Below are 112,311 nucleotides of genomic sequence, written 5' to 3'. Positions count from 1 at the left end.
CACACAGCTCGCCCTCGCCTTCCTCGATGCGCTCGAGCGCATGCATGACCTGCCCCAGCTCCTCTTCAGCCTCTTCCTCGAGGGCATCGATCACGTCTTCGTTCTCGAGCTCGATGGCCTGCTCTTCCATGTCCCGATCGAGGGGATTTTCCAAGTGCATCTTGTGGACCTTGTACCGGTCTACGCGCTCAACCAGCTCATCGCGCAGCGCTTCCAGCTCGGCTTGACGATCTTGCATGGGATACCTCCGTTGGTGACAGCCCCCCCTTTAGACGGCCTGCTTCCTTTGTAATAGCACAGCAGGCCGAGTACCGGAGGCGACACGCCGTCAGAGGCTCGCTGCGCCAGTATCGAAGACGAGAGGATAGCGGCTCTTCGCGTATGGCAGGCAGGGGAAGACCTGCTCGCCCAGTTGCATGAGCCGAGCGGTGATCCGGGAGCACTCCTCCACGCTCAGGAAGGGACCGATGCGCTGCTCCTGCCCCCCCGCATGGAAGGCAAACTCATAGAATCCCGGCCGAAAGCGCGCGTGATCGCGTAGACGGTCGGCATAGGTATCGACCAGCGCGGCCGCGTCACTGAAGATGCCGCACAGTCTCTCATAGCGGGACAGGGTAAAGGAGCGGGTATCGGTCATCTCGCTCCCATCCAGATGCGTACGCATCAGGCAGTAGTATTTCTTGTTGTCGAGGATGCTCAGTGAGCGTGTGAAGAGCTCATGGCTGATACGCATGAGTTCAGTGGCATCCGAGCTGTAGGTGGCGCTCTCTTCGTATCGGGTCGTCTCCGGCTCCTGCCCGACGGCCTTGTCAATGTTCAGACCCTGCGGCCATAACAATATCCATGCCATGAATGTCAGTATCGAGACGATGGCGATGGTAGGACCTTTCTTGCCAAGAAATTCTGATCCTGCCTTCCTAGTTAGCGCGATCATTCTTCTTCTCCTGCGTTGAGTCCCGGTCGAGCCTGTCTGGCTCTCTCTTTCGCTCTTTTCCACTCCTCGCTGAATGCTGCCGTTGAGCCATCCGCGACCGCATCGGCCCTCCACGCGGTGGACAGCCCTCCGCCGCCGAACGCCGGGGACCAATAAAGAAAGCTCGACCGCCAGGCCGAGCTTCGATCTCTGCATTCACTGCCAAACTCGTTGGCGTCCTGGTCGTTTCGTTTCGGCTCGCTTCCCTGACCCCTCTATCGTGGCACTGTTCTCACGCCGAAAAATTAACCTGCGTTAACAGAAATGAAACGAATTTAATTACCCACTCACCCTTTCACAAAAAAGCAAACCACGTGAAACGGAAATGGATTGCCGGCCGTGGATCAGGCAATCGGGTAGGGGCCGCGGGGTTGCCCCCGGCGCCAGATTCCCCCTCGCGGGAGACACCCTTGCCGTCGGCTAGCACTTCCCCTTGCCGGGCGTGCAGGGGACTTTCACCCCCAAGTCATCCCGAGACACCACTCTCGGGAACAGCGCCAGTCAGGCGCTGCGCGCCATGCCTGGCGCACAAAAGAAAGCCCGGCACAAGGCCGGGCATCAATTCTTGGTTCCTTTCCAGCTCACCATGACGATCCTGTCATGCATCCCTGGCGTCATCGAGCATCCTCTGCTCGGCCTTCCTTCTTCCCCGCCTCCTTGCGAGATACTCACCAGCCTAATGACGAAAAGCGGCAATGGCTAATGAACATATTTCATCGCCGCACTAGAGGCGAAAGCTTTTGACAATACGAAGCCTGAAGTCGACCGCGATACGCCTTCAGCCCCACGCCCGCTTCAAGACATATACGAGATAAGCCCGGCCATTCAGCCGGGCTTGTTCGATTCCATCCACACTGAGGTGGCGTCCTTTCCTCGAATCCTTGAATACCAGACCTTCCTGGCGCCTTCTTCACTGTGGAGCCCTCCTGGCCCGACCATCTACAGCATGACAGATCGACCGCAGGAAAAATGCCGACATCGGCTCTTCATTGTGTAAGACGTTGCCGACTAGAGATGTAATACCCTGTCTTAGAAGCCGGGTCTAGCGAACTCCGAGGGCAGCATAACCCTTTGATGTGACTTCGATACGTTCCAGTTCGCCTTCTTCATCGCGCCTAACACTGACAAGACCGTCCGCTGCCAACCTAGCCACATGCTCCTCCATTTCCGCCACCTTGCTGTCTTCTCCAAGGTGACCAAAAGGAGCGGCGAGCACACCGCCATGCTGCATGGCGAATGATAGAATTTCTATTTGATGATCCGTCAGATCGTCATCCATAGCGGCCTCCCTGCATGACGCTGTTTGACAATATTTCCAGAGGAAACAGGTGCTAACTGTGTAAATTTGGGCGAAAAAGAGACAGCCCCCTCACAAAGTGAGAGGGCTGATAAAAAGCGCTGATAAAAAGCTCTGCTTCTGGAACTCCCTGACCATAACGACATCCTGTCTCGAGTGGTCTTCCCTGTTCCGTCCCGCCGACCTCCTGGCCATCAAGGCTTCCTGCCTTGAGAGGCTTCCATGCCGCCTCGCTTACATCCTCAGAATAGTTTGCCGGCCTGCCGAATCAAGATTTCTCAGGAAATTAAACGTACCAGTATGTAACGGAGCGAAACGAGTAATCTCTCATCCTCGCCAGTCTCGACATTGCTCAAAAGCTGGCCTGTTAGCGCTCAAAAAGCCCGGCGATCAGGCCGGGCTATGTCTTCGTTTCCTTACATCTTCCTCAAGCTTCCTGCTCGAGCATCCCTGGTGCGTGAGCCGTCCCTGACTCGGTCCTCCGTGCCGGGCTTTCCCTGCCCGATGCGTATACTGTGCCATCTAATCCTCAGGGGCATCATTAACCTGGGATAAGAAATTATGTCGGTGATCGCAGACAAATACTCTTTTGACGACCTGCTCCATCAGGATAGTTGCACTGCTATCGATTCTGGCACTATGCCGCTAGACCTTATTCCGAGAGAGACGCCATTCCTCAACAATAGGCAAGGCGCTGACCATCCCTGGCCGGGGCCTTGCAGGTGCGCCTCTCTTCGTCCTTGGCGACCGGGGCGAACCGATCGCTTGGTGAAGCGCTCCGCTTACCCTACCAACCGCTAGGTATCGGCGATAGAGGCAAACGCTTACCCTCTTGTAGAAAATTTGCCATCCGTCTCACGGACCACCCTGATCCTCCTCTCGTCGCGCCGTATGCTGCCGATCTTCTTTGCCCCCAGACCTCGCGCTGCCCGCACCTTACTCTAGAGATCCGGAAACTCCGCCCCCATGCATGCCCCTTAGTCACGCATGCCCATAAATGCGAAAGCCCGGCCGTGAGGCCGGGCTGCATCTTCGCTTCCTTTCCACTTCCTCAGGCGTCCTGCCCGAGCTTCCTTGGTTCGTGAGCCTTCCATGACTCGATCTTCCATGACTCGATCTTCCTTGACTCGAGCTCTCCCTGCCCGATAGGCACACTATGACAGCTCGCCATAAGCAGAACGTTAACTTGGGATAAGACCGCTTGTAAGAGATTGCCGACACGGCTTGTGAGCGTTGGCGACGGCGTAGCACACTTCGGTCAGGTCGCCAGCTTCATGGTCGCGATGCCGGCAACGATCAGCAAGGCGGCCAAGACACGCAGGGGCGACACGGCCTCCCCCAGGAAGCACACGCCGACGGCAAAGGTTCCTACGGCACCGACACCGGTCCAGATCATGTAGGCAGTCCCCAGCGGTAAGCTACGCATCGCAGTCGCCAGCAACCCGAACGACCCAACCATCGTCACCAACATTACGGTAGTCGGCAGCAGGCGCGTGAAACCGTGCGATTGCTTCATCGCAAGTGCCCATACAACCTCCAGCAGCCCGGCCAGGCCGAGAAGCACCCAGGACATAGAAGGCCCCTTTTCCTCTCTCGGGTCGTCCCGAAATACATGCCCGGAATGGGGGGAGGTCGTCCTCCCGAGGCGGGATTATAGGCCAGCGCGACTCGATGTGCAGGGAGAGCTTCCCACCCCACATGCAGTAAAAAGCCCTGACCGATGGCCAGGGCAGGCTCGATGAGACGCGATTTTTTAGCGATCCCGTTAGAGAACGCGAAAGCATGGCGTCCCTCGCACGGGTAGGAAGTTGCCAGGGGAAACACTGCATCCAGCCGAACAAAAAAAGCCCGACCACTGGGGCCGGGCTTTCAATCAACGCTTCCCTATCCACCAATCTTGAGCATCCTGCTCAAGCATCCTTGGGGTATGAGCACTCCGTCGCTCGGCCTTCCCTGTAGGGCTCTCCCTAGCCCGTTGACTTCAAGGTAGTCGCTCCGAGCGAAAAGCGGTTTATCCCAAGTTAACCAATGTTGTAAGAAATACGCTTCGCTTCTTGTAAGAAATGGCTTACAAGGGCGTCGGCGGGATTGCTCCCTCCTTGCCTCCGCATCTCGAGCCACCGCCCTCGATAGCAGTCGGCGGCCAGCGGCCAGCCAGCGAAACCATCGGGCGACTACACCCCAAGGCCGGCATCGATCCGCTTTGGCTACGGAGCCGGTTAATGCCTGGATTGACTCTTGGCGCACCGAAGAAGGGGCTTACCTCCTGACACCTACCGGCAATTCGTGTTTGATTTCGAAACAGTAAGTCAGTCCGCGCAGACGACGCCTGAAAATACGCTAGGCTTGAGGCAGGATCAGGAGCCGCATCAAAAAGGAGTTGGATATGGCATTTACCGCAACAGACCCCATCAAGATGATCTTCGCCCTCTTGTTACCGCCAGTTGGCGTGTTCCTGGAGGTCGGCCTGAAGGGCCACTTCTGGCTGAACATACTGCTGACGTTCCTGGGTTTCATCCCTGGCATCATTCACGCTTTCTACGTAATACTTAAACACTAGCTGCTCGAGACTGTCAGCGTCGTTTAATTCGGCCTAGGGCAACGAGTCCATAAGGTGCGGGGCGCTAAAACCTTATCTGGCTTTTTTCGCTCTCGCACCTCGAGCCGATAGCTGACTTACATCGCCTCAGAGGCCTTCCCGACTACTCGTTCAAGATATCCTCGGCAATGGGCGCCAGCCGGGCCATGCCCACCATCACCCTGACCCGCCGCGACGTCGACCAGCACCGCTACGTGGTCACCGATCGCGACGCCTTCACCTGCGTTAAGGCCTACAAAGAAGCCGAGTGGGCTGAATTTTGAGTCTACGATTCCCTGCAAGATCGGACACGAACCCGGCCAACAGGCCGGGTTCATTATTTACTGCTCGCGAGGTTACACCGCATACCGCCGCGCCTGGCTGACCTACCACCCCACGCAGATCCGATACTCGAGCAATCAGCGAATGCCGTGGCCCCGCCGTCGGCATCAGCCGTTAGGCACCGCCGATCCGGCGGGTACGGAAAAGCCGCTGCTCGCCGTCAGCTCCGCTACTACCAGGTCCGCATGTCTTACCGGCCGCGCTTCGTCCACGACGAGCTGATCCCCCTCCATGATCGGCCCATTCACGCCGGCCTCATCGCTCACTTCCACCAGGTAGCAACTTGCCCTGAAATGCTTGAGGTTGAGCCCCTCCATGGCTGGATGCATGCCCGCGCACAGCGGACCCAAATAGTTCACTCGCATACCCCTGCCCCGTCTCACTTTTCTCTATGATGGTCGCCCAGCGGCTAACTTCCATTAGCGTTTGCCTGTTGCCTGGAAGCGACGTTGTCGACAATACTGTATAAAACTACAGCTGTGCAAAGGGACTCACCATGAAACTGGCAAACCTCATTCCGGCTCATTGCGAGCCGCCACCGCTTGCGCTTCCCTACCCTCTAGCCCTGGGCCGCGCTGGTCTCTCGGGCTTCCCGTCACCGGCACAAGATTACGAAGGCCGCACCCTCGACCTCAACGAGCGCTTCGTGAAGCGCCCCTCCGCGACGTTCTTCCTCACGGTGACTGGGGACAGCATGGTCAAGCTGGGCATCAATGAGGGCGATACCCTAGTGGTCGATCGTTCAATCGATCCCCGTCCTGGTCACATCATCGTCGCCTTGGTCGACGGCGAGATCACCATCAAGCGCTACGAGCTGAGGGGCAACGTGCCGTGTCTCTGCTCCGGCAACCCTCGTTATGCCCCCATCCCGCTCGTCGATCTGGATTGCCAGGTGTGGGGAGTCGTTCGCTCGGTCATCCACGAGTACACGGTATGAGCATGATCGGCCTGGTCGATTGCAACAGCTTTTACGTCAGCTGCGAGCGTGTCTTCCAGCCGCGGCTGCGCCGCCTCCCTGTCGGGGTGATGTCGAACAACGACGGCTGCGTCATCGCGCTCTCCAACGAGCTCAAGGCAACTGGCATCACAATGGGCACGCCGGCATTCGAGATCCAGCACCTGGCGCGCCAAGGCAGAATCCATCTCCTCTCGAGCAACTACGAACTCTACGGCGACATGAGCCAGCGCGTGCAGTCCGTGCTCGAGGAGTTCTCCCCCGGCGTTGAACCCTACTCCATCGACGAAATGTTCGTCCGCTTCGGTGGCTTCACCTCCGATCAGATGCTCGAGCATGCCCGGCAGCTCCATGACCGCGTCCGTCAATACACCGGAATCCCCGTCTGCGTCGGTGTCGCACCAACCCGAACCCTCGCCAAATTTGCGAACAGAGCAGCTAAAAAGATCCCTGCCTACCGCGGTGTGTGTGTACTCCAAGCCGATAGCGCCGAAACCAAAGCTCTACTCCAGCGCTTCGAGCTGGGCGATTTATGGGGCGTTGGCCGGCGGCTGGTGGAGCGGCTCGCTATTATCGGCATCCGCACCGGCTGGGACCTCGCCCAGGCCGACCCCAAGCGCATCCGCCAGCAATTTAGCGTCACGCTCGAGCGCACCGCCCTGGAGCTGCGCGGTATCAGCTGCATCGAGATGAACGACTTCCATGAGCCCCGGCAGCGCATCATGACCAGCCGCAGCTTCGGCAAGCTGACCGACAACGTCGGAGAGATCCGCGAAGCCATGCGACAGCACGGCCAACGCGGCGCCGAAAAGCTGCGTAGCCAGGGCAGCCTTGCCCGCGCAGTGCTGGTGTTCCTCAAGACCAACCCGTTCCGGCAGGACCTGCCGCAGTACACACCCAGCGCCGTGCTCGAACTGCCCCGGCCCACCGATGACAGCCGCGAGATTCTTCACGCAGCCGGCCAGGCCCTTCAGCGCATCTACCGCAAGGGTTATCTCTTTCAGAAAGGAGGCGTAATGCTGCTCGACCTGGTTGACGCCAGCCGGCAGCAGCTCTCTCTGCTCGACACGCCGCAGAGCGACACCGACAGGCAGCGCAGTGCCAAGCTGATGAACGTGATAGATGACCTGAACCGCACGATGGGGCGTGGCACCGTCAAGCTCGGCACGCCGAGCCCAGGAGCGGCGTGGCATTTGCGCTGCGCGAATCTGACCCAGCGATACACCACACGATGGGGTGAGTTGCCTGTGGCAAAGAGCCAGTGATGACTGCCGCCAACCTGCGATCCTACACTATGCTCGACAGCAGGTAGCTTCAGTGGAGGGCATTATGGACAAGGCCGTCATCGACGCAATCCGGAAAAAAGAGCAGTTGCCTGACAGCATGTCGGATTGCGAAATCGCCAAGGAATACAAAGGCACGTACACCGCCGCCAGGGCTGCCGTGAACCTGGAGCACAAGCTGCCTGACCAGATCCTCGCGGATGCCATGCGCAAGGTGTTTCCTTTCATGCGGAAGAAGAAATGAGGTCGGCCAGGCAGGTTTGATGCGTTGCGCCTCATTCACGGACCAGCTCAACCAGGGCCGCCCAAGGAGTGGCCTTCCTTAGGAACAAATTCCCGCTGCAGGCGCTTGATGCGTTGCTCGCCGCCGAATCGCCACGCGCACTGCGGCTGCAGAGCGGAACGGGCACTCTACTCTGGGCGCGCTGCTCCTTCTTGCGTACAATGGCCGGCCATCTCATCTCCTGCTCCCTGTCGCTCGACGGCGCGCGTCCCGGCGTTGCTGTGCGAGCTGTAAGCGCTTCGTTACCCAGATGTTACCGCAGGAGTTGGTCAGGCGATATGAGGTGGATCAAATGGTAATATCGGCGACACCTGGAGGCCATAGATGAGCAATATGACTGGACATGACCCGCTGGCACGGGCGCGCCGGTTTTCTGTGGCCCCCATGATGGATTGGACGACCCGCGACTACCGCGCCTTCGCCCGCACCCTGACTCGCCACGCCCTGCTCTATACCGAGATGGTGACCACCGGCGCGATCCTGCACGGCAGCCCGCGCGAGCGCTTCCTCGGCTATGACGAGGTCGAGCATCCCCTGGCGCTGCAGCTGGGCGGCAGCGACCCGGGCGAGCTGGCCGAGTGCGCGGCGATTGCCGAGGCGTGGGGCTATGACGAAGTGAACCTCAACGTCGGCTGCCCCAGCGACCGTGTGCAGAACAATATGATCGGCGCCTGCTTGATGGGCCACCCCGAGAAGGTCGCGGTGGCGGTGCGGGCCATGCGTGAGGCGGTAAGCATTCCGGTGACAGTGAAGTGCCGCATCGGTATCGATGACCAGGACGAGGACGCCGACCTGGAGCGCTTCATCGCCCAGGTGGCGGACGCCGGCTGCGAGACGTTCATCGTACATGCGCGCAAGGCCTGGCTGCAGGGGCTCTCGCCCAAGGAGAATCGCGACATCCCGCCGCTGAACTACCCGCGGGTGCATCGCCTCAAGGCCAGCCGGCCCGAGCTGCACATCGGCATCAATGGCGGCATCAAGACGCTGGAGGAGTGTCGCGAGCAGCTAAGCCACGTGGATAGCGTCATGGTCGGCCGCGAGGCCTACCAGAACCCCTGGCTGCTGGCCGGCATTGACCAGGCGCTCTACGGCGAGCCCGGGCCGGCCGTGAGCCGGCATGCGGCCGCCCGTGCCTTCCGCCCCTACATCGCCCGTCGCCTCGAGGAAGGCGCCAAGCTCAACCATGTCACCCGTCACCTGCTGGGCCTGTTCCAGGGCCAGCCGGGCGGGCGCCGCTTCCGTCGCCACCTGTCGGAGAACGGCCACCTCGACGGCGCCTGCCTGCGAGTGTTCGACGATGCGCTGAGCCTGGTGCCGGAAAGAAGCGAGCACGAGACCGAACCCCGCCTCGCCGAAGCCTGATCAATAGAGCGGGTCGGGCGGCGGTTCGAGGCTGGAATGGAAGTCCTCGATCGCGCTCTCGGCCTCTTCGATGGCATCGAAGCGGGCGATATGGAACAGCGCCTCGCCTTCGTTGGCCAGCGGCAGCCGGCTCATGCCGATCACGATGCCATCGGCCATGGCCTTGACGCAGGCCTCGGCGTTGCCGAAGGGATCGGCCACCTTACCCAGCACATCGCCCTTGGTCACCCGCGCCCCGAGGCGCACCTTGGGCCGCAGGATGCCGTCGATCGGTGCCCGCGCCCAGCTCGAACCGTTGGCCAGTTCCGCCGCCGGCGGCGGGCGGCGGCGATGCTCTCCCGCCAGCATTCCCAACCGGCGCATCACCCTGAGCACGCCGCGAACCCCCGGTGTAATCGCCCACTCGTCGAAGCGCAGCGCCTCCCCGGCCTCATAGGTCAGTACCGGAATGCCACGGCTCTGGGCGTAGTGGCGCAGGCTACCCTCGCGCAGTTCGGCATTGAGGATGACCGGCGCGCCGAAGGCGTTGGCCATGCGCTCGGTCTCGCTGCCGGGGCTGAGCTGGGCACGGATCTGCGGCAGGTTGGTGCGGTGGATGGCCCCGGTATGCAGGTCGATGATATGCGTTGCGTGATCGACGATCTGCTCGCGAAACAGCGCCGCCACCCGGGCTCCCAGCGAGCCCGATTCACTGCCGGGAAAGCAGCGATTGAGATCGCGACGGTCCGGCAGGTAGCGGCTGTGCTGCATGAAGCCGAAGACGTTGACGATGGGCACGGCGATCAGGGTGCCATTGAGCCCCTGGATCTGCTTCGAGCGCATCAGCCGGCGTACGATCTCAACGCTGTTGATCTCATCGCCGTGTATGCCGCCGCAAACCAGCATGACAGGCCCTTGGCGGCGGCCGTGCACCACCTCGACGGGAATATGCAGCGGTGCATGGGTGTAGAGTCGCGCCACCGGCACGTCGACCTGAAGGCGGCTACCGGGCTTGATCTTGGCGCCGTTGAGCTCAAAAGATGCGCGGGGCATGGCCTTTTCCGAAGCGGAACAGTGTTCGATCCGTTATACAGGGCCACTGCGTGGAATACGAGGGATAGGCTTAGGTGGCGTCATACTATGAAGCATGACATACATATACGAATGTAAGCGTGTCATCCTTGGGTTAGAATGACAAAAACATAGCAGTACAGGACCGAGGAGAACCGCCCCACCATGGCCCGACGTACCAAGGCAGAAGCCGCCGCCACACGCGAAGCCCTGCTCGATGCCGCCGAGGCTGTCTTCCTCGAACGTGGCGTGGCCCGCACCTCGCTGGAGCAGATCGCCCGCGAGGCCGGCATGACGCGCGGTGCCGTCTACTGGCACTTCAAGAACAAGGCCGACCTGTTCCGGGCCATGTTGCAACGGGTACGCATGCCGTTCGAAGAGCTGGTCGAGGAGATCGGCGACCCGGAACTCGCCAACAAGCCGCTGGAAGCCATCCGGCAGGCCTGCCAGAGCGGCTTCGCGCACCTCGAGCAGCCGCGCTATCGCCGTGTGCACGCCATCCTGATCCACCATTGCGAAACCTTTGCCGAGATCGACCCACTGGCGATGCAGAACGAGATGGCCGAAGACGCTTGTGGCGCCCTGCTCGGCTACTTCACCAGTGCCGCCCGCATGGGCCATCTACGTCAGGACCTTTCCCCGGAAGTGGCCGCCAGGCTGCTGCAGGCCATACTCGGTGGCCTGTTCCACGACTGGCTGCGCAATCACGACCAGTTCTCGCTGCGTGAGCGAGGCACGCAGCTCGTCGAGGCCCAACTGGAGCTGCTGCGCGCCGAGCATTGAGCGTTACAGTGGCGCCTCGGCCCCGCCATGGCTGACCCCGGCACGGCCGCGAGCCAACCGCAACCGGCACAAGTGCTCGCGCGCCTCGCAGTAACGGCTCTCCGCCACGCTGCGGTAGGCGCCCTCCTTCACTACGAACTTGACCAGTACCCGGCGCTCCCCGGGGCGGGGCATGTCACCTGCCTTGCCGTGCAGGCGTACCTCGCATGCGGGGTCGTTGGCCAGCGTGGCCGTGGTCCAGCCCTGTGCATCGGCTGCGGAACACACCTGGACGACTTCGCCCAGCAGGCAGCGCGGCTGCGATTGCGCCAACCGATGGAAACGGCGCTGCAGCGCATGGCATACGCTTGCCGCCAGGGGCGAGGCGAGAACGAAGGCCGCCCACAGCACCGCTACGCCCACGGGGATGCGAAACAGCCCCAGCGGCAACCAGCGCAGCACGGCCAGCTCGATCGCCAGAGTAATGGCAGCCGCCAACCCCAGCAGCACGCTGAGGGCAAAGGAAACCGGTACGCCGACGAAGCCCAACGCCACCATGGTGCTGGCCAGATGATCGCCCTTGAGGCTGTCGCGGGCGAACAATTCCAGCGGCGCCAGGCGCAGCAGCACCAATAGCCAATAGAACAGCACCAGTGGCAACAAGGCAGTGAAGACGACGACGGGAAAACTCAGGGCAATCTCACGCACGGCTTCCATGGCGGCCTCCTCGCGGTCAACGCTCGACTCACCTTCAGCCTAGCCCAAGCCGCTCTGACCAGGGCACGTTCCGATCATGAAAAAGGGCGCCACCTCTCGGCGACGCCCTGTGACCACACGGTGCGAATAGCCTGCCGCTCAGGTGTGCTCGTTCGCGGCCTCGTGCCGACCCCTCAGCCGCAGGCGCAGCCAGTCGGAGGCGCGAGCGATCACGGCGTAGAAGCTCGGCACGAAGAGGCTGCCGAGCACCGCCACCGAGGCCATGCCCATCGCTACCGTCGTGCCGATGTGGTGGCTGCTGACGTCGCTCGCCCCGCTGGCAAGCGCCAGCGGCAGCGTACCGAAGATGAACGCCAGCGAGGTCATCACGATCGGCCGGAAGCGCAGCTCTGCCGCGGTGATGGCCGCCTCGCGGATCGACTTGCCCTGCTCCTTGCGCTGCAGCTCGGCGAACTCGACGATCAGGATGGCGTTCTTGGCGGCCAGCCCCACCACCACCAGCATGCCGATCTCCACGTAAACGCTGGTATCGAGCCCGCGCAGCACGATACCGCCGATACCGCCGAGGAAGGCGAAGGGCGTTGCCGTGAGCACCGCCAGCGGCAGTGACCAGCTCTCGTACTGCGCCGCCAGGATCAGGAACACCATCAGGATGCCGAAGACGATGGCCAGCGTCGCGGTATTGCCTAGCTGGCTCTCCTGGTAGGCGGTACCGGTCCAGCCCATACCCCAGCCACCGCCGAGGGTCTCCTCGACGATCTCCTCCATGGCGGCGATCGCCTGGCCGGAGCTGTAGCCCGGTGCAGGGCCGCCCTGGAACTGCGCCCCCAGGTAGACACCGAAGCGCGACACCACCGCCGGCTTGGCCTGGCGTTCCAGCGTGACGAACTCCGACAGCGGAATCCGCTCGCCGTTGCCGCCACGAACGTAGACGCTGCTGACGTCGTCAGGGGTCCTGCGAAACTCATCCTCGTTCTGCAGGTAGACCTGAAAGTTGCGGTTCTGATAGCTGAAGAAGTTGACGAAGCCGTTGCCGAAGGTATTCGACAGGGTTGCGTTCAGGTCCTCCAGCGCCACGCCGTAGCTCAGCGCCTTCTGCTGGTCGATCTCGGCACGATAGCCCGGCACGTTGACGTTGAAGGTAGTGAACACCCGCTGCAGGGCGGGGTGCTGGTTGGCCGCCTGCATCACCTTAACCGAAGCCCGGAACAGCTCCTGCGGAGAGGCACCCTCGAAGGACTGCAGGTAGCCTTCGAAGCCCCCCGTGGTGGAGAGTCCCATGATCGGCGGCACATTGAATGCCATGGCCGAACCGCCGGGAATCTGGGCTCCCAGCTGCATTACCCGCCCCACCAGCTCGGTAGCGGTCAGCTCACGTTCGTCCCAGAGTTCCATGTTGATGAACATGATCCCCCGCGCGGTGTTGACCGAGCTCGAGAGGATGTCGTAACCGGCCACGGCGGTGGAATACCGCACTCCGGGCACTTCCTCGATGCGCGAGCTGAGCTCGTCCATGTAACTCTGGGTGCGCGCCAGGGAGGCAGAATCGGGCAACTGGACGCTGGCCAGCACGATGCCCTGGTCGGTCTCGGGCACCAGGGTCGAGGGAGCGACCTGATAGAGCCACCAGGAGGCGCCGATGATCAGCCCCGTGAACAATAGCGCCAGCCCCCAGAAGCGCACCAGCACCTTGACCGCCCACATGTAGGCGGCGGTAACGCCGGCAAACAGGCGGTCGAACAGCCGCAGCGGCGTGTTGAGCGCCCGCATCAGCTTGGATCGTCCCACGCCCTTGGGTTTGTGTTTGATGAAGATGGCCGAGAGCGCCGGGGTAAAGGTCAGCGCCATCAGTGCCGAGAAGGCCACCGAGACGGCCACCGTGATGGCGAACTGCTGATAGATCTGTCCGGTGAAGCCCCCCAGGAAAGCCACCGGCACGAACACCGCCGCCATGATCAGCGACGTGGCGATAACCGGGCCACCCACCTCCCGCATGGCGCGGATGGTGGCCTGGGTCACGGTGATCTCGTCGTCCTCGCTGAGCACGCGCTCGACGTTCTCCACCACCAGGATGGCGTCGTCGACCACGATGCCGATGGAGAGCACCAGGGCGAACAGCGTCAGCAGATTGATCGAGAAGCCGAACAGGTAGAAACCGGCGAAGGTGGCCAGTACCGAGACCGGCACCACCGACATGGCGATCACCGTGAAGCGCCAGTTCTGCAGGAAAATGAAAAGGATCACCCCGACGATCAGGAAAGCTTCGATGAAGACGCTGGTGACGGTATCCACTGAAGCGCCAATGAAGAGCGTGGTGTCGTAGGGCACCACGTATTCGAGCCCGGGAGGAAAGCGCGTTTCCAGGTCGGCCATGGTCGCCTGCACCGCCCGTGCCGTCTCCAGCGCATTGGCGCCCGGCTGCTGGTTGATGATGATCGGCGTCATGGTGGCGCCGTTCAGCCGCGCCTGCACGCCATAGTAGGAGGCGCCCAGCTCGATGCGCGCCACGTCGTCCAGGCGCAGAGCCGAGCCGTCGGGGTTGGTGCGCAAGAAGATGTTGCGGAAGTCCTCGACGTCGTTGAGTCGCCCGCCGGCGGTGATGGTATAGGTGAACGCACGCGGATCGCGCTGCGGCGTGGCCGCCAGATTGCCTGCCGGCACCTCGGTATTCTGAGCGCGAATGGCCCGTGCCACTTCGGTGGGGGTCAGGTCGTACTGGGCCAGCTTGTCGGGGTCCATCCACACGCGCATGGCGAACTCGCCGCCGCCCAGCACCGAGGCCTCGCCCACGCCGGGCACTTGGCGCAGCTCGTCGAGGATGTTCAGCGTGGCGTAGTTCTGCATGAAGACATTGCTGTAGTCTCCCTGCGGCGAGATCAGCGCCACCAGCATCAGGATCGAACTGGAGCGCAACTCCACCGTCACGCCCTGGGCCTGTACCGCCTCGGGCAGGCGCGATAGCGCCCCCTGTACCCGGTTGTTGACGTTGATGGTGTTGATATCACCCTCGGTGCCGATGTCGAACGCCACGTTCAGGCTCATGGAGCCGTTGTCGGCGCTGGTCGAGGTCATGTAGAGCATGTCCTCGACACCGTTGATCGCTTCGGCCAGCGGGGCCGCCACGGTCTGGGCGACCGTTTCCGCATCGGCCCCGGGGAACTGCGCCTCCACCGACACCGTGGGCGGCACCACGCTGGGATACTGCTCGATGGGCAGCACTCGCATGCTGACCACCCCCATTACGGTGAGGATGATCGCCAGCACCGTGGCGAAGATCGGCCGCCTGATGAAGAAATTGGAGAAATTCATGCGTCGTCCTCGCCGCCTTCAGCGGCTTCCCCCTCCGGCGTGGCCTCGGCGGGTTCCCCTTCCTGCACGGCCTTTGCAGCCTGGCGCTCGGCCTCGGCTTCAGCCTGCTCAGCTTCCTCGACCAGCACCTGCGCATTGCCCTCGAAGGGCTGCGGGTCGATGGGCGTGCCGGGTTCAATGCCGGCCGGATCGCCCACCACTACCCGCTCGCCGGGCTCCAGCCCGCCGCGGATGATCTGCCAAGGGCCCGCTACCTCCCCCAGCTCCACGGTACGGGCGCGCGCCGTGTCGTCTTCATCGAGCACGAACACCTGCGGCCCCATCAGGCCCTGGGACACGGCAATCTCGGGCACCGCCAGCACGCCGAAGCGCTTGAGTCCCTCGAGGCTGATGCGTGCGAATTGACCTGGCAGCACCCGGGTATCGGGGTTGGGAAAAGTGGCACTGGCCTGGACTGTGCTGGTGCGCTCATCCACCCGCGAACCCAGGAAATCGAGCCGCCCTTCCAGGCTTCGGGTGGCCGCCCCGCTGCCACCGGGAACGTTCAGGGTGGCGCGAAACGGTTCACCCTCCTGGCTCCGCAGTTGCTGACGCAGTTCGAGGGCGTCGCGCTGCGGCAACTGGAAGCGCACCTCCAGCGGATCCAGCGGTGTGATGGTTGCCAGTACCGAGCCGGGGCTGACCAGGTTGCCGACGTTGATCTGCGCCAGGCCGATCACGCCCGATACCGGCGCGGTGACCTCGGCGTATTCGAGATCGATGCGCGAACTCGCCAGCGCCGCCTCGGCCTGGGCCACGGCAGCACGCGCCACTCCCAGCTCCGCGCGCGCCTGGTCGACCTGCTGCTGGCTCACCGAGTTCTGATTCAACAGGCGTTCGAAGCGCTGGGCGTCGCGCTGGGCACGGGACAGTTCAGCCTGGGCGCTTTGCAGGTTGGCCTCGTTCTGATTCACCGCCGCCTGATAGACGTCCGGCTCGATGGAGAAGAGACGCTGTCCTCTCTCGACCTGTTCGCCGGGCTCGAAGTGGCGCTTCTCGAGGTTGCCCGTGATACGAGCCACGAGGGTGACCTCGTCGTCGCTACGCAGCAACGACGGGTAGGATTTCTCCAACGCGATATCCTGGCGCTCGATCGCCACGACCTCGACGGGATGCGGTGGACGCTCCTGAGCGGCCTGCTGCTGTTGCGCCTGCGGATTTTCCTCCTGACCGCAGGCGGCCAGCAACAGACCGACGACCGAGGCCATCGAGACCGCCCGGCCGAATCGAAATGCTCTTTTCATGATTTGCGTCGTTCCCGTTGTACGTCAAAGGTCGACGAATTTTACATTCATGCATGTATGGATGTAAATCGAACAAGCTCAGTCGCTACGCGGGCGGCTGCGCACGATACGCCCCTCGGGGTGGATTTCCACCCGGCCCCCACTGCCGGAACCCACCACGTCGTCGCGCCATATCTCGCCGCGCTCGCGCGTAACTACCGGGGCGGGGCGAGGCGGTACGGTCGGTGCCGGGGCATGGCCCCAGTTGCGGTAGGGATCGAATAATGCCGGGGGCAGCTCGATGACGAACGAGGGATCCTGCCGCCTGAGCCGGCGCCAGTGCTCGCGCTGCCAGGCGAAGGGCTGAAAGACTGGCTGCCAGGCAGGAGACAGCGGTACATGGCGCGACTCACCCGGCTCGGCCCAGGCAGGCACGCTCACGGCAAGCCAGGCCGCCAGCGCCAAGATGCAAACACGCACCCGATCGGCTCCCGTTGGCTGCTTCATGGCGTTGCCCTCCCAGATTGTTTCGTCTATCGGTTAGGCCGGCCGGCCAGGCTTCAAGTATAGGTAGGCCGAAGCGCGGGGCTAGCCAACCCACCGCCGAGAAACATCGCTCGGAAGCCCTTTGCTCAGAGCCGGTAGCTCAGCGAAAGTGCGCCATGAACGGTACTTCCCTCCTGCTCCTCGAATTCCCGGCTGCGCCAAACGTGCGCTACGCTGACCTCCCACTTTTCCCAGGTCAGCGCCAACCCCAGCACGGCGTCACCGACCAGCTCACGGCGGTCGACGGAGTGGCTGTCGCGCACGGTGTTGCCGTCCAGCAGCAGATTGTGCGCCACGTAGCGTCCCTGTAGGGCGGCAAAGAGATGCCAGCCGCCGCCGGGCGATGTCGCGACCTGCCGGTAGCCGCCCTGCTCGACCCCTAGGGAGGGCCAGCCCATGACGTTATCCAAGCCTTTGCCGAGGCGCAGGCCATAACCCGCCCCTGCCTGGACGAGGAGGTTGCCGAGCGAGGCCGAGAGCCCCGGCCCGTGCTGCATCTCGAGCGGTCCCAGCGACTGGCGGTGCCACCAGTGGCGTCGGTAGGAAGCGTTGAGGACGGGTTCGTTGCCCAACTGGTGGGCCCAGCCGCGAGGCCGCTGGCTTTCGACGAAGCGATGCACTTCGCGCTGGACGCTGTCGGCCGCCGTGACCGGCCCGACCACGCCGATATCGAGCTGAAGCGCCTCTTCACTCTGCCAGGCGCCTTGCAAGGGCTGCCGGCCATACAGGGCAAGCCCGCCCAGTACCAGGCCGGCGTATGGGCGATCGTCTTCAATGAGGTCACGCCGCTTGACTTCCACCGGCGTATACATGCGATAGCTCAGGTGATAGCTCAGCGCATCGACCCGGCTCAGCCAGCCGTCCGGGAGGCCCTCGGCGATTCGCTGGCTCCAATGTTCCGAGGCTACCGAACGGGTCCAGATGAGTTCGAGGCCGGCCGTATAGTTGTCGTCGTCGCTGCTGAACATGCCATCGTTGTCCATCTGCAGCGTGACGGCGCCCGGGTCTGCCATGGCCGGCGCCACCCAACCAACGATTCCTGCAGCAACGATGCTGCCAATGATTCTTCGCATGATGTCTCTCTTCCATGAGTGAACAAACATACTTGAGTGTATGTAGCGAGCTTGGGGTGGGCAAGTGCATTCAAACGAACTTTTGAATGAATAGTTGTCGCGTCAGTGCTGCTCGAGGGTGACCACCGCCCGCTCGACGCCACTCCGATAACCGCCCCCGAACAAGAGCAGATGATTGAGCAATGGGTAGAGCTGGAACAGCGCCTCTCGCCGCGGCCAGTCATGCGGAGCATCGCCATCCCAGTAGGCATCGAAGAAAGCATCGCCGGGCGAGCCGAACAGCGTCAGCATGGCCAGGTCCACTTCGGGATAGTGGCGGTACACTGCCGGATCGATGACGGCTGGTCCTAGCGGGGTATGCAGTACGTTGCCCGACCACAAGTCGCCATGCAGCAGGCTTGCCGGCACGTCGGGCAGCCACTCTTCCAGGGCCTGCGCCAGGGCCTCGATGCGGCTGCGCAGCCGGCCATCCAGCAGTCCTCGCTCGTGGCAGGCCCGGGCTAGCGGCAGCAGGCGTCGATCGCGCTGAAAGGCTCGCCCGTCAGCGAGCGGCGCATTGGGCTGGGGCGTGCTCCCGCAAGCGTTGTCCCGCGGCCAGCCATGCTCGGCTGAGGTATGCGCATGCAACTGGCGAAGCCCCTCGCCCAAGGCCGTGGCAGAGCGCTGCGAGCGAGAACCTGTCTCGAGCGCCTCCATGACCAGCCAGCCGTCGCCCAGCGCCAGGACGCTTGGCACCAGTAGCGAACTCCCGGCCTGGCGCAAGGCATTCAGACCATCCGCTTCGCCCGTCAATCGCTCGGCATCGTCATGCTTGACCACGACCGCCCCCTGGGACGTTTCCAGCCGATAGACGGCGGCGATATCGCCGCCCCCGAGCGGATGCATTTCACCGACGGGCGAGAGTCCTTGCACTTCCAGCAATGTGGAAAGTGCTCGGTCCATGGTTTCCTCCTTGGCCACCCAAAGCGACTGTCATATAAACCATGCCATGCCCTCGCGCCATGCCCAAGTGCCTACGAAAATGCCACCCCCGAGGGGTGGCAAGGCGGACACGTCGATGATTTCCCTATCACTCGGGCAGCAGCACGCTATCGATGACATGGATGACGCCGTTGCTTGCCTCGATGTCGGCCTGGATCACGCTGGCGTCGTTGACCATCACGCTGCCGTCCATGGTGGTGACGGTGATGTCCTGCCCCTGAACGGTCGTGGCGCTGTCCAGCCCCATCGCATCCTCGGCCATCACTTTGCCCGCCACGACGTGATAGGTCAGCACCGCCTGGAGCTGTTCGCGATTCTCGGGTTCGAGCAAGCTCTCCACGGTGCCTTCGGGCAAGGCGGCAAAGGCCTCATCCGTTGGAGCGAAGACAGTGAAGGGACCGTCGCCCTTGAGCGTTTCGACCAGACCTGCCGCATCCAGCGCAGCCGCCAGGGTCTCGAACTGACCGGCCGCCACGGCGGTATCGACGATATCCTTAGCCCCACCGTGGTTGTCAGCCTGCACGGCGCCCGCCAAGGTGACACCCAGCATGCCAGCTCCCACCCAACCGATGGCCACTCGTTGCAACATTTTCATCTGTACGTACCTCATGGGGGTGAACGATGAGGGCTCGCGTCGATCTGACCAAACCCTGTACACAATCTATATTCTGTACAAAATCTGGACAAGTTTTTTTTTGCGCACTTCGGTAGGTATTTTTCTGAGCGGCGAGACGTATCATGGGAGGAGCCATGCATTACAGGAGAGGAAACGATGCACAAGCTTGCCTTCTACGTTCCGCTCGAGGATGCCGAAACGGTCAAGGAAGCCGTGTTCGCCAGCGGGGCCGGGCGCATCGGCGACTACGAGGCGTGCTGCTTCGAGACCCGGGGCACCGGCCAGTTTCGTCCGCTGGACGGCGCCAACCCACACATCGGCCAAGTTGGCGATCTGGAAAGAGTCGAGGAAGTGAAGGTCGAGCTGGTCTGCGAGGACCAGCTCATACGCGATGCCGTCACCGCGCTGCGCGCAGCTCACCCCTACGAAGAGCCGGCCTTCGACGTGTGGCGGCTGGAAGCCTTCTAAGCCTGGGCGTCAGCCCAGCCGCTCTGCGATGCGCTGTTCGAGCTGATCCTGATCCTCGGCGAAGCGGCGGATGCCCTCGGCCAGCTTGTCGTTGGCCATGGCGTCCTGGTTGTGCTGCCAGCGGAACCGTGCCTCGCTGAGCGGTACCGGGCGCTCGCCGGGGGACGGGAACACGACCCGCGTTTCGACGTCGCCCTTCTCGCCCGCCAGCTCCTCGAGCAGCGTCGGCGAGATCGTCAGCCGATGGCAACCGGCCAGTGCCAGCACCTGGCCCGTCGTGCGGAAGCTTGCCCCCATCACTACGGTATCGAAGCCGCCGCTCCCGGCACGCTCGCAAACGCCGCGGACGAACAGCACGCCCGGGTCCTCGTCGGAGTCGTACTCCTTGCCGGTCTCTTTCTTGTACCAATCCGTGACTCGGCCCACAAACGGCGAGATCAGGTAGACGCCAGCATCGAAACAGGCCTGGGCCTGGGCATCGCTGAACAGCAGCGTAAGGTTGCAGTTGATGCCCTCCCGCTCGAGTCGCTCGGCGGCGCGAATGCCCTCCCAGGTGGAAGCCAGCTTGATCAGTACCCGCTCGCGGCCGACGCCACGGCGCTCGTACAGTTCGATGAGCTCGAAGGCCTTGCGCACGCTCGCCTCGGTGTCGAAGGAGAGCTTGGCGGCCACCTCGGTCGAGACCCGTCCGGGTACCAATTTGGTGATTTCCGCGCCCTTGGCCACGGCCAGGCGATCCACGGCGCGCTCGACGCGCGTCGGCAAGTCGCCACCTTCGGCCTTGACCGCGACAAGCTCCTCATCGATCAGCGCCTGGTAGCCTGGTAGCCTGGCAGATCGAAGGCCTTGAGCAGCAAGGAGGGATTGGTGGTGGCATCCTGGGGCCGGTAGCGCTGGATGGCATCGAGATCACCGGTATCGGCGACCACCAGCGAATGGCGCCGAAGATTGTCGAGTCGAGTCGTCATGGAGCTTCTCCGTGGGCTGCGGTTGAGAATGGAGTGGGTTCAGGTCGGAATGCCGTGATGTCCGTTCAGCGCCTCGCGATAGCGGGCATAAACCGCTTCGTAAGCCTGAACATTCGACTCAACGGGCTCGGTCAGCGAGTGTGTATCGAGATGCACCAGGCGATCGCAAAGCGCGGCCAGCGAGAGGTCTGCGCGCTCACACCAGGCCGCCTGCAACGCAGCCCCCAGCGCCGCGGCATCGGTCACTTGTGGGCAGATCACCTGGGTCGCGGTCACGTCGGCCACTATCTGGCGCCATAGCGGGCTGTTGGCGCCACCGCCGATGAGCCGTATCTGGTTCGCTCCGGCGGCCAGCGGCCCGAGCAGTTCGAGACCGTAGCGCAGGCCGAAGGTCGCGCTCTCCACCACCGCCCGACACAGGTTGGCCTGGGTCAGGTTGCGGCTGTCGAGTCCCAGGAAACTGGCCGTGGCGTGCGGCAGCGCCGGCACGCGTTCGCCGTTGAAGAACGGCAGTACCGTCACCCCCTCGGCGCCGATCGGCGCCGCGGCAAGGCGCTCGCCGAAGGCCGCCAGGTCGAGGGCGAACAGCTCGCGCACCAGGGTGCTGGCCGACGTGACGTTCATGGTGCAGATCAGCGGCAACCAGCCGCCATGGCTGGCGCAGAAGTTGGCGACCATGTCGCTCTCGGCGCGCACCGGCTCGGGCGAGTAGGCACATACGGTGCCCGAGGTGCCAAGGCTAAGGGTGACGATGCCAGGCACGATATTGCCGGTGCCGATGGCGCCGAGCATGTTGTCTCCACCGCCGCTGGCGACGACTATGTTCGGCGACAGCCCCAGCTCACGGGCCACTTCCAGGCGCAGCATGCCGGCAGGTTCGCGGTAGTCAATCAGCCGCGGCAGCACGCGCTCGGGGTCGAGCTCCGGGGCGATTTCGGCGAAGACGTCGTGACGCCACCGGCGGCTGCGCGTATCGAAGTAGCCGGTACCCGACGCATCGCCCGCCTCCGCCACCTTCTCGCCGGTGAGCCAGAAGTTGAGATAGTCGTGGGGCAGCAGGATGGCATCGATGCGTCGATAGGCCTCGGGATTGGTTTCTCGCAGCCAGGCGATCTTGGAGGCGGTGTAACCGGTCTGAAGCACCAACCCGAGCCGCTCGAGGCAGCCCGCCGGACCGCCGAGGCGCTGGACCAGAGCGGCGTTGTGCACCGCCGTCTCGGTGTCGCACCACAGCTTGGCCGGATGCACCGGCCGGCCCGCGGCGTCGAGTGCCACCATGCCGTGCTGCTGGCCGGAAACGCCGATGGCGCGGATCGCGTGGCGCTCGATGCCGGCCCGATTCACGGCCTCCTCGAACGCACCGCGGAAGGCTGCGATCCATTCGTCGGGCTCCTGCTCGCGGCGCCCGTTCTCGCCTTCCTCCAGGTGATGTGGACGACTCGCCTCGCCGAGGATCGCCTCGCCGTCGATGTCGACCACCACCACCTTAGTACTCTGGGTGCCACAATCCACCCCGATATACATTACTCCGCTCCTTGTACTTGCTCCCCGGTCAGGGCTTCAAGGGTAGCGCGCGCGCCACGTTCGTGCAGGCTCTTCAAGGCAGCCAGATAAGCTTCGCGAAAACGCTCGTGCTCGGCCAGGTCGCCGAACAGCTCACGATTGTCAATGAATGTGGTGGGCTGCGCACGGTTGGCGGCGGCAAGCGCCATCAGTTCGTTCTTGAGCCGGTCGACTACCGCGATGGGTTCGCCCTGCTCGTCGACGCCCTCGGCGTAGCGCGCCCAGCTCGCAACGACGCCGGCGCTGCGGTGGATCTCGCCACCGCTTGCGAGCTGTTCCCGAATCACCGGCACCAGCCACTTGGGGATGCGATCGGAGCTCTCGGCGCACAGCCGCGCCAGCGTGTCCTTGATCTCGGGATTGGCAAAGCGCTCGATCAGGGTCAGGCGGTACTGCTCGAGATCCACGCCCGGCACCGGCGACAGGGTGGGGCTGCCCTCACGCCGCATGTAGCCGAGCAGGAAATCGACGAACAGCGGGTCACGGCACACCTCATGCGCATAACGATAGCCGGCCAGGGTGCCGAAGTAGCACAGCGCCTGGTGGCTGGCGTTGAGCAGGCGCAGCTTCATCAGTTCATAGGGTTCGACATCCTCGACGACCTGGACGCCGGCCTGCTCCAGGGGCGGCCTGCCGCTGACAAAGCGATCCTCCAGCACCCACTGGGAGAAAGGCTCGCATACCACCGGCCAGGCATCCTCGACGCCGAATTCATGCATCAGTTCCTCGATATCCGCCGGCTGGGTCACCGGTGTGATGCGATCGACCATGGCATTGGGAAACGGCACCTCGACCTCCAGCCAGGCGCCGAGTTCGGTATCGCGCGCTCGAGCGAAGGCGGAAAACATACGCCTGGCCACCTCACCGTTGCCCTGGATATTGTCGCAGGACATGATCGTGAACGGCGCCAGGCCGCGCTCTCGCCGCCGTACCAGCGCCTCGACCACCAAACCGAAGGCCGTGCGCGGCGTATCGGGATAGCCGAGATCGTGGCGCACGTCGGGATTGTCGAGGTCAAACTTGCCGCTGACGGGATGAAAGTTGTAACCCCCTTCGGTCACGGTCAGCGAGACGATGCGAATGGCGGGGTCGGCCATGCGCTCGATGACGGCCTCGGGGTCGTCGGGAGCGAACAGATAATCGAGCATGGCACCGATCACCCGCGGTTCGCGCTCGCCGCTAGGGTGCTTCACCACCAGCGTGTAGAGATGATCCTGAGCCGCCAGGGCTTCCTGCATGCGACGGTCGCCGGTCATCACGCCGACGCCGACGATGCCCCAGTCGAGCGCCTGGCCACAGTTCATCAGCTCATCGAGGTACATGGCCTGGTGGGCGCGATGAAAGCCACCGACGCCGATATGCACGATGCCCGGCGTCAGCGCCTGGCGGTCATAGCGCGGCATGGCAATGCGCGGGTCGAGTCGAGTGAGCGTGGCGTTGCTGAGGGCAGGCATAAGGGCACTCCTTGCCGCAGGCGGCAATGAACGAGAAATGATGTATGGCTACGGCAGCGTGACGCGGCCTAGCGCCAGTAGAGGTCCGGCGCGACAGATTCGCGCTTGATCAGTCGGGCATTGGGCATGTCCTTGTGGCGCGCCTTGTCGACGGCGCCCTGCTGCTCCTGGCCCATCCCCAACCAGCGCTGGATCAGCCGCGCCTCGAGCACGTCGTCGGCCACCTCGAGGAACAGCGTCATGTCGAACAGGGCGTGCAGCTCACGCCAGGGGTCGCGGTCGAGCAACAGGTAGTTGCCCTCGACGATGACGAGGCGGTGCTCGAGGGTGATCAAGCGACCGCCGGCCCGGGCCAGGTCCAGCGGTCGGTCGAACACTGGTACCGCCACGGCTCTGTCGGTGCGGCGAATGCGCTCCAGGTCGTGCTTCAAGCCATCGGGATCGAAGGTCTCCGGCGCGCCCTTGATCGGCAGCTGACCCAGCGGCTCGAGGATGGCGTTGTCGAAGTGATAGCCATCCATCGGCACCACCGCGGCGATGCCGGGCTGCCGCTCGTTGAGTTCGCGGCACAGCCACTCGGAGAGAAACGACTTGCCCGCCCCCGGCGGCCCGGCCAGGGCGACGATGAAGCGCTGCCGATTCTCGGCGGCCTCCAGCAGACGCACCGCCATATCATGAATATTTGGATTCATTGTTGTTTCGCCTGGTAAAAAATCGCCGAGCGAGATGAAGCGCAAGGCGCACGGAGCACAGGAACCGGAGCACATGGGGTATATGTGAGGATACCGATGGTCCGACACTTCGGCACCGCGCAACGCAGCGATTCGCTCGCGCAGGCATTTTTCAGCTCATCCAGTTACCGCCGTCGACGTTTAGGGTCTGTGCGACGACATACTCGCTATCGTCCGAGGCGAGAAACACCGCCGCGCCGGCGTGATCCTCGGGTTTCCCCATGCGCCCGTAGGGCACCGCCTCGCCGACCAGGCGCTTCTTCTCGCCTAGCGGCCGGTTTTCATAACGGGCGAACAGCGCATCGACTTCTTCCCACATTGGCGTGTCGACCACGCCCGGCGCAATGCCATTGACGCGAATGCCGTAGCGGATCAGGTCCAGCGCGCACGACTGGGTCAGGCTGATCACCGCCGCCTTGGTAGCGCAGTAGGTGCTCACCAGCGCTTCGCCGCGACGTCCCGCCTGGGAGGCCATGTTGATGATTGCCCCCCCCTCGCCGTGGGCCACCATATGCCGGGCCACCGCCTGCAGGGTAAAGAAGAGGCCCTTGGTGTTGACGGCGAATTGGAGATCGAAGCTGGCTTCGCTGACCTCGAGCACCGGCGCCATGTCGAATACCGCGGCGTTGTTGACCAGGATGTCGATGGGCCCGAGATGCTCCGTCACTGCCTGAACCGTTGCCTCGATCGAATCGCGATCGCAGACGTCGAGACGTACCCCCATGACGCGATCGGCCCCCAAGTGACGCAAGCCCGCTACGGCCTCCTCCACCGCCGTCACGTCGATATCGGCCACGGCAACCCGCGCCCCCTCGGCGAGATAGCGCTCGGCAATGGCCAGGCCGATGCCGCGTGCGCCGCCGGTTATCACGGCCACCTTGTCTTGCAGTTTCATCTTGTATCTTCCTCGTTGGTTTCGCTCGTGGCCGCTTTCACGTCGTCACCGCGTCGTTCGCGCCACTGCTGGATCAGGGCCTCCAGGCCGTGCATGGCCGGCAGCACCCGCCATGCCCCCGCCCGGCGCAGCCGTTCGGCATGACCGTCTTCGACATGGCTGGCGCCGGTGAAGCCGATCACCGTCATGCCCGCTGCATGCGCCGCGGTAACGCCGGAGACGCTGTCCTCGACCACCAGGCAATCGCTCGGGGCTCGGCCCATCTGGCGTGCCGCCAACAGGTAGAGGTCGGGCGCCGGCTTGGGACGCTCGACCTCATCGGCGGTGAACAGCGGCACCTCACCCAGCCTGGCATCGAGCCCGGTGACGGCGAGCGACGCCAGGACCCGGCGGCGGCGGCTGTTGGAGACGATGGCCAGCGGCAACTCGATCCGAGCCAGCGTTTCCGCTACGCCTTCGACGGCGCGCAGCTCCTCGGCCAGGCGCGCCTCGATGGCGCTGTCGATGCGCTCCAGCGCGTTCGCCGGCAGCCGGTGCGAACTCTGCCGCTCCAACCGCTCAAGAATCGCCGCGGTGGTCATGCCCAGCGCCTGGCGCAAGGCGACGTCCTCGGAAATATCCGGCATCAGCAGGCCGAGTTGCTCCAGCAGCGTCGCTTCGGCGACGACCTCGCTGTCCACCAGCACGCCGTCGCAGTCGAAGATCAGCGTTTCCATGCCCACCCCGTTCATTGGCCGCTGGCCACGGACGGGGTACGGTTGTCCTGGCGGCTGAGCTCGGCCAGGGGGTGGCGTGACAGGCTGGGCAAGGCCAGGTCCTTGGCGTCGAACAGATGGGCACAGGCGCGATCGAAGCCGAAACGCAGGGTGTCGCCGACGCGGCTATCCACGTTGCCGTCGGCACTCACGGTGACCAGGGTGTCCTGCATGCGTACGTAGAGCGAGGTCACCCCGCCCAGGCGCTCGATCACCTCGAGGCGCCCCGAGAGCGGCCCATCGGGCTCGAGACGCAGATGCTCGGGGCGGATGCCCAGCGTCAGCGGGCCTGCGCCAAGGCCGCTACCATCGACCGGCACTCCGCAGGTCGCTCCGTCGGGCAGTCGCACCTCGACCCTTTCGGGCCCGGCATTGACGAGATCCACCTCCAGGAAATTCATCTTCGGCGAGCCGATGAAGCCAGCCACGAAACGGTTGCACGGATGATGGTAGAGCTCCATCGGCGAGCCCACCTGCTCGACCACGCCGCCCTGCAGCACGACGATCTTGTCGGCCATGGTCATGGCCTCGATCTGGTCGTGGGTGACGTAGATCATGGTGGCGTCGAGCTCTTCGTGCAGGCGCGCCAGCTCGATGCGCATCTGCACCCGCAGCGCCGCGTCGAGGTTGGAGAGCGGCTCGTCGAAAAGAAATATCTTGGGGTTGCGCACGATGGCGCGGCCGATCGCCACGCGCTGGCGCTGCCCGCCAGAAAGCGCCTTGGGTTTGCGCCCGAGCAGCGGTTCGAGCTGCAGGACCGATGCCGCCTCGCCCACCTTGCGCCGACGCTCCTCCTTCGGCACGCCGGCGAGTTTGAGGCTGAACCCCATGTTGTCCTCGACGGTCATGTGCGGGTAGAGCGCATAGCTCTGGAACACCATGGCCAGGCCGCGCTCGGCCGGCCCTACGTCGTTGATGCGCCGGCCGTCGATCATGATGTCACCCGAGGAGGCGCTCTCGAGACCGGCGATCATACGCAGCAGGGTCGACTTGCCGCAGCCGGAGGGGCCGACGAAGACCACGAACTCGCGGTCGTTGACCTCCAGATCGACGCCCTTGATCACCTGGGTGTCGTCGAACTGCTTGATGATATTGTTGAGTTGTAGCGTTGCCATGGGAAACCTCTTACTTGACGGCGCCGAAGGTGAGACCGCGTACCATCTGCTTCTGGGTCAGCCAACCGAAGACCAGGATCGGCGCGATGGCCATGGTGGAAGCGGCAGAGAGCTTGGCCCAGAACAGCCCCTCGGGGCTCGAGAAGGAAGCAATGTAGGCAGTGAGCGGAGCGGCGCTGGATGAGGTCAGGTTGAGGCTCCAGAACGCCTCGTTCCAGCTCAGGATCACCGACAGCAGCCCAGTGGAGGCAATGCCGGGAAGCGTCAGCGGCAGCAGCAGATAGATCACCTCCTGGAAGGTACTCGCGCCGTCCATGCGCCCCGCCTCGAGAATGTCCCGCGGCAAATCCTTGAAGAAGGTGTAGAGCATCCACACCACGATCGGCAGGTTCATCAGGGTGTAGACGATGATCAGCCCGGTGCGGGTGTCGAGCAGGCCGAAGTCGCGAAAGAGCAAGTAGATCGGCACCAGCACGCCCACCGGCGGCAGCATCTTGGTGGAGAGCATCCACAGCAGCGTGCCCTTGGTGCGCTTGGTGGGCAGGAACGCCATGGCGTATGCCGAGGGAATGGCGATGGCCAGCGCCAGCAGGGTCGAGCCGAAGGCCACCACCACGCTGTTCATGGCGAACTTGAAGTAGTCGGCACGGGCCTGAACGGCGATATAGCTTTCGAGCGTCGGCGAGAAGATCAGGCTGGGGTCGGCGATCGCCTCGGCCTCGGTCTTGAAGCCGGTCAGCACCATCCACAGGATGGGAAAGAAGATGATCAGGGCAATGCCCCAGCCCAGCAGTGTCAGCCATACCCGGCGAGAACCGGCGCTGGGTACCAGCGGGGTGTGGCGGGCGCGCGTCGCGGTGTCCGCGGAGGCACTTGCCAGTTGGCCATCTGCCGGTAGGGCCTGCTTGGTCTTGAGTGTGGTCATGAGCGGCTCCTCGCCTCAGTTTTCCAGGTTCTTGGCCACCAGCCGGACCAGGAAGATGGCGACGATGTTGGCCAGGACGATGGCGACCACCCCGCCGGCGGAGGCCAGGCCGACGTCGAAGTCGAGCAGCGCCTGGATGTAGATCAGGAACGCCAGGTTGGTGGTGGCGAGCCCCGGCCCACCGGAAGTGGTGACGTAGATCTCGGCGAAGATCGTCAGCAGGAAGATCATCTCGATCATGATCACCACGCTGATGGCGCGTTTCAGGTGCGGCAGGGTGATGTAGAAGAACACTGCGATGGGACCCGCTCCATCCATGCGCGCCGCCTCGACCTGATCATCGTCCAGGGACTGCATGGCGGTGAGCAGAATCAGCAGCGCGAACGGTAGCCACTGCCAGGCCACGATAATGATGATCGAGGTGAGCGGCAGCGACGAGAACCAGTCCACCGCCGGCAGGCCGAATAACTCGGCGACCCACGACAGTACCCCGTTGGAGGGGTGCATCATCATGTTCTTCCACACCAATGCGCTCACCGTGGGCATGACGAAGAACGGCGAGATGGCCAGCACCCGGGCGATGCCGCGGCCGGGAAACTCCTGCTGGAACAGTACGGCGAGCAGTACGCCGCCGCCCACGGTGATCACCAGCACCGAACCCACCAGCAGCAGGGTGTTGCCCATGGCGCGCCACAGTGCCGGGTCGGTAAACAGGTACTCGTAGTTCTCCAGGCCGGCGAAACCTTCCATGCCGGGCATCAGCAGGTTGTAGCGCTGCAGCGAGAACCATACGGTCATGCCCAGCGGGACCAGCATCCACAGCAGCAGCAGCGTGACCGCGGGAGCCTGCAGCGACAGCGAGCGCAGGCCTCCGACGGTACGCCCGGAGGCGCGTGTCTTGCTCATAGCATCACCACGTAACGTTGGGAATTGACCGCCGGGGCGTGACCCCGGCGGCAGGGCGAGTGCGTCGGATCAGTAGCCGGCGCGTTGCATGGTGCGCTCGGTGGCGCGCTGGGCGCTCTGCAGCGCCTGTTCGACGCTGGTATCGCCGGTCAGCGCCGAGGCGATGGTCTGGCCCACCTGGGTGCCGATCGACTGGAACTCCGGAATGCCCACGAACTGCACGCCGACATAGGGGCTCGGCTCCAGCGTCGAATCGGTGGGATCGGCGCTGTTGATCGCATCGAGTACGAATCCGGCGAAGGGCGCCTCGCGCTGGTAGTTCTCGTTCTCGTAGGTGGATTGACGGGTTCCCGGCGGCACGCTGGTCCAGCCCTCGGTTTCACCGACGAGTTCGATGTACTCCTGTGAGGTGGCCCAGGTCAGGAAAGCTTGTGCGGCGTCCTGCTTCTCCGACGTGGCGGGAATGGCCAGTGCCCACGACCACAACCAATGCGCCCCCTTGGGGGTCTCCGCCACCGGTGCCGGCGCAAAGCCGAGCCGATCGGCAACCTGCGATTCGGCCGGATTGTAGAGCTTGCCCGCCGCCGAGGTGGCATCGACCCACATCGCGCAATTGCCGCGCGAGAACAGCGCCAGGTTCTCATTGAAGCCGTTGGAGCTGGCTCCGGGCGGGCCGTAGTTGCCAAGCAGGTCGACGTAGAAACTGATGGCCTCCTGCCAGGCCTGGGAGTCGAGCTGGGGGTTCCACTCCTCGTCGAACCAGCGCCCGCCGAAGGTATTCACCAGGGTGGAGACGAATGCCATGTTTTCGCCCCAGCCCGGCTTGCCGCGCAGACAGATGCCGGCTAATTCGTTGTCGGGGTCATGGAGTTCGGCGGCCCACTCTCGCACCTGCTCCCAGGTCGGCTGCTCGGGCATCTCGAAGCCGGCTTCCTCGAACAGATCGGTGCGGTAGTAGAGCATCGAGCTTTCGGCGTAGAACGGCAGCGCATAGAGCTTGCCTTCGTAGCTCAGGCCATCGCGTACCGGCTGGAGCAGGTCGTCCTCTCGATAGGACGCGGGCAGATCTTCGAGCGCTGCCAGCCAGCCGCGCTCGGCCCAGATCGGTGCCTCGTAGGTACCGATGGTCATGACGTCGAACTGGCCGCCTTCGGTGGCGATGTCGGTGGTCAGGCGCTGGCGCAGCACGTTCTCCTCGAGCACCACCCAGTTGACCTCGATGTCCGGATGGGCCTCCTCGAAGGCCTCGGTCAGGCTCTGCATGATCACCATGTCGTTGTTGTTGACCGTGGCGACCGTAATGGTCTCGGCCTGTGCCGAGGTGGCAACGGCGGCTGCCAGGGCGGCTAGAGGAAAGGCGTAGGCGAGCTTCATGTCGGGCTCCTGTGTGCTGGGCTTGCCCCATCGGGGCACTTGTTATTGGTAGCCGGGAGTCGTTGTTTTGATCAATTTACTCAAGCAACGATCAAATGATCGACCGCGAGCCCAAAAAAAGCAAAGGCAATGCCCTTAGACTTTAGGCTATGCCTTCATTCTCGATGATGAAGCGCGCGGCACTCTCGTCGGTAATGAGCCCCTTGAGCCAGCCACCGCGCAGCGCGGCAAGAATGGCGGGGCCCTTGTCGCGCCCGCCGGCCAGCGCCACCAGGGTCTGGTTGCGGAACATGGTCAGCGGCAGGCTGGTGACGCGCCGGGTAATGGAACATTCGATCACTTGGCCGGACTGGTCGAGTGGCCAGCCGAGCAGCTCGCCCACCGCCTTGCGCGAAAGCAGCTCGTCGAGCTCGGCTTCGCTGATGAAGTGATCCTGGAACAGGGTGGCCTGACGGTCGATGCGACCCACGCCGATATAGGCGGCTTCGGCATCCTTGGCAATCTCGACGATGGCCTGGAACAAGCGCTGGCCGAGCATCGCCTCCTTCTCCTCCACCGAACCGGCCACCACCGGAGCCGGCAGCAGGAAGCGCTCGCCGCCGGTCTTGTCGGCCAGCACCATCACGCCGTCGTAGCGGTTGGCCGAGCCGTCGCGGGCGACGTTGCCCACCAGCGAGACGAAGCGGTGCTGGGGACGCTCGAGGCGGCTGAGCGCCTCCACCGTGGCGCGCACCGAACGCCCGGTGCCCAACGACAGGGTCAGCGGCTCGGAGCGCTCGATCAGCCTGGCTAGTCGCTCCGCTCCCGCCACGGCCAGGTAGTGGGCGCTACTGTCGGGAGCCTCGGGGTCGGCCGGCACCACGTCGCAGAACTCGAGTCCGAAGCGCTTGAGGATGGCATCCGACATCACCATGCAATTGGCAAGCGGATGGTCGATATGCACCTTGACCAACCCCTCCTGGCGCGCCAGGGCCAGCAGACGCTGAACGCCGGGGCGCGATACGCCTAGCTGGCTGGCGATCTCGTCCTGGGTGCGCCCGCCCACGTAGGAGAGCCAGGCGGCGCGTGCCGCCTGATCCAGTTTCAGCTCGAATTTATCCACGTTACCCGCTCCTTCTCGATTACCCGTCAGGCCGAGCCCCTCTCTTGCCACCCCAGTCAGGCCGAACCGAAGTAGCGCTCGCGATCCTCAGCGGTGATATCGCTGATGTGCAGCGGATAGTGGTCGTTGTCACGATCGGCATAGAAATGGCGCAGGGTGCGCTCGATGGTGGGGAAAGCCAGCTCATCCCAAGGAATCTCGTGCTCCTCGAACAGGGCCACCTCGAGGCTTTCCGGCCCGGCCGAGAAGCCGCTGGCGAGGTCGGCTCGAAAGATCATGTAGACTTGGTTGATGTGCGGCAGGTTGATCAGCGTGTAGAGGCCGTGGATTTCGACCTCGGCGCAGGCCTCCTCGCGGGTTTCTCGAGCAGCGGCCTCGACGGTGGTTTCGGCGTTCTCCATGAAGCCCGCCGGCAGGGTCCAGAAGCCCTTGCGTGGCGCAATCGCCCGGCGACAGAGCAGGATGCGCGTGCCGCTCACCGGCAGCGTGCCAGCGACGATGCGCGGGTTCTGGTAGTGAATCGAGCCGCAGGCATCGCACAGAAACCTGGGGCGATCATCTCCTGCCGGGATCGCAAAGCGCACGGTTTGGCCACAGTGGCTACAGAAGTTCATGGATCTCCCTGGCAGGCTTGACGTCGGCGAAGGCCCCCGGGTAGAAAAAACCAAACCCGATGGAAACTCCATGTTAGAGAAACTTCGTAAGCGCCTGCAAGCTCACGTACCCCGCCGCATGCGCCTCGCCATGCCTCAGGCCGCGGTATTGATGCCGATCGTCGACCGCCCCGAACCGACGCTGCTGTTCACCCGCCGGGCGGGGCATCTCAATACCCACAGCGGCCAGGTGGCCTTCCCCGGCGGCAAACGCGAGGACAACGACCGCGACCTGCTGGCCACCGCCCTGCGCGAATCGGAGGAAGAGATCGCCCTGCCGCCGGATCGTGTCGAGCTGCTCGGCCGGCTGTCGGACGTGATCTCGCTGCATGGCATCCTGGTCACGCCCTATGTCGGCCTGATCCCGCCAGACTTGCCGCTCACCCCCGACCCGACCGAACTGGACGCCATCTTCGAGGTTCCCCTCGAACTGTTTCTGCAGGATGCCCGTCACCACACCGACGTGATCCCGGTCGACGGCCGCTCCCACTACGTGCCCAGCTACCATACCCAGGGCCAAGTGATCTGGGGGCTCTCGGCGATGATGCTGGTGGAACTGCTGGCTGAGGGGTTCGAGTGCCCCATCAGCCTGTTCGATGAGCCGACAGGCGGTCGGCTATGCTATTTTCCCGAACGCCTGCTGCGCAGCTCGGAGACCGAGACGCGCGTGTCCTGAACTGGTCTATCCGGCTCCTTTACTACTGCGGAGGTCTCGCCTCGCCCATGTCGCTTCCCGTTCGCCCGGCCTTTGCAGCAAGCGCCCTGCCCCAACTGGTCGACGCCCTGGTCGAGCAGGGATGGTTCATCGGCGAAAGCTTCCTCGACGTCGAGCTGTGTCACGAACTGCATCGGGAGCTTGCGGAAATGGCCGAGCATAAGGCGCTGACTGCCGCCGGCATCGGCCGTGGCGACGAGCACCAGCTGCGCCGCGACATTCGCGGCGACGCCATCCACTGGCTCGACCGCGAGAGCCTGGCCCAGCGCCGCTACCTGGAAGCCATGGGCGAGCTGCAGCAGGAGCTGAATCAGGCACTCTACCTTGGACTGTTCGAATACGAAGCGCACTTCGCCCACTACCCCCCGGGGGCCTTCTATAGAAAGCATCTCGACAGCTTCCGCGGGCGCGCCAACCGGGTGGTTTCCACGGTGGGCTACCTCAACTCGGATTGGCCGGCGGACGGCGGCGGCGAGATGGCGATCTTCGCCGCCGACGACCCCGAGCGGGAAGTGGCCCGGGTACGCCCCGAGGCCGGCAACTTCGCCTGCTTTCTCTCCGAGCACGTGCCGCACGAGGTATTGCCGACCCGCCTGCCGCGGGCCAGCATCGCCGGATGGTTTCGGCGCAACGCCTCGCTGGGCGGCCTGGTGGACCCGGCGCGCTGATGGCAAGCGAGATCGAGGCGCTGCGCGTGCGTCTGGCCGAACTCGAAGCGCGAGCCAGCGAGCTCGACGAGGAGAAGCGCCATTATCAATGGCTGGCCGAGAGCACTACCGACCTGATCTCGCGCCACGCCCGTGACGGCACCTTCCTCTATGCCTCGCAAGCCGCCCGCGACCTGCTCGGCTACGAACCGGAGGAACTGATCGGCGTCTCGGCCTACGACCTGTTCCACCCATCCGATCTTGCCGACCTGCTCAACAAGTCGCCGCGGGTCTACTACCACGACGGTTTCTATCAGCAGACCTACCGTTTTCGCGCCAAGGACGGCCACTACGTGTGGTTCGAGACCACCAGCCGCACTCGCCGCGACCCGGCTACCGGCGAGCTGATCGACGTGCTCTGCGTGTCACGCGACGTAGGCCGGCGCATTCGCGCCGAGGCCAACCGCGAGCGGCTGGCGCGGGTAGTGGAATCGACTACCGACTACGTGCTGTTCTGCAATGGTGACGAACGGCTGTTCTACACCAACGAGGCGGCAAGGCGCTTGCTGGGCCTGCCTCGCGAAGGGCGCGATGCACTGCTCGAAACGGCCTACACCCCAGCCTCGCTGGCGATCCTGCGCGAGATCGTGCTGCCCGCCGTGGCTCGCTATGGCTTCTGGAGCGGCGAGCTGGAGATGCCTGGCCCCAAGGGACCGGTGCCGGTCCTCAGCGTGGTGCTGGCGCACCGCGGCCCCGGCGCCGAGCCCGACCACCTCTCCCTGCTCAATCGTGATATTGGCCTACGCAAGGCCAATGAGGATCAGGCGCGGCGCCACCAGGAGCAGATCGCCCATGCCAACCGCCTGGCCACTACCGGCGAGCTGGCCTCCAATATCGCCCATGAGCTCAACCAGCCCCTGGGCGCTATCGCCAACTACGCCAGCGGCGCGCTGATGCAGCTGCGCAGCAACCCGAGCCGCCCCGCCAGCGACCTGGCCCTGCCGCTGGAGCGCATCGACGAGCAGGTACAGCGCCTGGCACAGCGTCTGCGCCATATCCGCACCTTCGTGCGCAAGGGGCAGACCCGGCCGCGCCCGGTTGCGCTACTCGACGTAGTCGACGCCGCCTGCCGCCTGTGCGAATGGCAGTACCAGCAAGCCGGCATCGCGCTCGATCACGAGCTGCCCGAAGCCCTGCCACGCGTACTGGCGGATCCGGTTGCCCTGGAGCAGGTGCTGGTCAACCTGCTGCTCAACGCGCTGGAGGCAAGCCGACAACGGCCCAGTGCGGCTCGAGTCACTATCCGCGCCCGCCAGAGCGGGCCTCGCGAGGCGACCTTCAGCGTCAGCGACAAAGGCCCCGGCATCAACACCGAGGAGGCGCAGTCGATCTTCGCTCCGTTCCACTCCAGCCGCCCCGAGGGGCTGGGCATGGGTCTGGCGATCAGCCGCTCGTTGATGGAAGCCATGGGAGGAGACCTGAACCTGGCGGACGGTTCCGACGGAGCCACCTTTACCGGTACACTGCTGGCCGAACCCAGCCTTCCCTACCGCCGCCTACCGCCCCGGAGCCAACCGTGACCCAGCCCACCGCCGCCCCCTGTATCGCCGTGGTCGACGACGACGAGGCGCTGCGCGATTCGCTGGCCTGGCTGCTCGACTCCGTGGGGCTGGACACCCGCGCCTTCGCCGACGGCGAGGCCTTCCTCGCGGCGGAGCCCGATGCCTTCGGTGCCGTGCTGCTGGACGTGCGCATGCCGGGGCTCTCCGGGCTGCAGGTGCAGCAACGGCTCATCGAGCGCGGCGATACTGCGCCGATCATCTTCATGACCGGCCACGGTGACGTGCCCATGGCGGTGGCGGCACTCAAGGCCGGCGCCTTCGATTTCATCGAGAAGCCCTTCAACCAGCAGCAACTGATCGACGCCGTGCAGCAGGCCCTGGCCGAGCATCAGCGCCAGCGCGCAGTACTCCAGCGTATCGACACCTTGCGCGAGCGCTACGACGCCCTGCGCCCCAAGGAGCGGGATATACTGGTGCTCGTCGCCGAAGGCATGACCAGCCGTGAGATTGCCGAGCACCTGGCTGTCAGCGCCAAGACCGTGGAGGTGTATCGTCTGCGCGCCATGAAGGCGCTCGTCGCCGACAACCTGGCCGAGCTGGTGCGCATCTGCGTGGCGCTGGGGCTGGTCGAACCTCTGCCAGAGCGAGTAGAGAATGGGAAACAACATTAGCGACACCAGGGAGCGGTTATCATTCCTCGCCGAAAGGGGTCGCGATGATTTGCATGGCATCGAAGCCGAGCCCGAATCCAACAACAGCGGTCTCAAGCCCAGCACTACTGTCAGCGAAGTCATGGTCTTGGGCCGCATCCGCATGACAAGAAGCTTATGCAGGCTCTCCACTATAACTTTGGCAGCGCCCACCATGGCGCCTTTCTCAGCCTAAACTGGGTTCTTTTCACAGGCTCTACTGTTTCGCAGCAGGGAGATTGCCATGCCTCGCTAAATAGAGTGCCCCCAGTATTTGGCGACGCGCCAACCATAAGATCATCGGAGGAAGTAGCACCCACTGCAACAGTGGCACTAGTCCAGTTCCCAGAAGGGGCAGCGCTGGCATCCGCTCGGCGTATTGCCAGCGATGCTGGAGTTCCGTTGCATGCCACTCCAGACCAACCGTGATCACAACGCCTATGGCGATGAAGAGCAAGAGCGAGCACGCATCGGGGCAGAGTAGCCACTGTCGATTTCGGCTCAGCCCAGCCACGACCCAAAAGGCCGCCAAGGCAATGAGCACATCGCCCAGGGTCGCCCGGGTGCATAAGAGAACGGCGTCCCAGTGCGCCATCTCCGGCATCGCGACGAAGAGCGGTACCTGCAGGAACTCCCAGGGGAAATTGAGCAGAAAGGCAAAGAGTGCCACGTTGAACTCCGGCGCGGCCAGCATCCGCTTCAGCCTGTCTGGCCGGGATGGTCCCACTGCCATGTCTGTCTCCGAATAAGGTACAGCTTCGGCCCAGCGCCCAGCGGAACCGCTTGGCTACCGACGAGAGAGCAGTGTTCCATGGTGATTGGTGTTAGGCAATCTTGACGGTATCGGTGCTAAATTCGGCTGCCAACACAGCTCGACTTGATGCGAGTCAACCCTCCCCAGGGCCATTGGGCTACGCTGAAGGCGTTGTACCTCCTCACCTGAGCCATCCCTCCTGGCGCCCAAGCGAGGTAGACCGATGTACGTATCGACCTTTCATGACGTGATCGAGTGGACACGCGCACTGCATGAACACCTGACCCGGTGCCTGAAGCACTGCTCGACGCAGCAGGAAGAAGAGCGTGCCAAGTGGCTGTTGGAATATCTGGCGGACCACGAGGAGGCACTGAAAAAGATCGTCGCCGGTTTCGAGAAGAGGGCCGACCCCAAGGTGCTGAATACCTGGCTCTACGACTATCTTTCCTACGCGCCCATCAAGCCCCACCTGTCGTGCAGTGCGCCCTATGCGGAAATGAGCTTCGACGAAATCTGCCAGGAAGTTTTCGACCTCCATGAGCGGATCATCGGCCTCTATCGCTATCTCGAGGGGCGCACTGAGATTCCCGAGACACGCGAGCTAATCGGTGAGCTCCTGAAGCTCGAAGAGCATGAAGCAATGCGGCTGTTCCACCAGACCAATCGCTCCCGGGACCTCTGATGGCACTGCAACTCTTCACCAGGGGAATTTTCGCGATCTGCACGGCTGGTCGTTGGCCATGGATGAGGAGATAGACACGGAAGGAGCCTAGGCAGATAGCCGGTGAGGAGAGAGGTCTGATGCGATACTCGCTATGGACGATCGTTGCGGTCATTCTGCTAGCCACTGGCGGCTACCTGGGTTTCATCGCGCTTCGCCCAACAGAGCTCCCACCCGGGTTCCTCTACGGCAGCGGCCGTATTGAAGCCACCGAGCTCCGTCTTGCCGCTGAAATCCCAGGACGCGTGGTGGAAAATCAGTTGGTGGAGGGCCAGCCCATCATAGCGGGAGACGAGCTGATTCGCCTGGACGATCGCCTTGTTCGTCTGCAGCAGGCCGAACTCGAGGCGCGCCTGATCGCCGGTGAACAGTCAGTGGTGCGGCTCGAGCGCATGCTCGACACGGCTCGTCACCATCTCGGCAACGCCGAGGCCGATCTGGAGCGGGCGCGCACCCTGCGTCGCTCTGGCACTATCCCCGCGCAGCAATTGGAGCGCAGTGAGGACCGCGTGCGCGAGGCGGCAGGCGAAGTCGAGGGGCTGCAAGCGCAGCGCGCAGAGGCCGCCGCCAATCTGGAGGCGCTTCGGCAGCAACGCAGCCAGCTCGCCCTCCAGCTCGACAAGACGGTGCTGCACAGTCCCATTGCTGCCACCGTGCTGGTCAAGGCCGTGGAGATCGGAGAGGTGGTCGCGCCAGGGCAGTCGCTGGGTGTGCTGGTCGACCTGGACCGCCCCCGACTTAAGATCTACGTGACCGAACAGGTCCTGGGCCGAATCCGGCTCGGCACCCCGGCCAGGGTGCGGGTCAATGCCTTTCCGGACCGCCACTTCGAGGCTGAGGTCAGTGCGATCGACAGCCAGGCGCAGTTCACCCCACGCGATGTCCACCTGCCCGACGAGCGGGCGCACACCGTCTTCGGAGTGACCCTGCAAGTCGCCAACCCCGACGGCGTGCTCAAGCCCGGCATGCCGGCCGATGCCTGGCTTCGCTGGCAGGACGAGGTGCCGTGGCCCGACACCCTGGTCGTGCCACCATGACCGCGGCGATCCGCACCAGCGGGGTGGGGCGACGCTTCGCCGGTCGGCATGTGCTTACCGGGGTGGACCTGGAGATCCAGCGGGGCGAGATCTTCGGGCTGCTGGGCCCGGACGGCGCCGGCAAGACCACGCTCATGCAGCTGCTCGCGGCGATCCTCGATCCCAGCGAAGGTCAGGCGACGGTGCTTGGCTTCGACACGGTGCGCCAGGCGGCCGAGGTGAATGCCCGGGTCGGCTACATGTCACAGGGCTTCACGCTCTATGACCGACTCAGCGTCCTCGAGAACCTGCAGTTTGCGGCCCGCATCCGCGACGTCGAGGCGCAGGATTTCGCCAGCCGCAGTCATGAACTGCTGACCATGGCCGGTCTGCAAGCCCACCTCGACCGGCCCGCCGGCAAGCTCTCCGGCGGCATGCGCAAGAAGCTCTCGCTGTGCGCCAACCTGATTCATGCTCCACTGTTGCTGCTGCTCGACGAGCCCAGCCTGGGTGTCGACCCCTTGTCGCGCCGTGAGCTCTGGCAACTGCTGCGGCGTTACCAGCAGCATGGCAGCACGGTGGTGGTCAGCACCCCCTACATGGACGAAGCGGAATACTGCGATCGACTCGCCTTTCTCGACCAGGGCCGAGTGCTGGCGGTGGATACCCCGGCGCAGTTGCGCGCCCAAGTCCATGGGCGGATCTACGAGATACAAACTGCCAGAAGCATCCGCGTACAGGCCATCCTGCGCGACGCCTCCGAAGTGCTGAATCTACAGTGGCTGGCGGACCGATTGCGCATCCAGTTGCATGTCGGAGCTGAATTGCCGCCAGCCACCTTGGCGCAGCTGGATGGACTCGCCACTCTGACGCCTGCCGAGCCAGGCTTGGAGGAGGCCTTCATCGCCCTGAGTACAGCATCGGCAGCACCACCGCCGCCGATGGCACCGGCCATCATGGAAACGCAGGGTGGCGAGGTACGGGCAGAACAACTCAGCGTGCGGTTCGGGGACTTCACCGCCGTCGACCGGGTCTCGGTCAGTGTGCCGCCGGGCGAGGTGATCGGCTGGCTGGGACCCAACGGCGCCGGCAAGACCACGCTGATCCGGGTTTTCTGCGGACTGCTGATGCCCAGCGACGGCGAGGCCTTCGCCGCCGGCCTTTCGGTGACCCGGCAGGCACGCGCCCTGCGCAGCCGCATTGGCTACATGTCACAGCGTTTCTCGCTCTACCCGGATCTCACGGTGGCCGAGAACCTACGCTTCTTCGCCGGGGCCTACGGCCTTGGCGGCGCACGTCGACGCCAGTCGATCGAATGGGCCAGTGGCATGACGGCCCTGACCGGGATGGAGGCACGCCGTGTCAGTGAGCTGTCAGCGGCGGTACGCCAGCGCCTGGCGCTGGCCTGCAGCATCTTGCACGGCCCGGCGGTGCTGTTCCTGGACGAGCCCACCTCCGGCGTCGACCCGCTCAACCGTCAGCGCTTCTGGCAGCTGATCCAGACCCTGGCCAGCGGCGGCATGACGGTGTTCGTCACCACCCATTACCTGGAAGAGGCGAGCTACTGCCACCGGCTGGGGTTGATGCACCAGGGCCGCCTGGTCGCCCTTGGCACCCTCGAGCAGCTGCGCCAGGCGCTGCGGCTTCCGTCCGATGCCGGCATGGAAGCGGTCTTCCTCGGCCATATCGAGCAGGCGCAGCGGGAGCTGGCATCATGAACCCGTGGCGCATCGCCGCCGTGGCGACCAAGGAGACGAAAGAGGTACTGCGCGATCCGATCACCGTCGGCGTCGCGCTGCTCATGCCGTTGATCATGCTGCTGTTGTTCGGCTATGCGATCACGCTCGATGTCGACGATATCACCCTGGGCGTACTGGATGAGGATCGCACCCCCACCAGCCGCCAACTCACGGAAGCGTTCACGGCGAGCGGCGTCTTCCACCTCGAGCGTGAATTGACCGACCCGCATGCGATGGAGCGAGCCCTGCAACGCGGCGAGATCCACTTGGCGCTGATCATCCCGCCAGGTTTCGAACGCACCCTCGCCCGCCATGAGCCGAGCCCGGTCCAACTGCTAGTAGACGGCACCTATTCCGCCACGGCGACGCTGGTCAGCAGCCATGCATTTGCGATTGCCAGCGGCTTCGGCCATGCAGCGGGGCCGCCGGCCCTGCAGTTGGAAACTCGCGTCTGGTACAACCCCTCGCTCAGCAGCGTGCACACCGTGGTTCCCGGCCTCTATGCGGTGATCCTGATGGCCTTCCCGCCCCTGCTCACCGCGCTCGCTCTAGTGCGGGAAAAGGAAACCGGCACCATTGCACAGATCTATGCCTCGCCGCTCTCCTCCGTTGAGTTTCTGGCCGGCAAGCTGATTCCCTACGCGATCATCGCCTTCGTGCAGATGGCGATGGTGATCGCCGTCGGTTTTCTCTGGTTCGGCGTGCCGTTCCAGGGCAGCGTCACTTTCCTGTTGACGATATCGCTGCTGTACGTGCTCTGTACCCTGGGGATCGGCCTGCTGGTGTCGGCCGTGACCCGCACCCAACTGGTCGCCCTGCTGGCCGTGCTGATCGTGACCCTTATGCCCTCCATCCTGTTCTCGGGCATGCTGTTTCCGATCTTCACCATGCCCTATGTGGTCCAGCTCTACACCCTGGCCTTTCCGGGTCGCTACTTCGTCGATATCTCCCGTGGCGTGGTGCTCAAGGGCGTCGGGTTCGAGATCCTGTGGCCGAGCATCGCCATCGTCGCCGTCTACACCCTGCTGGTCTTCGCCCTGGCGGCCTGGCGGCTGAAGAAGAAGGTGGCCTGATGCGCCTATCGAGCCTGTTGCACAAGGAGCTGATACAGTTCTTCCGCGATCCCGTGGTGCTGTTCCTGATCTTCTGGCTCTACACCATCGAAGTGGTGATCTGCTCCTACGCCCTGGGCATGGAGATGCGTGACCTGCCGCTGGCGGTGGTCGATACCGACGAGAGCCCGGCCAGTCGCCGCCTGATCGATGACTTCATCGCGGGTGGCAACTTCCGTCTGGTGGCGCACCTGCACGATGTCGCAGCGGCCGAGCCGTACCTGGAACGCGGCGAGGCACAGGCGGTACTGGTCATCCCCGTCGATTTCGAGCGTGAACTCTATCGCGGCGGTCAGGCACTGCAGTTCTTGGTCGATGGCAGCAACGCCAACACGGCCGCCGTCGCCCGGGGCTATGCGCTGCAGACGGTGGAGGCCTTCCGGATGCACCGGGGAACACTCGACGAGCGACAGCTAGCGACGGTAGCAGCGCAGCTGCGCACTTGGTACAACCCGGACCAAACCAACGTCGGTTTCACGGTACTGGCGATGATCGCCCTGGCGGGGTTGATGATCGGCGTCGTCCACCCTGCCGCCTCCATCGTTCGCGAGAAGGAGGTCGGCACCATCGAGCAGCTCATGGTCACGCCCATTCGACGTGGCGAACTGTTCATCGCCAAGACCGTGCCCACCCTGTTGATCGGCCTGCTCGCCCTCTTCCCCAGCCTGGCGCTGGTCGGCTGGTTCGGCGTGCCGGTCAGAGGCAGCCTGCCGCTGTTCTTCGCCCTGACCGCGCTGTTTCTGCTCAGTGCCATCGGCCTCGGCGTCCTGGTGGCGGCCGTCTCCCGCACCCTGCAGCAGGCCCTGCTGCTCGCCTTCTTCGGCCTGTTCCCGTTGATGTTCCTGTCCGGCACCATGGTCCCGGTGGATAGCATGCCGAACTTACTGCAGAAGCTGTCGCTGGCCAGTCCATTGCGACACTACTTGGATATAACTCTGGGCATCTTCCTCAAGGGGGCGGGCATGGAGATCCTGTGGCCCCATGCCCTCGCCCTGGTGGCGATCGGTATGCCCCTGTACCTGGCGGCGTGGTTGATCTTCCGACGCTGGCTTTAACCCCCTGCCCCCGCCTCTCGACCTTGCTATCGTTTTCTCTTCCCACCTGGCGGAGTCTGATGACAGCTCCAGGGCTCATGATTGACATTGTCCTTCACGTTCTGGTCGACAAACCGGTAATGCTCTTCCTTGAATCGGGTCCACCAGTCATGACTGATTTCGACAGCATGCTTCTTCAGAATATCTTCTACGCAATCAAGGCAAATTCTCGATGCATCATATGCTAGATCCAACCTTCTTTTGCGTGCGTCGAAGGACACGCTGTCCAGCCCATAAAGCTTGTCGATGTCGGCGACAGCCGCTCGAATCGTACTCTCATCGTCAGGCTCCAGCTTCAAGTGCCGGGTCACCAGATTGATCTCGGATACGCCCAGGCGATGCTCTTTACTTTTCATGGTTACTCTCCTTCTGCAAGATTTTCGCCTTCCGAATTGATTGGCCTATGTATGACCCGGTCTTACCATGATTCTTTCTGGGGATTAACCAGTGGCTTTGAAATTACGCGAGGGATGAACCTGAGGTTTCATCACTGATCCTCCTCGTTCTTGCTCTTGCCGTGGTGCCCACCATGCATGAACAGATGCATCAGCGGACACGCCAGCAAGATGAGAAAAGGAAGAAACTGTATAAAGTGAATCCTGTGCTCGGCCCATAGCAGATACACAACGAAGGCGAGAAAGAGTCCCAGCGGCAACCAGAAGCGTAAGGGCTGCTGACCGCCAGAATCGGCAGAGTGCTTGTCGTGTTCCATGGTTCACCTCGCATGGGGGAGTATGGCCATCTCAAGGGCCGAACTCGACGGACGGCTTGTGTCTTGGCAACGTCGCAGACGTATGCCCTCAGATACGCAGCCGAGCCGTGGCGAGATAAACGGGGTTAGGTGAATGTGGTAAGAGGTTGGACAGTATCGGGCCGCCGCCCACCGCGAGTGGCAAGAATGACAAGGAGAGCAAGCCATGGGGAAGGCCCGAGGCAGTAGTCAGGTTGCGCGAGTCATCTGCCTGTACCTTGCCGAGGCTTGCCGTTATGCCAGGAGAGTGATCATCGCAGTGCTCCGGATGCCGGGACGGCGACTCATCTGCCGCGGCAGGAGTCGCCTGGCTCACCAGCTCGCCCACTCCCACCTGGGGCGAGCACGCATAGGCCACTCCCACCGACCAGGCCAGCAGCCAGAGCAGCAGGATTCCCGGCAACCGGGTGAACAGCGATCTGCGCAGTCCGTAGAGGCTCATCGAGATGTGCCTTTCCTTGCCAAATGAGGTCTGGCGATACGCGAAGACGGTGTATCCACAAACCCAGTATGGCAATGGAAGACGCCAACCTCTTTGATGGAGATCAAGTGCTTGTCATCTGACACTCCTAGAAAAGGATGCGGATGCCAGCCACGAGGCCAGTGTTCTCAGTGGGCTCGCCATGAGTACGTGCCATATCGGCGGTGTCGCCGTAGCTCTTTTCCCAGTAGGCACCGACATAGGGTGCGATCTTGCGAGTGATTTCGTAGCGAAGCCGCAGGCCGCCATTCAACGAGTTCAGGCCACTTCCCAAATGAAACTCTTCGACGTCGCTGCCTGAAGCCACCAGTTCCGCTCGCGGCTGAAGGTAGAGGTGTTGCGTCAGTCGCACGTCGTGTTCGGCTTCCAGTTGCACCCAGGCGTCGCCATCCTCGCTGACCTTGAGGTCGAGGCTGGTCTCGATGAGGTAGGGCGCCGTTCCCTGCAGGCCGATGACGCCATAGAAGCGCTCAGGATGGTCGTTCGAGCCAACGTTGCCCTGATAACCGACACCTCCCTGTAGCTCCCAGAAATCCGAAATCAGGCGGCTGTACCGCAAGTCGAGGGCTTCGAATTCGGCGCCTGCGCCATCGCCCTGGACGTTCTCGCCCTCGCTCTTGAGATAGACCCGGTTGTGGTCACCGCCGTACCAGGCCTCAAAATCCCAAAGCAACGCTTCCTCTACCCCCTTGCCGGGGAAGAGGTACTCCAATCGATCGAAGCCTGCCGCCCAGGCATAATGTTCCGCCATCGGCGAGGGCCAGTCTCCCTGCGCATCGTAGCCATCCTCGGCATGAGCCACCGTGATCGCCAGCAGGGTGAAGGCGGCACAGCTAGCCATCGGTACGATTCTGGTTTTCATGCGAGCTCCTTACGAGACCTTGACGACCCGGAACATGCCGGCATCCATGTGGTAGAGAAGATGGCAGTGGAACGCCCAGCTACCCTCGGCATCGGCCGTGATCAGGGCGGATACCCGCTCACCCGGCTTGACGTTGATGGTGTGCTTGCGTGGGATGAGTTCCCCTGCCCCGTTCTCCAACTCCATCCACATGCCGTGCAGATGGATGGGGTGTTCCATCATGGTGTCGTTGACCAGAATCAGGCGCAGCCGCTCGTCCTTGCGGAAATGGATGGGACCGTTGACCTCGCTGAATTTCTTGCCGTCGAACGACCACATGTAGCGTTCCATGTTGCCGGTCAGGTGTATCTCCATCTCCCGTTCCGGTTCACGCCGGTCCGGCCAGGGGCGAAACGCCTTGAGATCGCGATAGACCAGGATGCGCCGCTCGTCAGGATCAATGCCGATCCCCGCCTGGTCATATTGCGAGCCGGGCTGGGCGTCCCCCGCTGGCAACAGGTCGCCTTCTGAAGCACCAGGCGACGTGTCGTCCTGCATGTCGGAGTGATCCATGCCCGCCATGTTGGTGTGGTCCATGCCCGCCATGCTGGAGTGATCCATGCCCGCCATGCTGGAGTGATCCATGCCCGCCATGCTGGAGTGATCCATGCCCGTCATGCTGGAGTGGTCCATGCCCGCCATGCTGGAGTGGTCCATACCTGCCAAGCTGGAGGGGTCCATGCCCGCCATGTCCGAGTGATCCATGCCGCCATGCGCCCCCATCGCCTCCATGCCCCGGTCGGCGATCCTGCGCCGCTCTGGAACTCCGGCTTCCATGCCCAGGCGAGGCGCCAAGGTCGCGCGCGCGAAGCCACTGCGGTCCATGGATTCGGCGAATACCGTATATGCCATATCGGCCTCAGGTGTGACGATAACGTCGTAAGTCTCGGCGATGGCGATGCGAAACTCGTCGACCGGCACAGGCTGCACGGGTTGTCCATCAGCTGCGACCACCGTCATCCTCAAGCCTGGGATGCGCACGTCGAAATAGGTCATGGCCGAGCCATTGATGAATCTCAGGCGCAGCCGCTCGCCTGGTTTGAATAGCGCCGTCCAGTTCTGCTCCGGTGCCTGGCCGTTCACCAGATAGGTGTAGGTGCTGCCGGTGACGTCGGCGATATCGCGCGAACTCATGCGCATCTGTGCCCACATCGCACGCGAGCGGGCCGTTTCCCGGAAGCCGTTCTCGCGCATGTCGGCTAGAAAGTCCGTGACGGTGCGTTCCTGGAAGTTGTAGTAGCCTTCGGCAGTCTTCAGGTTGCGAAAGATCGCGGCCGGCTCCTCATAGGTCCAGTCGGTCAGCATCACCACATGCTCGCGATCGTAGCGGAACGGCTCGCGCTCTGCGGCATCGATGACGATCGGTCCCGCGTGGCCCAACTGCTCCTGCAAGCCGGAGTGGCTGTGATACCAGTAGGTACCGTTCTGTACCACGGGAAAGCGATAGGTAAAGGTTTCCCCCGGAGCGATGCCGGCGAAGCTGATACCTGGCGCACCATCAACCTGTGGCGGCAGTATCAGGCCGTGCCAGTGAATCGAGGTCGGCTCATCCAGCAGGTTGGTGATCCGCAAGGTGGCATTCTGCCCTTCCCGCATTCGAATCAATGGGCCGGGGCTCGTTCCGTTGATGGTGATAGGGCGCGTATTGCGCCCATTGATCGCCAACGTTTCTCGACGAATGGCCAGGGCGATATCGTTGCCCTCCACCATCCCCTGCGGGTAAGCATTGCTTTGTCCCCAAGGGTCGGCCCAGGCCGGTGCCAGCCTCAAGGTCGCCGCGCCCAAACCGAGGGCGGCCCCGCCCTTGAGAAGTTGTCGTCGGGAAAGAGAGAGATCGGTGATGTTCTTGGCCGTCATGCATGGCTCCTGTCAGGGGAACTCCAGGCGCCATGATGAGATGGATAGCTGAAAGCAGGCTGAATGGTCAGCCCGCTTCGTTCAGTGGGAGCACGATCTCGACCCGTAACCCACCTGCCGGCGAAAGCTCGAAACGCACCTGGCCGGCATATCGCTCAACGATCTGACGCAGGATGGCCAGGCCCAGCCCATGGCCAGGCTGGCCCTGATCAAGCCGAGTGCCACGCCGCCCCAAGCGGTTCAGATCGCCGGATGCAACACCCGAGCCGTCATCCTCCACCAGGATCGCCAGGGAAGCGTCTTGCTGTACTCGGCAATGGATCTGGTGGCGGGCCCACTTGGCGGCGTTGTCCAGCAGGATGCCCAGCATCTCGATGTAATCCTGCCGCTCGACGCTGGCATTGGCGGGTACCGAGGTCTCGATATCAAGCCGGAAACTGCGATGGGGGTAGAGATTCGTGAACATCTCGATGAGTTGCTCGGCTTCCAGTCGGATATTTGCACGCTGCCCTGCATTGGGGCCGGCAATGCGCGAGCGCTTCAGCTCGGTGTCGAGCTGTGCATGCATGTCCTCCAGCCGCCGATGCATTTTTTCCCTGCGCTCCGAGTCGATGGGGCGAGAACCGCGCAGTGCCTGGATAACCGCGGTCAGCGGCGTCTTGAGCGCATGCGACAGATTGGCCAGGGATTCGCGTGAACGCTGTAGCCTTCGCGCATGTTCATCCATGAGGAGACTGAGCTGAGCCACCAGGGGGTCGAGCTCGGAAGGGGTATCGAGGTGCAGCCGTTCGCGCGTGCCCGAGCGCAGTTCGTCGAGCTGCTCGCGTAGTCGGGAGAGCGGGCGCAGCGCGCGGCTGACTGCCATCATGTTGAGCCCGATGAGCAGTATCAGCAGCAGGCCGGCAATGCCGCCCACCCACCAGTGAAGCGACTCCAGTCCAGCCTCCACCTGACCGAAATCCTCGCCAATCAGCAGCACGCCGGAGCGGCTGTCGAATTCAAAGCGTTTGCGGTACACCAGCAGATGACGTTCTCCTGAGGAGATGACGTCCAGCGTTTCGTCTTCACCCTCCAGGTAGGGCAGCAGCGTTTCGAGCCAGCGAGGATGCGATGTGGTGATCTCGCCGTCCAACTGCAGTACGTAGAGATGGTGAAAGACCTGCAATGCGGGGCTCTCCGCCTGCCAGAGCTGCGTCGAGAGTCGCCCTTGGTGGAATTGCAACAGCGTATGCTCCGCCTCCTGACGCAAACGCTCACCGAGAAAGTTGCGCGCCAAGTCGTGCAACAGGATGCCGTGCATCAGCCAGGTCAAGCCCATCACGACAAGTGCCACCCCGCCGAGCCAGGCCAGCAGGCGGAAGCGCAGGCTGCGATGCTCAACGCGACGCAAGAAAATAGCCCTGTCCGCGCCGGGTCTGGATCGCATCCTTGCCCAGCCGGCGTCGCAACTTGGCGACATACACCTCCACCAGGTTCGGGGCAGGTGCGTCCTGCTCCAGGGAATAGAGCTGGTCGAGTAGTCGCGACTTGGACAAGACGCGGTCGGGGTGATGCATCAGGTAACGCAGCAGTCGAAATTCCGTCGCCGCCAACGGCTGCCAACGACAACCGTCAGTGCTGACCTGCCGTCTCTCCTCGTCGAGCTGTATGCCATTGACGCTGAGAATGGCATTCACATGGCCTGTCTGCCGCCTCAAGAGCGCATGCAACCGAGCCAATAGCTCCGCTTCGTGAAACGGCTTGGTCAGGTAATCGTCAGCCCCTCGGCGCAGGCCGGCGACCTTGTCTTCCCAGGTATCCCGTGCGGTGAGAGCGAGTATGGGCAAGCGACGCTCCTGGCCACGCCAGCGCGCGATCAGGTCGAGCCCGGAACCGTCCGGCAGCCCCAGGTCGAGAATCGCCAAGGCATACTCCTCGGTCGCCATCAAGGACTCGGCTGCGTGAATCGTCGCAGCCGAATCGACACGGTAGCCGTTGTCTTCCAGAGTTTCTGACAGGCTCTCTGCCAGCAGGTCATCGTCCTCGAGAAGTAACAGCTTCATCGTGTTCACCCTTGTAGGTCGATTTCCCCCCCCATGCCGGCTTCGTAGTGCCCGGGAATGTTGCAGGCATATTCCAACTGGCTGGTCCCCTCGGGTGCCGTCCAAACGAGCGTGGCGGTCGCACCGGGAGCGATGGTCACGGCGGGCATGTCACCACCATGCTCGCCCTCGGCCATGTCATGGCCGCCATGGCCACCATGATCGCCTTGACCGTCCATCTCTTGCATCATGCGGCGATGCTCTTCCTGCGCCACACGGTCACCGATGACGAACTCGTGCTCTAACGCACCAGTGTTGTGTATTTCGAACTTTACCGTCTCTCCGGGCGCGATGGCCAATGCCTCGGGACCGAACATCATCTCGCTCGCTTCGATCTGAATGACACGATCCACATTCGCCTCGTCAGGCTGGCTTTCGGCCTGGTGACCGGGAGCTGCCAGAGCGCCAGCAGACCAGAAGGTGAATAAAGCTGCCAATATTGTCTTATGCATGGTTGTGTCTCGATTCGTCAGAGGGAAATACGAGAATAGGGCCCCAGCCTGAATGCAAGCTGAAACCCGGAATCGTAGCTAGACCGCCAGCTCCTTCCAGAGCAGGCTCTCTTCCTCGCGGGTTTCCTTCTCGGGTTCAGGCTCGGGTGGCGTGGCCGGCGTCAGCGCAATGACCTCACCACTGGGGTTCTCGAGCAGTTCACGTAGCAGTTCGTAGTTGAGCGGCGTAGAAGGCGCGTCACCATTACGCTCGAGCAGTGCCAGGGTCTCCATCAATGCTGCCATGCCGGCTTCCTGCTCCTTCAGCGGCTCGTAGACCTGGACGTAGGGCATGTCGCCATCCCAGCCGGCCTTGATCGGCTGATTGATCAGGTGTACTTGAGTGCCGACGGGCACGCGCTCGAAGATCGACGCAACATCCTCGGGGAACATGCGGATGCAGCCACGACTGGCGCGCATGCCGATGCCGTCCGGCTTGTTGGTCCCATGGATCAGATAGCCGGGGATATCGAGCATGATGGCATGGCGGCCCAGCGGATTGTCCGGCCCCGGCGGTACCACAGCGGGCGCCTCCTCGCCCCGAGCTGCCGCTTCCTCGCGCACCGAACTCGGTGGATACCAGGCCGGATCCTTGAGATTCATGGTGGTCTTGGTCTTGCCCAGCGGAGTATTGAAGCCCTCCCGCCCGATACCGATCGGATAGGTTTCCACCCGCGGCGTCTCGCCTTCGTCAACCGGGGGGTAGAAGTAGAGCCGCAGTTCGGCGACGTTGATCACGATCCCTTCTCGCTCGACCGGTGGCAGGATGAAGCGGCCTGGAATCACCACCTCGGTGCCCTCGCCCGGCATCCAGACGCTGACATCGGGATTGGCCCGGCGGATTTCCTGGTAGCCCACGTTGTGCTCGCGGGCGATATCGAGCAAGGTCTCCTCTCTTCGCGCCTCGACGGTATAATCTTCACCGATCACATCGCCCTGCTCGGGCAGCGGGTAGTGCCCCTTTGGCCATTCATCGGCGGCCTCCGCATCGCTCCCTTCGGCTGACGCCTCTTCCTCGGCCCAGGCCATGCCGGCCGACAATATCAAGGCCATGAACAACGCCAACCAACGCAGGTACCTCAACGGTCGACAGTTCTCACGAACGGTGCCGTAACATCTCATAACGTTTGCCTCTTGCCTTTCCGCCCTGGGGCGGAGACTGTCCAAATTGGCTTCCATACTATCGATCCTCATGCATTTCGACAGCCTTGGGCTCGGGTACATTTCCGGGTGAGCCGTCAATCGCCTTCTTGGCGTGCAGAGCCGCCAACCCGGGCTCATCGCTAGCCTGACACCTGGACCACAGGATGAGCCCCACGCCAGCGGCTATCATCGGCAGGGTCAACAACATGCCCATGGTCACCCAGCCGAAGGCGATGAAACCGATGTGTTCGTCGGGCAACCGCACGAACTCCACCGCGAAGCGAAAGATGCCATAGAGCAGCAGGAACAGCCCCGAGACCAGTCCGCGCCGCCGCGGTCGGCTAGAAACCCACCACAGCACGACGAACAGCACCACGCCCTCGAGAGCGAACTCGTAGAGTGCCGAGGGATGGCGCGGCTCCGGCCCCATGTGCGGAAACGCCATGGCCCAGGGCAGGTCACTAACGCGCCCCGGCAGCTCGTGGTTGATGAAGTTGCCGATACGCCCGGCCCCCAGACCGATCGGCACCATAGGGGCGATGAAGTCCGTCAATTGGAAAAAGGCGAGCTTCTTCCTGCGGGCAAACAGCAGCGCCGCCAGCAACACACCCAGCAGGCCGCCATGGAAGCTCATGCCCCCTTCCCAAACGCTGAACAGCCAGAGTGGGTTGGCCAGGAATTTTTCCATTCCATAGAACAGCACATAGCCCAGACGCCCGCCGACTACCACGCCGAGAGCGGCGTAGAACAGCAGGTCACCGATGTCGTCGTGGCTCAGGCCGAGGCGATGCGCCCGGCGGCGGCCCAGCCACCAGGCAGTAACGAACCCCACCACGTACATCAGGCCATACCAGTGAACTTGCATAGGGCCAATGGAGATGGCCACCGGGTCGATGTCGGGATAGTTCATAAAAGAATCCTCGTCGCCTGGTGCATCATGGTCTGAAGTCGACCAGGTCGCACCCTTGCGTATTCGTCCAGGATATCCGTGATACGGCGGAATCCTTGCAGCGTTGCCGCGCCACCGCTTGTGCAAGCGTCGGTAGAACCCAGGAACATTCGATCACGCGCGAGGAGGACGCTCCGGGCGGTCGCGGGGAGTATGGAGAGGCACCTCTTCGGTGGCCCAACGGGGCTCGAGCGAGCGTGGGGCAGAAGAATAAAGCATCGGTGCGCTGTTGCAGACAGGGCAGGGAGCGGTACAGGCAACCTTCTCCCCCGGATGCGCCTGGTTAGCGTCGCTGTCGGGCAGCGAGGCCTGGTCGGGCATCGAGTAGGCCTCCCCTTGGCAATCGTCGCTTGCGCTCCAGGCACTCGTAACCATCTGTGGCAGCGCCAATGCGATACCGAGCAGCAGGCAGAGCAGCCAGGAGACGGAACGGGAGTGCATGTGTATTCGGACAGCCAGTCAGTGCCAGGGTCGGCGCCTAGTCTTCCACGCTCGCTGCGTAGCCGCAAGCCCGTCCTTGTAGCCGAATGAAGCCCCCTACAAGATCAGAAGCCTAGGTACATCGCATAGCCCGATGAGAGGCACTTGGTTGATGCAGGTCAATGCCAGCCCAGCGGGATCAACTATTCTGAACTTGCCTATCACGCCGGAGCAACATGCCATGCATCAGCAGGCAGCCTTTGTCCCACCACAATCGTTCACCCGTTCCGAGTGGTGTTGCGGCTGGCTTCTCAGCCTGTTGGTGCTATCGGTGGCGATGTTGCTCAGCGTGCAGGCCATGGCGAATCCAGAGCCAGCTTCACCGCACCTCGTTGCCGCTGACAGCCATTCACAAGCAAGCCCGACATCGTCCGATCCTCATTGCGAACACGATCATAGCGGACAGCAAGACGTGGAGATAATGCAGCGCGCAGAACGTCTGGATGTCGTTGACTGCCTCACTCATCGGCCTGACCCCGCGGTGACACCGCTATTGGTCGTCACCATCATTGGCCTGCCAAACGCCGCCCCTACACTCGCCCACCCACCGCTCTATCTGTTGACGCAGCGCCTGCGTCCCTGATCTTTCGCACCCTTCCCAACTTCTGGTGATTCCGGCGACATCCACTGGATGTACGTCAATCTCGGCAGCACACATCGAGCATTCACGCTCACAGGAGAACGATGATGAACATGCGCAAACACGCTATTGCCATGGGCCTTGCTCTGGCTATCGGTAGCGCCCTCCCCGGTCTGGCTCTTGCCCAAGGGATGGGCCAAGGAGGCGGTATGATGGGCGGTGGCATGGGCCCCGGCATGATGGGCGGCCAGGGCGGCTATGGCCCAGGCATGGGCCCCGGCATGATAGGTGGCCAGGGCGGTTACGGCCCAGGCATGGGCCCCGGCATGATGGGTGGTCAGGGCGGCTATGGCCCGTGCATGGGCCCCGGCATGATGGGTGCTCAGGGCGGCTATGGCCCCGGCATGATGGGTGGTCAGGGCGGCTATGGCCCCGGCATGGGCCCCGGTATGGGCCCCGGCCTCATGGGTGGTCAGGGTGGCTACGGCCCAGGCATGGGCCCCGGCATGATGTGGGGCGGCCAGGGCGGTTATGGTCCTGGCATGGGTCCCGGCATGATGGGTGGTCAGGGCGGCTACGGCCTAGGCATGGGCCCCGGCATGATGTGGGGCGGCCAGCACGGTTACGGCATGGGCATGGGCCAGCTTCTCGACCCAGAGCAGCGTGAACAGATGCAGTCGCTGGTGCAGGAGCATCGACAAAAGCAGTTTGGACGCATGGACGAGATGATGGAGCTGCGCGGTGAACTGTATGACCAAATGCAGCAAATGAGCCCTGACCCCGAGGAGCTCAAGTCACTGCATCAGCGGATGGCGGAAATCGAAGGTGAGCTTCTAGCCGAGCGAGCTCGCCTCCACAACGCCATGCAAGATCTACTCACCGAAGAGCAGCGGCAGCAGCTGCAGGGGTGGAAACCCCAAGGGCAACGTCAGTAGGCCGAGCCACAGTCCGGCCAAGAACGCAATCGCAACATCACAACTTGGAAAATATGGCGGGCCAGCGGGCCCGCCAGCAGCAAGCAAGAAGAATGCTCATGAACCTGGGCAAGCCCGCTCTCGCACTCGGACTATCCCTGGCCATGGGGCTGGCGGTATCGGACGCACCATGACCCTGGGTGCCGCGACAGAGGACTTGCGATGAACACCATTGCGAAGACCAAGATCACCCTGACCGTGCCCGGCATGGGCAGTGACCACTGTGCCGGGATCGTACGCACGACCCTCCAGCGCCTGAACGGTGTGGAAGAGATCCAGACCAATATTGCCAACCACCATGTCAGCGTCAGTGTTGACCCGAACGGACCCGACGGCGATGTTCTGAAAAAGGCCGTCGAAGGTGCCGGCTACGACGTCGCAGCGGTGAACGGCCAGGCCGAGGAGGACGGTGAAGCCGATGCCGCCATCGAAGAAGGATACCTAAGCCAGGCCCGCAAGCGGCTATGGATCGCCGGCGTACCCACCACGCTGATCATGCTCCTGATGGTACCGCACATGTTCTGGCAGCCGATTCCCGGCTACCTGGCCATCGTCGCCCTGCTCGCCTTCCCGGTGGTATTTCTCCATGGCGGTGCGGCCACCCACCGGTCGAGCTGGCGCTCGCTGAAGAACGGCACCTTCAACATGGATGTCCTGATCTCCATGGGTAGCTTGCCTCCTTACCTGATCGGTCTGATCGGCTTCGTCTATCCAATGACTTCTTTCATCGAGATGGCAGCCACCATCATGACGTTCCATCTGCTGGGTCGCTATCTCGAGGCATTGGCCAAGGGCCGCGCCTCACAGGCCATTCGCCGCCTGCTGACCCTCGGCGCCAAGACGGCCCGAGTGGAGCGTGACGGAGCAGAGGTCGAGGTGCCGGTGAAGGAGCTCGAACCGGGCGACATCATGATCGTGCGCCCAGGTGACAAGATCCCCACCGATGGCGAGGTGATCGACGGCGAAAGCCATCTCGACGAGTCCATCGCCACCGGTGAGTCGATACCGGTTTATAAAGGCACCGGCGACAGTGTGATCGGCGCCACCATCAACAAAGAGGGACGGCTTCGCGTCAAGGCGACCCGGGTCGGCGGCGATACGTTTCTCTCTCAGGTAGTCCGCCTGATCGACCAGGCACAAGGCTCGCGGGTACCCATTCAGGAGTTCGCCGATCGCATGACCGGTCGCTTCGTCCCCGTGGTACTGGGTATCTCCCTGGCCAGCCTGGTCGCCTGGCTGCTGTTTCCCGATGCCTTGCGCCCCGTCCTCGATTGGGGTGCGAATTTCCTGCCCTGGGTGAATCCCGATGCCGCCACGCCGGTACTGGCCATACTGGCCGCTATCGCCGTACTGGTCATCGCCTGCCCCTGTGCCCTTGGGCTCGCCACGCCCACGGCGCTGATGGTGGGCTCGGGCATAGGTGCCGAGCGAGGCATTCTGATTCGCTCCGGCGAGGCGATCCAGACGTTCAAGGACATCAAGGTCATGGTGCTCGACAAGACCGGCACCATCACACGCGGTGAGCCGAAGCTGACCGAAGTGGTCGCCGCCGAAGGCGTCGATGAAAACGAGCTGCTCACGCTGGCCGCCAGCGTCGAGAATGCCTCGGAGCACCCCATCGCCCGCGCCATCGTCGACGGCGCCGCGGAGCGTGGGGTGAAACCCGGCGAGGTGAGCGAGTTTCGCTCTACCGGCGCCCGAGGCGTTTCCGGCAAGGTCGATGAAAGGCACGTGCTGATCGGCAATCGCCTGCTGCTCGAGGAACAAGGCATCGACGGGCTGGAGGCGCTGGACGAGACCCTGCGGGGGCTCGAAGGCAAGGGTCGCACCGCCGTCATCGTCGCCGCCGATGGCCAGGCCGTGGGCATCGTGGCTGTGGCCGATACCCTCAAGCAGGAGTCGGTCGAAGCCATACGCGGGATGCACGATCTCGGTCTGCACGTAGTGATGATCACCGGCGACAACGAGCGTGCTGCGCGGGCCGTGGCTGCGGAGGTCGGCATCGACGAGGTCCAGGCCGGCGTGCTACCGGAAGGCAAGGTCGAGGCCATTCGCAAGCTGCAGGAGAAGTACGGCAACCACGTGGCCATGGTGGGTGACGGCATCAACGACGCTGCGGGCCTCAAGCAAGCCAACGTCGGCATCGCCATCGGCGCCGGCGCCGAAGTGGCCATCGAGGCCGCCGACGTGACCTTGGTCCGCGGCGAGCTCACCGGTGTGGTGGAGGCCATGCACCTCTCCCGCGCCACCTTCGGCAAGATCGTGCAGAACCTGATCTGGGCCAGCGCCTACAACGTTGCCGCCATCCCCATGGCCGCCGCCGGCCTGCTCCATCCCATGGTGGGAGTGATCGCCATGACGGCAAGCTCGCTATCGGTGATCGGCAACTCGCTGCTGCTCAAGCGTCGCTACGCTCGCACCCAGCCCCAAGGAGATGTGTCATGAACCGCATTGGCTCCCATTCCCGGCCTCCGGGTAGTCACCACCAGGATAGCCCGGACTTGGTTGACCAGCCGCAGAGGTCCCGTCCGAAAGGGTTGCACGCCTGGATGATGCCCCTCTGCCTGATACTCATGGGAAGCGCCTTCCTGCTGCTCATGTGGCGCGGCGAGGCGGCCGGAGGCGTCTGGCTGTTGCTGCCCATGATGCTGTGCCTGGGCATGCATTTGCTGATGCATCGCCCCGGCCATCCTCCAGGCAAGGAGTGAAGGGAACTCCACTCCTTGCGCTGGGTCATTGAAGCGAGTGGACGAGATAGGTTTCAATGCAAGGGCAACATCACGAGGACGGGGACGTTCCATGAGAGCAGTCGGCAGGTCGATTCAGAGCAGACACCAGCAAGGCATTCGCTGCCTGGCGCTTCTGCTCGCCCTGCTGCTGGCGCTGAGCAGCCTGTCGACTCACGCGGCCATGGATAGCCACCAGGCCGATTGCGGTGTTGCCTCATCCATGCAGCAGTTCGATGACGATAGCTCGAACGATTCGCGCTGCTCGGCCTGTAGCATGGTGCCCCATCTCGGCAGCTTGAGCGCCGTCGAGCCCCCTTTCCCGGCCATTGCCCCGGCGCTGGCCATGACCGACCGCAGGATGCCGCCTCCGCGGCGCCCTCCCAGACCCTGAGAGCGAATGCGGGCATCCTCCAGGACTTTGCCTGCGCCTGACGTCCCCAACGTTCTCAAGGAGTCTCGTCATGATGACCAACTGTTTCGCCCTGATGGGCAGCATGGGCTGGCTAGGCTGGCTAATGCCGCTGGCCGTCCTGTCATTGCTGGGGCTAGGCGTCGCCGCCCTGCTCAAGTACCTGTTCGCCTCAAACCACACCGTCTTTCGCAATGGAGCCAACTCATGAACCGTCGCGTAACTTCACTGCTGCTTTCCGCCAGCCTGCTGATGGGCGCCACCTCTGCCGTTCATGCCGCCCTGCCCGAGGAAGCCACTCTGTACAAGAACCCGCAGTGCGGCTGCTGCGACGAGTACGCGCGCCAGCTCGAGGAGCGTGGGGTCTCGGTCACCATCGTCGACGATGAAGACATGGGCAAGATCAAGCAGGAGGCCGACCTGCCCTACGGCTTGGGTTCGTGTCACACCATCCTGATGGGCAACTATGTCATCGAAGGGCATGTGCCCTTCGAGGCCGTGGAGAGGCTGTTTCAGGAGCAGCCCAAGATCGATGGCATCGGTCTTGCCGGCATGCCCATCGGGACGCCCGGCATGCCGGGACCGAAGCGGGATGACTGGAACGTATACCAGTTCACCGACCAGGAAGCATCGCCGTTCATGACGCTGTGAGGTTCTGCCGTGCGCCGGCCTCGGTCGGCGCACGGCAACGTTCCCGCCCCACCTCCTCACGGCTCAGTATTGGCCGACGGGATCGACCAGCAGGCGGTAGCCAATGCCGGCCTCGGTCTGCAGCAATTGGGGCGAGTGTGGATCGTCACCCAGTTTATGACGCAGTTTGCTGATGACGATACGCAGGTAGTGAGTGTCGTGGGTATGTGACGGGCCCCATACATGGCGCAGCAGTTGGGTCTGGGTCACTACCCGGCCGGCATGTCGTGCCAGTTGGTCGAGTACGGCGTACTCCTTGGGCGTAAGGTGTACGGCCCTGGTTGCCAGCGTCACGCTGCGTGCTGCGAGATCGATCTCGAGCTCTGCACGCCGCAGACGTAGCGTACTCGAACCGACTCCCACCGAATCCTGCTGTCGCAGCAGGGCGCGTATCCGCGCCAGCAGTTCCTGAATGCCGAACGGCTTGGTGACGTAGTCGTTGGCACCCGAATCCAGTGCGCGCACCTTCTCTACTTCCTGCTCGCGAACCGATACCACGATCACCGGCATCTGGCTGATCCGGCGTAGCTCGTCGAGCACGCGCTGCCCCTCCATGTCCGGCAGGCCCAGGTCCAGCAGTACCAGGTCCGGAACCTGGCTGGCGACAAGCGCCAGCCCCTCCTTGCCCGTTGCCGCCTCGCTTACGGTGAAATCCTGCGACACCAGGCTGATACGCAGGAAGCGTCGAATCTGCGGCTCATCGTCGATGACGAGTATATGGCGATGTTCAGTCGTCATCGTGCGTGTGCTCCTCCTGCGCCACCGGTAGATACATGACGATTGTCGTGCCCTGCCCATCGGGACCGGGCAAGGCCTTAATGCTGCCGCCGTGGGCACCCAGCATGCCGCGGCAGATGGCCAGTCCCAGGCCGCTGCCGTGGCGCCCACGGTCACCCTCGCCACCGGTGAAGAACATGTCGAATACTTCCTTGCGCTGCTCCGGAGGAATACCTGGCCCTTCGTCGGTGATGCGGATCTCCAGCCATTCACGGGCTTCATCGAGCCGGGCATGAATCCTCACCCGGCCGTCTGCCGGAGAAAAACGCACGGCATTATCGATGACGTTGACCAGAGCTTGTTCGATCAGTGCCGGATGAACGTAGAGTAGCGGTAACCCTCCGGCCCCCTCGCGTTCGACCCGCACCGTTTCCAGCGAAGCGCCCAGGCGTTGCAGCGCTGCAGTTACCAGATCGTCGAACGAGACCCAGTCGCGCTCGAGCTTGAGGCTGCCATGGCCCAGCCGGGTCATGTCGAGCAGGTTCTGAATATAGCGGTTGAGACGCTCGCTCTCGGATAGGATGCCATCGAGCAGCTCGCGTCGATCGGCACGGCTGAGCTGTGGCTCGAGATCTCTCAGCGAGCTGGCCGAACCGATGATCGAGGCGAGCGGTGTACGCAGGTCGTGCGATACCGACGACAGCAGCGCCGAGCGCAGTCGCTCGTTCTCCTCAGAGAGGCGTGAAGCGCCAAGTTCGGCGACCAACCGCGTACGCTCCAATGCCATACCGAGCTGACGCGTCAGGGTGGTGATCAAGGTTTCCCGATCGGGGCCAAGCGGACGCTCACGCACGGCAAGCTCCAGCCCGACGATACCCAGAATGCGCTCCTGTTCCACTAAGGGAATGAAACGCCAGCGCAGCGAGGACTGCGTTGCCGTGCCGATACCGCTCGGCTTGCGCTGCTGCCAGCTCCATGCCGCGGCGGCCTCTTCAGCCGCGCCAAGCCGGGCGTTCGCCGGTACGGCAACGCGCACCGCCAGGCCGCCTTCCGCTGCATCATCATCGAGGAATACCACCGGTACACCCAGCCAGCGCTCCAGAGTGGTGACGCCGACGTCACGTACCTGCCCCCGGTCGGTGGCAACCGAGAGGGCACGGGAGAAGGTGAGCAGCCGGTGGCTTTGCTCGCGACTGCTGCGCAGCGCCATCAGGCGGTGTCGACCGCTGCCCGCGAGCTGGCCCACTACCACCGCCACCAGCAGAAAGAAGATGACGGTCAGCAGTTGCTCGCGCTCGACCATCGCCAATGAGAAACGCGGTTGTGTGAACAAGAAGTTGAAGGCCAGGAATCCCAGTGCAGCGGAAACCATGGCGGCGCGGGTGCCCGCCAGGGTGGCGCTGGCCAACACTGCCGCGAGGAAGATCAACGACAGGTTGGCCAGTTCCAGCCAGAACTCGAACGCCCAGGCCACGACCAAAGCCACGATAAAACTGCCCGCCACGACCCCGCCTTCACGCCAGCCCAGCGGTTGGCGCCGACGAACAGGGCGGAATCGGCGCCGCTGACGGGCCTCGGCAACCACCACCAGATCATAGGCACCACCATAGCGCAGCAGCCTTTCTGCCAGCGGCCGACGCCAGAAGCGCCAGCCCGAAGGGCGCGTACGCCCCACCATCAGCGATGCAACGCCCTGCTCCACGGCATATTCGTGCAATTCCCGAGCACGCCCCGCCCCTTGCAGGATACGTACCTCTCCACCCAGCCGATTCACCAGGGCAAGGACCTGATCCAGCGCCAGCCGCTGCCTGGGCCCTGCCCGGCCGTTATCAACGTGCACGGCTCGCCAACGCACTCCCTCGCGCTGCGCGTGTCGGTGCGCTGCCCTCACCAGAGCGGTATCCTCCTCGCCACGCCCGCCCAGGGCGACCATCAGCTGCGGACTTCGCAAGCCTACCGAGTCAAGCCGGGTCTCATCCTGCGGCATTGGTTGATACATCGATACGCCCCTGCCTATTTACGCCAGAACATCGGCGTCAGCAGAACCAACACCGTGAGAATCTCTAGCCTTCCGAGCAGCATCCCGGCACACAGCAGCCATTTGGCGGCATCCGGCAGGGTGATGAAATTGCCGGCAGGCCCGATGATCTCGCCCAACCCCGGCCCGACGTTGGCCACCGCCGTAGCGGCACCCGAGAGCGCCGTGGTGAAATCCAACCCCATCAATGCCAGCCCCAGCGCCAGCCCCGCAACGGTGATGAAGAAGAAGAACGAGAACGCCACCACGCCACGCGTGATGTCGTCGGTGAGCGGCTGGCCGTTGTAACGCGAGGCGAACACGCCATGGGAATGCACCAGGAAACGCAGCTGATTGCGTAGCAGAATGGTAGCCACCTGGAAGCGAAATATCTTCATGCCGCCACTGGTGGAACCACTACAACCGCCGACGAAAGTCAGGTAGAAGAACGCCACGTAGGCCAGCGGCCCCCAAGTACTGTAGTCATCGGAGGCATAGCCGGTGGTGGTCACCACCGAGATAACGTTGAAGGCGACTTGTGTCAGCGCCTCGAACGGCGGCGTGCCCAGCCAGATTCGCCAAATCGTGAGCCCGATGACGACCACCGTCAGCAGCAACAACAGACCCTGCACCTGCTGATCGCGCCAAAGCGCCATTCGTGCGCCGCGCAGCACACGGATGTAGAGCACGAAAGGCAACGCCCCCAGCAGCATGAACAGCGAACCCAACCACAGCAGGTGCGGCTGATCGGCATAGGCGCCAAATGAGGCGTCGGAGTTGGCGAACCCCCCGGTGGCAAGCGAGGTCATGCCATGCACGACGGCATCCAGTGGCGTCATGCCACCCAGCCAGTAGGCCAGCATGGCAACCATCGTGAAGCCACAGTAAATGCCCAGGGTCGCTTTGGCGATACCTCCCGTACGTGGCATGACCTTATCCGACCAATCGGACGATTCTGTATGGAACAGGCGCATGCCCCCCACTTTGAGGAAAGGCAGGATGGCGATACCCATGACGATGATGCCGATGCCCCCAAGCCACTGCATGATGCCCCGCCACAGCTTGAGCCCGTCGGAAAGCGTTTCGATGCCGACAAGCACGGTGGAGCCGGTCGTGGTAATGGCAGAAACCGATTCGAACACAGCGTTGGTGAAGGTCAAATGCGGTGCACCCAGCACCAGGGGCAGGCTGGCAAAACCACTGACGCTGACCCAACTCAGGGTAGTCAGCACGAACATTTGCCAGGGCTTGAGTTCGATTCGTGTTCGCAACGTGGACAGCCACACCAGGCCGACCGCGGCCATCACCAGCAGTATCGACAAACCGAAGGCACGGGCATCGGGATCCCGCTCGACGACGAGAACGACCCAGGGTATCGCCATGAAGACGGCGAGTACCGTCCACATGACCGAAACGACCTTGAGAACCGGCGTCCAGTTGCGCCAATGATATCTGAGACGCAAGCCAAGCTCATTCGGACCTGGTCTGGCAATACGCATAGGAAGTGCCCTTGCCCCGCTACCCATCGTGCAGGCATGAAAGCACAGCCCAGCCTAAAAAAGCCGTAAAAATCTGGCCTCGGTACGGTTCGTCTAACGCTGCAGCATTTCAAGACACTGCTTGTGCACCAGTCCTTAAAGATTTTTGGCGGGCGCAGAGCAGCTACGACGCTTCGGCTTACGTACGTTGTAGCCAATTTCCTACAAGATAGAGGGAGAATGGATGACATTCTCAATGCGGGAACAGCGCTATCTTGAATCTACTCACGCCGGTTCTTGCACAGCAGTCGTGAGTCCCTTGCTTAACGCCCGCTTATCAGCGGGCTTTTTTTTTGGCTCTTCCTACCCGTGTCACTGGTACCAAGCTCCCGCAAGGCTGGACTCTCACTCAGTGGAGGGTCGCCAGGACGCGGCGTACCTTTTCATCATGGCTGAGCCCTTCTGTTTCATCCACTAGCGCAAAGTCGCCGCGCAGCGCCTTGAGCGCATAGCGCTCCCGGTCGATCTCGGACGAGGTGCGCACACCCTGCTTGCGAAACAATACGATGGGCGGACACCAACCCTGCAAAGCATGCTGGAGCAGGAAACCCGAGATGGCCGCCGGAAACAGCAACCAGCGCTTGTCAACAAAAGCGCCCAAGGCAACCCCGGCAAGACCCAGCGTTGCCGCGTTCGCCTCCAACGTGCGCTCAATGTCCCATTCGGCATCAAGCTCACGTAGCCGGCTTTCAATCTGATGAGGATTCTCCGCAAAATAGTAGATGCTGTTTTCCGTGCGGAGCCGAATGCGCTCATTCGCTTCTGCTGCGGTATTCTGTTCAACGCGCGAGGTAGTAGTTGGCAACATGTTCTTTCCTCCCTTTCCGTTTGCGTCGACTCCTTCTCGACCTTTGCCGTTATGCTTGCTGTCTCGCCAGGTCTTCGCGCAAGGGCCCAAGGTCGTAACCTGCCGCTTCGGCCAATGCATGCAACTCGGAAAGCGAATAATGCGGCGCCTTGGACAGAGCCCACAGATGGGCCACTCGCATACCGGTGCGACAGAAACCCACTACTGGGGACGGAGCATCGTCAAGGGCACGGGCAAAGGAATCGATATCCTGCTGCGAATATTCGCGAGGTTTGACCGGTATCTCCTTCCAACGCATTCCAAGCGCTTCCGCCTTGGCCCTGAGACGCTCCGGATCCGGCTGGGTCTCATCTTCGCCCCGTGGACGATTGGAGATGACGGTTCTGTAGCCCCGCTCGGCAAGCCTCTCAAGATCCTCCTCGGTTGGCTGAGCCATCACGCTGAGTCGCTCATCCAGTGGCTTTACGTCCATAAAAGGCCTCCTTTGCCAGTGTAGCGTACGACTACTCCCAGGCGGCCCCTGGGAGGGCATCGAGCGGTATCTTGAGATAGCGGCGACCGTTGGCTTCAGGCTCGGGCAGGCGGCCGCCCATGATGTTGATCTGCAACGATTGCAGTATCAGCTTCGGCATGGGCAGTTGGGCATCTCGCTCGTTGCGTAGCGAGACGAACGCCTCCTCGGTTTGCCCTTCGGCCACGTGGGTATTGGATGCCTTCTGTTCACGCACCGTACTTTCCCACTCCGGCTCACGCCCTTCCGGCATGTAGTCGTGGCCGGTGAACAGGCGCGTATCGTCCGGCAAGGCGAGTATCTGCTGAATCGATTGCCAGAGTTTACGGGCGTTTCCACCTGGGAAGTCGGCCCTGGCCGTGCCCGAATCAGGCTGGAAGAGCGTGTCGTGTACGAAAGCCGCGTCTCCTATCACGTAGGTGATCGAAGCCATCGTGTGACCGGGGGAAAACAGCACGCGCCCCGCCAGTTCACCGATACGGAAAGTATCTCCCTCAGCAAAAAGACGGTCCCATTGCCGCCCGTCGGCGGGGAAGTCGGGCCAGTGATAGAGCTCGCTCCACAACTCCTGAACCTTCTTGACGTAGGTGCCGATGGCCGTGGGCGCACCGGTTCTGGCTTTCAGGTACTGAGCGGCGGAGAAGTGGTCGGCGTGAGGATGGGTGTCGAGGATCCATTCCACCTCGAGCCCTTGCTCCTCCACGTAGCGCAACAGCGCATCGGCATTTCTAGTGGCGGTCGCTCCCGATTTTTCCTCGAAGTCCAACACGGGATCGACAATCGCGCAGCGGCGCGTTGCCGGATCGCTCACCACATATTGCACGCTGAAGGTACTCGGGTCGAAGAAGCCCGCCACGCTTGGCGCTCCTCCGGATTCGCGAAAAAGCTGCATGCTTCCTCCTGAACCAACGTTAATCTGGTTATTACGTTAGTCTAGAAAGAAAGCTATAAAAGCGGAGGAGAAGAAAATCAAACAATAAGTCACCATCTGGATACGTCAGACCGCCTATGCCTCGAGCACATCTCCCACGGCTATGGTTTCTCCCTCGCCGGCCAGCAGCGTGGCGTTCTGGCCGAAATACGCCCCCGGCCGCAATGGCTGAGTTTTCATCTGAATCAAGGTCTGCAGCGGCTCGCCGGGGACTTCGATGGTACCGCTGGCCTGATTGATGGTTGTGATCTTGCAACGCTGGCACGGCTTGCGCAGGCCGAAGCGGTAATGGCCTTGCTGCGCCATCACCTCACTCCAGCCATCTTCGGCGAAGGCGGATGCTCCTTCGACTACGATATTGGGCCTGAACCGGTTCATGGGCAGTGGCACGAGGCCCTTTTGTTGCAGTTCATGGTTGAGGGCGTCGAGTGAGGCTCCCGATGCGATCAGGAAGGGATAGCCATCGGCGAAGGCGGTATGGGCCTCTTCGCCTTGGAGATAGCGGTGCTCCACGGGGCGCCGGTGATCGTCGTCGAAGCGTACCAGGCGCAGCGTGCTGCCGCGCAGGTCGCCAAGTACGCCGGTAAGCCATCGGCTTGCCTCCTCCCCTTCGTCCAGCGCCTGGCAGGCATCGTCCCAGACGTAAGCGGTCAGCCGGGGCTGGTCGCGGCGTGCCAGTTCGATGGCCAGCGGCTGCGCTTCGGGATGTTCCAGCACCAATCCGTCTTCCTCGAGCCGGACCGTCACCCGCGCCATGCCCGGCATTTGCCGCTGGGTGACGAAACGCCCCACTTGGTCGACCACCATCCAGTTGCGGTCGTAGGCCAAGCCGCGCACGCCCAAGGTCGCCCTATCGAGCGGAATGCCGCGCAGCGACTTGACCGGGTAGAGATTGAGTTCCTTGATTCTCACGCTCTGTTCCTCTGAATTTCACCCATTGTTCAAGCTGGTTCTACAAGCCCAAGCCCATGCTGACAGGCGGGCCGTCATTGGCGACAATGACGGCCCGCATATAGAAAGAGAACTTTTCGTCATGGCTCAGGCATGGCAGCAATATCGTAGCGCACCCGCGCCTGGAACGCGCCTCGTCAAGCAGGAGGAACTTACTCCCGGTGAAGCCCACAGCCTGACCCTGAAGAGTGAGAAAGGCACGTTCCCACTGCTGTTGATTCGACTCGACGACGCGCTGTTCGGCTACGTCAACGCCTGCCCTCATCAATTTCTTCCCCTCGACCAGCGCGGTTCGCGGGTTCTCAGTCGCGACGGCGAGCAGCTTCGCTGCAGCAACCATGATGCGTCCTTCTCGACGCGCACTGGAGAAGGCCTCGGCGGACTCGGCATCGGCTGTGAGCTCGACCGGGTGCCGGTGAGCATCGACGATGAAGGCTGGATCATTGTCAGTGAGCTCACTTGAATCCCATCACTCGCTTGATAACTGGCATCACAAATCTTGATGGATTGAGGCCTTTCCATAGACGGACGGCATAGACTACGCTCACTGCTCTGCCACAGCCTTTCAAGGACGCCGCATGTCACCGGCCGATTCTCTACGCCTGATCCTGCTCTCGACGCTATGGGGCATGTCGTTCATCTTCATGCGCGTGGCAGTGCCCGAGTTCGGCCCGGTGTCGCTGATTCTGGTGCGAATGGGTATCGGCTCACTGCTGTTGCTGCCCCTGCTGTTCAGCCTGCGCTATATAAAGCTGGTCTGGGAGAACAAAGGAGGCCTGCTGTTGCTGGGACTGGTCAACCACGTGCTGCCTTTCAGCCTGCTGGCATTGGCCACGGTGCGGCTCGAGGCGGGCTTCACTTCGCTGATCAACGCCACCACCCCCATCTTCACCGCTCTGCTCGGCGCGTTGTTCTTCACCACTCCAGTACGCCGCCAGCAGTATCTGGGTCTAGCGCTGGCCTTCTTCGGCGTCTATGTACTCTCGGCCAACAGGCTGGATTTCGCCCTGGGCGGTGACGGCTGGTTCATCCTCGCGGCCGTAGGTGCGACCTTCTGCTACGGCGTGGCCACCAATTACTCCAAGACCTATCTGTCGCACCTGCCAGTACGGGTGCTGGCCGCCGGCAGCACCGCCATGTCGGCGCTGATCCTGCTGATCCCAGGTTTGTGGCTGTGGCCCGCCGAGCCGATCAGCGGCCTGGCCTGGGCCAATGGCCTGGGGCTCGCCGCCTTCAGCACCACTCTCGCCTTTCTGCTCTACTTCGGGCTGATCTCGAGCGCCGGTGCCACCGCCACCTCCACGGTGACCTTCCTGGTACCGGTCAGCGCCCTGTTGTGGGGCTATCTGCTGCTGGGCGAACGACTCAGCCTGCAGGTCATGGTCGGCATGGCCATTACCTTGACGGGAACCGCCATTGCGACAGGAATGATTCGCTGGCGGCGGCGCGAGGTAGCCTGAGCCGTTAGGGCCGACAAGCGAAAGGCGGCAACGTGATCACGTTGCCGCCTTGCTCAATGCATCGGTTCGCGTTTTGAATCAGAAATTAGGCTTGCGCTTCTCGACGAAGGCCCCCATGCCCTCGCTCTGCTCCGCGCCGGAAAAGCAGAACGCGAACAGCGCGGTCTCCAGCGCCAGGGCGCTGTCGAGGTCCTGGTCCATGCCGTCGTGCACGGCCTGCTTGGCCGCACGCACCGCCAGCGGGCCATTACCGGTGAGCTGTTTGATCAGCTCCTCGGCGTAGCCTTCAAGTTCGGCCTGAGGCATCACGCGGTTGACCAGGCCGATGCGTAGCGCCTCCTGGGCATCGATCTTGCGCCCGGTGGTGACCAGGTCCAATGCCATGGCCGGTCCTACTCGACGCGGCAGGCGCTGGGTGCCACCGAAGCCCGGGATCACACCCAGCAACACCTCGGGCTGGCCGAAGATGGCGTTGTCGCTGGCTACGGCCCAGTCGCAGGCCAGCGCCAGTTCGCAGCCGCCGCCAAGACAAAACCCATTGACCAGGGCGACCACCGGCACCGGCAACGCTTCGAGGCGCTTGATGGTACGCAGGGCCTGGCTGGCGAAAGCACGTGCCTCTTCCGGCGTTTTCTCGCGCATTTCGGTGATGTCGGCACCAGCAACGAATGATTTTTCCCCTGCCCCGGTGATCAGCACGGCGCGCAGGCCCTGGCGCGTTTCAAGCTCGGTCAGGATGGTTTCCAGCTCGTGCAGCACGCCGCTGTTGAGTGCATTCAAGGCTTTCGGACGATTGATTGTCAGACGCACGACGCCGGCGTCTTCGGCCACATCGATCAGCTTCTCGCTCATGTGGGGCTCCTGTTGTGTCGCGTTCTTGTGAAGTGGTTACCGACCAACCCTAGCGAACGCTTGGTTGGTCGGCAATCCCCTTTTGCGTCGACCCACTAGCGATTAGTCATAAGCATGGAAACCACGGCCCGTCTTACGCCCCAGGTAGCCGGCCGCCACCATCCGCCTGAGCAACGGGCAGGGGCGATACTTGGGATCGCCGAAGCCCTCCTGCAGCACCTCCATGATCGCCAGGCAGACGTCCAGGCCGATCAGGTCGGCGAGTGCCAGCGGACCCATGGGGTGAGCGGCACCGAGTTTCATCGACTGGTCGATGTCCTCGGCGCTGGCCGCCCCTTCCTGCAGCAGAAAAGCGGCCTCGTTGATCATCGGCACGAGCAGGCGATTGACGGCGAAGCCGGGCGAATCGGCGATGGCTACCGAAGTCTTGCCCAGCGCCCTGGTCAGCTCCTCGATGCGGGCCACGGTGGCGTCGGAAGTCTGCTCGGCACGGATCACCTCGACCAGCTTGAGTACAGGCACGGGGTTGAAGAAGTGCATACCCACCACGCGCTCGGGACGTTCGCATACTGCGGCGAGCCGAGTCAGCGACAGCGAAGAGGTATTGGACGCCAAGATAGCGTCATGGCTCAGGCGGCTCAGGTCGCGGAACAGCTTCTCCTTCAGCGCCGGCTGCTCGGGAGCCGCCTCGACGATCACCTCGCAGTCGCGCAGCGACTCCAGCGAGGTGGTCAGCTCGAGGCGTGCCATGGCCTCGCTCTTCTCCTCCTCGCCCAGCTTCTCCTTGGCCACCAGCTTGCCCAGCCCTTTGTCGATGGCGGCCTGGGCACGGCCGAGCTGCTCGTCGGCCACGTCATAGAGCTGGACGGGGAAACCGCTCGAGACCAATACCTGAGCGATACCCTGCCCCATGGTGCCGGCGCCGACCACGCCTATCGATCGTTGACTCATCATGTTGCTCCCGTTCAGTGCTTGCGCGCTTCTTCGCGCAGGACGAATTTCTGGATCTTGCCGGTGGAGGTCTTGGGCAGTTCAGTGAAGATCACTGTCTTCGGGACCTTGAAGCGCGCCAGGTGCTCACGGCAGTGCTCGATGATGTCGGCCTCGGTGACTTCGCCGAAACCCACCTTGAGCTTGACGAAGGCGCAGGGTGTCTCGCCCCATTTCTCGTCAGGCTTGGCCACCACGGCAGCCTCTTCCACTGCCGGATGGGAGTAGATGGCATCCTCGACTTCGATGGTGGAGATGTTCTCGCCGCCGGAGATGATGATGTCCTTGGAGCGATCCTTGATCTCGATATAACCGTCCGGATGCCAGACGGCGAGGTCGCCGGTATGGTACCAACCGCCTTCCAACGCCTGCTCGGTGGCGGCTTCGTTCTTCAGGTAGCCCTTCATCACGTTGTTGCCGCGCATCAGTATCTCGCCAATGGTCTCGCCGTCCTTCGGCACCGGCTCCAGGGTGTTGGGATCGGCCACGCAGAGTGCTTCGAGCATGTGGTAGCGCACCCCCTGGCGCGCCTTGATCTTGGCCCGCTGCTCCAGCGGCAACTCATCCCAGGCCTCGCGCCAGGCGCATACTGTCACCGGGCCGTAAACCTCGGTGAGGCCATAGACATGGGTGACCTCGATGCCGAGCTTCTCGACCCCGGCGATTACCGAGGCGGGGGGCGCAGCGCCGGCGGTGGTGACCTTCACCGGATGGTCGAATTCGCGCTTCTGATCCGTGGGCAGGTTGACCAACCCGTTGAGCACGATGGGTGCGCCGCTGAAGTGGGTCACCTTCTCGACGACGATCAGCTCCATGATTTTCTTGGGGTCGACCTTGCGCAGGCAGACGCTGGTACCGGCATTGGCGGCAATCGTCCAGGGGAAACACCAGCCGTTGCAGTGGAACATCGGCAGGGTCCAGAGGTAGACCGGATGGTGCGGCATGGCCCACTCGAGAATGTTGCTCACCGCGTTGAGGTAAGCGCCACGATGGTGGTAGACCACTCCCTTGGGCTTGCCGGTAGTGCCCGACGTGTAATTGAGCGAGATCGCCTGCCACTCGTCCTCGGGCAGGCGGTAGGCATATTCTGCCTCGCCCTCGGCCAGCAGTGCTTCGTACTCCAGTTCGCCGATGCGGCGCGCCTCGCCCTCGAACATCGGATCGTCCACGTCGATCACCAACGGCTTGATCGCCAGCCGCGAGACGGCGTCTTCGATAACGTCGGCGAACTCGGGGTCGACCAGGATCGCCTGGGCCTCGCCGTGTTCCAGCATGTAGGAGATGGCCTCGGCGTCGAGGCGAATATTGAGCGTGTTGAGCACACAACCGGCCAACGGCACACCGAAGTGGGCCTCGAACATGGCCGGCACGTTAGGCAGCATGGCCGCCACCGTCTCGCCGGGCTGAATGCCGCGCTTCTCGAGTGCCGAGGCAAGCCGGCGACAGCGCCCCCAGGTCTCGCTCCAGCTGCGGCGAATGTCGCCATGGATGATCGCCGGGTAGTCGGGGTAGATGGAAGCGCTGCGCTCGATGAAGGTCAGTGGCGATAGCGCCACATGGTTGGCCGGCGTCTTGGGCAGGTCCTGTTCGAAGATGCTGTCGTTCATGGTGGGCTCCGAGTGGAGTGTCGTTATTGTCAGGTGCGATTCCAGCCTGCAGCAGCCGGTGAGTCGGCCGGGCCGCTGCCAACGCCTCAGTTTGCCGAGACGTTAAAGTCGGCCAGACTCTCCATACCTGCTTCGATCACGCTGCGGTTGGCGCGGCCGACCGGTAGCCACTGGCGCAAGGCGAAATCGGCAGCCGCCAGCTTGGCCGGGTAGAACGGATCGTCGCTGCCGCCCGCAAGAGCAGCCCGGGCCTTGAGTGCCGCCCGCCCCATCTGCCAGGCACACAGCACATGACCAGCCAGGTTGAGAAAAGGCATAGCATAGGCCTGGATGGCATCCGCGCCGCGCTCGGGGTCGCGCCCCTGCTCGAGCACGATCTGCATGGCGGCATGCAGATCGGCGGCTCCCTCTGCCAAGCTTATGCCCAGGGGAGCAAGCTCGCCGCTGTCACGCAATTCGCTGGCCGTGGCCTCGACCTCCTCGATCAGGCCGGCCAGGGCCGCCCCACCGTCGCGGGAGAGCTTGCGCCCGGCCAGGTCGAGCGCCTGGATGCCATTGGTGCCTTCGTAGATCGGCGCGATACGTGCATCGCGCAGCAGTTGGGCGGCGCCGGTCTCCTCGATGAAACCCATACCGCCGTGCACCTGTACGCCCATGGAGGCGATATCCACGGCCTGATCGGTGGAGAACGCCTTGACTACCGGAATCAGCACGTCGACCCGGGCTTGGGCGGCTTCGCGCTCGGCGTCATCGGCAGCGTGGCGTGCCACGTCGAGCTGGGCCGCACAGTAGAGCGCCAGGGCTCGCAGGCCATCGGTACGGGCACGCATCGAGAGCAGCATGCGGCGCACATCGAGATGTTCACTGATGGTCGCCTCACTCCCCCGCGCCTTGCCCTGCACACGGTCCAGGGCGTAGGCGAAGGCGTGCTGACAGGCGCGTTCGGCCACGCCGATGCCCTGTACGCCGACCTTGTGACGCGCCTCGTTCATCATAGTGAACATGTGGTTGAGGCCGCGCCCTTCTTCGCCCACCAGATAGCCGAGGGCGCCATCTTTTTCGCCGAAGCTGAGGGTGCAGGTGGGCGAACCGTGAATGCCCAGCTTGTGCTCGATTGAAGCGCAGGTGACGTCATTGCGCTCTCCCAGCGAGCCGTCGCTATTAATCAGGTATTTCGGCACCAGGAACAGCGAGATACCCTTGTTGCCCTCGGGGGCATCGGGCTTGCGTGCCAGCACCAGATGGATGATGTTCTCGCTGGCGTCGTGCTCGCCCCAGGTGATGAAAATCTTCTGGCCGAACAGACGGTAGTGGTCGCCCTCTTCATCAGGGCACGGAACCGCCCGAGTGCGCACCTTGGAGAGGTCCGAGCCGGCCTGGGGCTCGGTGAGGTTCATGGTACCGGTCCAACTGCCCTCGACCAGCTTGGGCAGGTAAGTCTCCTTGAGCGCATCGCTGCCATGATGCGCCAGCGCTTCGATAGCCCCGGCGGTAAGCATCGGGCACAGCCCCAGCGCCATGTTGGCGCCGTGGAGCATCTCCTGAACGCTGCTGGATACTATTTCCGGCAGGCCCTGGCCGCCCAGTGCCTGCGACACGCCAATACCGTTCCAGCCACCTTCGACGTAGGTCTGATAGGCCTCGGCGAAACCGTCGGGCAGGGTCACGCCGCCATCTTCCCGGCGCACGCAGCCCTGGCGGTCGCCGCTGGCGTTGAGTGGCGCCCACACCTCGCCAGCCAGTTTGGCGGCCTCTTCCAGCACTGCCTCGACAAGATCGGGGCCGGCTTCGTCGAAGCCTGGCAGGTCGAGCGAACGGTATTCCAGCAGTTCCTCGAGCACGAAGCGGAGGTCACGAACGGGAACGGCGAAGGGAAACATGGCACTACCTCAGGAAAATGACAACAGTGATAGTAATTTCACTACTTTTCGTTAACCATTATCCCTAGGTCGCACCACAACGCAAGGCGCCCGATGCGAGGGCATCGGGCGCTTCGGCAAAGTCGGTGACGCGAGGAGCCCTCTGGTCGAGGGGTCTCTCTCAGCGGCGTGCGTCGCTGTCGAGTGGCTCCTCGACTTGCTCCCGCTCATCGTTCGTTAACTGGTCGGTATCGTCGCCATCTTGATAGTATGCGATATGCGGCTCATCCGGCGGCGGCGGACCGACCACGGGCTCGGCCACCTCGACTTCCGGCACCACGTTGGAAAGATCCTCCACGTATTCGTGTTCGGTGGCGCCCAGTACCAGCTCCTCGGTCACGGTGAGTTCAGCGCCCGCCGACGACATCGGCGTCGAAGGTGCAAAGGGCGCCACCGGCACCGGCGCCGGGCGCACGCTACGCCGCCAGGCGAAGAAGCCCACCAGGAACAAGCTCATGGCACCGAAGGCCCAGAATAGACCGGCATCTCCCACCCAGCCCATCACCGGCGAGATCAACGGTGGACTCACCGTCGAACCGATGGCATTGATCAGCAGCAAGCCCTGGCTCATGCGCACCAGCGCACCGGCCGGCGCACGGTCGGCGGCATGGCTCACCGCCACCGGGTAGAGCGCGAAGACCCCACCGCCCAGCAGAAACAGAAGCGCCGCCAGCACCCAGGTCGTCAGCGGCAGCAACAGCATGGCAGCCGAGATCAAGGCGCAGAAAGCGCCGATCATGATCAGCACGATCTGGCGATCGTGGCGGTCGGACCAGCGCCCGAGGGGGTACTGCAGCAGCATGGCGCCAAGCACGACGACGGCCATCATCTGACCGACCTGGGCTACGCTCAGGCCGATGCGCTGCAGGTAGAGCGGCAGCAGACTATAGACGGCAGCGACTGCCAGTCCCGAGCCGAAGCTGCCCATCACGCCGGTGGGCGTCATGGTGATCAGACGCATCGGCGACAGCGGCTCGGCATGCTCGATCAGCGGCGAGACCCGCGGAATCATTGCCATAGGCAACACCGACAGCGAGGCCAGCATGCCAATGACCATGAACGGTGCCGTCTCGCCCATGGCGTCGGTGACGCCGAGTAGCAATTGGCCCACGACCCCGGCGGCATACAGCGAGATCATGTAGAGCGCCAGCAGCCTGCCACGCACCTTCTGATCGCCAGACGTGAGCAGCCAGCTCTCGATGACGAGATAGACACCCACGGTGGCCCAGCCACCCACCAGGCGCAGGGCGAACCAGGCCCAAGGCTCGAAAAACAGCGCCTGCAGCAGCACGGTGACCGCTACCAGCGAAGCGAAGCTGCCATAGGCACGGATATGGCCGATACGCAGAAGCAGCCGATCGTTGAACACTGCCCCAAGTGCCAGGCCAATGAAGTAGGCCGAGGAGACCCAGCCGATCACCACCGGCGACTCACCGGCCGCGTCCAGCCGTAGGGTGATCAGGGTAGCCAGGAAGCCATTGCCGATACCCAGAATGAAGAGCCCCAGCAAAGGTGCCAGGGCCATGGCCAGCAGTTGCCGCGACATGAGCGCGCCTCTCGACAGCAGGTGAATCAGAGGAAGTTAAGATGCCAGAAAATGCCGTGGAACGCTGCCCCACCGCGCCCCTGTGCGTTGCCGAAAAATGACCAGCGCTCGAGCGGGGCGGCGCGAATCATACGCCCACCGCTGCCAGTGTCAAACGCTTATTCTTACTGCCTTCAATAGGTCAGAGCAAAGCACCGCTAGCGTGACCAAAAATAGAAAAACGCACTGTCTTTTCTCGAAGCCTGTTGACTCAGCGCTTCTGCATCAAAGCCACATCCGCACCGGGAAACTCGACGCTCATGCCGAGCCTCTTCGCCAGCCACTCGAAGCTCGCCTCGCTGAAGAAGCATACATGGGTCGGATCGAGGATATAGTGCCAGCGGGCGAAGGCCTCCTCGCTGGTCATCCGCTTGGTCATCAGCCCCAGCCAGCCTCCTTCGGGCAGCAGCGCCACAAGGCGCTCGAGCTCATGCCCCGGCGCGAACAGGTGTTCCACCACCTCGGTAGCGGTGATGAAATCGTAGCGCCGCTCGAGCACGGAAGTATCCGGTGCATAGAAGGGGTCGTAGATCGCCATGGGGTGACCCGCCTCTTCGAACATCAGCGACAACGTCGGGCCGGGGCCGGCACCGAAATCGAGGCCGTGGGCGTCCGGTGCAAGTCGACTCTTCAGCGGCTCGAACAGTCGCGACAGAAAATGGCGATAACCGAGATCGTCGGGCCGATTCTGATGCTGGTCGTAGACCGCCCTCTCTTGCTCGGGCGAGAGGCGCTGAACAGGCGGCACGAATGCCAGCCGGCAGTTCTCGCAGCGGTAGTAGTCACGCCTCGAGTCGTGATGAAAATGACGGGAATGCGGGGATGCGCATAGCGGGCAGGTCGGCATCGTCGTATCCTTTTGGGCCTGGCGAAATGAGATTGCAGTCAACACATCACAACGAGGAGGCCGGCAATGCTGTCAGGTCTGGACCACCTGGTCATTACCGTGACCGACATTTCCCGTGCCGTGGATTTCTACTCTCGCGTACTCGGGCTCGAGGTACGCTACCGGGATCGCGAGCGTGTCGACCTGATACTGGGCGACATCGCCCTGCGCCTGCACTGGACGGCCACCGACATCGAGCCGCGCGCCGCCACCCCCACGCCGGGGAGCCTGGATCTCTGCCTGCGCAGCCTGCTGCCGCTGGACGAGGTCCAGCGGCACCTAGCGGCACTCGATGTGGAAGTGGAACTCGGCCCGGTCACCCGTCAGGGGGCCAATGGCCTCATCGAGTCGCTCTACCTGCGCGACCCTGACGGCAACCTGCTGGAGATCAGCCGTCCGCTCAAGGAGGCACTCGAATAGCCGCCTCCCTGGCAATGTGGCCCATGGCCGGTATCATTGACGCAAACCATGAACGACTGGACGCCTCATGAACGATAGCCCCGAGAGCCGCAGCGTCATCGATTCGGGCGACGCACCCGACACCACCCTGCCCATCGTCGTCTATGCCCTGTATCTGGCAGGCATCGTCACCGGCGGCCTGACCCTACTGGTCGGCGTGGTGATCGCCTACGTTTATCGCGGTCAGGGTCCCCATTGGTTCGATGAACACTACCGCTACCTGATCCGCACCTTCTGGCTTGCGCTGCTCTACTTTGCCATTTCCGGCTTACTGATGCTGGTATTGATCGGTTTCCTGACCTGGCTGGTGGTAATCGTCTGGTTGGTGATTCGCTGCGTCAAGGGCATCAAACGCCTGCAGGAGCACCGTGCCCCCGACAATGTGGACGCCTGGCTGATCTGAACTCATGAGCGAGCCGCAGTCATCCACCGCCACCCTGCAGGGTCGCGCCATTACCACGCTATGGCGCAGCCTGGCCGGCCGCCGCCCCGCCATGCTCTGGCGACTGGCCCGCCTCACCGGCCCGCTGGTGCATCGCTTCAGCCGGCGCGAGCGCAAGGTCACCGAGATCAACCTGGCAGAGGTCTTTCCCCAGCGCAGCGCAGCGGCACGACGTCGCTTAGCGCGGGAGAGCCTGACCCACTCCACCGCCACCATGCTCGAGCTGGGCTTCGCCTGGATGGGCGAACCGCAGCGGGTCGAGGCCTCGATCCAAGAGATCCACGGCCGTGAGCTGCTCGACGACGCCCGCGCCGAGGGGCGCGGCGTCATCGTGCTGGCACCGCACTTCGGCAATTGGGAAGTGCTCAATTTCTGGCTTTCCAGCCACTTCCCCTTCACCGCCATGTACGAACCGCCCAAGATTGCCGAACTCGATCCGGTGATCCGCCGAGGGCGCGAGCGCATGGGCGCGAGCCTGGTGCCGACCAACCCACGCGGCGTCGCGGCCCTGCTCAAGGCGCTCAAGCGCAGCGAGGCGGTGGGTATCCTGCCCGACCAGGAGCCCAACTGGGGTAGCGGTGTGTTCGCCCCCTTCTACCATCGCCTGGCCTACACCGCGACCCTGCTGCCCAAGCTGGTGGCCCGCACCGATGCCCGAGTCGTCACCGGCGTGGCCAGGCGCCTCCCCGGCCGCGGCTTCGCCATTCACTTCCTGGCCGCCGACGAGCGAGTCTATGCCGCTGACGAAACGCAATCGGCCACCGGCGTCAACGCCTGCGTGGAAGAAGCCATCGCGTTGGATCCGGCCCAGTATCAGTGGGAGTACAAGCGCTACCGCAAGGTGATCGAGCAACAGCAGGGGCACCCGAAGCACAAGTCGTTCCGGCTCTATTGAAGAACCATTTCGCTTCGGTGACTGGCAAGACGGTCTCATCCTGCTAGACTGGCCCAGACGCTTGACGGGGTGCCGGTGGAACCGGCTGAGATCGCCATACGACATTTTGCTCACCAGAATGAGCAGTCGTCACGGCGGGGCCCGTAGAACCTGATCCGGCTCGTACCGGCGTAGGGATCAAGCGGTGGCCCCATCGCGGCAAGCATTCGCCGCCTCACCCCAGCCACCTCTTCCTTCCTCCCGCCCACGTTCCGGATCCGATTCGATACCGGAGGCAAGATGGGCTATCGCTTCACCGACCTGACCAACGCCTGCCACGATGACTGGCGCGCCTACATCGAGCATGACTTCGTGCGCGGCCTGGGTGACGGTACTCTCTCAGAGGGCGCTTTCCGCCACTATCTGCAACAGGACTACCTGTTCCTGATCCACTTTGCCCGTGCCTACGCGCTGGCCGCCTACAAGAGCCGCAGCCTCGCCGACCTGCGCCAGGCCCATGAAGGTCTCAAGGCGATTCTCGACGTGGAACTCGATCTGCATGTCGGCTACTGCCGCGAATGGGGAATCGGCGAGGCAGAACTCGCGCAGTTGCCGGAGGCCCGGGCGACGATGGCCTATACCCGCTACGTACTCGATACCGGCAACCGCGGCGACCTCCTCGACCTGCACGTGGCACTCGCCCCCTGCCTGGTGGGCTATGGCGAGATCGCCACTTGGCTGAACGCGCAGTCCTTTACGCTGCGCGGCAAGACCAACCCCTATGACGCCTGGATCGCCATGTACCAGAGCGACGACTTCCAGGCCGCCATGCGCGCCGAGCTGGAGTGGCTCGATACACGCCTGGCCGATGTCACTCCGGCGCGCTTTGACGAGCTCGCCGAGGTGTTCCGCGATGCCACGCGACTCGAGATCGATTTCTGGCAGATGGGACTGGATCGAGCGATCTGAGCCGCTGCCATGCAATACCCGCCGGCATGGCGGGCGAACACGCTTGACGGGGTGCCGTTGAAGACGGCTGAGATCATGCAGCGCTGCGCGCCCAGTATGGATCCCGTTGAACCTGAACTGGCTAGGACCAGCGTAGGAATCAAGCGACATGCAGCCGGGCTTCGCCCTCTGCCCTTGTCCTCCCAGCTGTCCTCCCTGACGACCCACAACAAGGGAGAACACCCATGAGCAAGACCGCCCACTTCCTCGCCGAGACCGCCAAGGTCGACGAGGCCGCCATCCAGCCGCTGCCCGGTTCGCGCAAGGTCTACGTCGAAGGCTCGCGGCCCGACATCCGCGTGCCCTTCCGCGAGATCTCGCTGTCGCCGACCAGGACCTCAGGCGCCGATGAGGAAAACCCGCCGCTGCTGGTCTACGATACTTCCGGTCCCTACACCGACCCTGCGGCCAGCAACGACCTGCGCCAGGGACTACCGGAGCTGCGTCGCGCATGGATCGAGGAACGCGAGGACACCGAGTTCCTCGACGGCCCCACCAGCGAGTACGGCAAGCGCCGCGCCAGCGATCCCATGCTCGCCCCGCTACGCTTCGACCTGACCCGCACGCCCCGCCGAGCCAAGGCGGGAAAGAACGTCACTCAGCTGCACTATGCCCGCCAAGGCATCGTCACGCCGGAGATGGAGTTCATCGCCATTCGCGAGAATCAGCGCCGCCAGGCCCTGGGCACCGCAGAAGTCGAACGCATCCTCGGCCACCAGCACCCGGGGCAGGGCTTCGGCGCCCGGCTGCCCGAGGAGATCACGCCGGAGTTCGTGCGTGCCGAGGTTGCAGCAGGCAGAGCGATTATCCCCAACAATATCAACCACCCGGAATCCGAGCCGATGATCATCGGTCGCAACTTCCTGGTGAAGATCAACGGCAACCTGGGCAACTCGGCGGTGACCTCCTCCATCGAGGAAGAAGTCGACAAGATGACCTGGGGCATCCGCTGGGGTGCGGACACCATCATGGACCTCTCCACCGGCCAGAACATCCACGAGACCCGCGAGTGGATCATCCGCAACTCGCCGGTGCCGATCGGCACGGTGCCGATCTACCAGGCGCTGGAGAAGGTCAAGGGCGTGGCCGAGGATCTCACCTGGGAGGTGTTCCGCGACACTTTGATTGAGCAGGCCGAACAGGGCGTGGACTACTTCACCATTCACGCCGGGGTGCTGCTGCGCTACGTGCCGCTCACCGCCAAGCGGGTGACCGGCATCGTCTCGCGCGGCGGCTCGATCATGGCCAAGTGGTGCCTGTTTCACCACCGGGAAAGCTTCCTCTATACCCACTTCGAGGAGATCTGCGAGATCTGCAAGCAGTATGACGTGGCCTTCTCGCTAGGCGACGGCCTGCGCCCAGGCTCGGTGGCCGACGCCAACGACGAGGCCCAGATGGCCGAGCTCAAGACTCTGGGTGAGCTGACTCATATCGCCTGGAAGCACGACGTGCAGGTGATGATCGAGGGCCCCGGCCACGTGCCCATGCATCTCGTGAAGGAGAACATGGACAAGCAGCTCGAATACTGCAACGAGGCGCCCTTTTATACGCTCGGGCCGCTGGTCACCGACATCGCCCCCGGCTACGACCACATCACCTCGGGCATCGGCGCGGCGATGATCGGCTGGTACGGCTGCGCCATGCTCTGCTACGTCACGCCCAAGGAGCATCTGGGCCTGCCCAACAAGGATGACGTCAAGACCGGCATCATCACCTACAAGATCGCTGCCCACGCCGCCGACCTGGCCAAGGGCCACCCGGCCGCCCAGCGCCGCGACAACGCCCTTTCCAAGGCGCGCTTCGAGTTCCGCTGGGAGGATCAGTTCAACCTCGGCCTCGACCCGGACACCGCCCGCGAGTACCACGACGAGACGCTGCCCAAGGACTCGGCCAAGGTCGCCCACTTCTGCTCCATGTGCGGGCCCAAGTTCTGTTCCATGAAGATCAGCCAGGAGGTGCGCGACTACGCCGCCGAACACGGGCTCGACGGCGATCAGGAGGCCGTCATGAAGGGCATGGAGGAGCAGGCCGAGAAGTTCCGCCAGGCGGGAGCGGAGCTCTACAAGGAGGTGTGAACCACGCCACTACCAGCCAACACGCCGGCCCCAGGGCCGGCGTGTTTTTTTGTCGCCACAGGCGACAGCACGGAACGCTCGGATGTAGCCTGTAGGAACCTGCAAGGATCAAGTGCGGAGGGAGCAAGCCCATGCCACACCTGCACGTCGCGCTGGTAACCGAGCGCCCTGAGGTAAGCCTGATACCGATTCTGCAGCTTCGTCCGCAGCGAATCGTACTGATACCGTGCCAATCACCTCCCCAGGCCGCCGAGCGACTGGCGATTCTACTACGCCACGAACTGCCCACTGGAACCGAGATCGAGACACGCGCTCGCCTTCCGTACGACGAGCCCCACCGCTGCGCAGAATATGCCGATGCGCTAGCCGAATCCCTGTATCGCCAGCAGTTCGATAGCCCCTCTCTCTCGGTCACCCTGGATGCAGGCGGCTGCAGCACGCTTGCAGCCCTGCTGTTCCAGCATGCCATGCAGCGCTGCTCCGCCGACTGGCTGCATGTGGACATTCGAGCTGGAGCGCTCTACCGCATGGCGTGCGATAGCCCCGACTCAGCCCCGGACGTCACGGCCATTGAACCGGTACTGGACGTCGATCGCTACCTGCTGGCCAACGGCCGCAAGCGAGTTCGGGCAGTTTCCGATAAAAGCGAATGGCGCCAGGCTTGCCAACAGCGCAAGCACCTCACCCGCCACCTCGGCTATCATGCCGACCGCCTGGCCGTTTTGCTCGGGGAACTGCATGACATGGTACACGGCGAGGGAGGCGCACTGGAGAGCGTTATCCCCTCGGGAGTTCGGCTACGATCAGGCGCCGGGCGCCAGTGGTTGAAAGAATCGCCGTGCTTCCCAGCCACCGATGCGTTGAAGGCGCTTGACGAGGCCGGCCTTCTGCACTGGTCGAGCGATACCCCCCACGTCGTGGACATCGATTCCCTGGAGGGTGGGCGCTATCTGGGCGGCGGTTGGTTGACGGAGTATGCCTGGCTCAGCGCCCAGGAGGCCGGACTATCCCGGGTTTGCAGCGAGGCGCATATCCTCGACCTGAGCGGCCAGCACAACGGCGAGCCCGTGGTATCGGACTGCCTGGCGGTCGAACGCAACCGGTTGCTGTTCATCGAGTCCCTCATCACTCGCCCCGGCTCCAGGACCTGTATCGAGCAGGGCCTGAAACGGCTGCATGGCATGCTCAACCATTCAGCGGGACTCTCCGCTACCCGGGTACTGCTGGCCTGCGGCGAGTTCGACAAGTCCCGGCAACGACTCACCGAGCTGCAACGCCTGCAGGGCTTGCAGGTCGAGGTCGTCGAGAACGGAGATCTCAAGCACCTACCCGCCCTGCTGGAGAGCTGGAAGGAGCATGGCAATTGGCCGGGGCACTGATTGAGCCGCTAACGAAATCGCCCCCACGACAATCATCATGGGGGCGCGGTCAGATGCGCAGACGGGACAACTCAGAAACGGTAGCGAACCCCGATGCTTGCCGCATCGAAGGTGTAAGCCGACTCGTCCAGGTAGCGCATGTAGTCGGCACCCACCGCCAGGTTGGGCACCACATCGAATTCAGCGCCGGCGCCATACGAGAAGCCGCTCTCGCTGTCGGCGTCGAAATCCACTTCGCTGAAGCCCGCCAGGCCATACAGGCGGAACTGCTGTGAAACCGGCAGGATGCCCTTGGCATAGGCACCCACTAGATAACTGAGCTCGGCCGCACCGTCGGAGCCGCCGGTACCCAGATGAGCCTCGGCGCCAAAGTAGTCGTTGAATTGCATCCCACCATTGAGTCGCAGGCCTACGGAATCGGCCGAGGAGCCCTGATCGGGATTAAGTTCCCACAGCATGGCGTCGGCGCCAGCATAGGCCTGGGGGTACATCGGCATCTGATATTGCTGGGCCTGGGCCGAGGAAGCAAAAGCAGTGGCCGTCAGCACAGCGGTGGAAATGGCGAGCAGTTTCATGGCACACCTCCATTAAGAAACAGTGTTTCCATACTTCGCCTTCAAGTCTGGTACACAGTCCGGAGGCGCGCAAGACGAATCTAAACTCAGCAGGCTCGGGCCGAGGCGGGCTCAGCGCGGCGACAGGCTGAGCACGACGATGCCACCCAAAACGATCGCCCCGCCGATCAGTTGCATTCCCGACAGCATTTGTCCCAGTATCAGGTACCCAAGCAGCAGTGAAGCCACCGGCTCGACGTTCATGACCGGCGCATTGCGTGCCATCTCGAGCCGCGGCACGCTGATGAACAAGACCGAAAACGCCACGCTGTAGAGCAGCCCCAGCGCCGCCAGTGCTCCCCAGCCAGTGCCGCTGACTGGCAGAGCCATGCCGCCCGGCACCAGTTGCAGCGCGCCGGCGACGATCATCATCACGAAGACGATGAGCATGGTCAGCAGGCTGCGCAGGGTGCTGCCGACCTCTCCCAGGTGGTGCTCGGTGATCCATAGCGCGCAGGAAAAGGCCGCCGCCGCCGCCAGGCCGAAGGCCACCCCGGGCAGCCACTGCGGACCGAGTGCCTCGGGACTCGACAGCCAGGCCGGAACGTCCAGCACGACCACCAGGCCAACCAGAATCACGGCCATGATCAGGGCCGCGCGTAACGTCGGGCGAGGTCCGCCCAATGCCCAAGTGAGCAGCGCCAGCTGAATGGGAAAGGTGTTCATCAGCAGCAGCGCCACGACTACCGGTATGCGCGCCACCGCCGAGTAGAGGCACAGACTCTGGATTGCGACCATCAGCCCTGCCAGGAGCTGCCAGCGCCCGGTGCCGGCCGGTAGCGACACGCGCTTTCCCTGCCACAGGAAAAGCGCCACCAGCACGCTGAGCGCCACGGCGGAGCGCACCAGCACGGCGAGCAGCAGCCCGGTGCCTTCATCGAAAGCCAGGCGGGCCGCAACATGATTGCCGGCGAACAGCGTGGCGACGCAGGCCAATAGCAGCACGGCAAGATGGCGCGGCAGCAGCAATGCGCGGCCAAGCGCCGCGGTATCGGTCGACATGGAGGGGTTCCAACGGTTTGGTAGCATCAGCATGCCAGGATTTTCGATAGACGGCTAACAAAATACCTGGCTTGACCTGGGGCAGGGCCGAAGACGATGCCCGGGTGATAGACTAAAGTCTTAAGTCTATCCTGCCCCTACACTCTCTTCATGCGGAGCCCCGATGAACGCCTCGGTACTGGTCATCAATTGCGGTTCGTCGTCGATCAAATATGCCTTGGTGCCGTCCGCACCGGATCAGCCGCGCCTGGCCGGGCTGGCGGAACGCTTGGGTGGCGCCGATGCCCGACTCAGGGGGGTCGACAGCCGCGGCGAACCCTTCACGCAGGCCCTCGGTGAGGCCGATCACACTCGTGCACTGGAAGCCATCTTCCATCGCCTGGAGGGGCGTCGGCCGATCGCCGTGGGCCATCGCATCGTGCATGGCGGCGAGCGCTTCACCCAAGCCGCACTGATCGATGATGACGTCGTCGCAGCGATAGAGCGCACTTCGGCGCTGGCCCCGTTGCACAACCCCGCCAATCTCGAGGGCGTGGCGGCCACCCGTCGACTGTTTCCCGATCTCCCCCAGGTAGCGGTGTTCGATACCGCCTTCCACCAGAGCCTACCGCCGCGGGCCTACCGTTATGCCCTGCCGGAGGCGCTCTACCGCGACCACGATATCCGTCGCTACGGCTTCCACGGTACCAGCCACGCCTACGTCAGCCGACGCGCCGATGCACTCAGCGAGCTCGATGGCGGCGCCTGGCTCACCTCTCACCTGGGCAACGGCTGCTCCACCTGCGCCGTGTGGCAAGGCCGAAGCCTCGATACCAGCATGGGACTGACCCCGCTGGAAGGGCTGGTGATGGGCACGCGCAGCGGCGATGTCGATCCGGGCCTGCATGCCCACCTTTCACGCCAGCTGGGCTGGTCGCTGGATCGCATCGACGAGGTGCTCAACCGCAATAGCGGCCTGCTGGGGCTGTCGGGGCTGAGCAATGACATGCGCGAACTGGAGGCCGCCGAGTCACAGGGTCATCCAGGGGCGACGCTGGCTATCGAGGTGTTCTGCTACCGCATCGCCAAGTCGCTGGCGGCGCTTTCCTGCGCCCTGCCCCGCCTCGACGGTCTGGTTTTCACCGGTGGCATCGGCGAGAACGCCGCCCAGGTACGCGAACGGGTCATCGGGCTGCTGCCCCATTTCGGCCTGCAGCTCAACCGAACCACCAATAGCGAAACGATCCGGGGACGCGAAGGCCGCATCGACGCCGGGGGGCGCCAGCTTTGGGTCATCCCCACCGATGAAGAGGGACAGATCGCCACCGAAACCCGCCAGCGCCTGGCTAAGTGAAAGGAAGAGACGAACGCATGACGCCGCACGACGTACGACCGCAACCCCAGATTCTGCTGATGGTGCCAACCGGCGTCGGGGTCGGCTTGACCTCGGCCAGCCTGGGACTGATGCAGGCGCTCGACACCATCGGTCTCAAGACCGGTTTTTTCAAGCCGTTCCGCCAGGACGAGCTGAACGGCCCCGGCCCCGACCGCTCCACCGCACTGGTGAGCAGCACGCTCGGGCTGCGCCCGCCGGCACCCATCGCCCAGGCCGACATGGAGCGCCTGCTACGCCAGGATCGCCTCGACGTGCTGATGGAGCAGGTCATCGAACTCTTCGATCTGGCCGTGGACAGTCACGACGGCAGCGTGCCGGACCTGATCGTGGTCGAGGGCGTGGTTCCCACCGCCCACGGCACCTACGCCACCCAGCTCAACGCTCAACTGGCGCATGCGCTGAACGCACGGATCATCCTGGTCGGCAGCGGCGATGCCGCTGCCCCCGAGGCACTGGCCGAACAGCTCGACATGCATGCCCGTGCCTTCGGTGGCGTGGGCTCGGCGCGTACCTTGGGCTGTATCCTGATGCGCATGCAGAACCTGCCCGGCGCCGAAGAGCCGGCGTTGGCTCCGGGGACCAGCAGCGTCCTGCTCGATGATGCTTTCCTCGCCGAGCTGCGTCGCCACTCCCCGGCGCTCGCCACCGATCGCTTCCACCTGATCGGCGTGGTGCCCTACAACCCGGCATTGATCGCCCCGCGGGTGGTCGACGTGGCACGGGCGCTCGATGCCCGCTTCCTCAGCGAAGGCGACGCGGCCAGCCGCCGGGTGCTCTCCACCAGCCTGTGCGCACGTAGCGCCGCCAATGCCCTGCACGTGTTCCGACCCGGCAGCCTGATCGTGACCTCCGGTGACCGCGACGACATCGTGCTGGCCTCGGCACTGGCCACCATGAACGGGATACCCATGGCCGGCGTGCTGCTGACCAACGGCTTCATGCCCAACGACAACATGATCGAGATGTGCCGGCCGGCGCTGAAGACCGGCATGCCGGTACTGGCGGTCGACACCGACAGCTTCACCACGGCCAAGAACCTGAGTCGGATGGGTAACGACATTCCCATGGACGATCTGGAACGCGCCGAACAGGTGACCCGTTTCGTGGCCGGTCACATCGACCTGCAGTGGCTCAAGGATTACCTGAGCCGCGGGTTCACGCCGCGCCTGTCGCCGTCGGCATTCCGTCATGAGCTGGTCAAGCTGGCGCAGCGCGCCAACCGGCGCATTATCCTGCCGGAAGGCAACGAGCCTCGCACCGTGGAAGCCGCAGCGATCTGCCAGCGCCGTGGCATCGCCAACTGCGTGCTGCTGGCGCGCCGCGAAGAGGTAGAGGAAGTAGCGCGCAATCGCGGCATCGAACTGCCGGAGGGGCTCGATATCCTCGACCCCGAGCGGATTCGCCACCGCTACGTAGCGCCCATGGTGGAGCGTCGCCGCGGCAAGGTGAACGAGTTGACGGCAGAGGACCAGCTGCAGGACAACGTAGTGCTCGGCACCATGATGCTGCAGCTCGACGAGGTCGACGGCCTGGTCTCGGGGGCTATCCATACCACCGCCAATACCGTGCGCCCTGCCTTCCAGCTGATCAAGACCGCCCCCGGCTATCGCCAGGTGTCGTCGATCTTCTTCATGCTGCTGCCGGAACAGGTGGTGGTCTACGGCGACTGCGCGGTGAACCCGGACCCCGATGCCGAGGCACTGGCCGAGATCGCCATCCAGAGCGCGCGCTCTGCACAGGCCTTCGGCATCGAGCCGCGAGTGGCGATGATCAGCTACTCCACCGGCGAATCGGGCAGCGGTGCCGATGTCGACAAGGTGCGTCAGGCCACGCGCCTGGCCCGCGAGCAGGCGCCTGACCTGCTGATCGATGGCCCGTTGCAGTACGATGCTGCCGCCATCGAGAGCGTCGGCCGCCAGAAAGCGCCCGATTCACCAGTGGCCGGGCGCGCCACGGTGTTCGTGTTTCCCGATCTCAACACTGGCAACACCACCTACAAGGCGGTGCAGCGCAGCGCCAGGGTGGTCAGCGTGGGGCCGATGCTCCAAGGCCTCAACAAGCCGGTCAACGATCTGTCGCGGGGCGCGCTGGTCGACGACATCGTTTATACCATTGCGCTGACCGCGATCCAGGCTGCCCAGCGTGGCTAGGCTGGCCCAACGCAACTAGACGGCTGCCCGCTCCTGCCTGACCAGGCGCTCGGGCCCATAGGGAGCGGGGTCGATGGCCGGTTCGCGCCCCAGCAGCAGGTCGACCAGCAATCGGGTCGACGCCGGCGCCAGCACCAAGCCGTTGCGGTAGTGCCCGGCGTTGACGTGAAGCCCCTCGATACCGGGCACGGCCCCGATGAAGGGGATGCCGTCCGGCGCCGCGGGCCGCAGCCCGGCCCAGTGGTGCTCGATCTCGCACTCGGCCAGTGCCGGCAGCATCGATACGGCACTCTGCCGCAGCGACTCGCGCGCCTCCTCGGTGGTGCGTTTGTCGAAGTCAGTCTGCTCCAGCGTCGAGCCGACCAGCACGCGGCCGTCGGCGCGCGGGATCAGGTAGCGCCCGTCGGCCAGCACCACCCGCTCGAGCAACCGGCGGCCGCCGGGCATCGGCGGCGTAGCGAATAGCATCATCTGCCCTTTGACCGGTCGTACGGGTAGCGCCACGTCGAGGTCAGCCAGCAACACACCGCTCCAGGCGCCGCCGCACAGGATCACCTGCCCGGCGTCGATGCGCCCATGTGTGGCCTCAATGCCACAGGCACGCCCACGCTCGGCAATAAGCCGCTGCACCGCGGTATTCTCCATCAGGGTCACGTTGGGCAACGCATCCAGCCGCGAGCGCAACGCCCGACACAACCGCGGGTTGCGCACGCTGCCCAGCGTGGGCATCCACAGGCCGTCCGTCACGCCTTCGCGCAGCCACGGCTCCCTGGCATAGATGGAAGACGCATCGACGCGCTCCAACGGCCAGCCCTGACGCTGCGCCCAGGCGAAGGCGTGCTCGGCATCGTCCACGCGCAGATAGAGCAACCCCTTCTGGCGGTATTCGATGTCGATGCCGGTGGTCTCGAGCAGCCTGTCGGCCAGTTCGGCATAGCGGTGCGAGGCACCATGGGCCAACCGGGATACGGGCTCGCTGTAGCGCCAGGGGTAGAGTGGCGAGACGATGCCGCCACCGGCCCAGGAGGCCTCCTGACCGCAGCGGCCCCGCTCCACCAGGGTCACGTCATGGCCGGCCTCGGCCAGCTGGCAGGCGGTAAGCATACCGATGACCCCGCCACCGACGACAAGAAAATCGTTCACACAGCGCTCCTGTGACTCATGCCCGCCCAGGTGGCGGCAGTTGAGGGCTCATGACACGACTGCGCCCCGGCGTGGCGGGGCGCAGGCAATGACACCGTGGTAGAGCGAGGACCGTCAGGCAGCGGTGCCTTTCAATCTCTCTCCTCTCTCACGCTGCGCCGACACAGCCGCTCCATGGTAACCAAAAGCTGCTCTGCCCAGTAACCTTGTCGGGCGCGAACTGCACCAACAGCGTCTACAGGCGCATCCGCTGGCAAGCCCATCCTGGCAAGCTCGGCCTTTCACGCTGGTCCTAGCTGGCCTAGAGTGGAGGAATGTTCAGCTAAAACTGAAGGAGGAATGCCCATGGCGGTTCAAGAGCGACCCTCGGTCGTGGCAGGCCCCGAGCGACGGGCTCAACTGTCGCTGTTCGCCCTCAACTTCTTCAAGCATCCCCGCATGCTTGGCTCGATAATTCCCAGTTCCTCCTTTCTCATTCGCCGATTGCTGGAACCGGTCGACTGGGAGAAAGCTCGAGTCATCGTCGAATACGGGCCCGGCGTGGGCACCATCACCCAGGAGATCCTCAACCGCCTGCACCCTGACGCAACGCTGCTGGTCATCGAGACCAACGAAGATTTCGTCGACTATCTCAATCGTACGCTATTCGATCCAAGGCTGAGGGTGATCGCCGGTTCGGCCGAGACGATCGGAGCCGAGCTGGAGCGATTGCGCCTCCCGGCGGCCGATTACGTGGTGGCAGGCCTACCTTTCAGTACCATGCCGGCCGATTGTCGGGAACGAATCCTCGAAGGCAGCCAGGCAGCACTGGCCCCACAGGGCTCCATGCTGATTTACCAGTTCTCGCCCAAGGTGTCCGCCGACCTGCACCAGACCTTTTCGCGGGTAGAGAGCGCCTTCGAGCCCATCAACATCCCGCCGGCCAGGGTCTACTTCTGTCATAAGTAAGCCCCGGGCTCGAACCGCAGGCCGCTTGGTCTGCGGTCTTCATACAGCACCTCTTGACCCGACCCCGTTGATGGCCAGCAACCCGGCTGCGGCCTCCTTGTGCGTGCGCTACACGCCACCAGTGCTGGTTCGGCGATCGTAAACGGCCTATCCTCAATGGTTCCATAATTCTTCATCCAAGCATCGCAAGGGAGAAACCAATGCCCGGCCTGTTGCCAGACGTCGACCCCGATGGCCTGCTCGAGTACTCGGTGGTCTATACCGACCGTTCGCTCAACCATATGTCCCAGCGCTTCCAGGGAATCATGCGTGACGTCTCGGCGACGCTCAAGCAGGTCTACCGGGCCAGCAGCGCCGTGATCGTGCCCGGCAGCGGCACTTTCGGCATGGAGGCCGTGGCCCGCCAATTCGCCACCAACCAGCACTGCCTGGTGATTCGCAATGGGCAGTTCAGCTATCGCTGGTCGCAAATCCTGGAAATGGGTGCCATCGCCTCCTCGACCACGGTGCTCAAGGCACGCCGCCTGGCGCCCCAGGATCCCCAGTCTCCTTTCGCCCCAGCGCCCATCGAGGAGGTCGAGCGCAGCATTCGCGAAGAGCGGCCCGGCGTGGTGTTCGCGCCCCATGTCGAGACGTCTGCCGGCCTGCTGCTGCCCGACGATTACCTGCGCCGTGTAGCGGCAGTAACCCACGAAGCCGGCGGCCTGTTCGTGCTCGATTGCATCGCCTCGGGCACGCTGTGGGTGGACATGAACGAGATCGGTGTCGACGTGCTCGTCAGCGCCCCGCAGAAGGGTTGGAGCGGCCTGCCCTGCTGCGGCATGGTGATGCTCTCAGCACGAGCCCGCGAGCGCATCGAGCAGACCGCCAGCACCAGCTTTGCCTGCGACCTGCGCAAGTGGCTCTCGATCATGGAAACCTACGAGAATGGCGGCCACGCCTATCACGCCACCATGCCCACCGACGGCCTTGCCCGGCTGCGCGACATCATGAACGAGACTGCCGAATACGGCTTCGACCGGGTATGCGAGGAGCAATGGGCCCTGGGCCAGGGCGCGCGCGAGTTGTTGGCGCGCTACGGCTACCGCAGCGTGGCGGCACCCGGCTTCGAGGCGCCCGGGGTGGTGGTCTGCTATACCAGCGACCCGGCCATCGTGGCCAAGTTCGCCGCCGCCGGCATACAGGTGGCTGGAGGTGTGCCATTGATGTGCGACGAAGGCGACGACTACCAGGCCTTCCGCATCGGTCTGTTCGGGCTCGACAAGCTCCACGACCTGGAACGTAGCCTGGCCAACTTGGAAGCGGCGCTCGAACGGGTCGCCTGACCCCGGTCAGGGCGGCCCTGGGCCGCCCTTCGGCTCAGGTCAGGTCCAGAAACCACTCACACCGCGCGGCATCATGCCGAGGTTGTTCTCCACGGACTTCACTCCAGGCGTGTTCTCGGCGGCAACCTGAACGGCCTTCTTCTCTTCCTGGCTCTCCACCAGCCCCCAGACTTGCACCACGCCTTCGGTGACGATGACGTTGATACGGTCGACCCAGACTCCGGTGTGCTTGTCTACCTCCTTGAGTATGGCATCGCGGATCTCACGATCGTCGGCCGTCACAGGCGTTTCCGTATCGGGTGCCGTGGCCGAGAAGCCACGCAGCAGATTGGCGCGGCTGACGATGCCTACCAGCTTGCCATTTCGTACTACCGGCACGCGCTTGATGTGGTGCTTCTCGAGCAACTTGGCAACACGGTGAAGCGGCTCGTCTTCGCTGATGGTAATGGGGTCGCGCGTCATGATCTCGCTTGCCCGGCGCGCATGCGACTTGACGTATTCACTGGCGCTGCTGCCGCCAGCGAAGATGCGCAGCCACCAGGACTTCTGTCGTCCCTCATCGTTCTCGACCCGACGCATCAGGTCGCCTTCACTGACGATACCCAGGATCTCGTCACTCTCGCCCACGACAGGCACGGCGCTGATGTTGTTCTCGAGCAGGAGGCGTGCAATTTCACGAACGTCGGCGTCGGGCGATACGGTTATGACTTTGGCAGTCATGACATCAACAGCTTGCATGGCAGCATCTCCATTAAGGGAGCGGTCAGGGTTGCGGCCGACCTAACATGAAATCTAGTTCGAATTGGCGCAGGTCACAATTCGCCGCTTGTCTTGACACTAGCAAACCGAGCCTACAGTCGACTTGACCTGGAACAACATCGAAGCCACATGGCGTTACACGACGGGCGTCCCTGCTTGTTCCTCTTCCCCCTCTTCGGGCTTGCCGCCCTCCTGATGCACCTTGACCACGTCGACGATCCGCGAACGGCTCATGACGATCTTCCAGCGCTGCAGGATCGGCTCGGCATTGGCGACCTCCTCGCGCACTACCAGGTTGAGCAGGTGGCGCTTCTCGACCGACTCCCGAGAGACCTGTCCCTCCTTCAGCCGATAGACACGATGGCTGCCCTTGTCCATGAGCCGGGTCAGTTGAGACAGGTCGAGCGAGAGTGTCTCGCGGGTCTTCTCGTAGCCGCTGAGAAAGCGCGTGGGCGACATGCGCGAACTGGAACGGTAGTGCAGCACCACCTCCTCACGCTGGGCCACATTGCGCTTGCGAACCCGCTTGATCTGCTCGTCGAGCTTGCCGAAGCGCTTGTAGTCGAACCACTCGAGCTGGCGTCCCACCGGGTTGTTGCTGGTGGCATCGAAATATTGGCGCCGCCACTTGGGGCGGCCCTTGCGCAGCCAGCGCCACAGGGTGTTGCGCAAATCGTCCTTGAACACCTCGCGCATGGCATACAGCACCGCCATGGCCAGCACGAACAGTGCGGTGATATTTCCCACGGTATCGCGAGCCTGAAGCAGCCCCAGCGAGACGAAGACCATCACCACGCCGGTGGCCAGTCCCTTGACCGCCTTCTGCTCGGCGCCTCCCAGCTCCTGGGTCTGCTGCTTGAGGGTAACGGGATACTCGATGAGGCGTCGCAGCAGACGCATCTTGTTGGACATGCGTGTGGGGTCACGAACCACCCGGCTGGCGTTGTACTCCGCCAGCTCGCGATGCTCGCTCTCGGCCAGGCAAATCTCCAACAACCGCTCGCGGATGGTGCGGTAGTCGCGCCCTCGCGGCAGATGCGCCACCAGCGCCAGCAGGCGCTGCTCGGTGAACCACGACAGGTAGTTGTCGATGTTGGCGTAATACTTGAGCAGTCCGTCGTCGCTCGGCTGGTTGCGACGCAGGCGGCGCAGGATACCCTGGGCCAGCTCGCACAGCTCCTCGAGGCGCTCCTGCAAACCGGCCGCCACGATACGCTCCTGTGCCTGGCCGCCGTCGCCTGTCTCGTTCGGCTCGCCGCCTTGCGCCTCGGCTCGCTCGTCCGTCTCGGCGTGGCGCTCGGCCTGTTGTACGCGTCTAGCGGTATCCAGCAGCGATTGGGTCGCCCGCTCTAGCGCCACCACGTACTGGTAGGCATAAAGGCTCAGGCTCAGGCGATACTGCTCGGTGCTGAGTCGACCACGGCTGGCCAGGCGGCTGAGCACCAACGGCAAGTGGTGTTTGTCGCTGTAATAGGTCCGCTTGACGTGGATCGCACTGTAATAAAAAGCATCCTCGGAGATGACATGCTCGTTGAGGCCAAGCTCCCCCGGTACGAACAGGAAGAGGTCCAACCGATGCGACGTTTCTTCCTGCAGCACGCGGGAGATCTTGAGATGGAAGCTATCCTTGCGTTCGACGGTAATCACGTCGGCGCAGCTCCTTGTACCAAAGGCCATTGACAGGCCGAATGTTTTTCATAGTACGAGGAATGTCGGCCCCCTTGCCATCAAGAAGAGTCCGGCGAGGCGCGCTGCGGGTTGGTCGCCCCTTCGGGGTCGGCTAGGCCGGCTTCCCCCGGTGCTCGCCCTTTGGCATCGCGTGGGGGTACCGTATCGCCGCCTTTCGGCTCCTCGCTCGCCATGGCATCGCCTGGCTGGCCCTCCATGCTTACGCTCAGGCGCGGCATGCCGAGGTCGAGTCCCTGGGCCTCCATGCGTTGCTTGAGCAGCAGATTGAAGGCACGCGCCACGTCCCATTGCATGACCGGCGCGGTGCGAAAGCGCATTCGCAGCACAGCGGCACCCTCATCGAAGCGGTCGACGCCCTGCATCTCCAGCGGTGACCAGATGTGATGGCGCATCATCGGATCCTGGCGCAACTCCTGAGCGGTCTCCTGCATCAAGGTAATGGCAGCGTCGATCTTCATGGTGTGCGGTATGCGAATTCGCATCAGCGCGATCCCGAAGTGCCGCGACATGTTATGGATCGACTCGATGGCGCTGAAGGTTATGATGTGCAGGATGCCGTCGAGGTCGCGCAGGCGCACGGTTCGCAGGGTCAACCCCTCGACGGTGCCCATGTGGCCGTTGATCTGGACGAAGTCGTCCACGGCCAGCGAATCCTCGACGATGATGAAGATCCCGGTGATCAGGTCCTGCACCAGCGTCTGGGCACCGAAGCCCACGGCCAGCCCGATGACCCCGGCACCGGCCAGCAGCGGCGTGACGTTGACCCCCAGGTTGGCCAGGCCGACGATGACGGCGATGATCACGATGGTGGCAAATATGACGTTGCGAATCATTGGCGTGATGGTCTGGGCGCGGGCCTGATTGACCCGCCGTCCCCGGGAACGAGCGGAAGAGACCATTGCGCGTTGGATAGCGGTATCGGCGAAGATCCACGCCAACCAGGCCAGCAAAACCGTGAAGCCCAGTGCCAGCAGCGCCTGACCGATACGTACCCCGGCTACGCCCTCGCGCCCAAGGCCGAACAGCGAACCTCCCCACACCTGCAGCGACAACTCGGCAAAGACGATCCATGCCACCATATGCGAGAGCGCATAGCCGAAGCGTTCGAGGCGCCGGCGATACTCGCTGATTCGGCGGCGCTTGCTGTGTCGCTCGTTATGGCGCTGGACCAGGCCGGTTATCACAAGGGTCAATACCAGCAGTGCCGCCGAGATGATCGAGCGTGCCAACGCGGCGCCCACATCCCCCACGGTGATGAATATCGCCAGCAGCGAGACCACGACGATCAGCAGCGCCGGTACGTGCCAGAGCCCGCCGACAATGCGCGCCAGCTCGATGCCGGTACCGCCTTCCCGGCGTACGTGCCAGGAACGGTTGCGGATCAGATGCTTGATCGGGCGCTTGAACTTGAAGATGAAGCGAATGCTGAGCAGGGCCGCCAGCACGTTGGCCAGCACCGAGCCCAGCGCCGCAGGCTCCTCTCCCACGATCGAGGAGAGCCGCTCGGCATTGAGCGCATCACCGAGAGCAATCAGCGCACCGATCGCAAACAGCAGGCGCAGCCCCCGCTGCTGCAATATCAGTACGGCCGGGAAGCGATGCCCACTGGTGAACTCCGACACCACGCACTCCACGACCACCGAGAGGGTGCGGCCGCAAAGCGCCAGGTAGGCCAGGATCAGTGCCAGCGTGCGACCGGGACTGGGCGGCAGCACCTGGACCAACCCCATGATCAGCAAGAAAGCGAGCGCCCAAGGCAGCATGCGCCGCAGGAAGTGCAGCGCCAGCAGCCAGCCTCGCGGCTCCCGCGGCAGGTCGAGAGGCAGCCCCTGGCGTACGAACAGCACCCTGCCGAGGGCAATCAGGATGGTCAGCGCCCCGGCCCAGACGCCCAGCAGTACGGCGCTCTGGATGGAGAAGCGCAACAACTCGCTGGTACCGGTCTCGACTACCAAGTCGCTGAGCCCCGTCCAGCCCTGCTCCAACTGGCGCTGCCAGTCGTCGATCGGCGACCCACCGGCCTCGGCCTGGTCGCCCAATTCGCTGAACGTCTCAGCCAGGGCGCCGAGCAACCCCTGGCGCTGAATGGATTCATCGGCGGCCACGCTTTGTGCCCGATGAATTTCACGCAGTTCATCGAGCAAGGCGCCACGGCGCTCATCGTCCTCCAGGGTGGTGATCACTTCGTCGAGAGATTGCTGAAACGTCTCGGCATCATGAACACTCCCCTGGGTCTGTTCACCCTGGCCCACCCCCCCGAATGACAGCTGGGCGTATCCTGGACCAGCCCACGTCAGCGGCAACAGCATGAGCAGCATCAACCCGATGCGAATCGCCACTCGCCAGCGCCCGATGTCACTGCGTTGGGAAAAAGCTCCTGGCATCGATCGACACTCCCTCGTTTCGTTGGCCTTGTGGCTGGGACAGCAGTAGATCAGGGGCGCTCCCTGCCGACTTGTCGCCGCCCTGTGCTAGGCTGGCTTCAGACTCTCGAGTCGCACAGGATGCCTTCATGCTGCCGCAATCACCACCCGAGCATCTGAATGTCCAGGGTAGGACCCGACGGGTTGGCGTCGAGATCGAGTTCGCCGGCCTCCCCCCCCAACAGACCGGCGAACTGGTACGCAACCTGTTCGGTGGCAAACTGAAGCTGGTCAGCCCCCATCGGCTGCGAGTCGAAGCCACGCGCTGGGGAGATTTCGTCATTGAACTCGATACCCAATATGCCCATCCCGATGCCCGGTTATTGCAGGCATTGCCGCGGCACGATACCGAATGGGAACGTCAGCGACACCAGATGCGCCTGGATTTCCACAACAAGACCCGTGAACTGATCGGCGATGTCGTCACGGGCCTGGTCCCCACCGAGATCGTCTGCCCGCCGGTACCATGGGACGAGCTGAACGAACTCGACGCCCTGTTCGCTGCCCTTCACGCTCACGGCGCCAAGGGCACCGATGCCAGCTTGCTGTATGGCTTCGGCCTGCACCTCAACCCCGAGGTGGCTGACCTGGAACCCGAGTCCATTCTGCGTCACCTCCGTGCCTTCCTGCTCCTGGCCGCCTGGCTACGCAAAGAGATCGATATCGACATCACGCGTGAAGTGCTGCCCCACGCCAATCCGTTTCCCAAGCACTATGCACTCAAGGTGCTCGATCCGAACTACGCCCCGGACCTGAATACACTGATCGCCGACTACATCAACTTCAACCCCACGCGCAACCGCGAGCTGGATCTCTATCCGCTATTTGCTTACCTCTGCCCCGACTACCCGGACGAGCTGTTTCGCAACAACCTGATCAAGCCGCGGCCGACGTTTCACTATCGCTTGCCGAACGCACAGCTGTCCCAGCGCAGCTGGGGCGCCGTGGTGGAGTGGAACCGATGGGTGGCGGTGGAGCGCCTCGCAGCCGACCGCAAGGAGCTCAACGCACGTGCCGGCCGCTACGTCAGCCTGCACACGCAGCCGCTCGTGACCCGCATGGTCGGCAGATTGCGGAACTGGATCAAGGAGGTCCGTTCTCCCTCATGACGCGCCCGCTCATCGGCATCACCACGTCGGATTACAAGAGCCGTATCGCCTGGTGGTTCGATTGGTTCGCCGTGTGGCGACACGGCGGCCGACCGCTTCGCCTTTCCCCTTCCCGCCCGCTACCCGAGGCGCTCGACGGGTTGATCATCGGCGGTGGCGATGACATCCAGGCCCATCTCTACGGCGGCGAGATGCAGCTCGACGTGCGCCTCGACCCCCAGCGCGACGAGCTCGAACTCGAACTGATGGAGCGCTTCATTCCCCAGGGCAAGCCCGTACTGGGAATCTGTCGCGGTGCTCAGATGCTCAACGTACACCTGGGCGGCACGCTCGACCCCGACATCTATACCACCCATGAAGGGCTCAAGCGCCGACGTACCGTACTGCCGCGCAAGACGGTCGACATCATGGACGACAGCCAGCTACGCCGAATTCTCAAGGTGAGCTGGTGCCGCATCAACAGCCTGCATCATCAGGCCGTGCAGGAGGCGGGACACGGTATCGAGATTGTCGCCCGCGATCGCGACGGTCTGGTTCAGGGTATCGAATCACACCACCACGAGTTCCTGATCGGCGTGCAGTGGCACCCCGAGTGGCTGGTCTTCAACCTGCCCCAGCAGCGCCTGATACGCGCCCTGGTCGAAGCCGCGCGGCATAGCACCGCAACCTAGCTCGCTTGAAGACAGCTCCCTGACCATCTTTCCCAGGCAGAGCGAAGTGCGGCCACACGAAGGTGGCCGCCAGGCAAATCGTACGGTCGCTCAGTTTTCCAGCGCGGCATCCAGCGTGATTTCGGCCTTGAACAGCTTCGAAACCGGACACCCCTCCTTGGCCTTGTCGGCGGCGCCCTGGAAGGCCGAGGCATCGGTGCCGGGGCTTCGCACCCGGGTGGTGAGATGGATTCTGGTGATGCTGAAGCCACCCGAATCCTGCTCGAGGGTCACGGCGGCCTCGGTGGCGATACGCTCGGGCGTCATCCCCGCCTCGCCCATGATCATCGACAGCGCCATGGAGTAGCAGCTGGCGTGCGCCGCACCGATCAGCTCTTCCGGGTTGGAGCCAGGCTCGCCCTCGAAGCGCTTGCCGAAGCTGTAGGGCACGTCCTTAAGCACGCCGCTCTCGGTCGAAATCTGACCCTTTCCCTCTTTCAGGCTACCCTCCCAGACAGCGCTACCGGTTTTTTTGATGCTCATGTGGGTCGACTCCTTGCGATAAGAGAACTGGCCAAAGATTGGAAGGCAACGTGGACAAACGCTGCCACCCCTCACCATAGCGCATGGACTTGTCTTCGCCATCCCTTTGTCGAATAATTTTGAAAACATTTTCCATAAAAGGCCCGCCCCATGTTCGACTCATCGAATCCCCAAGTCCGTCTACCCGCCACCGCTCATGAGCCCACACAAGATCTGCCAGCCATCGGCCAGGGCACCTGGTACATGGGCGAAGGGCTCGCGCCCCGCCGCGACGAGGTACGTGCCCTGCAGCACGGCCTGGAGCTGGGCAGGACCCTGATCGATACCGCCGAGATGTACGCCGATGGCGGCGCCGAAGAGGTGGTCGGCGAAGCGTTGGCCGACCGCCGCGACCAGGCCTTCCTCGTTTCCAAGGTCTATCCGTGGAATGCCGGCCGCGACAGCGCCATTGCCGCCTGCGAGCGCAGCCTGAAACGGCTCGGCACCGACCATCTCGATCTCTACCTGCTCCATTGGCCGGGCAACGTCCCGCTGGAGGAGACTTTGGAGGCCTTCGAACGGTTAAGGGAACAGGGCAAGATCCGCCGCTACGGCGTTTCCAACTTCGACGTTGACGAACTCGAGACACTGGCGGCACTACCCGGCGGCGGCGACTGCGCCGTAAACCAAGTGCTTTACCATCTGGGCTCACGCGGCATCGAGCACTCCCTGCGCCCACTGATGCAACGCCTCGACATGCCGATGATGGCCTATTGCCCGCTGGCCCAAGCCGGCAAGCTGCGCCAGGACCTGTTCAGCCACTCTGTGGTGCGTGAAGTGGCCGATGGTCTCGGCATCTCCCCCGCCCAACTGCTGCTGGCCTGGACGATTCGACCCGTCAATGGCCACCGCGACGCCATCGCAATTCCCAAGGCGGTACAAACGGCCCACGTCGAGCAGAACGCTGCAGCGCTCGAGGTCGAGCTCGGCGAAGACGCCTTGGCCAGGCTCGACGAGGCGTTCCCGGCACCGAACAAGAAAGTACCGCTCGACATCGTCTAGCGTTTGCCGACGGAAGCGCGCAGGCTCGCCAACGCATCGGCCAATTGCTCCGTACCGAGCTGGCGCATTGCCTCCACGTTGCGTTCGGGTATCGCCTCGGGGTCGGGATAGTGCGCCAGGGCCCGTTCCAGCCCCGCCTCGCGCAACAGGTGCAGCATCGGCCAGGGCGAGCGGTTGGTGAAGTTGGCGGGATCAACCGCCGCCGCACCGTCGAAGCAATAATCGGGATGAAAGCTGGCCAGCTGATAGATCCCCTCGTAGCCCTGCTCGACCAGCAGCGCCTCGGCCACCTCGAGGAAATCGAGATAGTCATCGAAGTCCTGCAGGCCCGGACGAAGCACCATCAGGGTCGTCTCGATCCCGGGCGTTTCATCGAGCCGGCGGCATTCTTCAATCAGCGCCTCGAGGGCAGACTCCCAGGAAGCTGCCTCGACTTCCACGAAACGGATGGTGTCATTCACCAGTTCGCGGCGGGCGAAGGGACAGACGTTATGCGCGACGACGAAGCGCTCGACCCAGGCACGGGTCACAGCGCAGGCGGGCGTCAGGGATTCAGGCATCGTGAGGCTCGGTAAACAATGGAGAAGCAGTATAACCGAGCTATGCCGGGGCCGGGGCTCAATCCGAGGGGCGCGGCATCGGGCCGCGACGCGACGCCAGCCGATCCGCCAGCCGGGTCGGTTCCGGCAGCTTGGTGCGACCCAGGCACTTGACCACCCAGTCGAGCGATGTGTCCAGCGAAATGCGATGGCCCAGCGAGACGAATACCGGCTTGACGCCGACTCGAGTGCGCAGCACCGCACCGATCGTTTCGCCACGATGGCGTAGCGGCGTCCACTCGCCGCGCCCCTCGGGCACCTCGTCATTTACGCCGCACAGTCGCGACTTGGCCACGCCGATGGACGGCAGGTCGAGCCACAGCCCCAGATGCGAGGCCACCCCAAGCCGGCGCGGATGGGCGATGCCCTGGCCGTCGACCATCACCAGCTCGGGCCGCACAGTGAGCTTGCCGAAAGCCGCCAACGCCGCGGGAATTTCACGAAAGGAGAGCAGGCCAGGAATGTAGGGCATGCGAGTCGGCTCGCGGTGTACGACATGCTCCACGATTTCCAATCCGACATGTGGATCGCCGGGCCAGGCCAGCACCACCGCCGCCGCGCGGGTGATCTCGCCGCCCTGCTCGAAGCCGATATCGACGCCGGCAATATGGCGCACTGCCGCCAGCCGGTCTTCACGCTCGATGCGTGGCGCAAGCTCGCGCTGCAGCGCGATAGCCTTCTCGGGAGTCGGGGTCCATTCATGCAGTGGCGTCATTCCGGGCTTCCTTGCACAACATTTATTGTTCGGCAGTGTAGGCGGTCGCAGTTCACTTCCCAAGGCCAGCCGCCAGGTCGACCGATAGCGACGGAGCCGGGGCACGTTCGTGTATCATCGGCGCAGAACCGACGACGAGGGATACCGTGCTCAAGCTGATCCACACCGCCGACTGGCACCTGGGCCAGACCTTCCACGGTCAGGAGCGTCATGCCGAGCATCGCGCCTTCCTCGACTGGCTGCTCGACACGCTCGTCACCCGCGAGGCCGACGCCTTGCTTGTCGCTGGCGATGTCTTCGACGTGGTCAATCCCTCGCTGCGCGCGCAGGAACTGCTCTACGACTTCATCGTCACCGCCCACGAGCGCATGCCGTTGCTGGACATCGTGCTGATCGCCGGCAATCACGACAGCGGCAACCGCATCGAGCTACCGGCCCCGCTGATGCGCCGCCTGCGCGCCCACGCCCTGGGCCGGGTGAGTTGGCTCGACGATGGCACACTCGACGCCGAGCGCCTGCTGGTGCCGCTCAGCGACGCTTCCGGCGAAACTCGCGCCTGGTGCCTGGCGCTGCCCTTCCTGCGGCCTGCCGAGGTCACCGGCCACGGGCTGGTCCGTGCCGACGACAGCGAAGACGAGCCGCTCAGCAACACGCCACGCAATGACTATGTCGCCGGTATCTCCCGTGTCCACGAGCAGTTGATCGAGGCCGCCCGCCAACGGCGCCAACCCGGCCAGGCGCTGGTGGCCATGAGCCACGCCCACCTGCACGGCGCCGCCGTTTCCGAGGCCAGCGAACGTCCCATCGTGATCGGCGGCGAGGAGTCGATCTCCGCCAGTCTGTTTCCCTCCGATATCGCCTATGTGGCGCTTGGTCACCTGCACCGCGCCCAGCAGGTCGGCGAGGCGCGCATTCGCTACAGCGGCAGCCCCCTGCCACTGGATTTCAGCGAAGTGGCCTACCCTCACCAGATCGTCGAAGCCATGCTGAAAGGCGAAACCCTCACCGCCACGGAAGCGATTCCCGTGCCGCGCCCGGTGGCCATGCATCGCATCGGTCCTGCCCCGCTGGACCAGGTACTCGCCGAGCTCGAGGCGTTGGAAGACGACCCCGGCTTGGCCCAAGTTCGGGGGCGGGAACTATCAAAAGAGCGCTGGCCCTGGCTCGAGGTCCGCGTCTCGCTCACCGCCCCGGTACCCGACCTGCGCGCCCAGGTGGAAGCTGCACTGGAGGGAAAGGCATTGCGCCTGCTGCGTCTGGAGCGCCGCCTGCCCCAGCTCGAGGGTGAAGAAGCACCGGAGCGAGTCGACCTGGAACAATTGGGCCCGAGAAAGCTCTTCGAGCGCACCTGGGAAACCCGTTGGGGCGAAGTCCCCGATGCCGAGGTGATGGTCGACTTCGACCGGCTGCTGCAGGACGTGCTCGACGCTGACGGCGATGAAGCCGCTGGGGAGATGCGTCGATGAAAATCCTTGCCCTGCGCCTGGCCAACCTCGCCTCCTTGCCCGGCCCGCTGGAACTCGACTTCACGGTACCGCCGCTCAGCGATGCCGGCCTGTTCGCCATCACCGGACCTACCGGCGCCGGCAAGAGCACGCTGCTCGACGCCCTGTGCCTGGCGCTCTACGGCAACACGCCACGGCTGCGCCAGGCCCCTGGCCGCGACGCTCCGCTGCCCGACGTGGAGGGCGAAACGGTGAGCACCGCCGACCCGCGCACCCTGCTGCGCCGGGGCACCGCCAGCGGTTATGCCGAGGTCGACTTCCTCGGTCGCGACGGGCGGTGCTATCGTGCCCGCTGGGCCGTTCGCCGCGCCCGCGAGAAAGCCGGCGGTCGCTTGCAGGCCGTGGAGCAGTCGCTCACCGACCTCTACGACGAGCGCCTGCTCACCGCCCAGAAGCGCGAGTTCGACCGCCTGCTGCCGGATCGCCTGGGCCTTACCTTCGACCAGTTCACCCGCGCCGTACTGCTGGCCCAGAGCGAGTTCGCCGCCTTCCTCAAGGCCGACGACAACGAGCGCAGCGACCTGCTCGAGCGTCTGACCGGCACTGCCGAGTACTCGCGAATCTCCATGGCCGCCTACCGCCGCGCCAGCGAGGCGAAAAAGCGCGCCGAGGCGCTCCAGGCCCGGCTCGCCGACGACCTGCCGGCCGCGCCCGAGGCCCGCGCCGAGCTGGAACAAGCCGCCAACCATGCCGAGCAGACGCTGGCCGGACTGCAACAGCAAAACCGGAGCCTGGAGGCACGCCAGCAGTGGCACGCCGGCGACGACCGGCTGCGCCAGGCCTACCTGGAGGGCATGCAGCAGCAGCAAGAAGCCGAAGCGCACTGGCACGCGTTAGCCGATGCACGAGCCGACCGCGAATGCCGACGTCTGCTGGCCCCTCAGCGCCATCGCCTAGTACGTCAGGCCGCACTGCCCGGTGAAATCGCCGCGCTGGAGGACGCCCACCGGCAAACACTCAAAGCCCTCGAGCAGGCCAGAGCCGACCAGCAGGCCGCCGAGCAGGTGCGGGACCAAGCCGCGCAGCAGTTGAACGCAGCCAACCAGGCCCGTCAGCAGGCCGAGCCCGACCTGCGCCAGGCACGCGAACACACCCAGGCGCTCGCCACCCTGGGCCAGCAGCTGGCCGAGCTCGAGACGCAGCATCGCGACTGCCGACAACAGGCCGAGCGAATGGCCGAGCAGCGCCGGCAAGCCGAAGCCCGGCAGCTCGAGCACAAGCGGAAGCGTGACGAATGGCAGGCCACGCTGCGTCAGTTGATGGGAGGCCACGAGCGGCTCGACGCCGCACGCCAGGCGACCCAGCAGGTCCACGATATGGCCGCACGTCGCAGCCTGGCACTGGGTGAGCTGGAAAACCGGTGGCAGGAAGCCCGGCGCGCCGAGCAGACCCAGCACCAGCTTGGCGAACGCCTGGCTCTGGATGAAAAACGCCAGGCCGAATTGACCGCTCAGGGCAAGGCCGCCCGGGAGCGGCTCGACGAGCGGGAGCGCCACCACCGCAGCCTGCACGACTTCATCGAACGCAGCCGCGCCGCCCGCAGCGAGAGCGTGATACGCCTGCGTGAGACACTCCAGCAAGGCGAACCCTGCCCGGTCTGCGGCGGGCTTGAGCACCCCTTCCGCCACCAGCCGCCCGTCACGCCCGAAGCGGCGCAGCTGGCCGCCCAGCAGGCAGAGGAGCAGCAACAGCTGGCCGAGGCCCGGCAGGCATGGGAACAGGCCCAGCGCGAACGTGACGAGCTCGAGGGTGAGTACCGTGCCGTCATGGCAGCGATGGACCGCTGCCGCCAGGAGCTGCAGCAGGCCGACACTCGCCTGACCCAGGTGCAACAAGGCCTGGCCGAACATCCGCTGCACGCCGAGCTCAGCGCCATCGATGCCAACGAGCGTGCCGCCTGGCTGGCGTACCAGCGCCGCGAGAGCGACGCCGAACGCGAGCGGAGTGAATGCACGCTTAAGGCACTGGCTCGCGCCGAGGCCGAACTGGCCCCGCTCGAGGAAGCCTTGCACCGGGGCGAGCTCGGGCTCGCCCAGCTCGAGGCCAGGCGGGCCGCGCTCGAAGAGGAGTTGGGCAAACAAAGCGAACGTTTACCTTCCAAGCGCCAGCAGCATAGCGAACTGGCCGCTACTCTCCAGGCACTGCTCGGCGAACATCCCTCAGCAGAGGCTTGGCAGCAGGCGTTGGAGGGGCGTCAGGAGTCGGCACGCCAGCAGCGCGACCAGGCCATCGAGCGCTGCCATGGTGCCGAGGGCGAACAGGCGCGGCTTACCCAGCAGGCGAGTCACGAAGCCGAGCTCATCGAGCAGCTCATTCAGGAGGGCGCCACGCTGGAGAGGGTACTGACCGAGTGGCGCCAGGCCAATCCACAGTTGGACGACGCCACGCTGGCCCGGCTACTGGCCCAGCCCGAGGCAGAAGCCGAACGTGAGGAACGCGAACTGGCAAATGCCGACGAGGTTCGACAGCGCACCGAGGCGAGCCTCGCCGAGCGGCGCCACACCCTGGTCGAGCACCGCCGCGGCCAGGCGCTGGCCCATGACGACAGCGACGATGCCTTACTGGGCGAAGACGTCGAAGCGGAAATCGTCAATCGCAGGGAGGCGCTCGTCGCCGAACGGCAAGTCCTGGCGCCACAGCTGGAGGAAGCCCAGCAGGCGCGCGACGAGGCCGTTCACGCCCTGCGCGACGACGATCGCAGGCGCACGCGCCAGCAGGAAGGCCAGGCCGAACTGGAAGCGGCCCGCACCGAGCACGTGCGCTGGGGGCGCATCAGCGAGCTGATCGGCTCCGCCGACGGCAAGGTTTTTCGACGCATCGCCCAAGCCTATAACCTGGAGCAGTTGCTGGAGCACGCCAACGCGCATCTCACCGGCCTCAGCCGCCGCTATCGGCTGGCCCGCGGCGGCAGTGAACTCGGTCTGCTGGTGGTTGACCACGACATGGGCGACGAGCGCCGCTCGGTGCACTCGCTCTCCGGTGGCGAGACCTTCCTCGTCTCGCTCGCCCTGGCCCTGGGGCTCGCCTCCATGGCCTCGGGCGAACTCACCATCGAATCGCTGTTCATCGACGAAGGCTTCGGCAGCCTCGACCCGCAGTCGCTGGCGCTGGCCATGGAGGCGCTGGACGGCCTGCAGGCACTCGGCCGCCGCGTCGGCGTGATCTCCCATGTACAGGAGATGCACGAGCGAATTCCGGTACAGATCCAAGTCGAGCCGCTGGGCAACGGCACCAGCCGGGCAAGGTTGGTCAGCCTTTGACGTCTCGTCGCCCTTCACGGTCCATTGCGCCGGCCCATTCCGTGCGCCATCTTCTACAGGACAGCATGCCAAACGTGAGGGGCTCCCATGAAGTACCTCTGTCTCGCCTATGAGGAAGAGCGAATATTCAGCGAAATGACGGAAGACCAGTGGCATGAGCTACTACAGGAAACCCTGGATTATGTGGCCGACCTGCAAAGACGAGGCAAGCTGGTCCAGACCAACGCCTTGCAGAGCGCCACCAAGGCTCACACTCTGAGAATTCGTGATGACGGACTCACCATGACCGATGGGCCCTTTGCCGAGACCAAGGAGCAGCTAGGCGGTTTCTTCCTGATCGAGGTCGCGTCACAAGAGGAAGCCCTGGAGATTGCTGCCGGCTGGCCGTCAGCGCGACTTGGCACCATCGAGGTGAGACCCGTCGAGGAGAAATTGAGACCCGAAAGCCGTTACTGAGCGGGAGGTTGGTAAGTGTCTAGCCGCTCGAAGAGACGTCGATAGGCGGCCTGCCTCGGCTATGCTGCATGAGTCATGGAAAGATTGAGGGAGGCAGCATGAAGGAGTTGGCGTTGCATGGTATGCGTTACCTGGGCCTGACACTGCTGTTGGCACTGGCGGACCAGGCGCTGGCAGCCGAGGTGAACTGGCCGCGAATGACCGAGTCGGCAGACGGAGTTTCGATTGCCTATGAAGTGCAGGGTAGCGGCGACCCCACGCTCGTGTTCATCCACGGCTGGAGCTGCGATGGGCGTTACTGGCGCGGGCAGGTGCCGTACTTTTCGCAGCAACATCGAGTGGTGACGATCGATCTCGCCGGCCACGGCCATTCCGGCCTGGAGCGTGAAGACTTCACCATGCCGGCCTTCGGCGAGGACGTCAAAGCGGTGCTGGAGGAGCTGGATGTGGATCAGGCCCTTCTGATCGGGCACTCCATGGGCGGACCGGTCGCCGTGGAAGCGGCACGACTCATGCCGGAACGCGTCATCGGGATCGTGGGTGTCGATACCTTCCACAACGTCGCAGAGGAAATCACCGAGGCCCAGATCGACGAAATGCTGGAGCCGATCCAGCAGGATTTCGTCCCGGCCACCCGCCACTTCGTCGCCTCGATGATCCTCGAGGAGACCGATCCCACTTTGCGCGACTGGATCGTGCAGGACATGGCGGCAGCACCGCCTCAGGTGGCTACCAGTGCCATGCAAGACATGTTTACCCGGCATGCCGAGGGCGAGGCAGCGCAGCACTTCGAGGAGCTGACGGTACCGGTGGTCGCCATCAATGCCGACCTGTGGCCGACCGACATCGAAGCCAACCGGCAGCTGCTGCCCGAATTCGAGGCCGTGATCATTGAAGGCAGCGACCACTTCCTGCACATGGCCAAACCTGCAGAATTCAACCGGGAGCTGGACCGGGTAATTGGCACGCCGCCATAACAGCCGGGATGCCAAACCTTCGCTACCAATCCACGCCGAGGGTCTTGACCCTGTGGTAGAGCGCCACGATTGCGCCTCCGCCCAGTATCATGCAAAGACCCGCCACTACGATGACCAGGGCATCGTAGGCCACGGCGCCAGTGGTAGAGTAAGCTCCCACCAGCATGCCGATGTGGCGTACCACCAGATAGACGCCGATCAGGAAGATGCCGGCACTCACCAGACCCTCATCCGTAGCAGCGACGGTCGAATCCGAATCGCCATGCAATCTGTCCGCCAGCCTACCCGCGAAGCACCATAGCAGCACCCCGCCCACCATTGGCACACCTACAGTGGCCAGAAGCACCGGCAGCAGCTCTCCGGTCCAGAACTCACCGACATTCGGCATGAACAGCGCCGGCAGCACCGAGAACAATGTCTTCAGGAAGAGATAAAGGCCCAGCAGGCGAATCATCAGTATGGAAAAGGGCTTCATGGGACCTCGTTGATCAATCTGATGCCTCATCATCGATAATGGGCGTACCCAGCGTATCGATCATCATGCTGTGGCACTCGACCTCGAACCACTCATCGAAGCGCTTCAGGGTCAGCTTCGGCCACAGCGCCGGATCGGTGTACCACTCCTCCAGTTCCGACTCGAACAGGTTGCGCCAGTTGGCCTTGACCCAGCGCCTGACCTCCTCGGGTGATTCGGCTACCTCATCGCTGACCAGGTAGACGGTGCGATCGCGATTGACCTCTGCTGCGGTGATTGGCGTGCTGCCCGGCGCGGGATCGGCGCCGTTGATCCACTGCACGGCAGGTGCTTTGTAGCGCAGTAATAGCGCTGATCGATTCAGCATTGGAATCCCCGTCACCATCCCCGTAGATTTTCTAGTTCTTGTGCTCGCTCTGCGGTCTGCCGCAGCACGCAGTCATTCGCAGCCACCATTGCCAAAGTGCCCCCCGCAGTGGCGTAGAACTGACAGTTGGCATCCCGATACTGAATCCAAAAGCGCTGAGCTCCTGGATTCATAGAATAACCGCAGCACTTTGGACACTACGGTGGAGGCAGGAGGGCCAGCGCCGGTACCCTCCCTGCTTTACCGACCAAAGTGAAGCAGAGCATGGGATACCGACAGCTGACCCAGACCCAACGATACCAGATCCACGCCCGCTATGACTTGGGTATGAGCCAGCGGCAGATCGGCAGGGAGCTGGGCCTCCACAGCAGCACGATCAGTCGTGAGCTGCGCCGCAACACCACCTCCGGTGGCTACGATCCCGAGCAGGCCCAGGCCCTGAGTGATCACCGGCGCCGTACAGCCTGGAAGTGGACGAAGCGCTTGCCGAGCATGATTGCCGCCGTTGTCGGCCGGCTGCGTGAGGAGTGGAGCCCACAGCAGATCAGCGGCTTCATGGCGCCCTTGGCAGGCGTAGGCGTCAGTCATCAGTGGATCTACTCCGTGATCTGGGATGACAAGGCGCAGGGTGGCGATCTCTGGCGGTATCTCCGTCAGCCCAAACGGCGCAGCAAGCACCGAGCCCAGGCCAAGAGCGCAGGGCTGGGCAAGATTCCCAACCGGGTAGGCATCGAGTACCGCCCGGCTGAGGCCAATGACCGGCATTTCATCGGCCACTGGGAAGGGGATACCGTGATCCATGGGCACAAGCAATCGGGACTGGTCACGCTGGTAGAGCGCCGCAGCGGCTACCTGCTGGCAGCACGGCTGCCCAGGATATCGGCGGAGCTGACACAAGCGGCCATGATCCGCTTGCTGAAACCTCGCCGAGGAGCGGTGCAGACCATCACCCTGGACAATGGCTCGGAGTTCGCTGGTCACCAAGCCGTGGCCGAGGCGGTGACCGCCGCGACCTACTTTTGTGACCCCTACTGCTCCGGCCAGCGAGGGAGCAACGAGAATACCAATGGGCTGATACGGCAGTACTTCCCCAAGGGAACGGACTTCCGACAGGTCACTGATGCCGAGCTCAGGAAGGTGATCAAGAAGCTGAATGACCGCCCCCGAAAGCGTCTCGGCTATCGTACACCGGCACAGGTGTTCCTGGGAGAATACTCAGGAGCCCTGAATACCGCAGGTGCTGCGCTTATTGCTTGAATTCAGGCTTCGAGCAGCTGCTGGCGGCGCTCTTCGGGGAGTTCATCGCGCAATCCTTGGTAAGCGCCGTTCAAGCGGGCATCCTGAGTCCTCAACTCCTCGCCAATGCAATCCATCATATTGGCCGTGACGCCACCGGATTCATCCATGCAACTGGCGTAGCGCCCGGTATAGAGCTCGTCTGCCTGGGCCATCGAGATACTGCCCAGGCACAAGGCCGCTACGAAAAGACATTTCAGCATGGTTTCCCTCCCCCTCACTTCGACAGGTCGTTTTCTGGACATGGCAGTTACCCTGTCGTTTCCCGTCATTCTTTTCTTGCTTCCTCTTCCCGTCGGCTTCTGCCTGGCCTTCTCGGCCTTGATCCGCTCCAGTAGCGCCTCGGCGGAGTTCTCGCCGCTGATCAATTCGGGGTTGGCCGCGCGCCACTCAACGGTGAGCTCGCCGCGGAAGGCCTTGGCGAGGATGGACTGGGTCAGCTTGTCGACGCGAGCCTGGGCATTCTTGACCTGTTGCTCGACCTGGTCGGCGAAGGCGAAGAGTTGATCGACACGGCGGACGATTTGCTCTTGCTCATCAAGCCCCACATCAGGATATGCAACTCCCTTCAATACTTTTTGATTGAGGTTGACCATGGTAGAACCTGCTGACCCAGCCTCTAAGGCATAGACTGTCCTAGGAGAACGCAAAAAGAGAGATAAAAAATCAGAGGAAATCCGTGACAAATCAGGCCTGAGAAATAGAGAACCCGTGCCGCACAATAGAGGCTGACTGCTTTGTATCACAGCAGACCGCCCCATTTGACCTCTTCGCCCAAGCACCACATCTCCGATCTTGAGAGCGTGCTCGGTAACGTAGTCCGAGTAATTGATGCCGTCGTCGCGCAGCACGTCGCAGAGGTCCACAGTTTCTGGACGATGTCGTTCTGGGTCATGTCGTGTTCCGTTCAAGGCCGGAAAAGGCGGCCTTATTTGAATTTGAGGCTAAAAGTAAAATAAGCCGCGTCACTATTTGAATCAGCGGCCTCATGACGCCGGGTAAGGCACTACCTCATTGCTGTCTTCGGTCATCAGGCGAACCAGCTTGGGATGCACGAACAGCTTTTCGCGCCCGGCGCGAATCTCCTTGAGCACGTCGATCTCGCACAGCTGCTGCAGATAGCCCGAGGCGGTCTGCCGCTTGGCGATGTCCCGCTCCACCAGATTGTTGATACGGCAGTAGGGCTGTTCGAAGATCACCTGTACCAGCTCATGACTATAGACCTTGGGCAGCTGCTGCTGGATATGGCGTGTCGTATCTTCGATCAGCTTGCGGGTTGCCGCGATCTTGTCAGTGGTCCAGCGGGCCGTGCACTCGACAGCCTTGAGCATGTAGAGCAGCCACTCTTGCCACTGGCCCTCACGTGTCACGGCCAGCAGCAGGCGATAGTAGTCGGGCTTGTGAAGCACGATGTAGCGACTGAGGTAGAGGATCGGCAGCGACAGCAGCCGCTGCTCGATCAGGTAGAGGATGTTCAACACCCTACCCGTCCGCCCGTTGCCGTCGGTAAAGGGGTGGATCGCCTCGAACTGGTAATGGGCCACCGCCATCTTGATCAGGGGGTCGACACCATCCTCCACGTGGAGATAGCGCTCCCAGTTCGCCAGCAGGTCACGCAGCGCCTCCTCTCCCATAGGCGGGGTATAGATCACTTCACCGGAGGCCTGGTTGGCCAGGGTGGTGCCAGGCACCCGGCGGATCTCCATATCCACGCCCTTGATGGTGCTGCAGATATCCACCGCCGTGTTGGTGCACAGAGGCCGCCTGGCCAGCTCACGGTAGCCATGGCTCAGCGCGGTTCGGTAGCGCAGTGCCTCCTTGGTGGCAGGATCGGCGTGGGTGTCTTCCTGGGCGAACTGGAAGAGCCTATCGGTGGTGGTGACGATGTTCTCGATCTCGGAGCTATCGCGGGCTTCCAGCAGGGGCAGCAGGTTGATGAGCAGGCCCTGGTTGGGCAGCAGCTCGCCCGCCTGCTTCAACTCCGCAAGCGACGCCCGAGCCGGAATACAGGCCTTCAGTACGGCCGGCGTCTCGAGCTCCTCGGCAGGTGGCAGCGGCGGCAAGCCGTTATAGGGTTGGTCGGGGCGCCAGCTCATGTTCATTTTTTCCTGAAAAATCGACACATCACAAGCATATGTCGATGGCATCGACATATCCAGAGAACGTGTCGAAAAAAGTGAGTTTTTTAAACATATCCTTGATATATGTCGATACCATCGACATGTCCGCAGGACGTGTCGAAAAAGTGGCGTTTCGTGAACATGACACGCCGACTGGTTGACACCATGGACACGTCAGCTCGCTTCCCATAGCGAGTCGTAGAGGGCATCCAGCACCTCATCGAGGTGGTTGCCGAGCACGGCGTCGAGCTGCTTCAGGCCACCGTGATCGGCGAAGCGCTGGTTGATGAAGGCCCAGTCGAGCACCACCTCGTGGGTGAGCTGCTTGGCCAGGCGGTCGAGCCATTTGCGCTGGGCGGGGGTCCAGCCGTGCAGGCCATAGATGCGCTGCATGGCCTCGCGTACCCGCTGCTCAAAGGGAATCAGCGCCTCGCCCAGGGCGGCACGGCGGATGTGACCGAGGATGCTGGCCGCGATTTCCTGGTTGGTGGCGTTGCGCCAGGCGCTTTCCAGGGCGGCTTCACTATAGCCGGCGCCGTCCAGCAGCAGGCGCACCTCCTTGAGCGTCTCGCGAGTGAGGTCTCGGGGACGATTGACCACGACACTCAGTGCCACCGATTCATTCAACTGGTTCTTGATGAAGTCATCGAAGCTCTCCAGATAGTCGGCGGGCTTATCGTGTACGCCGTAGCTCTGGCTACGCTCGAGCAGCTCGTCCTTGCCTTCGTAGACCAAGGGCATGCGCTCGCTGCCTATCAGATGCTTCACCTCAACCACCTGGGCCAGCAGTCCGGCATGTTGGCGCAGGAAGTCGGCAGCGGGCTTGGGGCCGAGTTCGTGCAGGTGCTTATGCAGTTTCTGAGGCGCCACGCCCCAGCTCTCTTCGAGCTGCTCCAGAAGTTGGCGCACGTCATCACGGCTCTCGGCACGCTTGCCGGCCTTGCGCATCACACGCATCAGCTTCTGGCTGAGCTGATCGAGCAGGTCATCGGCGTGGCTGTGCCCTTCCCGCTCACCGGGCACATCCAAGGCACGCTCCAGCTGCTCAGGATCGGTGAGTTCGTCGTAAAGCTGCTCCAGCGTAATCCCGGGATCCTTTACCAACGGCTGCATGGTGTTGACGGCAGCCAGCGCGGCGTAGATATCCACCGGGTCGTAGATGAAGAACACGGTTTTGCCGATCTCGTCGCAGCGGCGCGTGGCGCGACCGATCATCTGCTCGTAGAGGATGCGCGACTTTACCCGGCGCAGGAACACCAGGTGGCAAATAGGGGGTACATCTATGCCGGTCGTGAGCAGGTCCACGGTAATGGAAATATTGGGGTACTTGTCGTTCTTGTAGCGGCGAATCAGCTCATCCACCTTGTCGGCCTTACCGGTGATCTTGGCCACCGCCGCCTGCTTGTAGGTGTCGCCATACTTGGCGTGAAACGCTTCGTCCAGCAGCCGCTTGACCATGTCGGCGTGCAGGTCGGTGGCACAGAAGATCAGTGACTTCTCTTCGCCGAAGGGATCGAGCTCCTCGGCGAGCTGCGCGCAGATGACCTCATTGAAACCCGGGGTGATCACACGACGGTTGAAGGACTCGACCTCGAAATCGAGTTCATCCTCGAGCTCGGCACTTTCCACCTCGCCGGTACGCGCATCGACGACACTCACCGCTTCACCCTTGGCAAAGTGGATGCCGTGGCGGCTGAGCAGCGTCTCGTAACGGATGGGCGGCTCGTGGTCGATCAGCCAGTCGTCCGCCACCGCTTCGCGATAGGAATAGGTGAATACCGGGCGACCGAAGATCTCGCTGGTATGCTTCGCCGGGGTCGCGGTGAGTCCGATGCGCACGGCATCGAAGTGCTCCAGAACCTGCCGGTATCGCGAGAGATACTGGCCCGCATCGCGGGTTGTCAGCTCGCCCTCGGTCATCTCCTGATCCAGGGTATAACCGCGGTGAGCCTCGTCGACGATGATGCAATCGAAGGTGTCCACTGGTGGTGGCTCATCGGCCATAAAGAGGCGTCGTGACATGGCTTGCACGGTAGCCACTTGAACGCGAGTCTCGGCCTCGGCGGCCATGTCGCCCAGCTCGGCAACATTGTAGTTCTGCGAGAGTGTGTGGTTCTGCTCCAGAGGAGCCTCATCGAAGGCATCCAGCGCCTGCTTACCCAGGGCGTTGCGGTCGACCAGGAACAGGATTCTGCGGAAGCGTTCAGTCTTCAGGAAACGGTAGATCAGACCAATGACGGTACGGGTCTTGCCGGTCCCGGTGGCCATGGCCAACAGGGCACGCTGCTCTCCTTCCTGCAAAGCCCTCTCCACCGCGTGAATGGCCCGCTCCTGGTAATCACGCAAGCGCAGGTAGCCGAAGCCCTCTTCGCGCAGCCGTTGCTCTGCCTGAGCGCGACTTCGCTTCAGGCGGTCAAGCAGGCCTTCCGGGCTGTGAAAATGCGGCAGCGCCCGTGCCAGGTTGCCCGCCTCACGCACATCGCGAAACCAGATGCCGGATTTCTCGGCGAGCTGCGGCAGGTAAGGTCGGCCATTGCAGGAAAAGACAAAGGGCACGTAAAAGTGGCCATCCCCCTCATCAGGCCATGCAATGGTGCGCCCTTCCCGCTCCCAGGCGGGTTCGAATTGTCCCTTCGGCGCGAAAGCGCCCGTGAAGCCACGCGAATAGCGCTCGGCTTGCCCAAGTTTACCCGCCACATCGATGTTTTGGCGCTTGGCCTCAACCACGCCAATAGGAGTAAAGCCGTGAAACAGCACGTAATCGGCGCGCTGCCCGTTCGGCAATTCCCACTCAGCTATGGCCAGGTAACGATTCGCTTCAGGACGCACTCCCTTCTTCCAAGAAAGCGCCTGAGTGTCGGCCTCCCAGCCGGACTCACGAAGCTGCTGGTCGATCAACAGGCGAGTCAGTTCCTCATCCAGGCCCAGTTGAGCGTTGAGCGCCCGGTCGGCCTGGCCGATGCGATGGCGCATCGCCTTGGGCGGCTCGCTATCGGCTCCCTCACGGGCCTGCTCCGCCAGACGCTGCTGAAATTCACGCTCACGGCGCTCAAGATCGGCCTGTTGGGCTCGCGACTCTTCTGCCAGGGCTCGGGCTTCCTCGTCCATGGCCTCGGCCAGCTCGGCGTACTCCTGCTTCTCGCGGGCTTCCAGCTCGGCTAACTTGCGCTGGGCCTCGGCCTGCTCGGTAGCACTTGCCAGTTCGCCCTGCAGGCGCTCCATTTCGGCCTGGAGCTCTCGCAATTGCACGCTGGGATCTGCCGGCGGAGTAAAAAGCGCCAGGCTTGAAATCGGGGTCCGCGAAAGCACGGTGGAACCATATCGCCAGGCTACGAGCGACCTTGAGCCCCTGGATCGCCTCGCGGTGCTGGGTACGAAACTGGTGAGTCGCCTTGTTACCCTCGATACGCAGGGTATGGAAGAGTTCGCGCACCGTGGGGTCGAGACCCAGCGTGCTGTCGATGCGGTAGAGCAGGTCGCGCTGGCTCGAGCGCTCCTCAAGCTCGATACCCAAACGCGCGGCAATGTCCTGGGCCATGGCTTCGCCGAGCTGACGCAGCTTGATCAGTGTGGTATTGGGGTCGTAACTGAAAGCGCGCTCAGCACTTGAGGCGAGTTCGAGAAAGACCGAATCGTGCCCGGCAAGGAAGCCGAAGTTGCCGCCATTGCTGCGGTTGTTCTGTCCCTGCATGCGTATCCCCGATTCTTGCCATCGCTTGCTCTACCGGCAGCTTGTTACTGGCTGTTTACCTAGACTGCCATCAAATCGGCTTAGGGACCAGTAAGCCAGCGCTCCCAGCATAACCTGATCGAGGTTACCTGGCTCTTCTGAACTTGTAAGAAATTCTGAGCAGTTGCCACCTCTACAAACTCGCCATCCCCCCGGACTTACTTCGGC

108 protein-coding genes, 2 pseudogenes and 2 riboswitches (1 of these 112 running past the window's edge) are annotated in these 112,311 nt (G+C 63.4%); of the genes and pseudogenes, 44 read left to right on the top strand and 66 right to left on the bottom strand.

Annotated elements, in window-relative coordinates:
- From HNO52_RS06645 to HNO52_RS06630, 4 genes are all read right to left on the bottom strand, one after another.
- Positions 1 to 238, bottom strand: partial view of a TraR/DksA family transcriptional regulator gene (locus HNO52_RS06645; RefSeq protein ID WP_197568388.1) — the 5' portion only. The gene continues 95 nt to the left of window position 1, outside the view; only the first 238 of its 333 coding nucleotides appear in the window; the start codon lies at positions 236 to 238; its stop codon lies off the left edge, out of view.
- Positions 239 to 328: 90 nt separating this feature from the next.
- Positions 329 to 934 (bottom strand): hypothetical protein, encoded by a 606-nt coding sequence (locus HNO52_RS06640; protein ID WP_197568387.1) that lies wholly within the window; start codon positions 932 to 934, stop codon positions 329 to 331.
- 1,081 nt (positions 935 to 2,015) lie between these two features.
- Complete coding sequence (locus HNO52_RS06635; RefSeq protein ID WP_197568386.1) at positions 2,016 to 2,252, bottom strand: hypothetical protein; 237 nt, start codon at positions 2,250 to 2,252, stop codon at positions 2,016 to 2,018.
- 1,276 nt (positions 2,253 to 3,528) lie between these two features.
- Positions 3,529 to 3,843: a DMT family transporter gene (locus HNO52_RS06630; protein WP_197568385.1), complete on the bottom strand. Its 315-nt coding sequence runs from the start codon at positions 3,841 to 3,843 to the stop codon at positions 3,529 to 3,531.
- 813 nt (positions 3,844 to 4,656) lie between these two features.
- Here HNO52_RS06630 and HNO52_RS06625 point away from each other — a divergent pair.
- Positions 4,657 to 4,830, top strand: coding sequence for a YqaE/Pmp3 family membrane protein (locus HNO52_RS06625; RefSeq protein ID WP_197568384.1), 174 nt, complete (start codon positions 4,657 to 4,659; stop codon positions 4,828 to 4,830).
- Between the two features lie 167 nt (positions 4,831 to 4,997).
- The gene (locus HNO52_RS21215; RefSeq protein ID WP_269476078.1) at positions 4,998 to 5,132 is read left to right on the top strand and encodes a hypothetical protein; all 135 of its coding nucleotides are present in this window, start codon (positions 4,998 to 5,000) and stop codon (positions 5,130 to 5,132) included.
- A 165-nt stretch (positions 5,133 to 5,297) separates the two neighbouring features.
- Here HNO52_RS21215 and HNO52_RS06620 read toward each other — a convergent pair whose 3' ends face one another.
- Positions 5,298 to 5,549 carry a LexA family transcriptional regulator gene (locus HNO52_RS06620; RefSeq protein WP_197568383.1) on the bottom strand — a complete coding sequence of 84 codons (252 nt, stop codon included), beginning with the start codon at positions 5,547 to 5,549 and terminating at the stop codon, positions 5,298 to 5,300.
- A 137-nt stretch (positions 5,550 to 5,686) separates the two neighbouring features.
- Here HNO52_RS06620 and HNO52_RS06615 point away from each other — a divergent pair, with 137 nt between their 5' ends.
- The 4 genes from HNO52_RS06615 (at position 5,687) to dusA (ending at position 9,073) form a co-directional block, all read left to right on the top strand.
- Complete coding sequence (locus HNO52_RS06615; RefSeq protein ID WP_197568382.1) at positions 5,687 to 6,127, top strand: LexA family protein; 441 nt, start codon at positions 5,687 to 5,689, stop codon at positions 6,125 to 6,127.
- A gap of 2 nt (positions 6,128 to 6,129) precedes the next feature.
- On the top strand, positions 6,130 to 7,410 hold the full coding sequence (locus tag HNO52_RS06610; protein ID WP_197568381.1) for a Y-family DNA polymerase: 1,281 nt from the start codon (positions 6,130 to 6,132) through the stop codon (positions 7,408 to 7,410).
- A 64-nt stretch (positions 7,411 to 7,474) separates the two neighbouring features.
- Complete coding sequence (locus tag HNO52_RS06605) at positions 7,475 to 7,672, top strand: hypothetical protein (protein WP_197568380.1); 198 nt, start codon at positions 7,475 to 7,477, stop codon at positions 7,670 to 7,672.
- A 372-nt stretch (positions 7,673 to 8,044) separates the two neighbouring features.
- Entirely contained in the window at positions 8,045 to 9,073 is a 1,029-nt protein-coding gene (gene dusA, locus HNO52_RS06600; RefSeq protein ID WP_197569124.1) for a tRNA dihydrouridine(20/20a) synthase DusA, read from the top strand.
- Here the strand turns inward: dusA and HNO52_RS06595 are convergent, their stop codons facing one another.
- Positions 9,074 to 10,105, bottom strand: coding sequence for a succinylglutamate desuccinylase/aspartoacylase family protein (locus tag HNO52_RS06595; protein WP_197568379.1), 1,032 nt, complete (start codon positions 10,103 to 10,105; stop codon positions 9,074 to 9,076).
- A gap of 183 nt (positions 10,106 to 10,288) precedes the next feature.
- On the opposite strand from HNO52_RS06595, the gene HNO52_RS06590 reads away from it, so the two are divergent.
- A complete protein-coding gene (locus HNO52_RS06590) occupies positions 10,289 to 10,906 on the top strand; it encodes a TetR family transcriptional regulator (RefSeq protein WP_197568378.1) in 618 nt (205 codons plus the stop codon).
- A 3-nt stretch (positions 10,907 to 10,909) separates the two neighbouring features.
- On the opposite strand, the gene HNO52_RS06585 is transcribed toward HNO52_RS06590, so the two are convergent.
- From HNO52_RS06585 to HNO52_RS06555, 7 genes are all read right to left on the bottom strand, one after another.
- Positions 10,910 to 11,602 carry a hypothetical protein gene (locus HNO52_RS06585; RefSeq protein ID WP_197568377.1) on the bottom strand — a complete coding sequence of 231 codons (693 nt, stop codon included), beginning with the start codon at positions 11,600 to 11,602 and terminating at the stop codon, positions 10,910 to 10,912.
- A 138-nt stretch (positions 11,603 to 11,740) separates the two neighbouring features.
- Positions 11,741 to 14,911 carry an efflux RND transporter permease subunit gene (locus tag HNO52_RS06580; RefSeq protein WP_197568376.1) on the bottom strand — a complete coding sequence of 1,057 codons (3,171 nt, stop codon included), beginning with the start codon at positions 14,909 to 14,911 and terminating at the stop codon, positions 11,741 to 11,743.
- A complete protein-coding gene (locus tag HNO52_RS06575) occupies positions 14,908 to 16,194 on the bottom strand; it encodes an efflux RND transporter periplasmic adaptor subunit (RefSeq protein ID WP_232090619.1) in 1,287 nt (428 codons plus the stop codon). Before HNO52_RS06575 ends, HNO52_RS06580 begins: the two co-directional genes overlap by 4 nt.
- A 78-nt stretch (positions 16,195 to 16,272) precedes the next feature.
- Complete coding sequence (locus HNO52_RS06570; RefSeq protein ID WP_197568375.1) at positions 16,273 to 16,680, bottom strand: hypothetical protein; 408 nt, start codon at positions 16,678 to 16,680, stop codon at positions 16,273 to 16,275.
- Positions 16,681 to 16,805: 125 nt separating this feature from the next.
- On the bottom strand, positions 16,806 to 17,792 hold the full coding sequence (locus tag HNO52_RS06565) for a lipid A deacylase LpxR family protein (RefSeq protein ID WP_197568374.1): 987 nt from the start codon (positions 17,790 to 17,792) through the stop codon (positions 16,806 to 16,808).
- 102 nt (positions 17,793 to 17,894) lie between these two features.
- Complete coding sequence (locus HNO52_RS06560; protein WP_197568373.1) at positions 17,895 to 18,734, bottom strand: fructosamine kinase family protein; 840 nt, start codon at positions 18,732 to 18,734, stop codon at positions 17,895 to 17,897.
- Between the two features lie 127 nt (positions 18,735 to 18,861).
- Positions 18,862 to 19,368 carry a fasciclin domain-containing protein gene (locus tag HNO52_RS06555; protein ID WP_197568372.1) on the bottom strand — a complete coding sequence of 169 codons (507 nt, stop codon included), beginning with the start codon at positions 19,366 to 19,368 and terminating at the stop codon, positions 18,862 to 18,864.
- A gap of 177 nt (positions 19,369 to 19,545) precedes the next feature.
- Between HNO52_RS06555 and HNO52_RS06550 the strand changes: the two genes are divergently transcribed.
- Positions 19,546 to 19,857, top strand: a complete 312-nt coding sequence (locus HNO52_RS06550) for a YqfO family protein (RefSeq protein ID WP_197568371.1) — start codon at positions 19,546 to 19,548, stop codon at positions 19,855 to 19,857.
- Between the two features lie 9 nt (positions 19,858 to 19,866).
- Here HNO52_RS06550 and tal read toward each other — a convergent pair.
- From tal to HNO52_RS06490, 12 genes and pseudogenes are all read right to left on the bottom strand, one after another.
- A pseudogene (tal, locus tag HNO52_RS06545) lies at positions 19,867 to 20,825 on the bottom strand (transaldolase).
- Positions 20,826 to 20,864: 39 nt separating this feature from the next.
- Positions 20,865 to 22,349 carry a xylulokinase gene (gene xylB, locus HNO52_RS06540; RefSeq protein ID WP_197568370.1) on the bottom strand — a complete coding sequence of 495 codons (1,485 nt, stop codon included), beginning with the start codon at positions 22,347 to 22,349 and terminating at the stop codon, positions 20,865 to 20,867.
- On the bottom strand, positions 22,349 to 23,842 hold the full coding sequence (locus HNO52_RS06535) for a mannitol dehydrogenase family protein (protein WP_197568369.1): 1,494 nt from the start codon (positions 23,840 to 23,842) through the stop codon (positions 22,349 to 22,351). The genes xylB and HNO52_RS06535 overlap by 1 nt, the downstream gene beginning before the upstream one ends.
- Before the next feature lie 68 nt (positions 23,843 to 23,910).
- Positions 23,911 to 24,534, bottom strand: coding sequence for a nucleoside triphosphate hydrolase (locus tag HNO52_RS06530; protein WP_197568368.1), 624 nt, complete (start codon positions 24,532 to 24,534; stop codon positions 23,911 to 23,913).
- A gap of 151 nt (positions 24,535 to 24,685) precedes the next feature.
- Positions 24,686 to 25,468, bottom strand: a complete 783-nt coding sequence (locus HNO52_RS06525) for an L-iditol 2-dehydrogenase (RefSeq protein WP_197568367.1) — start codon at positions 25,466 to 25,468, stop codon at positions 24,686 to 24,688.
- Positions 25,465 to 26,184 (bottom strand): HAD family hydrolase, encoded by a 720-nt coding sequence (locus HNO52_RS06520; RefSeq protein WP_197568366.1) that lies wholly within the window; start codon positions 26,182 to 26,184, stop codon positions 25,465 to 25,467. The genes HNO52_RS06525 and HNO52_RS06520 overlap by 4 nt, the downstream gene beginning before the upstream one ends.
- Before the next feature lie 11 nt (positions 26,185 to 26,195).
- Positions 26,196 to 27,338: an ABC transporter ATP-binding protein gene (locus tag HNO52_RS06515; protein WP_197568365.1), complete on the bottom strand. Its 1,143-nt coding sequence runs from the start codon at positions 27,336 to 27,338 to the stop codon at positions 26,196 to 26,198.
- 10 nt (positions 27,339 to 27,348) lie between these two features.
- Positions 27,349 to 28,263 carry a carbohydrate ABC transporter permease gene (locus tag HNO52_RS06510; protein WP_197568364.1) on the bottom strand — a complete coding sequence of 305 codons (915 nt, stop codon included), beginning with the start codon at positions 28,261 to 28,263 and terminating at the stop codon, positions 27,349 to 27,351.
- 15 nt (positions 28,264 to 28,278) lie between these two features.
- Positions 28,279 to 29,169: a carbohydrate ABC transporter permease gene (locus tag HNO52_RS06505; RefSeq protein ID WP_197568363.1), complete on the bottom strand. Its 891-nt coding sequence runs from the start codon at positions 29,167 to 29,169 to the stop codon at positions 28,279 to 28,281.
- Positions 29,170 to 29,238: 69 nt separating this feature from the next.
- Complete coding sequence (locus HNO52_RS06500) at positions 29,239 to 30,543, bottom strand: ABC transporter substrate-binding protein (protein WP_197568362.1); 1,305 nt, start codon at positions 30,541 to 30,543, stop codon at positions 29,239 to 29,241.
- A 142-nt stretch (positions 30,544 to 30,685) separates the two neighbouring features.
- The gene (locus HNO52_RS06495) at positions 30,686 to 31,645 is read right to left on the bottom strand and encodes a sugar-binding transcriptional regulator (RefSeq protein ID WP_197568361.1); all 960 of its coding nucleotides are present in this window, start codon (positions 31,643 to 31,645) and stop codon (positions 30,686 to 30,688) included.
- A gap of 56 nt (positions 31,646 to 31,701) precedes the next feature.
- Positions 31,702 to 32,259: an NUDIX hydrolase gene (locus HNO52_RS06490; protein ID WP_197568360.1), complete on the bottom strand. Its 558-nt coding sequence runs from the start codon at positions 32,257 to 32,259 to the stop codon at positions 31,702 to 31,704.
- A 70-nt stretch (positions 32,260 to 32,329) separates the two neighbouring features.
- Between HNO52_RS06490 and HNO52_RS06485 the strand changes: the two genes are divergently transcribed.
- The 4 genes from HNO52_RS06485 to HNO52_RS06470 are packed head-to-tail and all read left to right on the top strand — an operon-like array spanning position 32,330 to position 35,893.
- Positions 32,330 to 32,974: a CoA pyrophosphatase gene (locus HNO52_RS06485; RefSeq protein ID WP_197568359.1), complete on the top strand. Its 645-nt coding sequence runs from the start codon at positions 32,330 to 32,332 to the stop codon at positions 32,972 to 32,974.
- A 47-nt stretch (positions 32,975 to 33,021) separates the two neighbouring features.
- The gene (locus HNO52_RS06480; RefSeq protein ID WP_197568358.1) at positions 33,022 to 33,681 is read left to right on the top strand and encodes a 2OG-Fe(II) oxygenase; all 660 of its coding nucleotides are present in this window, start codon (positions 33,022 to 33,024) and stop codon (positions 33,679 to 33,681) included.
- Positions 33,681 to 35,240, top strand: a complete 1,560-nt coding sequence (locus HNO52_RS06475; RefSeq protein ID WP_197568357.1) for a PAS domain-containing sensor histidine kinase — start codon at positions 33,681 to 33,683, stop codon at positions 35,238 to 35,240. The genes HNO52_RS06480 and HNO52_RS06475 overlap by 1 nt, the downstream gene beginning before the upstream one ends.
- Complete coding sequence (locus HNO52_RS06470; protein ID WP_197568356.1) at positions 35,237 to 35,893, top strand: response regulator transcription factor; 657 nt, start codon at positions 35,237 to 35,239, stop codon at positions 35,891 to 35,893. The genes HNO52_RS06475 and HNO52_RS06470 overlap by 4 nt, the downstream gene beginning before the upstream one ends.
- Before the next feature lie 235 nt (positions 35,894 to 36,128).
- On the opposite strand, the gene HNO52_RS06465 is transcribed toward HNO52_RS06470, so the two are convergent.
- Entirely contained in the window at positions 36,129 to 36,644 is a 516-nt protein-coding gene (locus tag HNO52_RS06465; protein ID WP_197568355.1) for a hypothetical protein, read from the bottom strand.
- Positions 36,645 to 36,888: 244 nt separating this feature from the next.
- Between HNO52_RS06465 and HNO52_RS06460 the strand changes: the two genes are divergently transcribed.
- The 5 genes from HNO52_RS06460 to HNO52_RS06440 all read left to right on the top strand — a co-directional run bounded on the left by HNO52_RS06460 (position 36,889) and on the right by HNO52_RS06440 (position 42,308).
- Positions 36,889 to 37,347, top strand: a complete 459-nt coding sequence (locus HNO52_RS06460; protein WP_197568354.1) for an ATPase — start codon at positions 36,889 to 36,891, stop codon at positions 37,345 to 37,347.
- Positions 37,348 to 37,466: 119 nt separating this feature from the next.
- The gene (locus tag HNO52_RS06455) at positions 37,467 to 38,423 is read left to right on the top strand and encodes an HlyD family secretion protein (RefSeq protein ID WP_197568353.1); all 957 of its coding nucleotides are present in this window, start codon (positions 37,467 to 37,469) and stop codon (positions 38,421 to 38,423) included.
- Positions 38,393 to 40,120, top strand: coding sequence for an ATP-binding cassette domain-containing protein (locus HNO52_RS06450; RefSeq protein WP_197568352.1), 1,728 nt, complete (start codon positions 38,393 to 38,395; stop codon positions 40,118 to 40,120). Before HNO52_RS06455 ends, HNO52_RS06450 begins: the two co-directional genes overlap by 31 nt.
- Positions 40,117 to 41,214, top strand: coding sequence for an ABC transporter permease (locus HNO52_RS06445; RefSeq protein ID WP_197568351.1), 1,098 nt, complete (start codon positions 40,117 to 40,119; stop codon positions 41,212 to 41,214). Before HNO52_RS06450 ends, HNO52_RS06445 begins: the two co-directional genes overlap by 4 nt.
- Positions 41,214 to 42,308: an ABC transporter permease gene (locus HNO52_RS06440; protein WP_197568350.1), complete on the top strand. Its 1,095-nt coding sequence runs from the start codon at positions 41,214 to 41,216 to the stop codon at positions 42,306 to 42,308. Before HNO52_RS06445 ends, HNO52_RS06440 begins: the two co-directional genes overlap by 1 nt.
- 26 nt (positions 42,309 to 42,334) lie before the next feature.
- Here the strand turns inward: HNO52_RS06440 and HNO52_RS06435 are convergent, their stop codons facing one another.
- From HNO52_RS06435 to HNO52_RS06385, 11 genes are all read right to left on the bottom strand, one after another.
- Positions 42,335 to 42,703, bottom strand: a complete 369-nt coding sequence (locus tag HNO52_RS06435; RefSeq protein ID WP_197568349.1) for a cation transporter — start codon at positions 42,701 to 42,703, stop codon at positions 42,335 to 42,337.
- 131 nt (positions 42,704 to 42,834) lie between these two features.
- Positions 42,835 to 43,059 carry a DUF2933 domain-containing protein gene (locus HNO52_RS06430; RefSeq protein ID WP_197568348.1) on the bottom strand — a complete coding sequence of 75 codons (225 nt, stop codon included), beginning with the start codon at positions 43,057 to 43,059 and terminating at the stop codon, positions 42,835 to 42,837.
- A gap of 88 nt (positions 43,060 to 43,147) precedes the next feature.
- Positions 43,148 to 43,540: a hypothetical protein gene (locus tag HNO52_RS06425; RefSeq protein ID WP_197568347.1), complete on the bottom strand. Its 393-nt coding sequence runs from the start codon at positions 43,538 to 43,540 to the stop codon at positions 43,148 to 43,150.
- Between the two features lie 127 nt (positions 43,541 to 43,667).
- Complete coding sequence (locus HNO52_RS06420) at positions 43,668 to 44,441, bottom strand: copper resistance protein B (protein ID WP_197568346.1); 774 nt, start codon at positions 44,439 to 44,441, stop codon at positions 43,668 to 43,670.
- A gap of 9 nt (positions 44,442 to 44,450) precedes the next feature.
- On the bottom strand, positions 44,451 to 46,337 hold the full coding sequence (locus tag HNO52_RS06415) for a copper resistance system multicopper oxidase (protein ID WP_197568345.1): 1,887 nt from the start codon (positions 46,335 to 46,337) through the stop codon (positions 44,451 to 44,453).
- 67 nt (positions 46,338 to 46,404) lie between these two features.
- Positions 46,405 to 47,727, bottom strand: a complete 1,323-nt coding sequence (locus tag HNO52_RS06410) for an ATP-binding protein (protein WP_232090617.1) — start codon at positions 47,725 to 47,727, stop codon at positions 46,405 to 46,407.
- Positions 47,714 to 48,379 (bottom strand): response regulator transcription factor, encoded by a 666-nt coding sequence (locus HNO52_RS06405; protein ID WP_197568344.1) that lies wholly within the window; start codon positions 48,377 to 48,379, stop codon positions 47,714 to 47,716. Before HNO52_RS06405 ends, HNO52_RS06410 begins: the two co-directional genes overlap by 14 nt.
- 5 nt (positions 48,380 to 48,384) lie before the next feature.
- Positions 48,385 to 48,870, bottom strand: coding sequence for a cupredoxin domain-containing protein (locus HNO52_RS06400; RefSeq protein WP_197568343.1), 486 nt, complete (start codon positions 48,868 to 48,870; stop codon positions 48,385 to 48,387).
- 78 nt (positions 48,871 to 48,948) lie between these two features.
- On the bottom strand, positions 48,949 to 49,962 hold the full coding sequence (locus HNO52_RS06395) for a L,D-transpeptidase family protein (RefSeq protein ID WP_442907118.1): 1,014 nt from the start codon (positions 49,960 to 49,962) through the stop codon (positions 48,949 to 48,951).
- Between the two features lie 127 nt (positions 49,963 to 50,089).
- Positions 50,090 to 50,962, bottom strand: coding sequence for a prolipoprotein diacylglyceryl transferase (gene lgt, locus HNO52_RS06390; RefSeq protein ID WP_197568341.1), 873 nt, complete (start codon positions 50,960 to 50,962; stop codon positions 50,090 to 50,092).
- A 153-nt stretch (positions 50,963 to 51,115) separates the two neighbouring features.
- Positions 51,116 to 51,442: a hypothetical protein gene (locus HNO52_RS06385; RefSeq protein WP_197568340.1), complete on the bottom strand. Its 327-nt coding sequence runs from the start codon at positions 51,440 to 51,442 to the stop codon at positions 51,116 to 51,118.
- A gap of 151 nt (positions 51,443 to 51,593) precedes the next feature.
- Between HNO52_RS06385 and HNO52_RS06380 the strand changes: the two genes are divergently transcribed.
- The 7 genes from HNO52_RS06380 (at position 51,594) to HNO52_RS06350 (ending at position 56,824) form a co-directional block, all read left to right on the top strand.
- Entirely contained in the window at positions 51,594 to 52,064 is a 471-nt protein-coding gene (locus HNO52_RS06380; protein ID WP_197568339.1) for a hypothetical protein, read from the top strand.
- Positions 52,065 to 52,168: 104 nt separating this feature from the next.
- Complete coding sequence (locus HNO52_RS06375) at positions 52,169 to 52,996, top strand: Spy/CpxP family protein refolding chaperone (protein WP_197568338.1); 828 nt, start codon at positions 52,169 to 52,171, stop codon at positions 52,994 to 52,996.
- Between the two features lie 201 nt (positions 52,997 to 53,197).
- On the top strand, positions 53,198 to 55,480 hold the full coding sequence (locus HNO52_RS06370) for a heavy metal translocating P-type ATPase (RefSeq protein ID WP_197568337.1): 2,283 nt from the start codon (positions 53,198 to 53,200) through the stop codon (positions 55,478 to 55,480).
- Positions 55,477 to 55,743, top strand: a complete 267-nt coding sequence (locus tag HNO52_RS06365; protein ID WP_197568336.1) for a hypothetical protein — start codon at positions 55,477 to 55,479, stop codon at positions 55,741 to 55,743. The genes HNO52_RS06370 and HNO52_RS06365 overlap by 4 nt, the downstream gene beginning before the upstream one ends.
- Positions 55,744 to 55,834: 91 nt before the next feature.
- Positions 55,835 to 56,155, top strand: a complete 321-nt coding sequence (locus HNO52_RS06360) for a hypothetical protein (RefSeq protein ID WP_197568335.1) — start codon at positions 55,835 to 55,837, stop codon at positions 56,153 to 56,155.
- 70 nt (positions 56,156 to 56,225) lie between these two features.
- Positions 56,226 to 56,384, top strand: coding sequence for a hypothetical protein (locus HNO52_RS06355; protein ID WP_197568334.1), 159 nt, complete (start codon positions 56,226 to 56,228; stop codon positions 56,382 to 56,384).
- A complete protein-coding gene (locus HNO52_RS06350) occupies positions 56,381 to 56,824 on the top strand; it encodes a DUF411 domain-containing protein (RefSeq protein ID WP_197568333.1) in 444 nt (147 codons plus the stop codon). The genes HNO52_RS06355 and HNO52_RS06350 overlap by 4 nt, the downstream gene beginning before the upstream one ends.
- Before the next feature lie 63 nt (positions 56,825 to 56,887).
- Here HNO52_RS06350 and HNO52_RS06345 read toward each other — a convergent pair whose 3' ends face one another.
- The 7 genes from HNO52_RS06345 to HNO52_RS06310 form a co-directional block, all read right to left on the bottom strand.
- Complete coding sequence (locus HNO52_RS06345) at positions 56,888 to 57,601, bottom strand: response regulator (RefSeq protein WP_197568332.1); 714 nt, start codon at positions 57,599 to 57,601, stop codon at positions 56,888 to 56,890.
- Complete coding sequence (locus HNO52_RS21000; RefSeq protein ID WP_232090616.1) at positions 57,591 to 59,579, bottom strand: ATP-binding protein; 1,989 nt, start codon at positions 59,577 to 59,579, stop codon at positions 57,591 to 57,593. Before HNO52_RS21000 ends, HNO52_RS06345 begins: the two co-directional genes overlap by 11 nt.
- A 14-nt stretch (positions 59,580 to 59,593) precedes the next feature.
- Positions 59,594 to 61,096, bottom strand: coding sequence for a Trk system potassium transporter TrkI (gene trkI, locus HNO52_RS06330; protein WP_197568331.1), 1,503 nt, complete (start codon positions 61,094 to 61,096; stop codon positions 59,594 to 59,596).
- A 388-nt stretch (positions 61,097 to 61,484) separates the two neighbouring features.
- Positions 61,485 to 61,943, bottom strand: a complete 459-nt coding sequence (locus HNO52_RS06325; protein ID WP_197568330.1) for a DUF2892 domain-containing protein — start codon at positions 61,941 to 61,943, stop codon at positions 61,485 to 61,487.
- A 49-nt stretch (positions 61,944 to 61,992) separates the two neighbouring features.
- Positions 61,993 to 62,415, bottom strand: coding sequence for a protein tyrosine phosphatase family protein (locus HNO52_RS06320; protein ID WP_197568329.1), 423 nt, complete (start codon positions 62,413 to 62,415; stop codon positions 61,993 to 61,995).
- 31 nt (positions 62,416 to 62,446) lie between these two features.
- A complete protein-coding gene (locus HNO52_RS06315) occupies positions 62,447 to 63,346 on the bottom strand; it encodes an MBL fold metallo-hydrolase (RefSeq protein ID WP_197568328.1) in 900 nt (299 codons plus the stop codon).
- 114 nt (positions 63,347 to 63,460) lie between these two features.
- On the bottom strand, positions 63,461 to 64,297 hold the full coding sequence (locus HNO52_RS06310; RefSeq protein WP_197568327.1) for an MOSC domain-containing protein: 837 nt from the start codon (positions 64,295 to 64,297) through the stop codon (positions 63,461 to 63,463).
- Here HNO52_RS06310 and HNO52_RS06305 point away from each other — a divergent pair.
- The gene (locus tag HNO52_RS06305) at positions 64,287 to 64,799 is read left to right on the top strand and encodes a Rieske (2Fe-2S) protein (protein WP_232090615.1); all 513 of its coding nucleotides are present in this window, start codon (positions 64,287 to 64,289) and stop codon (positions 64,797 to 64,799) included. The two genes, HNO52_RS06310 and HNO52_RS06305, sit on opposite strands and share 11 nt — an antisense overlap.
- Positions 64,800 to 64,914: 115 nt before the next feature.
- Positions 64,915 to 65,796: a DMT family transporter gene (locus HNO52_RS06300; protein ID WP_197568326.1), complete on the top strand. Its 882-nt coding sequence runs from the start codon at positions 64,915 to 64,917 to the stop codon at positions 65,794 to 65,796.
- Between the two features lie 78 nt (positions 65,797 to 65,874).
- Here HNO52_RS06300 and HNO52_RS06295 read toward each other — a convergent pair whose 3' ends face one another.
- From HNO52_RS06295 to HNO52_RS06270, 6 genes are all read right to left on the bottom strand, one after another.
- Positions 65,875 to 66,648, bottom strand: coding sequence for an enoyl-CoA hydratase-related protein (locus HNO52_RS06295; RefSeq protein ID WP_197568325.1), 774 nt, complete (start codon positions 66,646 to 66,648; stop codon positions 65,875 to 65,877).
- 102 nt (positions 66,649 to 66,750) lie between these two features.
- Complete coding sequence (locus tag HNO52_RS06290) at positions 66,751 to 67,599, bottom strand: 3-hydroxybutyryl-CoA dehydrogenase (RefSeq protein WP_197569119.1); 849 nt, start codon at positions 67,597 to 67,599, stop codon at positions 66,751 to 66,753.
- A 14-nt stretch (positions 67,600 to 67,613) separates the two neighbouring features.
- Complete coding sequence (locus HNO52_RS06285) at positions 67,614 to 69,245, bottom strand: acyl-CoA synthetase (protein ID WP_197568324.1); 1,632 nt, start codon at positions 69,243 to 69,245, stop codon at positions 67,614 to 67,616.
- 86 nt (positions 69,246 to 69,331) lie between these two features.
- Positions 69,332 to 71,125, bottom strand: coding sequence for an acyl-CoA dehydrogenase (locus tag HNO52_RS06280; protein ID WP_197568323.1), 1,794 nt, complete (start codon positions 71,123 to 71,125; stop codon positions 69,332 to 69,334).
- Between the two features lie 160 nt (positions 71,126 to 71,285).
- Positions 71,286 to 72,710 carry an MFS transporter gene (locus HNO52_RS06275; RefSeq protein WP_197568322.1) on the bottom strand — a complete coding sequence of 475 codons (1,425 nt, stop codon included), beginning with the start codon at positions 72,708 to 72,710 and terminating at the stop codon, positions 71,286 to 71,288.
- Between the two features lie 250 nt (positions 72,711 to 72,960).
- The gene (locus HNO52_RS06270; protein ID WP_197568321.1) at positions 72,961 to 73,596 is read right to left on the bottom strand and encodes a class I SAM-dependent methyltransferase; all 636 of its coding nucleotides are present in this window, start codon (positions 73,594 to 73,596) and stop codon (positions 72,961 to 72,963) included.
- A gap of 66 nt (positions 73,597 to 73,662) precedes the next feature.
- On the opposite strand from HNO52_RS06270, the gene HNO52_RS06265 reads away from it, so the two are divergent.
- The 6 genes from HNO52_RS06265 (at position 73,663) to HNO52_RS06240 (ending at position 79,872) form a co-directional block, all read left to right on the top strand.
- On the top strand, positions 73,663 to 74,055 hold the full coding sequence (locus tag HNO52_RS06265; protein ID WP_197568320.1) for a VOC family protein: 393 nt from the start codon (positions 73,663 to 73,665) through the stop codon (positions 74,053 to 74,055).
- 67 nt (positions 74,056 to 74,122) lie between these two features.
- Complete coding sequence (locus HNO52_RS06260) at positions 74,123 to 74,497, top strand: DUF4870 family protein (protein ID WP_197568319.1); 375 nt, start codon at positions 74,123 to 74,125, stop codon at positions 74,495 to 74,497.
- 4 nt (positions 74,498 to 74,501) lie between these two features.
- Positions 74,502 to 75,431 (top strand): lysophospholipid acyltransferase family protein, encoded by a 930-nt coding sequence (locus tag HNO52_RS06255; RefSeq protein WP_197568318.1) that lies wholly within the window; start codon positions 74,502 to 74,504, stop codon positions 75,429 to 75,431.
- 55 nt (positions 75,432 to 75,486) lie between these two features.
- Positions 75,487 to 75,625: riboswitch (TPP riboswitch) on the top strand.
- Positions 75,626 to 75,710: 85 nt separating this feature from the next.
- Positions 75,711 to 76,379 (top strand): thiaminase II, encoded by a 669-nt coding sequence (tenA, locus tag HNO52_RS06250; protein ID WP_197568317.1) that lies wholly within the window; start codon positions 75,711 to 75,713, stop codon positions 76,377 to 76,379.
- 37 nt (positions 76,380 to 76,416) lie between these two features.
- A riboswitch (TPP riboswitch) is annotated at positions 76,417 to 76,535 on the top strand.
- 68 nt (positions 76,536 to 76,603) lie between these two features.
- On the top strand, positions 76,604 to 78,493 hold the full coding sequence (gene thiC, locus HNO52_RS06245) for a phosphomethylpyrimidine synthase ThiC (RefSeq protein WP_197568316.1): 1,890 nt from the start codon (positions 76,604 to 76,606) through the stop codon (positions 78,491 to 78,493).
- Positions 78,494 to 78,624: 131 nt separating this feature from the next.
- Positions 78,625 to 79,872: a PDDEXK family nuclease gene (locus HNO52_RS06240; protein WP_197568315.1), complete on the top strand. Its 1,248-nt coding sequence runs from the start codon at positions 78,625 to 78,627 to the stop codon at positions 79,870 to 79,872.
- Positions 79,873 to 79,943: 71 nt separating this feature from the next.
- Here HNO52_RS06240 and HNO52_RS06235 read toward each other — a convergent pair whose 3' ends face one another.
- Positions 79,944 to 80,447 carry a porin family protein gene (locus HNO52_RS06235; RefSeq protein ID WP_197568314.1) on the bottom strand — a complete coding sequence of 168 codons (504 nt, stop codon included), beginning with the start codon at positions 80,445 to 80,447 and terminating at the stop codon, positions 79,944 to 79,946.
- Between the two features lie 111 nt (positions 80,448 to 80,558).
- Positions 80,559 to 81,488, bottom strand: a complete 930-nt coding sequence (locus HNO52_RS06230) for an EamA family transporter (RefSeq protein ID WP_197568313.1) — start codon at positions 81,486 to 81,488, stop codon at positions 80,559 to 80,561.
- Positions 81,489 to 81,651: 163 nt separating this feature from the next.
- Here HNO52_RS06230 and HNO52_RS06225 point away from each other — a divergent pair, with 163 nt between their 5' ends.
- Together HNO52_RS06225 and pta are read left to right on the top strand one after the other, a co-directional pair.
- Positions 81,652 to 82,821: an acetate/propionate family kinase gene (locus HNO52_RS06225; RefSeq protein ID WP_197568312.1), complete on the top strand. Its 1,170-nt coding sequence runs from the start codon at positions 81,652 to 81,654 to the stop codon at positions 82,819 to 82,821.
- Positions 82,822 to 82,838: 17 nt separating this feature from the next.
- Positions 82,839 to 85,013, top strand: a complete 2,175-nt coding sequence (gene pta, locus HNO52_RS06220) for a phosphate acetyltransferase (protein WP_197568311.1) — start codon at positions 82,839 to 82,841, stop codon at positions 85,011 to 85,013.
- A 15-nt stretch (positions 85,014 to 85,028) separates the two neighbouring features.
- On the opposite strand, the gene thiO is transcribed toward pta, so the two are convergent.
- Positions 85,029 to 86,156, bottom strand: coding sequence for a glycine oxidase ThiO (gene thiO, locus HNO52_RS06215; protein WP_197568310.1), 1,128 nt, complete (start codon positions 86,154 to 86,156; stop codon positions 85,029 to 85,031).
- 345 nt (positions 86,157 to 86,501) lie between these two features.
- Between thiO and HNO52_RS06210 the strand changes: the two genes are divergently transcribed.
- Positions 86,502 to 87,104, top strand: a complete 603-nt coding sequence (locus HNO52_RS06210; RefSeq protein ID WP_197568309.1) for a class I SAM-dependent methyltransferase — start codon at positions 86,502 to 86,504, stop codon at positions 87,102 to 87,104.
- A 200-nt stretch (positions 87,105 to 87,304) separates the two neighbouring features.
- Positions 87,305 to 88,429, top strand: coding sequence for an aminotransferase class V-fold PLP-dependent enzyme (locus tag HNO52_RS06205; protein ID WP_197568308.1), 1,125 nt, complete (start codon positions 87,305 to 87,307; stop codon positions 88,427 to 88,429).
- A 39-nt stretch (positions 88,430 to 88,468) separates the two neighbouring features.
- On the opposite strand, the gene HNO52_RS06200 is transcribed toward HNO52_RS06205, so the two are convergent.
- The 3 genes from HNO52_RS06200 to HNO52_RS06190 all read right to left on the bottom strand — a co-directional run bounded on the left by HNO52_RS06200 (position 88,469) and on the right by HNO52_RS06190 (position 93,261).
- Entirely contained in the window at positions 88,469 to 89,167 is a 699-nt protein-coding gene (locus HNO52_RS06200) for a CBS domain-containing protein (protein WP_197568307.1), read from the bottom strand.
- Between the two features lie 156 nt (positions 89,168 to 89,323).
- Positions 89,324 to 90,835 carry a hypothetical protein gene (locus tag HNO52_RS06195; protein WP_197568306.1) on the bottom strand — a complete coding sequence of 504 codons (1,512 nt, stop codon included), beginning with the start codon at positions 90,833 to 90,835 and terminating at the stop codon, positions 89,324 to 89,326.
- A gap of 80 nt (positions 90,836 to 90,915) precedes the next feature.
- The gene (locus tag HNO52_RS06190; RefSeq protein WP_232090614.1) at positions 90,916 to 93,261 is read right to left on the bottom strand and encodes a mechanosensitive ion channel domain-containing protein; all 2,346 of its coding nucleotides are present in this window, start codon (positions 93,259 to 93,261) and stop codon (positions 90,916 to 90,918) included.
- Positions 93,262 to 93,389: 128 nt separating this feature from the next.
- Between HNO52_RS06190 and HNO52_RS06185 the strand changes: the two genes are divergently transcribed.
- Both HNO52_RS06185 and HNO52_RS06180 read left to right on the top strand, forming a co-directional pair.
- Positions 93,390 to 94,409 (top strand): amidoligase family protein, encoded by a 1,020-nt coding sequence (locus HNO52_RS06185; protein WP_197568305.1) that lies wholly within the window; start codon positions 93,390 to 93,392, stop codon positions 94,407 to 94,409.
- Complete coding sequence (locus HNO52_RS06180; protein ID WP_197568304.1) at positions 94,406 to 95,080, top strand: gamma-glutamyl-gamma-aminobutyrate hydrolase family protein; 675 nt, start codon at positions 94,406 to 94,408, stop codon at positions 95,078 to 95,080. The genes HNO52_RS06185 and HNO52_RS06180 overlap by 4 nt, the downstream gene beginning before the upstream one ends.
- Positions 95,081 to 95,170: 90 nt before the next feature.
- On the opposite strand, the gene HNO52_RS06175 is transcribed toward HNO52_RS06180, so the two are convergent.
- The gene (locus HNO52_RS06175) at positions 95,171 to 95,602 is read right to left on the bottom strand and encodes an OsmC family protein (RefSeq protein WP_197568303.1); all 432 of its coding nucleotides are present in this window, start codon (positions 95,600 to 95,602) and stop codon (positions 95,171 to 95,173) included.
- A 150-nt stretch (positions 95,603 to 95,752) separates the two neighbouring features.
- Between HNO52_RS06175 and HNO52_RS06170 the strand changes: the two genes are divergently transcribed.
- Complete coding sequence (locus HNO52_RS06170) at positions 95,753 to 96,643, top strand: aldo/keto reductase (protein ID WP_197568302.1); 891 nt, start codon at positions 95,753 to 95,755, stop codon at positions 96,641 to 96,643.
- Here the strand turns inward: HNO52_RS06170 and HNO52_RS06165 are convergent.
- Positions 96,640 to 97,203: a DUF1415 domain-containing protein gene (locus tag HNO52_RS06165; protein WP_197568301.1), complete on the bottom strand. Its 564-nt coding sequence runs from the start codon at positions 97,201 to 97,203 to the stop codon at positions 96,640 to 96,642. The two genes, HNO52_RS06170 and HNO52_RS06165, sit on opposite strands and share 4 nt — an antisense overlap.
- A gap of 58 nt (positions 97,204 to 97,261) precedes the next feature.
- Complete coding sequence (nfi, locus tag HNO52_RS06160) at positions 97,262 to 97,957, bottom strand: deoxyribonuclease V (protein WP_197568300.1); 696 nt, start codon at positions 97,955 to 97,957, stop codon at positions 97,262 to 97,264.
- Positions 97,958 to 98,103: 146 nt separating this feature from the next.
- On the opposite strand from nfi, the gene HNO52_RS06155 reads away from it, so the two are divergent.
- The 4 genes from HNO52_RS06155 (at position 98,104) to HNO52_RS06140 (ending at position 104,155) form a co-directional block, all read left to right on the top strand.
- The gene (locus HNO52_RS06155; protein WP_197568299.1) at positions 98,104 to 99,423 is read left to right on the top strand and encodes an exonuclease SbcCD subunit D; all 1,320 of its coding nucleotides are present in this window, start codon (positions 98,104 to 98,106) and stop codon (positions 99,421 to 99,423) included.
- Positions 99,420 to 102,722 (top strand): AAA family ATPase, encoded by a 3,303-nt coding sequence (locus HNO52_RS06150; RefSeq protein ID WP_197568298.1) that lies wholly within the window; start codon positions 99,420 to 99,422, stop codon positions 102,720 to 102,722. Before HNO52_RS06155 ends, HNO52_RS06150 begins: the two co-directional genes overlap by 4 nt.
- 87 nt (positions 102,723 to 102,809) lie before the next feature.
- On the top strand, positions 102,810 to 103,178 hold the full coding sequence (locus tag HNO52_RS06145; RefSeq protein WP_197568297.1) for a YciI family protein: 369 nt from the start codon (positions 102,810 to 102,812) through the stop codon (positions 103,176 to 103,178).
- A 98-nt stretch (positions 103,179 to 103,276) separates the two neighbouring features.
- Complete coding sequence (locus HNO52_RS06140) at positions 103,277 to 104,155, top strand: alpha/beta fold hydrolase (protein WP_197568296.1); 879 nt, start codon at positions 103,277 to 103,279, stop codon at positions 104,153 to 104,155.
- Between the two features lie 22 nt (positions 104,156 to 104,177).
- Here HNO52_RS06140 and HNO52_RS06135 read toward each other — a convergent pair whose 3' ends face one another.
- From HNO52_RS06135 to HNO52_RS21305, 3 genes are read right to left on the bottom strand one after another with little or no spacing between them, the layout of a single operon-like run.
- Entirely contained in the window at positions 104,178 to 104,630 is a 453-nt protein-coding gene (locus tag HNO52_RS06135) for a hypothetical protein (RefSeq protein WP_197568295.1), read from the bottom strand.
- Between the two features lie 13 nt (positions 104,631 to 104,643).
- Positions 104,644 to 104,997, bottom strand: a complete 354-nt coding sequence (locus HNO52_RS06130) for a hypothetical protein (protein WP_197568294.1) — start codon at positions 104,995 to 104,997, stop codon at positions 104,644 to 104,646.
- 11 nt (positions 104,998 to 105,008) lie between these two features.
- Complete coding sequence (locus HNO52_RS21305) at positions 105,009 to 105,170, bottom strand: lysozyme inhibitor LprI family protein (protein ID WP_197568293.1); 162 nt, start codon at positions 105,168 to 105,170, stop codon at positions 105,009 to 105,011.
- 91 nt (positions 105,171 to 105,261) lie between these two features.
- On the opposite strand from HNO52_RS21305, the gene HNO52_RS06120 reads away from it, so the two are divergent.
- Positions 105,262 to 106,254, top strand: a complete 993-nt coding sequence (locus HNO52_RS06120) for an IS30 family transposase (RefSeq protein WP_197568257.1) — start codon at positions 105,262 to 105,264, stop codon at positions 106,252 to 106,254.
- Positions 106,255 to 106,256: 2 nt separating this feature from the next.
- On the opposite strand, the gene HNO52_RS06115 is transcribed toward HNO52_RS06120, so the two are convergent.
- The 4 genes and pseudogenes from HNO52_RS06115 to HNO52_RS20995 form a co-directional block, all read right to left on the bottom strand.
- Positions 106,257 to 107,144, bottom strand: a complete 888-nt coding sequence (locus HNO52_RS06115) for a lysozyme inhibitor LprI family protein (RefSeq protein WP_197568292.1) — start codon at positions 107,142 to 107,144, stop codon at positions 106,257 to 106,259.
- Between the two features lie 135 nt (positions 107,145 to 107,279).
- The gene (gene fic, locus HNO52_RS06110) at positions 107,280 to 108,389 is read right to left on the bottom strand and encodes a protein adenylyltransferase Fic (protein WP_197568291.1); all 1,110 of its coding nucleotides are present in this window, start codon (positions 108,387 to 108,389) and stop codon (positions 107,280 to 107,282) included.
- A gap of 198 nt (positions 108,390 to 108,587) precedes the next feature.
- The gene (gene hsdR, locus HNO52_RS06105) at positions 108,588 to 111,662 is read right to left on the bottom strand and encodes a type I restriction-modification system endonuclease (RefSeq protein WP_232090613.1); all 3,075 of its coding nucleotides are present in this window, start codon (positions 111,660 to 111,662) and stop codon (positions 108,588 to 108,590) included.
- 157 nt (positions 111,663 to 111,819) lie between these two features.
- A pseudogene (locus HNO52_RS20995) lies at positions 111,820 to 112,104 on the bottom strand (hypothetical protein); the annotation flags it as partial.
- Positions 112,105 to 112,311: the final 207 nt, after the last annotated feature.

Origin of the sequence: Halomonas sp. MCCC 1A13316, from assembly GCF_014931605.1 — a bacterium.
Classification (GTDB): Bacteria; Pseudomonadota; Gammaproteobacteria; order Pseudomonadales; family Halomonadaceae; genus Halomonas.
The sequence above is the reverse complement of the archived record's forward strand: the minus strand, read 5'-3'. Positions and strand labels throughout refer to the sequence as shown.

Bases quoted from the DNA above. Each gene is read 5' to 3' on its own strand.
- dusA (WP_197569124.1), top strand. From the start codon at position 8,045: ATGACTGGACATGACCCGCTGGCACGGGCGCGCCGGTTTTCTGTGGCC.
- HNO52_RS06400 (WP_197568343.1), bottom strand. From the start codon at position 48,870: ATGCATAAGACAATATTGGCAGCTTTATTCACCTTCTGGTCTGCTGGC.
- HNO52_RS06425 (WP_197568347.1), bottom strand. From the start codon at position 43,540: ATGAGCCTCTACGGACTGCGCAGATCGCTGTTCACCCGGTTGCCGGGA.
- HNO52_RS06610 (WP_197568381.1), top strand. From the start codon at position 6,130: ATGATCGGCCTGGTCGATTGCAACAGCTTTTACGTCAGCTGCGAGCGT.
- HNO52_RS06170 (WP_197568302.1), top strand. From the start codon at position 95,753: ATGTTCGACTCATCGAATCCCCAAGTCCGTCTACCCGCCACCGCTCAT.
- HNO52_RS06530 (WP_197568368.1), bottom strand. From the start codon at position 24,534: ATGAATCCAAATATTCATGATATGGCGGTGCGTCTGCTGGAGGCCGCC.
- HNO52_RS06350 (WP_197568333.1), top strand. From the start codon at position 56,381: ATGAACCGTCGCGTAACTTCACTGCTGCTTTCCGCCAGCCTGCTGATG.
- HNO52_RS06460 (WP_197568354.1), top strand. From the start codon at position 36,889: ATGTACGTATCGACCTTTCATGACGTGATCGAGTGGACACGCGCACTG.
- fic (WP_197568291.1), bottom strand. From the start codon at position 108,389: ATGAGCTGGCGCCCCGACCAACCCTATAACGGCTTGCCGCCGCTGCCA.
- HNO52_RS06320 (WP_197568329.1), bottom strand. From the start codon at position 62,415: ATGGACGTAAAGCCACTGGATGAGCGACTCAGCGTGATGGCTCAGCCA.
- HNO52_RS06275 (WP_197568322.1), bottom strand. From the start codon at position 72,710: ATGTCGCGGCAACTGCTGGCCATGGCCCTGGCACCTTTGCTGGGGCTC.
- HNO52_RS06200 (WP_197568307.1), bottom strand. From the start codon at position 89,167: ATGCAAGCTGTTGATGTCATGACTGCCAAAGTCATAACCGTATCGCCC.
- HNO52_RS06185 (WP_197568305.1), top strand. From the start codon at position 93,390: ATGCTGCCGCAATCACCACCCGAGCATCTGAATGTCCAGGGTAGGACC.
- HNO52_RS06480 (WP_197568358.1), top strand. From the start codon at position 33,022: ATGTCGCTTCCCGTTCGCCCGGCCTTTGCAGCAAGCGCCCTGCCCCAA.
- HNO52_RS06120 (WP_197568257.1), top strand. From the start codon at position 105,262: ATGGGATACCGACAGCTGACCCAGACCCAACGATACCAGATCCACGCC.
- HNO52_RS06230 (WP_197568313.1), bottom strand. From the start codon at position 81,488: ATGTCGACCGATACCGCGGCGCTTGGCCGCGCATTGCTGCTGCCGCGC.
- HNO52_RS06475 (WP_197568357.1), top strand. From the start codon at position 33,681: ATGGCAAGCGAGATCGAGGCGCTGCGCGTGCGTCTGGCCGAACTCGAA.
- trkI (WP_197568331.1), bottom strand. From the start codon at position 61,096: ATGCGTATTGCCAGACCAGGTCCGAATGAGCTTGGCTTGCGTCTCAGA.
- HNO52_RS06605 (WP_197568380.1), top strand. From the start codon at position 7,475: ATGGACAAGGCCGTCATCGACGCAATCCGGAAAAAAGAGCAGTTGCCT.
- HNO52_RS06525 (WP_197568367.1), bottom strand. From the start codon at position 25,468: ATGAAACTGCAAGACAAGGTGGCCGTGATAACCGGCGGCGCACGCGGC.
- HNO52_RS06150 (WP_197568298.1), top strand. From the start codon at position 99,420: ATGAAAATCCTTGCCCTGCGCCTGGCCAACCTCGCCTCCTTGCCCGGC.
- HNO52_RS06130 (WP_197568294.1), bottom strand. From the start codon at position 104,997: ATGCTGAATCGATCAGCGCTATTACTGCGCTACAAAGCACCTGCCGTG.
- HNO52_RS06455 (WP_197568353.1), top strand. From the start codon at position 37,467: ATGCGATACTCGCTATGGACGATCGTTGCGGTCATTCTGCTAGCCACT.
- HNO52_RS06370 (WP_197568337.1), top strand. From the start codon at position 53,198: ATGAACACCATTGCGAAGACCAAGATCACCCTGACCGTGCCCGGCATG.
- HNO52_RS06300 (WP_197568326.1), top strand. From the start codon at position 64,915: ATGTCACCGGCCGATTCTCTACGCCTGATCCTGCTCTCGACGCTATGG.
- HNO52_RS06285 (WP_197568324.1), bottom strand. From the start codon at position 69,245: ATGAACGACAGCATCTTCGAACAGGACCTGCCCAAGACGCCGGCCAAC.
- HNO52_RS06325 (WP_197568330.1), bottom strand. From the start codon at position 61,943: ATGTTGCCAACTACTACCTCGCGCGTTGAACAGAATACCGCAGCAGAA.
- HNO52_RS06295 (WP_197568325.1), bottom strand. From the start codon at position 66,648: ATGAGCGAGAAGCTGATCGATGTGGCCGAAGACGCCGGCGTCGTGCGT.
- HNO52_RS06365 (WP_197568336.1), top strand. From the start codon at position 55,477: ATGAACCGCATTGGCTCCCATTCCCGGCCTCCGGGTAGTCACCACCAG.
- HNO52_RS06510 (WP_197568364.1), bottom strand. From the start codon at position 28,263: ATGACCACACTCAAGACCAAGCAGGCCCTACCGGCAGATGGCCAACTG.
- HNO52_RS06580 (WP_197568376.1), bottom strand. From the start codon at position 14,911: ATGAATTTCTCCAATTTCTTCATCAGGCGGCCGATCTTCGCCACGGTG.
- HNO52_RS06625 (WP_197568384.1), top strand. From the start codon at position 4,657: ATGGCATTTACCGCAACAGACCCCATCAAGATGATCTTCGCCCTCTTG.
- HNO52_RS06640 (WP_197568387.1), bottom strand. From the start codon at position 934: ATGATCGCGCTAACTAGGAAGGCAGGATCAGAATTTCTTGGCAAGAAA.
- HNO52_RS06630 (WP_197568385.1), bottom strand. From the start codon at position 3,843: ATGTCCTGGGTGCTTCTCGGCCTGGCCGGGCTGCTGGAGGTTGTATGG.
- HNO52_RS06165 (WP_197568301.1), bottom strand. From the start codon at position 97,203: ATGCCTGAATCCCTGACGCCCGCCTGCGCTGTGACCCGTGCCTGGGTC.
- nfi (WP_197568300.1), bottom strand. From the start codon at position 97,957: ATGACGCCACTGCATGAATGGACCCCGACTCCCGAGAAGGCTATCGCG.
- HNO52_RS06585 (WP_197568377.1), bottom strand. From the start codon at position 11,602: ATGGAAGCCGTGCGTGAGATTGCCCTGAGTTTTCCCGTCGTCGTCTTC.
- HNO52_RS21000 (WP_232090616.1), bottom strand. From the start codon at position 59,579: ATGTATCAACCAATGCCGCAGGATGAGACCCGGCTTGACTCGGTAGGC.
- pta (WP_197568311.1), top strand. From the start codon at position 82,839: ATGACGCCGCACGACGTACGACCGCAACCCCAGATTCTGCTGATGGTG.
- HNO52_RS06225 (WP_197568312.1), top strand. From the start codon at position 81,652: ATGAACGCCTCGGTACTGGTCATCAATTGCGGTTCGTCGTCGATCAAA.
- HNO52_RS06635 (WP_197568386.1), bottom strand. From the start codon at position 2,252: ATGGATGACGATCTGACGGATCATCAAATAGAAATTCTATCATTCGCC.
- HNO52_RS06535 (WP_197568369.1), bottom strand. From the start codon at position 23,842: ATGCCTGCCCTCAGCAACGCCACGCTCACTCGACTCGACCCGCGCATT.
- HNO52_RS06380 (WP_197568339.1), top strand. From the start codon at position 51,594: ATGCAGGTCAATGCCAGCCCAGCGGGATCAACTATTCTGAACTTGCCT.
- HNO52_RS06570 (WP_197568375.1), bottom strand. From the start codon at position 16,680: ATGAAGCAGCCAACGGGAGCCGATCGGGTGCGTGTTTGCATCTTGGCG.
- HNO52_RS06575 (WP_232090619.1), bottom strand. From the start codon at position 16,194: ATGAAAAGAGCATTTCGATTCGGCCGGGCGGTCTCGATGGCCTCGGTC.
- HNO52_RS06555 (WP_197568372.1), bottom strand. From the start codon at position 19,368: ATGAAAATGTTGCAACGAGTGGCCATCGGTTGGGTGGGAGCTGGCATG.
- HNO52_RS06465 (WP_197568355.1), bottom strand. From the start codon at position 36,644: ATGGCAGTGGGACCATCCCGGCCAGACAGGCTGAAGCGGATGCTGGCC.
- HNO52_RS06485 (WP_197568359.1), top strand. From the start codon at position 32,330: ATGTTAGAGAAACTTCGTAAGCGCCTGCAAGCTCACGTACCCCGCCGC.
- HNO52_RS06235 (WP_197568314.1), bottom strand. From the start codon at position 80,447: ATGAAACTGCTCGCCATTTCCACCGCTGTGCTGACGGCCACTGCTTTT.
- HNO52_RS06375 (WP_197568338.1), top strand. From the start codon at position 52,169: ATGAACATGCGCAAACACGCTATTGCCATGGGCCTTGCTCTGGCTATC.
- HNO52_RS21215 (WP_269476078.1), top strand. From the start codon at position 4,998: ATGGGCGCCAGCCGGGCCATGCCCACCATCACCCTGACCCGCCGCGAC.
- HNO52_RS06190 (WP_232090614.1), bottom strand. From the start codon at position 93,261: ATGCCAGGAGCTTTTTCCCAACGCAGTGACATCGGGCGCTGGCGAGTG.
- HNO52_RS06255 (WP_197568318.1), top strand. From the start codon at position 74,502: ATGAGCGAGCCGCAGTCATCCACCGCCACCCTGCAGGGTCGCGCCATT.
- HNO52_RS06140 (WP_197568296.1), top strand. From the start codon at position 103,277: ATGAAGGAGTTGGCGTTGCATGGTATGCGTTACCTGGGCCTGACACTG.
- HNO52_RS06415 (WP_197568345.1), bottom strand. From the start codon at position 46,337: ATGACGGCCAAGAACATCACCGATCTCTCTCTTTCCCGACGACAACTT.
- HNO52_RS21305 (WP_197568293.1), bottom strand. From the start codon at position 105,170: ATGAATCCAGGAGCTCAGCGCTTTTGGATTCAGTATCGGGATGCCAAC.
- HNO52_RS06515 (WP_197568365.1), bottom strand. From the start codon at position 27,338: ATGGCAACGCTACAACTCAACAATATCATCAAGCAGTTCGACGACACC.
- HNO52_RS06265 (WP_197568320.1), top strand. From the start codon at position 73,663: ATGCTGTCAGGTCTGGACCACCTGGTCATTACCGTGACCGACATTTCC.
- HNO52_RS06385 (WP_197568340.1), bottom strand. From the start codon at position 51,442: ATGCACTCCCGTTCCGTCTCCTGGCTGCTCTGCCTGCTGCTCGGTATC.
- thiC (WP_197568316.1), top strand. From the start codon at position 76,604: ATGAGCAAGACCGCCCACTTCCTCGCCGAGACCGCCAAGGTCGACGAG.
- HNO52_RS06315 (WP_197568328.1), bottom strand. From the start codon at position 63,346: ATGCAGCTTTTTCGCGAATCCGGAGGAGCGCCAAGCGTGGCGGGCTTC.
- xylB (WP_197568370.1), bottom strand. From the start codon at position 22,349: ATGTATATCGGGGTGGATTGTGGCACCCAGAGTACTAAGGTGGTGGTG.
- HNO52_RS06615 (WP_197568382.1), top strand. From the start codon at position 5,687: ATGAAACTGGCAAACCTCATTCCGGCTCATTGCGAGCCGCCACCGCTT.
- HNO52_RS06520 (WP_197568366.1), bottom strand. From the start codon at position 26,184: ATGGAAACGCTGATCTTCGACTGCGACGGCGTGCTGGTGGACAGCGAG.
- HNO52_RS06210 (WP_197568309.1), top strand. From the start codon at position 86,502: ATGGCGGTTCAAGAGCGACCCTCGGTCGTGGCAGGCCCCGAGCGACGG.
- HNO52_RS06505 (WP_197568363.1), bottom strand. From the start codon at position 29,169: ATGAGCAAGACACGCGCCTCCGGGCGTACCGTCGGAGGCCTGCGCTCG.
- HNO52_RS06445 (WP_197568351.1), top strand. From the start codon at position 40,117: ATGAACCCGTGGCGCATCGCCGCCGTGGCGACCAAGGAGACGAAAGAG.
- HNO52_RS06395 (WP_442907118.1), bottom strand. From the start codon at position 49,962: ATGGCCTTGATATTGTCGGCCGGCATGGCCTGGGCCGAGGAAGAGGCG.
- HNO52_RS06420 (WP_197568346.1), bottom strand. From the start codon at position 44,441: ATGAAAACCAGAATCGTACCGATGGCTAGCTGTGCCGCCTTCACCCTG.
- HNO52_RS06595 (WP_197568379.1), bottom strand. From the start codon at position 10,105: ATGCCCCGCGCATCTTTTGAGCTCAACGGCGCCAAGATCAAGCCCGGT.
- HNO52_RS06550 (WP_197568371.1), top strand. From the start codon at position 19,546: ATGCACAAGCTTGCCTTCTACGTTCCGCTCGAGGATGCCGAAACGGTC.
- HNO52_RS06145 (WP_197568297.1), top strand. From the start codon at position 102,810: ATGAAGTACCTCTGTCTCGCCTATGAGGAAGAGCGAATATTCAGCGAA.
- HNO52_RS06565 (WP_197568374.1), bottom strand. From the start codon at position 17,792: ATGCGAAGAATCATTGGCAGCATCGTTGCTGCAGGAATCGTTGGTTGG.
- tenA (WP_197568317.1), top strand. From the start codon at position 75,711: ATGGGCTATCGCTTCACCGACCTGACCAACGCCTGCCACGATGACTGG.
- HNO52_RS06135 (WP_197568295.1), bottom strand. From the start codon at position 104,630: ATGAAGCCCTTTTCCATACTGATGATTCGCCTGCTGGGCCTTTATCTC.
- HNO52_RS06355 (WP_197568334.1), top strand. From the start codon at position 56,226: ATGATGACCAACTGTTTCGCCCTGATGGGCAGCATGGGCTGGCTAGGC.
- HNO52_RS06270 (WP_197568321.1), bottom strand. From the start codon at position 73,596: ATGCCGACCTGCCCGCTATGCGCATCCCCGCATTCCCGTCATTTTCAT.
- HNO52_RS06180 (WP_197568304.1), top strand. From the start codon at position 94,406: ATGACGCGCCCGCTCATCGGCATCACCACGTCGGATTACAAGAGCCGT.
- HNO52_RS06440 (WP_197568350.1), top strand. From the start codon at position 41,214: ATGCGCCTATCGAGCCTGTTGCACAAGGAGCTGATACAGTTCTTCCGC.
- HNO52_RS06490 (WP_197568360.1), bottom strand. From the start codon at position 32,259: ATGAACTTCTGTAGCCACTGTGGCCAAACCGTGCGCTTTGCGATCCCG.
- HNO52_RS06590 (WP_197568378.1), top strand. From the start codon at position 10,289: ATGGCCCGACGTACCAAGGCAGAAGCCGCCGCCACACGCGAAGCCCTG.
- HNO52_RS06290 (WP_197569119.1), bottom strand. From the start codon at position 67,599: ATGAGTCAACGATCGATAGGCGTGGTCGGCGCCGGCACCATGGGGCAG.
- HNO52_RS06260 (WP_197568319.1), top strand. From the start codon at position 74,123: ATGAACGATAGCCCCGAGAGCCGCAGCGTCATCGATTCGGGCGACGCA.
- HNO52_RS06280 (WP_197568323.1), bottom strand. From the start codon at position 71,125: ATGTTTCCCTTCGCCGTTCCCGTTCGTGACCTCCGCTTCGTGCTCGAG.
- HNO52_RS06430 (WP_197568348.1), bottom strand. From the start codon at position 43,059: ATGGAACACGACAAGCACTCTGCCGATTCTGGCGGTCAGCAGCCCTTA.
- lgt (WP_197568341.1), bottom strand. From the start codon at position 50,962: ATGAACTATCCCGACATCGACCCGGTGGCCATCTCCATTGGCCCTATG.
- HNO52_RS06405 (WP_197568344.1), bottom strand. From the start codon at position 48,379: ATGAAGCTGTTACTTCTCGAGGACGATGACCTGCTGGCAGAGAGCCTG.
- HNO52_RS06360 (WP_197568335.1), top strand. From the start codon at position 55,835: ATGAGAGCAGTCGGCAGGTCGATTCAGAGCAGACACCAGCAAGGCATT.
- HNO52_RS06240 (WP_197568315.1), top strand. From the start codon at position 78,625: ATGCCACACCTGCACGTCGCGCTGGTAACCGAGCGCCCTGAGGTAAGC.
- HNO52_RS06175 (WP_197568303.1), bottom strand. From the start codon at position 95,602: ATGAGCATCAAAAAAACCGGTAGCGCTGTCTGGGAGGGTAGCCTGAAA.
- HNO52_RS06435 (WP_197568349.1), bottom strand. From the start codon at position 42,703: ATGAAAAGTAAAGAGCATCGCCTGGGCGTATCCGAGATCAATCTGGTG.
- HNO52_RS06345 (WP_197568332.1), bottom strand. From the start codon at position 57,601: ATGACGACTGAACATCGCCATATACTCGTCATCGACGATGAGCCGCAG.
- HNO52_RS06205 (WP_197568308.1), top strand. From the start codon at position 87,305: ATGCCCGGCCTGTTGCCAGACGTCGACCCCGATGGCCTGCTCGAGTAC.
- HNO52_RS06560 (WP_197568373.1), bottom strand. From the start codon at position 18,734: ATGGACCGAGCACTTTCCACATTGCTGGAAGTGCAAGGACTCTCGCCC.
- HNO52_RS06500 (WP_197568362.1), bottom strand. From the start codon at position 30,543: ATGAAGCTCGCCTACGCCTTTCCTCTAGCCGCCCTGGCAGCCGCCGTT.